The organism is Caulobacter radicis, from assembly GCF_003094615.1.
Lineage (GTDB): Bacteria > Pseudomonadota > Alphaproteobacteria > Caulobacterales > Caulobacteraceae > Caulobacter > Caulobacter radicis.
Genome location: NZ_QDKO01000008.1, coordinates 1 through 98,351, shown reverse-complemented (window position 1 = coordinate 98,351; position 98,351 = coordinate 1). Strand labels below are relative to the sequence as shown.

At 69.6% G+C, this 98,351-nt stretch carries 89 protein-coding genes and 1 pseudogene; 44 read left to right on the top strand and 46 right to left on the bottom strand.

The annotated features are described in order from the left end of the window. The 3 genes from DDF62_RS25960 to DDF62_RS02460 all read left to right on the top strand — a co-directional run. A partial coding sequence (locus DDF62_RS25960; RefSeq protein ID WP_244286678.1) for a hypothetical protein occupies positions 1-121 on the top strand: 121 nt, incomplete at its 5' end. A gap of 291 nt (positions 122-412) precedes the next feature. After that, positions 413-817, top strand: coding sequence for a DUF6491 family protein (locus DDF62_RS02465; RefSeq protein WP_116487641.1), 405 nt, complete (start codon positions 413-415; stop codon positions 815-817). Between the two features lie 157 nt (positions 818-974). Then, a complete protein-coding gene (locus tag DDF62_RS02460) occupies positions 975-1,355 on the top strand; it encodes a YidB family protein (protein WP_101715993.1) in 381 nt (126 codons plus the stop codon). A 3-nt stretch (positions 1,356-1,358) separates the two neighbouring features. Here the strand turns inward: DDF62_RS02460 and DDF62_RS02455 are convergent, their stop codons facing one another. The 3 genes from DDF62_RS02455 to DDF62_RS02445 form a co-directional block, all read right to left on the bottom strand. Beyond that, a complete protein-coding gene (locus DDF62_RS02455) occupies positions 1,359-2,027 on the bottom strand; it encodes a hypothetical protein (RefSeq protein ID WP_116487640.1) in 669 nt (222 codons plus the stop codon). 45 nt (positions 2,028-2,072) lie between these two features. Then, on the bottom strand, positions 2,073-2,939 hold the full coding sequence (locus DDF62_RS02450) for a 2-dehydropantoate 2-reductase (RefSeq protein ID WP_244286674.1): 867 nt from the start codon (positions 2,937-2,939) through the stop codon (positions 2,073-2,075). Positions 2,940-3,013: 74 nt separating this feature from the next. After that, positions 3,014-4,051 (bottom strand): ribonucleotide-diphosphate reductase subunit beta, encoded by a 1,038-nt coding sequence (locus DDF62_RS02445; protein WP_116487638.1) that lies wholly within the window; start codon positions 4,049-4,051, stop codon positions 3,014-3,016. A gap of 133 nt (positions 4,052-4,184) precedes the next feature. Here DDF62_RS02445 and DDF62_RS02440 point away from each other — a divergent pair, with 133 nt between their 5' ends. The 3 genes from DDF62_RS02440 (at position 4,185) to DDF62_RS02425 (ending at position 7,040) form a co-directional block, all read left to right on the top strand. Further along, on the top strand, positions 4,185-4,856 hold the full coding sequence (locus tag DDF62_RS02440) for a glutathione S-transferase family protein (RefSeq protein WP_116487637.1): 672 nt from the start codon (positions 4,185-4,187) through the stop codon (positions 4,854-4,856). A gap of 356 nt (positions 4,857-5,212) precedes the next feature. Continuing rightward, a complete protein-coding gene (locus DDF62_RS02430; protein ID WP_116487636.1) occupies positions 5,213-6,259 on the top strand; it encodes an aspartate-semialdehyde dehydrogenase in 1,047 nt (348 codons plus the stop codon). Positions 6,260-6,440: 181 nt separating this feature from the next. Next, positions 6,441-7,040: a hypothetical protein gene (locus DDF62_RS02425; protein ID WP_116487635.1), complete on the top strand. Its 600-nt coding sequence runs from the start codon at positions 6,441-6,443 to the stop codon at positions 7,038-7,040. Positions 7,041-7,322: 282 nt separating this feature from the next. On the opposite strand, the gene DDF62_RS02420 is transcribed toward DDF62_RS02425, so the two are convergent. Then, positions 7,323-8,273: a LysR family transcriptional regulator gene (locus tag DDF62_RS02420; protein WP_116487634.1), complete on the bottom strand. Its 951-nt coding sequence runs from the start codon at positions 8,271-8,273 to the stop codon at positions 7,323-7,325. 99 nt (positions 8,274-8,372) lie between these two features. Between DDF62_RS02420 and DDF62_RS02415 the strand changes: the two genes are divergently transcribed. The 4 genes from DDF62_RS02415 (at position 8,373) to DDF62_RS02400 (ending at position 12,508) form a co-directional block, all read left to right on the top strand. After that, complete coding sequence (locus DDF62_RS02415; protein ID WP_116487633.1) at positions 8,373-9,539, top strand: MFS transporter; 1,167 nt, start codon at positions 8,373-8,375, stop codon at positions 9,537-9,539. A 186-nt stretch (positions 9,540-9,725) separates the two neighbouring features. Further along, positions 9,726-10,493, top strand: coding sequence for a sulfite exporter TauE/SafE family protein (locus DDF62_RS02410; RefSeq protein ID WP_116487632.1), 768 nt, complete (start codon positions 9,726-9,728; stop codon positions 10,491-10,493). Positions 10,494-10,579: 86 nt separating this feature from the next. Continuing rightward, the gene (gene trhA, locus DDF62_RS02405; protein WP_116487631.1) at positions 10,580-11,245 is read left to right on the top strand and encodes a PAQR family membrane homeostasis protein TrhA; all 666 of its coding nucleotides are present in this window, start codon (positions 10,580-10,582) and stop codon (positions 11,243-11,245) included. A 3-nt stretch (positions 11,246-11,248) separates the two neighbouring features. Beyond that, positions 11,249-12,508, top strand: coding sequence for a patatin-like phospholipase family protein (locus DDF62_RS02400; RefSeq protein WP_116487630.1), 1,260 nt, complete (start codon positions 11,249-11,251; stop codon positions 12,506-12,508). Here the strand turns inward: DDF62_RS02400 and DDF62_RS02395 are convergent. Then, positions 12,480-13,094 (bottom strand): hypothetical protein, encoded by a 615-nt coding sequence (locus DDF62_RS02395; RefSeq protein WP_116487629.1) that lies wholly within the window; start codon positions 13,092-13,094, stop codon positions 12,480-12,482. The genes DDF62_RS02400 and DDF62_RS02395 overlap by 29 nt on opposite strands. A 144-nt stretch (positions 13,095-13,238) precedes the next feature. Here DDF62_RS02395 and DDF62_RS02390 point away from each other — a divergent pair, with 144 nt between their 5' ends. After that, a complete protein-coding gene (locus DDF62_RS02390; protein WP_116487628.1) occupies positions 13,239-13,676 on the top strand; it encodes a copper-binding protein in 438 nt (145 codons plus the stop codon). Between the two features lie 7 nt (positions 13,677-13,683). On the opposite strand, the gene DDF62_RS02385 is transcribed toward DDF62_RS02390, so the two are convergent. Next, positions 13,684-14,418: an SDR family NAD(P)-dependent oxidoreductase gene (locus DDF62_RS02385; protein ID WP_116487627.1), complete on the bottom strand. Its 735-nt coding sequence runs from the start codon at positions 14,416-14,418 to the stop codon at positions 13,684-13,686. Between the two features lie 104 nt (positions 14,419-14,522). Here DDF62_RS02385 and DDF62_RS26445 point away from each other — a divergent pair, with 104 nt between their 5' ends. Beyond that, positions 14,523-14,933 carry a winged helix-turn-helix transcriptional regulator gene (locus tag DDF62_RS26445; RefSeq protein ID WP_116487626.1) on the top strand — a complete coding sequence of 137 codons (411 nt, stop codon included), beginning with the start codon at positions 14,523-14,525 and terminating at the stop codon, positions 14,931-14,933. Between the two features lie 184 nt (positions 14,934-15,117). Here DDF62_RS26445 and DDF62_RS02375 read toward each other — a convergent pair whose 3' ends face one another. From DDF62_RS02375 to DDF62_RS02345, 7 genes are all read right to left on the bottom strand, one after another. Next, positions 15,118-15,441 carry a hypothetical protein gene (locus tag DDF62_RS02375; protein WP_101716010.1) on the bottom strand — a complete coding sequence of 108 codons (324 nt, stop codon included), beginning with the start codon at positions 15,439-15,441 and terminating at the stop codon, positions 15,118-15,120. Positions 15,442-15,536: 95 nt separating this feature from the next. After that, positions 15,537-16,514 carry a lipid A-modifier LpxR family protein gene (locus tag DDF62_RS02370; protein ID WP_116487625.1) on the bottom strand — a complete coding sequence of 326 codons (978 nt, stop codon included), beginning with the start codon at positions 16,512-16,514 and terminating at the stop codon, positions 15,537-15,539. Between the two features lie 223 nt (positions 16,515-16,737). Beyond that, the gene (locus tag DDF62_RS02365) at positions 16,738-18,612 is read right to left on the bottom strand and encodes a ribonucleoside-diphosphate reductase subunit alpha (protein ID WP_116487645.1); all 1,875 of its coding nucleotides are present in this window, start codon (positions 18,610-18,612) and stop codon (positions 16,738-16,740) included. Positions 18,613-19,289: 677 nt separating this feature from the next. Continuing rightward, positions 19,290-20,501, bottom strand: a complete 1,212-nt coding sequence (locus tag DDF62_RS02360; RefSeq protein ID WP_116487624.1) for an OmpA family protein — start codon at positions 20,499-20,501, stop codon at positions 19,290-19,292. 349 nt (positions 20,502-20,850) lie between these two features. Then, the gene (locus DDF62_RS02355; protein ID WP_116487623.1) at positions 20,851-22,629 is read right to left on the bottom strand and encodes a cation:proton antiporter domain-containing protein; all 1,779 of its coding nucleotides are present in this window, start codon (positions 22,627-22,629) and stop codon (positions 20,851-20,853) included. Next, positions 22,626-23,315: a hypothetical protein gene (locus DDF62_RS02350; RefSeq protein WP_133244870.1), complete on the bottom strand. Its 690-nt coding sequence runs from the start codon at positions 23,313-23,315 to the stop codon at positions 22,626-22,628. Before DDF62_RS02350 ends, DDF62_RS02355 begins: the two co-directional genes overlap by 4 nt. A gap of 65 nt (positions 23,316-23,380) precedes the next feature. Continuing rightward, positions 23,381-23,638: a helix-turn-helix domain-containing protein gene (locus DDF62_RS02345; protein ID WP_058346857.1), complete on the bottom strand. Its 258-nt coding sequence runs from the start codon at positions 23,636-23,638 to the stop codon at positions 23,381-23,383. A 71-nt stretch (positions 23,639-23,709) separates the two neighbouring features. Here DDF62_RS02345 and ybaL point away from each other — a divergent pair, with 71 nt between their 5' ends. Beyond that, on the top strand, positions 23,710-25,359 hold the full coding sequence (ybaL, locus tag DDF62_RS02340; RefSeq protein ID WP_116487621.1) for a YbaL family putative K(+) efflux transporter: 1,650 nt from the start codon (positions 23,710-23,712) through the stop codon (positions 25,357-25,359). Positions 25,360-25,584: 225 nt separating this feature from the next. Here the strand turns inward: ybaL and DDF62_RS02335 are convergent, their stop codons facing one another. Further along, positions 25,585-26,376 carry a TerC family protein gene (locus DDF62_RS02335; protein ID WP_101716015.1) on the bottom strand — a complete coding sequence of 264 codons (792 nt, stop codon included), beginning with the start codon at positions 26,374-26,376 and terminating at the stop codon, positions 25,585-25,587. 117 nt (positions 26,377-26,493) lie between these two features. Between DDF62_RS02335 and DDF62_RS02330 the strand changes: the two genes are divergently transcribed. The 5 genes from DDF62_RS02330 (at position 26,494) to DDF62_RS02310 (ending at position 31,964) form a co-directional block, all read left to right on the top strand. Beyond that, positions 26,494-27,591, top strand: coding sequence for an acyltransferase family protein (locus DDF62_RS02330; protein ID WP_116487620.1), 1,098 nt, complete (start codon positions 26,494-26,496; stop codon positions 27,589-27,591). 69 nt (positions 27,592-27,660) lie between these two features. After that, a complete protein-coding gene (locus DDF62_RS02325; RefSeq protein ID WP_101716017.1) occupies positions 27,661-28,347 on the top strand; it encodes a CHAP domain-containing protein in 687 nt (228 codons plus the stop codon). A gap of 83 nt (positions 28,348-28,430) precedes the next feature. Beyond that, positions 28,431-29,390, top strand: coding sequence for a magnesium transporter CorA family protein (locus DDF62_RS02320; protein WP_116487619.1), 960 nt, complete (start codon positions 28,431-28,433; stop codon positions 29,388-29,390). Between the two features lie 81 nt (positions 29,391-29,471). Then, entirely contained in the window at positions 29,472-30,719 is a 1,248-nt protein-coding gene (locus tag DDF62_RS02315) for a pentapeptide repeat-containing protein (RefSeq protein WP_116487618.1), read from the top strand. A gap of 147 nt (positions 30,720-30,866) precedes the next feature. After that, positions 30,867-31,964 (top strand): SGNH/GDSL hydrolase family protein, encoded by a 1,098-nt coding sequence (locus DDF62_RS02310; RefSeq protein WP_116487617.1) that lies wholly within the window; start codon positions 30,867-30,869, stop codon positions 31,962-31,964. Positions 31,965-32,097: 133 nt separating this feature from the next. Here the strand turns inward: DDF62_RS02310 and DDF62_RS02305 are convergent, their stop codons facing one another. Next, positions 32,098-32,955 carry a crotonase/enoyl-CoA hydratase family protein gene (locus tag DDF62_RS02305; RefSeq protein ID WP_116487616.1) on the bottom strand — a complete coding sequence of 286 codons (858 nt, stop codon included), beginning with the start codon at positions 32,953-32,955 and terminating at the stop codon, positions 32,098-32,100. A gap of 123 nt (positions 32,956-33,078) precedes the next feature. Here DDF62_RS02305 and DDF62_RS02300 point away from each other — a divergent pair, with 123 nt between their 5' ends. Next, entirely contained in the window at positions 33,079-33,867 is a 789-nt protein-coding gene (locus DDF62_RS02300; RefSeq protein ID WP_116487615.1) for an SH3 domain-containing protein, read from the top strand. 131 nt (positions 33,868-33,998) lie between these two features. Here the strand turns inward: DDF62_RS02300 and DDF62_RS02295 are convergent, their stop codons facing one another. Together DDF62_RS02295 and DDF62_RS02290 are read right to left on the bottom strand one after the other, a co-directional pair. After that, positions 33,999-34,622 (bottom strand): class I SAM-dependent methyltransferase, encoded by a 624-nt coding sequence (locus DDF62_RS02295; RefSeq protein ID WP_208866810.1) that lies wholly within the window; start codon positions 34,620-34,622, stop codon positions 33,999-34,001. Further along, positions 34,601-35,035, bottom strand: a complete 435-nt coding sequence (locus DDF62_RS02290) for a DUF488 domain-containing protein (RefSeq protein ID WP_116487644.1) — start codon at positions 35,033-35,035, stop codon at positions 34,601-34,603. Before DDF62_RS02290 ends, DDF62_RS02295 begins: the two co-directional genes overlap by 22 nt. Positions 35,036-35,109: 74 nt before the next feature. Here DDF62_RS02290 and DDF62_RS02285 point away from each other — a divergent pair, with 74 nt between their 5' ends. Continuing rightward, positions 35,110-36,015, top strand: a complete 906-nt coding sequence (locus tag DDF62_RS02285) for an alpha/beta fold hydrolase (protein WP_116487613.1) — start codon at positions 35,110-35,112, stop codon at positions 36,013-36,015. A 191-nt stretch (positions 36,016-36,206) separates the two neighbouring features. On the opposite strand, the gene DDF62_RS02280 is transcribed toward DDF62_RS02285, so the two are convergent. Together DDF62_RS02280 and DDF62_RS02275 are read right to left on the bottom strand one after the other, a co-directional pair. Continuing rightward, positions 36,207-38,324 carry a M13 family metallopeptidase gene (locus DDF62_RS02280; protein WP_116487612.1) on the bottom strand — a complete coding sequence of 706 codons (2,118 nt, stop codon included), beginning with the start codon at positions 38,322-38,324 and terminating at the stop codon, positions 36,207-36,209. Positions 38,325-38,456: 132 nt separating this feature from the next. After that, the gene (locus tag DDF62_RS02275) at positions 38,457-38,936 is read right to left on the bottom strand and encodes a copper chaperone PCu(A)C (RefSeq protein ID WP_116487611.1); all 480 of its coding nucleotides are present in this window, start codon (positions 38,934-38,936) and stop codon (positions 38,457-38,459) included. Between the two features lie 343 nt (positions 38,937-39,279). Between DDF62_RS02275 and DDF62_RS02270 the strand changes: the two genes are divergently transcribed. After that, positions 39,280-40,842: an MDR family MFS transporter gene (locus tag DDF62_RS02270; RefSeq protein ID WP_116487610.1), complete on the top strand. Its 1,563-nt coding sequence runs from the start codon at positions 39,280-39,282 to the stop codon at positions 40,840-40,842. A gap of 134 nt (positions 40,843-40,976) precedes the next feature. On the opposite strand, the gene DDF62_RS02265 is transcribed toward DDF62_RS02270, so the two are convergent. Then, positions 40,977-43,139 carry a primosomal protein N' gene (locus DDF62_RS02265; protein WP_116487609.1) on the bottom strand — a complete coding sequence of 721 codons (2,163 nt, stop codon included), beginning with the start codon at positions 43,137-43,139 and terminating at the stop codon, positions 40,977-40,979. Positions 43,140-43,284: 145 nt separating this feature from the next. Between DDF62_RS02265 and DDF62_RS02260 the strand changes: the two genes are divergently transcribed. Continuing rightward, positions 43,285-43,965, top strand: coding sequence for a DUF484 family protein (locus DDF62_RS02260; protein WP_116487608.1), 681 nt, complete (start codon positions 43,285-43,287; stop codon positions 43,963-43,965). 140 nt (positions 43,966-44,105) lie between these two features. Continuing rightward, positions 44,106-45,020, top strand: coding sequence for a tyrosine recombinase XerC (locus DDF62_RS02255; protein ID WP_116487607.1), 915 nt, complete (start codon positions 44,106-44,108; stop codon positions 45,018-45,020). A gap of 177 nt (positions 45,021-45,197) precedes the next feature. Here DDF62_RS02255 and DDF62_RS02250 read toward each other — a convergent pair whose 3' ends face one another. Then, positions 45,198-47,153: a sulfatase-like hydrolase/transferase gene (locus DDF62_RS02250; RefSeq protein WP_116487606.1), complete on the bottom strand. Its 1,956-nt coding sequence runs from the start codon at positions 47,151-47,153 to the stop codon at positions 45,198-45,200. Between the two features lie 276 nt (positions 47,154-47,429). On the opposite strand from DDF62_RS02250, the gene DDF62_RS02245 reads away from it, so the two are divergent. Continuing rightward, positions 47,430-49,427, top strand: coding sequence for a methyl-accepting chemotaxis protein (locus DDF62_RS02245; protein WP_116487605.1), 1,998 nt, complete (start codon positions 47,430-47,432; stop codon positions 49,425-49,427). Positions 49,428-49,762: 335 nt separating this feature from the next. Here DDF62_RS02245 and lpdA read toward each other — a convergent pair whose 3' ends face one another. Beyond that, positions 49,763-51,166 (bottom strand): dihydrolipoyl dehydrogenase, encoded by a 1,404-nt coding sequence (lpdA, locus tag DDF62_RS02240; RefSeq protein WP_116487604.1) that lies wholly within the window; start codon positions 51,164-51,166, stop codon positions 49,763-49,765. Positions 51,167-51,545: 379 nt separating this feature from the next. Here lpdA and DDF62_RS02235 point away from each other — a divergent pair, with 379 nt between their 5' ends. The 3 genes from DDF62_RS02235 (at position 51,546) to DDF62_RS02225 (ending at position 56,738) form a co-directional block, all read left to right on the top strand. Then, positions 51,546-53,054 (top strand): S10 family peptidase, encoded by a 1,509-nt coding sequence (locus DDF62_RS02235; protein ID WP_116487643.1) that lies wholly within the window; start codon positions 51,546-51,548, stop codon positions 53,052-53,054. A gap of 308 nt (positions 53,055-53,362) precedes the next feature. Beyond that, the gene (locus DDF62_RS02230; RefSeq protein WP_133244869.1) at positions 53,363-55,771 is read left to right on the top strand and encodes a TonB-dependent receptor; all 2,409 of its coding nucleotides are present in this window, start codon (positions 53,363-53,365) and stop codon (positions 55,769-55,771) included. Between the two features lie 145 nt (positions 55,772-55,916). Beyond that, on the top strand, positions 55,917-56,738 hold the full coding sequence (locus DDF62_RS02225) for a hypothetical protein (protein ID WP_116487602.1): 822 nt from the start codon (positions 55,917-55,919) through the stop codon (positions 56,736-56,738). 5 nt (positions 56,739-56,743) lie between these two features. Here the strand turns inward: DDF62_RS02225 and DDF62_RS02220 are convergent, their stop codons facing one another. Both DDF62_RS02220 and DDF62_RS02215 read right to left on the bottom strand, forming a co-directional pair. Then, entirely contained in the window at positions 56,744-57,493 is a 750-nt protein-coding gene (locus tag DDF62_RS02220; RefSeq protein ID WP_116487601.1) for an SDR family oxidoreductase, read from the bottom strand. 71 nt (positions 57,494-57,564) lie between these two features. Next, a complete protein-coding gene (locus DDF62_RS02215) occupies positions 57,565-58,191 on the bottom strand; it encodes a helix-turn-helix domain-containing protein (RefSeq protein ID WP_116487600.1) in 627 nt (208 codons plus the stop codon). A 232-nt stretch (positions 58,192-58,423) separates the two neighbouring features. Between DDF62_RS02215 and DDF62_RS02210 the strand changes: the two genes are divergently transcribed. Next, the gene (locus tag DDF62_RS02210; protein ID WP_208866809.1) at positions 58,424-58,978 is read left to right on the top strand and encodes a thioredoxin domain-containing protein; all 555 of its coding nucleotides are present in this window, start codon (positions 58,424-58,426) and stop codon (positions 58,976-58,978) included. 112 nt (positions 58,979-59,090) lie between these two features. On the opposite strand, the gene ppk2 is transcribed toward DDF62_RS02210, so the two are convergent. Then, positions 59,091-59,867 (bottom strand): polyphosphate kinase 2, encoded by a 777-nt coding sequence (gene ppk2, locus DDF62_RS02205; RefSeq protein ID WP_116487599.1) that lies wholly within the window; start codon positions 59,865-59,867, stop codon positions 59,091-59,093. 63 nt (positions 59,868-59,930) lie between these two features. Here ppk2 and DDF62_RS02200 point away from each other — a divergent pair, with 63 nt between their 5' ends. Together DDF62_RS02200 and DDF62_RS02195 are read left to right on the top strand one after the other, a co-directional pair. Continuing rightward, the gene (locus tag DDF62_RS02200) at positions 59,931-60,647 is read left to right on the top strand and encodes a 16S rRNA (uracil(1498)-N(3))-methyltransferase (protein ID WP_116487598.1); all 717 of its coding nucleotides are present in this window, start codon (positions 59,931-59,933) and stop codon (positions 60,645-60,647) included. Between the two features lie 283 nt (positions 60,648-60,930). Next, positions 60,931-62,292, top strand: coding sequence for a glutamate--cysteine ligase (locus DDF62_RS02195; protein ID WP_116487597.1), 1,362 nt, complete (start codon positions 60,931-60,933; stop codon positions 62,290-62,292). A 121-nt stretch (positions 62,293-62,413) separates the two neighbouring features. Here the strand turns inward: DDF62_RS02195 and DDF62_RS02190 are convergent, their stop codons facing one another. After that, the gene (locus DDF62_RS02190; protein WP_116487596.1) at positions 62,414-63,046 is read right to left on the bottom strand and encodes a lysoplasmalogenase; all 633 of its coding nucleotides are present in this window, start codon (positions 63,044-63,046) and stop codon (positions 62,414-62,416) included. Beyond that, a complete protein-coding gene (locus DDF62_RS02185) occupies positions 63,039-63,461 on the bottom strand; it encodes a YkvA family protein (protein ID WP_116487595.1) in 423 nt (140 codons plus the stop codon). The genes DDF62_RS02190 and DDF62_RS02185 overlap by 8 nt, the downstream gene beginning before the upstream one ends. Positions 63,462-63,516: 55 nt before the next feature. On the opposite strand from DDF62_RS02185, the gene DDF62_RS02180 reads away from it, so the two are divergent. Beyond that, positions 63,517-64,299, top strand: a complete 783-nt coding sequence (locus DDF62_RS02180) for an SDR family NAD(P)-dependent oxidoreductase (RefSeq protein ID WP_101716045.1) — start codon at positions 63,517-63,519, stop codon at positions 64,297-64,299. A gap of 34 nt (positions 64,300-64,333) precedes the next feature. Here the strand turns inward: DDF62_RS02180 and DDF62_RS02175 are convergent. Beyond that, a pseudogene (locus tag DDF62_RS02175) lies at positions 64,334-64,509 on the bottom strand (TPM domain-containing protein); the annotation flags it as partial. 64 nt (positions 64,510-64,573) lie between these two features. On the opposite strand from DDF62_RS02175, the gene DDF62_RS02170 reads away from it, so the two are divergent. Then, complete coding sequence (locus DDF62_RS02170; protein WP_116487594.1) at positions 64,574-66,394, top strand: vWA domain-containing protein; 1,821 nt, start codon at positions 64,574-64,576, stop codon at positions 66,392-66,394. 178 nt (positions 66,395-66,572) lie between these two features. Here the strand turns inward: DDF62_RS02170 and DDF62_RS02165 are convergent, their stop codons facing one another. The 4 genes from DDF62_RS02165 to dapB all read right to left on the bottom strand — a co-directional run bounded on the left by DDF62_RS02165 (position 66,573) and on the right by dapB (position 71,476). Beyond that, the gene (locus DDF62_RS02165; protein ID WP_116487593.1) at positions 66,573-66,929 is read right to left on the bottom strand and encodes a YdbL family probable chaperone protein; all 357 of its coding nucleotides are present in this window, start codon (positions 66,927-66,929) and stop codon (positions 66,573-66,575) included. A gap of 14 nt (positions 66,930-66,943) precedes the next feature. Then, positions 66,944-67,123, bottom strand: coding sequence for a YnbE family lipoprotein (locus tag DDF62_RS02160; RefSeq protein ID WP_058349385.1), 180 nt, complete (start codon positions 67,121-67,123; stop codon positions 66,944-66,946). A gap of 35 nt (positions 67,124-67,158) precedes the next feature. Beyond that, positions 67,159-70,425 (bottom strand): intermembrane phospholipid transport protein YdbH family protein, encoded by a 3,267-nt coding sequence (locus DDF62_RS02155; RefSeq protein ID WP_133244868.1) that lies wholly within the window; start codon positions 70,423-70,425, stop codon positions 67,159-67,161. 268 nt (positions 70,426-70,693) lie between these two features. Continuing rightward, a complete protein-coding gene (dapB, locus tag DDF62_RS02150) occupies positions 70,694-71,476 on the bottom strand; it encodes a 4-hydroxy-tetrahydrodipicolinate reductase (RefSeq protein ID WP_116487591.1) in 783 nt (260 codons plus the stop codon). Between the two features lie 260 nt (positions 71,477-71,736). Between dapB and DDF62_RS02145 the strand changes: the two genes are divergently transcribed. From DDF62_RS02145 to DDF62_RS02105, 9 genes are all read left to right on the top strand, one after another. Further along, positions 71,737-74,019 carry an NADP-dependent malic enzyme gene (locus DDF62_RS02145; RefSeq protein ID WP_116487590.1) on the top strand — a complete coding sequence of 761 codons (2,283 nt, stop codon included), beginning with the start codon at positions 71,737-71,739 and terminating at the stop codon, positions 74,017-74,019. Between the two features lie 280 nt (positions 74,020-74,299). Further along, a complete protein-coding gene (locus DDF62_RS02140; protein ID WP_116487589.1) occupies positions 74,300-75,721 on the top strand; it encodes a sensor histidine kinase in 1,422 nt (473 codons plus the stop codon). 156 nt (positions 75,722-75,877) lie between these two features. Beyond that, a complete protein-coding gene (locus DDF62_RS02135; protein WP_116487588.1) occupies positions 75,878-76,642 on the top strand; it encodes a 3-oxoacyl-ACP reductase in 765 nt (254 codons plus the stop codon). A gap of 273 nt (positions 76,643-76,915) precedes the next feature. Then, positions 76,916-77,185, top strand: coding sequence for an usg protein (locus DDF62_RS02130; RefSeq protein WP_101714085.1), 270 nt, complete (start codon positions 76,916-76,918; stop codon positions 77,183-77,185). A 48-nt stretch (positions 77,186-77,233) separates the two neighbouring features. Continuing rightward, complete coding sequence (locus DDF62_RS02125) at positions 77,234-77,878, top strand: phosphoribosylanthranilate isomerase (RefSeq protein WP_116487587.1); 645 nt, start codon at positions 77,234-77,236, stop codon at positions 77,876-77,878. A 17-nt stretch (positions 77,879-77,895) separates the two neighbouring features. Beyond that, on the top strand, positions 77,896-79,116 hold the full coding sequence (gene trpB, locus DDF62_RS02120) for a tryptophan synthase subunit beta (protein ID WP_165832150.1): 1,221 nt from the start codon (positions 77,896-77,898) through the stop codon (positions 79,114-79,116). Positions 79,117-79,262: 146 nt separating this feature from the next. Further along, positions 79,263-80,090 (top strand): tryptophan synthase subunit alpha, encoded by an 828-nt coding sequence (gene trpA / locus DDF62_RS02115; protein ID WP_116487585.1) that lies wholly within the window; start codon positions 79,263-79,265, stop codon positions 80,088-80,090. Positions 80,091-80,102: 12 nt separating this feature from the next. Then, entirely contained in the window at positions 80,103-81,026 is a 924-nt protein-coding gene (locus DDF62_RS02110) for an acetyl-CoA carboxylase carboxyltransferase subunit beta (protein WP_101716057.1), read from the top strand. Positions 81,027-81,178: 152 nt separating this feature from the next. After that, the gene (locus DDF62_RS02105; protein ID WP_116487584.1) at positions 81,179-82,495 is read left to right on the top strand and encodes a bifunctional folylpolyglutamate synthase/dihydrofolate synthase; all 1,317 of its coding nucleotides are present in this window, start codon (positions 81,179-81,181) and stop codon (positions 82,493-82,495) included. 351 nt (positions 82,496-82,846) lie between these two features. Here DDF62_RS02105 and DDF62_RS02100 read toward each other — a convergent pair whose 3' ends face one another. Continuing rightward, positions 82,847-83,881 (bottom strand): WD40 repeat domain-containing protein, encoded by a 1,035-nt coding sequence (locus DDF62_RS02100; RefSeq protein ID WP_116487583.1) that lies wholly within the window; start codon positions 83,879-83,881, stop codon positions 82,847-82,849. Between the two features lie 222 nt (positions 83,882-84,103). Here DDF62_RS02100 and DDF62_RS02095 point away from each other — a divergent pair, with 222 nt between their 5' ends. From DDF62_RS02095 to DDF62_RS02085, 3 genes are all read left to right on the top strand, one after another. After that, the gene (locus DDF62_RS02095; RefSeq protein ID WP_058349874.1) at positions 84,104-84,553 is read left to right on the top strand and encodes a biopolymer transporter ExbD; all 450 of its coding nucleotides are present in this window, start codon (positions 84,104-84,106) and stop codon (positions 84,551-84,553) included. 90 nt (positions 84,554-84,643) lie between these two features. Then, positions 84,644-85,276 (top strand): LysE family translocator, encoded by a 633-nt coding sequence (locus DDF62_RS02090; protein WP_116487582.1) that lies wholly within the window; start codon positions 84,644-84,646, stop codon positions 85,274-85,276. Positions 85,277-85,378: 102 nt separating this feature from the next. Next, a complete protein-coding gene (locus DDF62_RS02085) occupies positions 85,379-86,206 on the top strand; it encodes an SDR family oxidoreductase (protein WP_116487581.1) in 828 nt (275 codons plus the stop codon). A 33-nt stretch (positions 86,207-86,239) separates the two neighbouring features. Here DDF62_RS02085 and DDF62_RS02080 read toward each other — a convergent pair whose 3' ends face one another. The 13 genes from DDF62_RS02080 to ctaD all read right to left on the bottom strand — a co-directional run bounded on the left by DDF62_RS02080 (position 86,240) and on the right by ctaD (position 98,228). Next, positions 86,240-86,749, bottom strand: a complete 510-nt coding sequence (locus DDF62_RS02080; protein ID WP_116487580.1) for a hypothetical protein — start codon at positions 86,747-86,749, stop codon at positions 86,240-86,242. Between the two features lie 79 nt (positions 86,750-86,828). Beyond that, on the bottom strand, positions 86,829-87,077 hold the full coding sequence (locus tag DDF62_RS02075) for a hypothetical protein (protein ID WP_116487579.1): 249 nt from the start codon (positions 87,075-87,077) through the stop codon (positions 86,829-86,831). Between the two features lie 142 nt (positions 87,078-87,219). Beyond that, positions 87,220-88,887, bottom strand: a complete 1,668-nt coding sequence (locus DDF62_RS02070) for a putative bifunctional diguanylate cyclase/phosphodiesterase (protein ID WP_116487578.1) — start codon at positions 88,885-88,887, stop codon at positions 87,220-87,222. Between the two features lie 46 nt (positions 88,888-88,933). Continuing rightward, the gene (locus DDF62_RS02065; RefSeq protein WP_116487577.1) at positions 88,934-89,512 is read right to left on the bottom strand and encodes a GNAT family N-acetyltransferase; all 579 of its coding nucleotides are present in this window, start codon (positions 89,510-89,512) and stop codon (positions 88,934-88,936) included. Positions 89,513-89,553: 41 nt separating this feature from the next. Then, positions 89,554-90,825, bottom strand: a complete 1,272-nt coding sequence (locus DDF62_RS02060; RefSeq protein ID WP_116487576.1) for a M16 family metallopeptidase — start codon at positions 90,823-90,825, stop codon at positions 89,554-89,556. Between the two features lie 185 nt (positions 90,826-91,010). After that, a complete protein-coding gene (gene thrC / locus DDF62_RS02055; RefSeq protein ID WP_116487575.1) occupies positions 91,011-92,408 on the bottom strand; it encodes a threonine synthase in 1,398 nt (465 codons plus the stop codon). Beyond that, on the bottom strand, positions 92,408-93,094 hold the full coding sequence (locus tag DDF62_RS02050) for an SURF1 family protein (RefSeq protein ID WP_116487574.1): 687 nt from the start codon (positions 93,092-93,094) through the stop codon (positions 92,408-92,410). The genes thrC and DDF62_RS02050 overlap by 1 nt, the downstream gene beginning before the upstream one ends. Continuing rightward, positions 93,087-93,449 (bottom strand): DUF983 domain-containing protein, encoded by a 363-nt coding sequence (locus DDF62_RS02045; protein ID WP_116487573.1) that lies wholly within the window; start codon positions 93,447-93,449, stop codon positions 93,087-93,089. Before DDF62_RS02045 ends, DDF62_RS02050 begins: the two co-directional genes overlap by 8 nt. A gap of 210 nt (positions 93,450-93,659) precedes the next feature. Further along, positions 93,660-94,535 carry a cytochrome c oxidase subunit 3 gene (locus tag DDF62_RS02040; protein WP_116487572.1) on the bottom strand — a complete coding sequence of 292 codons (876 nt, stop codon included), beginning with the start codon at positions 94,533-94,535 and terminating at the stop codon, positions 93,660-93,662. A gap of 76 nt (positions 94,536-94,611) precedes the next feature. Continuing rightward, positions 94,612-95,157, bottom strand: a complete 546-nt coding sequence (locus tag DDF62_RS02035) for a cytochrome c oxidase assembly protein (RefSeq protein ID WP_244286675.1) — start codon at positions 95,155-95,157, stop codon at positions 94,612-94,614. A 94-nt stretch (positions 95,158-95,251) separates the two neighbouring features. Continuing rightward, positions 95,252-95,419, bottom strand: a complete 168-nt coding sequence (locus tag DDF62_RS25470; protein WP_058349885.1) for a hypothetical protein — start codon at positions 95,417-95,419, stop codon at positions 95,252-95,254. Further along, positions 95,416-96,462, bottom strand: a complete 1,047-nt coding sequence (gene cyoE / locus DDF62_RS02030; protein WP_116487570.1) for a heme o synthase — start codon at positions 96,460-96,462, stop codon at positions 95,416-95,418. Before cyoE ends, DDF62_RS25470 begins: the two co-directional genes overlap by 4 nt. Positions 96,463-96,563: 101 nt before the next feature. After that, positions 96,564-98,228, bottom strand: coding sequence for a cytochrome c oxidase subunit I (ctaD, locus tag DDF62_RS02025; RefSeq protein ID WP_116487569.1), 1,665 nt, complete (start codon positions 98,226-98,228; stop codon positions 96,564-96,566). Positions 98,229-98,351: the final 123 nt, after the last annotated feature.

Genomic DNA, 98,351 nt, shown 5'->3' with positions numbered 1-98,351 from the left:
GCTCGACATGGGCCGCTCGGCCACCAACGTCGTCGGCAACTCCGTCGCCGCCGCCGTCGTCGCCAAGTGGGAGGGCGAGCTGGACGAGGTGGATCCGGAACTGGCCAAGGCTGGCGCGTAATCTCTCCTTCCGTAAAACCCCCGCGAAAGCGGGGGCCTAGGCTTTTTCTGAAGCGCGGAGCGCTCGACGATAAAACGCCTGGGTCCCCGCTTTCGCGGGGATTTTGCGGTTTTAGGTTTCGAGAACGGAAAAGGGCGGGACCTCGCGGTCCCGCCCTTTTCTCTTGAGCGCTCCCCTCGAATGGGGCGACCTAAAACGCCCCTTTCGCGCGCAAAAAAGGGGCGGCTTGACCATTGACGGCGAGGCTTCCAGGCCCAATCTTTCGCGCGAGGGACTGTGAGGACAAACGCAATGGTCAAGTTGAAAACCATCGCCCTGGCCGGCCTGGCCGGCGCGCTTCTCGCGGGCCCGGCCCTGGCGACCGAAAAGGCCGCCTCCACCGAGAAAGCCCCCCGCCAGTGCTTCCAGCTGTCGGATTGGCAGGGCTGGAGCGCCCCCGACAAGAACACGCTCTACATGAAGGTCCGCAACCGCGACGTCTATCGCGTCGACCTGTCGTGGGGCACCAACTCGCTGACGGCTCCGGGCAGCTACCTCGTCTCGAACGTGCGCGGCATCGACACCGTCTGCCGTCCGCTGGACCTGGACCTGCGCGTCGCCGACGGCACGGGCTTCGCCATGCCGATCCGCGCCAAGGCCATCACCAAGCTGACGCCGGAAGAAGTGGCGGCCATCCCCAAGAAGGACCGTCCGTAGGGCGCATCCGGCGCGAGGCCGAAGACACGAAGGGCGCGGATCGCAAGGTCCGCGCCTTTTCCTTTGCCTACTCGCCAAGCGCGCTGGAGGGGCGCTTAATCCCCGTCACGTCGGGCGGGCCCGTGGCGGGCCAAGCGACGATCGAGCGGAGCGAGACATGAGCCTGCTGGACAATCTGATGGGCGCGCTGGGCGGCCAGGGCGACCTGGCCGAAACCGTCAAGAGCCTGGGCGTCACCGGCGGGGTCGGCGGCCTGGTCGACGCCTTCCAGAAGGGGGGCCTCTCCGAAGTCGCCCAGTCTTGGGTGTCGAGCGGCCAGAACCTGCCCGTCTCGCCCGAACAGATCCAGGCCGTGCTCGGCTCGGGCGTGGTGGGCCAGTTCGCCGAGAAGCTGGGCGTCGACCCGCAGACCGCGGCGGCCAAGCTGTCGGAGATCCTGCCGGGCCTGGTCGACAAGCTCACCCCCGGCGGCAAGCTGCCCGACGAGGGCCTGGGCGGCGCGGTCGGCGACCTTCTGGGCGGCTTCCTGAAGAACTGACGGTCAGGGCGCGGGGCGCGCCAGCCGGCGCGCTTCGGCCAGGAACGGCGTGGGGTCATCGGCCAGGAAAGCATGGGTGATGACCGGCGGGGGCTGGTCACCCTCGAACGTGAACACAAGATAGGTCGCCCGGCTGCTCATCCGGCGCGAGAAGACCATGCCGTCGCAGTTGGCCCCCGCATGGTTCTCGAGGCGCGCGCCCCAGACCGCCGTCCCATCCTCCCAATGCTTCAGAGGTTCGGCCGGCGGGGCGTCGGTCACCGTGATGAAAGCTTCCGCTTCGACCCACTCGGCGAGCGGCCGGCCCTTCAACGTCTCCAGGACGTGAACCCTCGCCTGTCCGGCCTGACAAGCCTCGCTGGCCTGCTCGACCCGCCGCAACTCGGCCTCGTGCTCGGCCTTCCTGGCCTTCGAGGCGCGTCGTTCCAACGGCGGAGGGCCAAAGTCGTAGAAATCGCAGAACATCGACCACGCGCCGTCGCCGTGCTTGCCGGCGTCGCTGACCGAAACGAGGTGGACGCCGCTCGCCCGCGCGAACGCCTGCCCGAAGCCTTCGCGCCAGTCCTGCGTGAGGGCGATCACGCCCGGATTGCGGGCGCGACTGCAGGCCAACGCCTCCGACCAGCATTGCAGGCCCATCAGGACGGCGACGGCGGCGGTGATGGACCTCATGGCGCCATGACGCCGCAAACCCCTCGCCATGGCAAGGCTTGCCCGCTACGCCCCCGCCGCCTCCAGCAGCGCCACGACCATGGCGTTGACCGGCGTGGCGATGCCGTGGGTCGCGCCCTGGCGGACGATGACGCCGTTGCGGGCGTCGATCTCCATGGGACGACCGGCCAGGCGGTCGGCGTGCAGCGAGTTGATCCCGTCGGCGGGCCCGGCGCGATAGCCGGCCACCACCTGCTCGGACAGGTCGTCCGAAAGATCCGCGCCCTGCGCCCGGCCGACGGCGACGCATTCGGCCACCAGGCTCTTCATGATCGCGGCGATGTCGTCGCGGTGGGCGATGCCGGCCGGCTTCAGGGTCAGGGCGTTGACCGCGCCGGCGCAGTTAAGGGCCAGCTTGCTCCAGGCGACGGTGACGAAGTCGTCGGCGGTCGCGACCTCGATCGGGGTGTGATCAAAGAGAGCGGCGAAGGCCGCTCCGGCCGCTCCGGCCGGAACCTTGATCCAGCCCATGCGGCGCTGGCGGATCACGCCGGGCGCCGCGCGCTCGGCCGGGATGTCGACCACCGCCGGGGTGATGCGGTCGGCCGGCAGGTAGGGGCTGAAACGCTCGACGTGCTCGACGCCGTTCTGTAGCACGGCCACCCGGGTTTGGGGACCGACCAGGCCCGCAAGCCAGGCGGCCGCGCCGGCGGCGTCATAGGTCTTGGTCGTCACCAGCACCCAGTCGACCGGCGCGGCGGCGGCCGGATCGGTCAGCACGGCCGGGCTCGCCACGAGCGGCCCTTCCGGCGTCTCGACCTCCAGCCGCTCGAAGGCGGTGCGGGCGCAGAGGGTCACGTCATGGGCCTGGGCCAGCCACGCCGCCAGGGTTCCGCCGACCGCGCCAGGACCGATCACAGCGATGCGCATCAAGCTTCTCCCCAAACGAAAAACGCCGCCCGGATTAGCGGGCGGCGTTCCTGTCGTCACGACGATTTCGGCGAGGCTCAGTGCTCGGCCGGAACGTCCGTGCGCTTTTGCAGCATGGCCTCGAAGCTCGACCACACGCCGTCCGAACCGTGCCATTGGCCCTTGGTGGCGGCCTTGGAGTATTCGGTGGCGCGCGCCTCGAAGAAGTTGGCGTGCTCGACGCCCGACAGCAGGGCCTGCAGCCACGGCAGCGGGTTCTCGCGGACGCCATAGACTTCCGGCAGGTCCAGCTGGCGCAGGCGCCAGTCGGCGACGAAGCGGATGTATTGCTTGATGTCGTCGGGGACCATGCCCTGCACGTCGCCGGCCTCGAAGGCCAGGTCGATGAAGTTGTCCTCCATGCCGACCACGGTCTTGCAGCAGTCGACGATGTCGTCGGCGACCGACTTGGTCACCGCGCCGGTTTCCTTGTTGAAGGCGTGGTACAGCTTGATGATGCCGTCGCAGTGCAGGCTCTCGTCGCGGATCGACCACGAGACGATCTGGCCCATGCCCTTCATCTTGTTGAAGCGCGGGAAATTCATCAGCATCGCGAACGAGGCGAACAGCTGCAGGCCTTCGGTGAAGCCGCCGAACATGGCCAGGGTGCGGCAGATGTCGGCGTTGGTCTCGACGCCGAAGGTCTGCATGTAGTCGTGCTTGGCCTTCATGGCCTCGTATTCCATGAACGCCGAGAACTCGGTCTCGGGCATGCCGATGGTCTCGAGCAGCAGGGCGTAGGCCGCGATATGGATCGTCTCCATGTTCGCGAACGAGGCCAGCATCATCTTCACCTCGGTCGGTTTGAACACCCGACCGTAGCGCTCCATGTAGTTGTCCTGCACCTCGACGTCGGACTGGGTGAAGAAGCGGAAGATCTGCGTCAGCAGATTGCGCTCCTTGTCGTTCAGCTTGACGGCCCAGTCCTTGAGGTCCTCGCCCAGCGGCACCTCTTCGGGCATCCAGTGGACCTGCTGCTGCTTTTTCCAGAAGTCGTAGGCCCACGGATAGCGGAAGGGCTTGTAACCGCCGGAGGGGATCATGAGGCCGGGCTTGGTGATCAACGAGGCGGACATGGGCGGTCTCCAGAGCGGTCGGACACGAATCGGTCGGGCGGGTAGTCTCTTCGTAGCCTAGGGCGACACGCCCCATCTAGTGGTCAAATTGACCCATGGCACAACATGTTGTGGGCAGAATGGGTAACCAAAGATGAAAACAGCTTACACCATCTATGGCGCGCTTGGCTCCGGCTCGGTGCCCGTCGAAGCGACTTTGACCCTTCTGGGGCAGGCCTACACGGTGGTCGAGGCGCCTACCTGGGAGGGCCGGGAACAGCAGGCCAAGGTCGCCCCCGTCAATCCGATGAAGCAGATCCCGGCGCTTGTCACCCCTCAAGGCGAGACGATCACCGAGAGCGCGGCGATCCTGATCTGGCTGGCCGACAATCACCCCGAAGCGCGCCTGGCGCCGGCGATCGGCGATCCGCGCCGGGGCCAGTTCCTGCGCTGGATGACCTTCATCCCGGCCTCGATCTATTCGCTGTTCTGGGTGCGCGACGAGCCCTCGCGCCTGGCCGGCCCCGACCCTGAGGCGCAGGCCCGGGTGAAGGCCGCCACCGCCGACCGCATCGCCGACTGCTGGGCGATGATGGACGCCCAGGTCGAGCCGCGGGCCTACATCCTGGGCGACGAGCTTTCCGTGCTCGACCTCTATGTCGCCGTGGTCAGCCGCTGGGGCTCGCGCCGGGTGCGCTTCTACGAGCGCGCGCCGAAGATGGCCGACGTGGTGCGGCGGGTGGACAGCGATCCGCGCCTGGCCGAGTTCTGGGAAAAGCGCTTCCCGTTCGTGGAGGGGTGGGAGAGCAAGGGGGCGAGCGGCTAGAACCTCCCCCTCTGGGGGAGGCGGCCGAAGGCCGGCGGGGGGCCGTTTTCAGCTTTCGGGGCGGCGGTCGATTTCGCAATCACTCCCCCCACCGATCGCTTCGCGATCACCTCCCCAACGGGGGGAGGTTCCTGATGCGGCGGCTTTACCTTCGCCAGCTTCGCCGCTATCAACCCGCTCGATGCAATTGGCCGCGACCAAAATTATTACCCGCAAAACGACCCGCTACGGCGGGGCGGCGGGTATGCGCGCGATCTAAGCGAGCATCCTCAGACCAGCCCCGCACTGCGCGGGGCGGCTCTCAATCCACGAGACCTCAAGGCTCCCCGCGCTCCGCCAACCAGGAGACGCTACCCATGAGCCGCAAGTTTTCCCGTTCGAACCCGCCCGCCGTCGGCGTCGTCGGCGCCACCGGCCTGGTCGGCGGCATGATGCTGAAGCTGCTGGCCGAGCGGGACTTTCCGCTAAGCGCCCTGCGGGTCTTCGCCTCGGCCCGCTCGGCCGGCCAGGCCCTGCCGTGGAAGGACGGCCAGGTGACGGTGGAGGACGCCGCCACCGCCGACTTCGCGGGCCTGGATATCGTGTTCTTCTCGGCCGGCGGCGGCACGTCGCGCGAACTGGCCCCCAAGGCCGCGGCGGCCGGCGCCATCGTCATCGACAACTCGTCGGCCTGGCGCAGCGATCCGGAGGTTCCGCTGGTGGTGGCCGAGGTCAATCCCGAGGCCCTGGACGACAACCCCAAGGGCATCGTCGCCAACCCCAACTGCACCACCATGGCCGCCATGCCGGTGCTCAAGCCCCTGCACGACCACGCCGGCCTCAAGCGCCTGACGGTCAGCACCTACCAGGCCGCCTCGGGCGGCGGGGTCGAGGGCATCCAGGTGCTGTCGCAGCAGCTGCGCGCCGGCGCTGAAGGCGATCTGGACGGCCTGGCCATGAGCCCCGACGCCGCCCCGCTGCCCGAGCCGAAGAAGTGGGCCGTGCCGCTGGCCTACAACGTCGTGCCGCTGAACTACGTGCTGGGCGAGGACGGCTACACCGAGGAAGAGCTGAAGCTGCGCGACGAGAGCCGCAAGATCCTGGGCCTGCCGAACCTGCCCGTCAGCGGCACCTGCGTGCGGGTGCCGGTGTTCTCGGGCCACGCCCTGTCGATCAACGCCGAGTTCGATCGCCCGATCTCGGTGGAAGAGGCTCTGGCCCTGCTGGCCAAGGCGCCGGGCGTGGTGATCGACGACGTGCCCAACCCCTTGGCCGCCACCGGCCAGGACCCCGTGTTCGTCGGCCGCGTGCGTCCCGACCCGACGGTGAAGCACGGCCTGGCCCTGTTCGTGGTCGGCGACAACCTGCGCAAGGGCGCGGCGCTGAACGCCGTGCAGGTGGCCGAGGTGCTGGTGGGGGCCTGAAACGAAAACCTCGTCCTTCGACAAGCTCAGGACGAGGGTTTCCACTGACCCGGCGCTCGAACTGGTCCTCACCCTGAGCTCGTCGAAGGGCGAGGACCAGGCGCTGCGACAGCATGCCACGCAGCCCAAGCGTCAGCGTTTACACCCTCTTCATCGCGCCCGCGCGAAGGCTGGCGGCGAGATGAAGATAGCCCAGCCCTACTCGACCGAAGCCGCGAGCGGCGCGTCCGCCGTCGCCTATCCCGGCGGCGCGGCGGCGGCGCTGAACGACACGGCGGGCGCGGTCGGGCTGGACCAGAAGCTTTCCGCCTATCACGCCCTGTCCAGCCGCTGGGCCGGGGCCGGCCACGCCGAGCGCGCCAGCCTCGCGCCGGCGCTGAACGACTCCCCGTTCGCCAAGACCGTGCAGTCGGCGCTGAACACCTTCACCAAGGCCGCCTGGGCCGGGTCGGACGCCGCCCCGCCCGCGCCGCAGGCCCAGGCGCTGAAGGCCTTCGACGGTCTTTCGGAGACCGACCAGACCATCGTCGCCTCGTTGCAGGTGGGCGTTCCCGGCGCGCGGGGACCGGCCACCGTCGGCGACTACCGCGCCCGCCTGCAGTCGGACCTCGACGCCGCCCAGCCGGCAACGTCCGCGCCGCGCGACACCGTCACCCTGTCGCCCGAGGCCCAGGCGCGCCTGGCCGGCGCCGCCGCGCCCGAGACCCCCGCCGCTCCGCCGGTCGAGGCCACGCCCCAGATGGCCGCCGCCCTCAGCGCCTACGGCAAGGCGGCGGGTTAGCATCCGAGTCCCCTCTCTCATGGAGAGAGGGAGGGGCCCGCGCCGAAGGCGTGGGAGGGTGAGAGGCTTCACCGCCTGCCGGAAAGTCCCTGGCCTTCTGACGCGAGCTCCGCCTTGGGCGGATCGACAGCCATCCCTCCATCCGCCTTCCCCGCGAAGGCGGCGACGCTCGGAGAGAAGCGGCCGGAATTACTGAATGTCGACCCGCCTCAGTCGCGCCCTGTTCGGAAAGTTTGTCACCTCTCACCCTCCCACCGCTTCGCGGCGGGCCCCTCCCTCTCTCTAAGAGAGAGGGGACTTAAACTGCGCCAGCGCCGCCGGTTCGGTTCGGCCGATCTTCACCTCGGCGGCCAGCCAGTCGATGAACACCCGCACCCGGGCCGGCAGGCGGCCGCCGTGGCCGACATAGACGGCGTGGATCTGCTCGATGTCGGCGGGGTTGAAGGTCTCCAGCACCGGGACCAGGCGGCCGGCGGCGATGTCGGGGCCGACATGGATCACCGACAGCCGGGCGATCCCCTGACCGGCCAGGGCCAGGGTGCGGGCGCTCTCGCCGTCGCCGACCTCGGTGCGGCCATGGACCGGGCGAAAGACACCCTCGCCGTCGATCAGGAACGGCCAGGAGTCGCAGTGCCGGGCGAAGTTGAAGGTGATCAGCTCATGGCGCGGCAGGTCGTCGGGATGGTCCGGCGTTCCGGCCCGCGCCAGGTAGGCGGGCGAAGCGACCAGCACCATGCGGCTCTGCGCGATCCTGCGCGCCATCAGCTGCGAGGCTCGCATCGGCCCCACCCGGATGGCCACGTCGGCCCGCTCGTCCATCAGGTCGATCACCTGGTCGGTGACGGTGATGTCGAGCTGGATGTCGGGGTGCTCGGCCAGGAACCGGGGCGCCAGCGGCAGCAGGTAGTGCTGGCCGAACGGCACGCTGGAATTGACCCGCACCCGGCCGCGCGGGGCGGCGCTGGCGGCCACGGCGCGTTCGGCCTCGTCGAGATCGGCCAGCACCCGCAGCGAACGCTCGTGAAAGGTCTGGCCCTCGGCGGTCAGGATCAGCTTGCGGGTCGAGCGGTTGACCAGCCGGGCGCCCAGCCGCGCCTCCAGCCGGGCGACCAGCTTGCTCACCGCCGACGGCGTCATGCGAAGCGAGCGCGCCGCGGCCGAGAAGCCGCCCAGCTCGACCACGCGGGCGAAGACCTCCATCTCGGCCGTACGATTGATTTCCTGCCGCGCCATCGTGCCTTCACGTCACAAGTGATAGTCTTTCCGGCAATCTAATTCATCGAACGCCCCGACGCTATCTGACGGCTCGAACAATCATCGGAGCCGGCAGCCATGCCCCTCGCCCTCTATGCCCTGACCGTCGGCGCCTTCGGGATCGGCGTCACGGAATTCGTCATCATGGGCCTGCTGATGCAGGTCTCGGCCGATCTCGGCGTCTCGATCCCCACGGCCGGCTGGCTGATGACCGGCTACGCGCTAGGCGTCTTCGTCGGCGCGCCGATCCTGACCCTGGCCACGCGCCGCCTGCCGCCCAAGACCACATTGCTGGCCCTGATGGCCATCTTCACCCTGGGCAACCTGGTCGCGGCCCTGGCGCCGACCTTCGGCGTGCTGATGGGCGCGCGGATCATCACCGCCCTGGCCCACGGCACCTTCTTCGGCGTCGGCTCGCTGGTCGCCGTCTCGCTGGTTCCGCCCGAGCGCAAAGCCTCGGCCATCGCCATCATGTTCACCGGCCTGACCCTGGCCACCCTGCTGGGCGTGCCGTTCGGCGCGTGGCTGGGCCTGGCCTTCGGCTGGCGCTCGACCTTCTGGGCGGTGACCGCCATCGGCGCCGTGGCCCTGGTCGTGCTGGCCCTGCTGGTGCCCAAGGGCGAGAAGGCCGCGCAGCCCGCCGCCCTCAAGGAAGAGTTCGCGGTCCTCGCCCGTCCGCAGGTGCAGCTGGGCCTGGCCATGACCGTGCTGGGCTTTGGCGGGGTGTTCGCCGTCTTCACCTACATCCAGCCGATCCTGACCGAGCTGGCCGGCTTCTCGAAGGCCGCCGTCTCGCCGATCCTGCTGGTGTTCGGCGCGGGCCTGGTGGCCGGCAACCTCTTGGGCGGGCGCTGGGCCGACAAGGCGCTGAACACGGCCCTGGCCGGCAGTATCGCCATCCTGACCGTGGTCATGCTGGCCGCCGGCTGGGCTTTCCACGACAAGGTCGGCGCGGTGCTGGCCGCCTTCCTGCTGGGCGCGGCCGCCTTCGCCACCGTCGCCCCGCTTCAGATGCGGGTGCTGAGCCAGGCCGGCGGCGCGGGCCAGGGCCTGGCCTCCAGCCTGAACATCGCCGCCTTCAACCTCGGCAACGCCATCGGCGCGGCCCTGGGCGGCGCGGTGATCGCCCATGGCCTTGGCCTCTCGGCCATCGCCCCGATCGCGGCCCTGGTTCCCCTGGGCGCCTTGGTCCTGGCGGGGGTGAGCCTGGACCTCGAGCGCAAGACCCGTCTGGCGACGGCTTGAAGACCCTCTCCCTGAAGGGGGAGGTGTCCGCGAAGCGGACGGAGAGGGAAGTCCACGTCAGCGGAAGCTGCCCCCTCCGGCCCTTCGGGCCACCTCCCCCACAGGGGGAGGATCTATCGCGGCGCAGATGCTCCCCCTCCGGGGGAGCTGTCGCGTAGCGACCGAGGGGGTGCTAAAGCCCCCGCCATGCTCACCGACCCCTTCTTCTACGCCGTCGCCATTCCCGCCGTGATCCTGGTGGGCCTGGCCAAGGGCGGGTTCGCGGGGATCGGGGTGGTGGCCACGCCCTTGATGGCCCTCGCCGTCGGCCCGGTGAAGGCCGCGGCGATCCTCTTGCCGCTCTTGATCGTGCAGGACGTCGTCGGGGTCTGGGCCTATCGCAGGACCTGGGACAAGGGCCTCCTGATCCTGATGACCCCGCCGGCGGCGTTCGGCATCTTCCTCGGCTGGGCCCTGGCCGCGCTGGTCTCGTCGGCGGCGGTGGAGCTGGCGGTGGGCCTGGTCTCCATCCTGTTCGCCGCTCAGCGGCTGTGGGCCGAGCGGGCGGTCAAGGCGGCCGCCGCCATCGAGACCGGCCCGGCGCGGCCGTGGCTGGGCGTGCTGTGCGGCATGGCCTCGGGCTTCACCAGCCAGATCGCCCACGCCGGCGGCCCGCCCTTCCAGATCTACGTGCTGCCGCGCCGCCTGCCGCGCGACGTCTTCGTCGGCACCAGCGCGATCTTCTTCGCCGTGGTCAACTGGATGAAGCTGCCGGCCTATATCGCGCTGGGTCAGTTCACCCACGAGGTGCTGGCCACGGTGGCCGTGCTGCTGCCGGTGGCGATCGCCTCGACCTGGGCCGGCGTGCTGCTGGTGCGCAAGGTGCCGGCCGAGGGCTTCTACAAGGTCATCTACGTGCTTCTGATCCTGGTCGGAACCAAGCTGGCCTGGGACGGCTTCTTCGGACTGGCATGACGATTGGTCACGCTTGCGCGCCGCCCTTTCGGCGCCATGATGATCGACGTTTATACGTCACCGATTTTGAGTAGGCTGGGCGGGCCATGACGATCTCAGACTTCACCAAGCACTACCCGACGACGGGCGCCAAGCTGGCCGACCTGATCGTGCACCTGGCCGGCCTGGCCTGCGCCCTGCTGGGCGGCGGCATCCTGCTGGGCCTGGCCTTCGGCCTGGGCTCGCTGGGCCAGATGGCCGCCATCGGGGTCTACACCGTCGGCCTGGTGACCATGCTGTCGCTGTCGACCGCCTACAACTTCTCCAAGGCGCGCTGGCAGCCGCTGCTGCGCCGCTTCGACCACGCCGGCATCTTCATCATGATCGCCGCCTCCTACACGCCCTTCACCACCCAGAACCTCGAGGGCTGGTGGGCGATCGGCATGACCACCGCCGTCTGGAGCGTCGCGGCCCTGGGCGTGGCGGCCAAGCTGTTCCTGCCCGGCCTCGACAAGCGCTTCTGGGTCGGCCTCTACATGGCCATGGGCTGGCTGGTGCTGGTCGCCATCAAGCCGATGATCGAGGGCCTGTCGTGGGTGGCGCTGCTGCTGCTGGCGATCGGCGGCCTGGTCTATTCCACCGGCACCGTCTTCTACCTGATGCGCCGGCTGAAGTTCCGCCGCGCCATCTGGCACGGTCACGTGATCGGCGGGGCCGGCCTGCACTATGCGGCCGTGCTGGTCGGGGTCGTCCTGGCCGGCGCCCGGGCCTAGGCCATGGAGCGCGGAGGGGACCGCGGGGGCGACAACAAGATCACGATCCAGGGCTTCTTCCGCGACTGGAAGGGCCCCGACCCGCTGCGCGGCAAGCGCCTGCCCGCCCCGCCTGCCGACGCCCACCATGTGGAAGCGGTCGACTTCCCCGGCGTGCGGCTGTCGATCGAGCAGGCCGAGGACGCGCTGAAGACCGCCGCCGACCGCCTGGCGCCGGTGCGCTCGCTGATCGGCCTCGACGAGTTCAACATCCTGGCCCTGTCGGGCGGCGCTGCCGGCGGCGCCTATGGCGCGGGCGTGCTGACGGGCCTGACCAAGGCCGGCCGGCGGCCCGACTTCGCCATCGTCACCGGCGTCTCGACCGGCGCCCTGATCGCGCCGCTCGCCTTCCTGGGCCCGGCCTGGGACGACCGCCTGACCGAAGCCTATCTGGGCGGCCACGCCGCCGAGTTGCTCAGCCTGCGCCGCCTGGCCCCCGCGCTCGGCCCCAGCATCTTCAAGGGCGAAAGCCTGGACGCCCTGGTCGAGCCCTTCGTCGACGAGACGATGATCGACGCCGTCGCGGCCGAGCACGCCAAGGGCCGACGCCTGCTGATCGCCACCACCAATCTCGACAACCAGCGGGCCTCGATCTGGGACATGGGCGCAATCGCCGCCCACGGCGGTCCCAAGGCCGTGAAGCTGTTCCGCGAGGTGCTGGTGGCCTCGGCCACCGTGCCTGGCCTGTTCCCGCCCAAGATGATCGAGGTCGAGGCCGACGGCCGGCGGCATCAGGAGATGCATGTCGACGGCGGGGTGGCCGCGCCGCTGTTCCTGATGCCCGACGCCCTGCTGCACTGGCGCAACCTGGGCCAGCGCCTGCGCCGGGGCCGGGTCTATGTCATCGTCAACACGGTGCTGGATCCCTCGCCGCGCTCGACCCCGCCGGGCGTGGCCTCGATCATGGGCCGCAGCTTCGAGACCATGCTGCGCTTCTCCTACCGCCAGGCCCTGAGCCTGGCCGAGGGCTTCTGCACGCGCCACAACCTGCCGCTCAGCGTGGCCTCGATCCCCGGCGACTTCGACGGCATCAACATGCTGCGGTTCGAGACCCCGACCATGCGGAAGATCTACGACGCGGCCGAGACCCTGGCGATGGAGGACAAGGTCTGGACCAGCCCGGCCCTGGAGCCGACCGGCTGGCGCGGCCTGTTCAAGCGGGCCGGCAACCGGCCCAAGCCCGAGCCTGGCGCGATCAGCCTGGATCCGGCCACCGACGGCTGAGCGTCTCGGCGCGACGACGCCGGCGGGCCTTGGTCTCCATGTCCTCGATCAGCTGGAAAACGCCCCAGAACCCGACCATGGCCAGCAGGCCCGGCAGGAACAGGAAATCCGGGTCGCTCATCTGGTCGAGCATGGCGTTTCGCCGCCGCCACGACCACAGCTGCTCGTCGGGCGAGAACAGCACGCTGTCGTCCAGCAGGGCGTGGACCAGCACGTTGCGCATCTGTCCGCCTTTGGTGTGCTCGGCGCCGTAGGACACCGTCAGGCGGTAGGGCCGCCCCGCCGCCAGGCCCAGCCGCCCGAGCCCATCCTCGAGGCAGGGGCGGGGCCTGGTCGCCGCCAGGGGCGCGCAATGCAGGACAAGGACCCGGCCGTCGCGCAGCCTCAGCTCATAGGGCGCGCCCGGCCGGGCGTCGGTCGGAACCATCACCTCGCCCTCGGCGGCGCGGATGTAGTCGGGCAGCCGCACCGGGTCGGGACCGAACAGCGCCGACAGGGCCGGCCAGGACAGGCCCGCGGCGAAGACCAGGCAGATCACCGTCCAGGTGACGCCGATCCGGTCGCCCCTCGTCTTCGTGCTGTTCATCGATGACGCCCCCGCGTTGCCGGGCGGTTCTAGGGCGCCCGCACGCGACCCGTCGAGCCAGATTGCAGGCGCGAAACCAAGCGCAGTCATCGCGCAGCACTCGGCCGCTAGGCAGGGCGGGTCCCAGCCACGCTCGATCCGGTCATGCGCAAGTTCATCCTCCCCGCTCTCGCCGTCGCCCTGCTCGCCACGAACGCCCACGCCCAGCCGCCCGGCGGCGGCCGGGGTCCGGGCGGCGGCCCGCCGCCAGGCGGGGCCGGTGGTCCTGGCCCGGGATCTGGACCAGGCGGGGGCAAGCCGGCCGACCTCGACAAGGTGGTGATCGTCGGCGTCATCAAGGCCATCGATCCCGCGACCGAGCGGGTGACCATCGCCTACCAGGCCAACGAGGCGCTGAACTGGCCGGCGGGCGCCATGCCGTTCGCCACCGCCAAGCCGGGCATGCTGGGCGGCGTCGCGGTCGGCCAGACGGTGCGCTTCACCCTGTCGAACCATCGCATCGCCGCGTTCCTGCCGGAGGGCGGACCCGGCGGCGCGGGTCCCGACGGCGGGAGCGACCGGCCCCCGCCGCCGCCGCGCTAGCCCCGGCTCAGACCTGGGCCAGGCCGCCGTCGACGAACACCTCGCCGCCGGTCATGAAGCTGGAATCCGACGAGGCCAGGAACGCGGCCACCGCGCCGGTCTCGGCCGGATCGCCCATGCGCCCCAGCACCGTCGAGGCGCCCATGGCCGCCACGCCCTCCTCGCCCAGCACCTCCTGCGCCAGCTCGGTGGTGATCGGGCCGGGCGACATCACGTTGACGCGCACGCCCGTGCCGCGCAGGTCCAGCGCCCAGCTGCGCGCCAGGTTGCGCACGGCGGCCTTGGTGGCGCTGTAGATGCTGAAGGCCGGCGTGCCCATCACCCCGGTGCTCGACCCGGTCAGGATGATCGAACCGCCCTGCCCCATCAGCGGCAGGGCCTTCTGCACGGTGAACACCAGGCCCTTCACATTGAGGTCGAAGATCTGGTCGTAATGCTCGACCGTGATCTCGCCCAGCGGCGCGAACGCTCCCGTGCCGGCGTTGGCCAGCAGGACGTCGAGCCCGCCGCGCTCGGCCTTCACCGTCTCGTACAGGCGGTCCAGATCGGCCAGGTCGGTGACCGAGCCGCGCACCGCCCGGGCGTTGGGGCCCAGTTCCTTCAGGGCCGCGTCCAGCGCTTCCTGCCGGCGCCCGAAGACGTAGACGAACGCGCCTTCCTCGATGAAGCGCTTGGCCGCGCCCAGGCCGATGCCGGTTGCGCCGCCGGTGATCACGGCGGTCTTGCCTTCGAGTCTGCTCATGTCTTGCCTCCTTTGCTGTGGCGGCAAGGGAGTTGGCGACCTACATACCTTTCAACAAGTATGCACCTTTTGGTAAGTGCCCAGAAAGTTCAGGTCCCCAGAACATGAGCGACGCCCCCCTCTGCGCGACCGGCTTCAGCTGCGGGCTGGACGCCACGCTTCGCGTGATCTCCGGCAAGTGGAAGCCGCTGATCCTCTATTTCCTGCTGCAAGGCCCCACCCGTTATGGCGAGCTGCGCCGGGCCGTGCGCGGGGTCAGCGACAAGGTGCTGATCCAGCAGTTGAAGGAGCTGGAGGGCGACGACCTGGTCGTGCGCACCGACTACAAGGAGGTGCCGCCCAGGGTCGATTACAGCCTGACCCCGCTGGGGCTGAGCCTGACCCGGGCCCTGGAGCCGCTGTGCCTGTGGGGAACCGAGAACATGGCCGAGGTGGCCCGGGTGCTGGCCCAGCGCCAGAGCTGGCCGGGACGGGCGGAGCAGGTCGGCGTCTCAACGCCGTCATCCCGGCCGTAGAGAAGCGAAGAGCCGGGACCCAGGGGCGACGGGCAAAGCATCGACCGCCGCCGGACGGGCGAACCCAGGCGCGGCGCCCAGTCCCTGGGTCCCGGATAAGCGCTGCGCGCTTTCCGGGATGACGAGTGTGGGCGTTTGATCTTTCGCATCCGCGCCATCTCGGGCCCGGACGCAAGCCTGCGGCTCAGCCGGCCTTCTTCAGGTGACGGGCGCGCAGCTTGGCCACGTTGGGCGGGTCGGCGCGGAAGTCCGAGGCCAGGCCCAGGCGGGCGTTGCACGAGGGGCAACGCACATGGTCGCCGTCCTCCAGTTCGGCCGGCGGGTCGAAGCGGGTGCCGCAGGGCTTGCACTTCCAATCGCCTACGGCCGGAGGCGGCGGCGGAGCCGGCTCGGGGGTCACCACCTTGACGGCCTTCTGCAGCCGCTCGAGCGGCGGCGGGCCGCCGGGCGCGGCGACGCCGCTTTTCAGGCTCAGGATCTTGCGGCGCGGGGGCTCGCTCTCGCTCATGACGCTCGACGATTTTGCGGACGGATCGACGCTAGCTGCATGATCGCGGCCGGAAACTCAAGCGCCGCGAGGTCGCGGCGCAAATCAAACGCCGGTCACCAATGCGGTTTCAGGCTGAACGACAGGGCCACGACCGAGTCTTCCTGGGTCGCCATGCCCATGATCTGGTCCTTGGACTTGATCTCGCGGCGGATGTAGCCGACCGAGGCCTGCATCGGCCCGCGCCGCCAGCCCACGCCCGCCTGGGCGTCGCCGACCAGGCGGCTGCCGGTGTCGGAGGTGACGCCGGCCCGGGTCCAGTCGCCGTCCTGGCCACGCAGCAGGTTCATGCCGACCAGCTGGCCGCTGGCGCCGGCGAACAGGTACCAGCGCCCGCGATCGCCGAAGGTCTCGCGGCCGTCGCGCACGCCAAGGCCGCTGATCACCCGGTCCTCGACGCTCTTGCCGATGCGGACCATGCCGCCGGCCTCGGCCGAGCCGCCGGCGCCGCCGAAGCCCAGGCCCGCGTGGGGCGTGAAGTCGACCGCCAGCTTGCCGGCGCCGAACTTGACCGCCGCCGGCCAGCCGCGCGAGACGCTGACATCGACGCTGTCGGCGTCGAAATTGGCCGCGCCCGGACGCACCAGGCTGAGCGGCGCGCTCTGGGCCAGGCGCGAGGAGCTGGCGACCGACACGCGCACGGAATCGACGCGGTGGCCGTTGTCGCCGACCACGTAGCTGCCCGAGCGCCAGCTGACCGGCCCGCGCGCGTCGTAGTAGCGGTCGGCGTCCAGCAGGTTGGCGTCGCCATAGAGGGCCGCCGGCGAAACGGCGAACGGCTCGCCCTCGGCCTCCGTGGCGCGCGCGTCGACCGGACGGGCGGCGAAGGCGACAGCCGACGGCGCGGCGGCCTGCGGCGGCTCGCGGCGCGTCAGGTCCAGTTTCTGCAAGGCCGGCGTAAGAGTCGGCGCCGCGGCGGCCGGCCTGGCCGTCGCCTTGCGCTTGCCCTTCCGGACAGCAGCTTCCGACGATGCCGCGGACAGCGCCAAACTGGCGCCGCAGCACGTCGCGATCGTCACGCAAACGATACGCATTGCGGATTCCCCAATCCCAATCCTGCCCACCGTATCCGCCTGATCGGATACGTCCACCGGGAAAACGCCGGCGTTCGGTGAACAGCTTGTGACGGTAATCGTTCCGCACAAAGAAACAGCGGCGCGATGTGTCGCGCCGCTGTGGTTAATCGTCGCTGGAGTGGAGCGCGGCGGGCGGCGAAACCGCCTGCACTTTCGCCTGCCGCGCTCTAGGACGCCCGCCTTACTGGCAGGCGAGGCATTCCTCGTAGTCGGTCTTGCCCGGGGCGTCGAAGCCGCCGGAGACCGCCTCCTCCTTGCCGTCGGCGCCGGCATAGGCCGCGCGCTGCACCGACTTGGAGCGCAGGTAGTAGAGGCTCTTCACGCCCCGCTCCCAGGCCATCCAGTGCAGCATGTGCAGGTCCCACTTGTCGACGTCGCCCGGCAGGAAGACGTTGACCGACTGGCTCTGGCAGATTTCCGGCGTGCGGTCGGCGGCCAGCTCGACCACCCAGCGCTGGTCCAGTTCGAAGGCGGTCTTGTAGACGTCCTTCTCGTCCTGGCTCAGGAACTCCAGGTGCTGGACCGAGCCTTCGTTCTCCAGGATCGAGCCCCAGACCACGTCGGTGTTCTGGCCCTTCTCCTCGAGCAGCTTCTCCAGGTAGGGGTTCTTCACCGCGAACGAGCCCGACAGGGTCTTGTGGGTGTAGATGTTGGCCGGGATCGGCTCGATGCCCGCCGAGGTGCCGCCGCAGATGATCGAGATCGAGGCGGTCGGGGCGATGGCCAGCTTGTGCGAGAAGCGCTCCTTGGAGCCGCGGTCGGCGGCGTCCGGGCACGGACCCTTTTCCTCGCCCAGCGCCAGGCTGGCCTTGTCGGCCTCGCGGCGCAGGTGCTTGAACATCCGCATGTTCCAGCTCTTGGCCAGGGCGCTCTCGAACGGCACGTTCTGGCTTTGCAGGAACGAGTGGAAGCCCATCAGGCCAAGGCCCACCGAACGCTCGCGCATGGCGGCGTAGGCGGCGGTCGAGGCCGCGTCCGGGGCGCGATCGATGAAGTCCTGCAGGACGTTGTCGAGGAAGCGCATGACGTCCTCGATGAAGGTCGGGTGGTCGCGCCACTCAAGGAAGGTCTCGGCGTTGACGCTGGAGAGGCAGCACACCGCGGTGCGCTCCTGGCCCAGGTGGTCGGTGCCGGTGTGCAGCATGATCTCGCTGCACAGGTTCGACTGGCGCACCTTCAGGCCCAGCTCGCGCTGGAACGACGGCATGGCGCGGTTCACGCTGTCGGAGAAGATCAGGTAGGGCTCGCCGGTCTGCAGGCGCAGCTCGAGGATCTTCTGCCACAGGCCGCGAGCGTCGACTTCACGCAGCACTTCGTTGGTCTTGGGCGAGCGCAGGCCGAACTTCTGGCCGTCGCGCACGGCGTGCATGAACTCGTCGGAGATCGAGATGCCGTGGTGCAGGTTCAGGGACTTGCGGTTGAAGTCGCCCGAGGCCTTGCGGATCTCGAGGAACTCCTCGATCTCCGGGTGGTGGATGTCGAGATAGACGGCGGCCGAGCCACGGCGCAGCGAGCCCTGCGAGATGGCCAGCGTCAGGCTGTCCATCACGCGGATGAAGGGGATGATGCCCGAGGTCTGGCCCTGGCCCTTGACCTTCTCGCCGATCGAACGGACGCCGCCCCAGTAGGTGCCGATGCCGCCGCCGTTGGCCGCCAGCCAGACGTTCTCGTTCCAGACGCCCAGGATGCCGTCGAGGCTGTCGTTGACGGCGTTGAGGAAGCAGCTGATCGGCAGGCCGCGATCGGCGCCGCCGTTGCTCAGCACCGGGGTGGCCGGCATGAACCACAGGCGGCTCATGTAGTCATAGACGCGCTGGGCGTGGTCGGCGTCGTCGGCGAAGGCCGTCGAGACGCGCGCGAACATGTCCTGGTAGGACTCGCCCGGCAGCAGATAGCGGTCTTCCAGCGTGGTCTTGCCGAAATCGGTCAGGAGCGCGTCGCGCGACCGGTCCACCTGGACCTTGCGCACCAGCGCCAGCGCCGGACGTTCCTTGAAGGCCGACGCAGGGCGCGCGGCAGGTTGAATCTTGGTCGCTTCACCAGCGGTCATGAGCAGAACCCGTCCATTTACCATGCGCTTGCGAGAAGCCGTCCGCTTCCAGCGAAGCCGCTAGATATAGTAGGGCGTTGCGCCCCCAGAGCCCATATATGGGGCCACAGGCGCCGCCTCTTCGTCAACGGGTAGGAGCGCCTCCAGCGCGAGTTTTTCGTTAATAAGCTGTGAACGCGCCAAGGTTCCCCGTGTGGATCAAGGGGTTGCCCACACGATAATTTTTCGCCGCGTCATCGGGTCGCAGCAGCGTTAACGAAACTCCGCGACCGGAGGGCTCGGCCACCCGTCGATTCCGGATTCTTCGGAAGGGTTCGGAGCAAAAAAGAGCGGGGATAGATGGAAGGCGATCCCCCTGAAAAGCCCTCCCCCTCGATGGGGGAGAGTTGGGTGGGGGTGACTAGGACGTCAGCGGCTGAACCGCCGCATCACCCCCATCCCCGGCCCTTCCCCCATCGAGGGGGAAGGGAGAATGCGGGGCGGCGCCCAGCTTCGCCCCCGCCACAACGGAGCTTGTCCTCGGGCGCGCGCTTCGCGCGATCCGGGGGCGCCCCCCTCCCCTCTCCGTCCGCTTCGCGGACACCTCTCCCATGGGGAGAGGCTCCAAAGCAAAAGGCCCCGGAGTTTCCTCCGGGGCCTTCGCATTTCGTCGGGAAGCCTAGAGCCTCCGTCCGACCTCGATCTTAGAAGTTGATCGAGATGGTCGAACGACGGTTCAGCGGTTCCTTCACGCCGTCGCCGGTGGCGACGGCCGGAGCGGTTTCGCCCTTCCAGTCGACCGCCAGGGTCTGCTGGGCGACGCCCAGACCGACCAGGGCGTCAGCCACGGCCTTCGCACGACGTTCCGACAGGCGGACGTTGTACTTCGGCGAGCCCGAGGTGTCGGTGTGACCGACGACCACGATGCGGGTGGCCTTGCCGTCGTTGGCGTACTTGGCCGCTTCCGAAACCACCGACTGGGCTTCCGGCGTCAGCACGTACTGATCGAACGGGAAGTAGACGATGAATTCCTTGGCCTCGAACGGCGCCGGAGCCGGCGGAGGCGGCGGCGGCGGGGGAGGCGGCGGGGGCGGAGGCGGAGGAGGCGGCGGCGGCGGCGGGGGCGGCGGCGGCGGGGGCGGAGCCGCGAACGAGTACCGCAGGCCGACCGTCAGCGACTGGTCCTTGTACTGGCCTTCGAAGGTGCCGGGCTGCAGCGAGTGCGAACCGGTCGACTTCCAGCTGTGGTCGTCGGTGGCGAAGTAACGGTAGGTGACGTCGAGCTTCAGCTTGTCGGTCGCCTTCCAGGCCAGGCCGGCGATGCCCTGCCAGGCGATGGCGATGTCGTCGTCGTCCACGGTCAGGTTCTGGATGGCCGGGTTGGCCGTCGTGAACGGAGCGCGCACGCCGCTGAACTGACCCAGGGTCTTGACGTCCAGGCGGTTGACGCCGAGGCCGGCGCCGACGAACGGGTTGATCTTGGCGTCCGGCGCGAAGTCGTACAGGACGTTGAACATCAGCGACCACGACTCGAGCGAGCCGTCCGGCGAACCGCAGCTCGGGCTCGTGGCGGTGCGGGTCACGCCCGGGGTGCAGAGCGCGATCGGCTGCTGACGGACGGGGTTGCCGCGGACGCCTTCCAGGTCGCCCGGACGGTAGCCGCCTTCGAGTTCAGCGCGCCAGTTCGGGGTGAACTGGTAGCCCAGACGCACGAAGCCGGCCCAATCGGACTCCGACTTCCAGGTCCAGTGATAGTGAGCGCCGTCCGGAGCGTTGGCGTCCGACTCGCTGTTGATGCCCGTCGGCCAGTGGTAGCCGAGGTCGACCGCGCCATACCAGCCGGTCTCTTGGGCCGAAGCGCCCGACGCGGCGAACACCGCGGCCAGGGCGGCTCCCGCCAGGAGTTTGAGTTTCATATCAAGAGCCCTCTATTGCCCTGCTCGGCCCAACGGCCGAGCATCGTTATACCAAGGCGCGCGTCCCGCGAAAGTGTCGGCTCGGCAACACCGTCTAAAGTTTCACCGAGGCGGAAGTCCCCCGCGACACCTCGCGGTCACGCCTTGCGAATTCCCCGGCGCCGAATTCGGCGGCAAGGTCTCCTCGAAAGGCGCCCGCGCCCCTCGGTTCGCACGCAAAGCGTTTCCGCGCAAGGCCTTCCGTAGCGTCCAGCAGGCCCGGAACACTGAAAAACAACGCAAACAGCCAAGTTTGAGGCACGGTGTCGGGATACCCGCCCCTCGGAACAGTTCACCGAAGACCGAGCGCTCAGCCCGCGTCGCGCAGCCGTCGGCGGCGCCCGCCGAGGGCGTCGGGCCGGTTGAGCACCTTGCGGTACTCGTCGCGGCGCTCGTGGATCGAGGCGATCACCAGGCCCATCGGCACGCCGATGTCGACCAGAACGGCCTCGGACAGCTGCAACGAGGCCTCGATGGTCTCGGGCACGGCGTCGGTGGCGCCCAGCTCGTACAGGCGCGCGGCGTGGCGGGCGTCGCGGGCGCGGGCGACGATGGTCAGGTCGGGCCGGTGGCCGCGGGCGGCCGCGACCACCGCCTCGGCGGCCTCCGGACCGTCCATGGTGACGACCACCGCCCGGGCGTGGTCGAGGCCGCAGCGCTCGAGCAGCTCCACCCGCGCGGCGTCGCCGAAATAGACCCGATGGCCGGCGCGGCGGCCCTGCTGCACGAGCGCCGGATCCCGGTCGATGGCGATCCAGGGCAGGTCGTGGCGATCGAGCATCTCGCCGACCAGCCGGCCGACGCGGCCAAAGCCCACCACCAGCACCCGCCCCTTGGGCTCTTCCACCGACAGGTCGACGCCGTCAGGCGCCTCGGTGGTCTCGGCCGGGGCCTTGCGCCCCAGGCGCGCGCCGATCCCGGTCAGCACCGGGATCAGGAACATGGTCAGGGTGGCGGCCACCAGCACCGCCTGGCCGATGGCCGGCTCGACCACCTCGGCGTCCATGGCGTTGGCCAGCAGCACGAAGGCGAACTCGCCGCCGGCCGCCAGGGCCAGGGCCGCCTCGCCCGAGGCGCGGTTGGACAGGCCAAACAGCTTGCCCAGGCCGAACACCATCACCGCCTTGACCGCCACCAGCCCGACCGCCGTGCCCAGCACCAGCACCGGCGAGGCGACCAGCAGCGACAGGTCCAGGCGGATGCCCAGCGACACGAAGAACAGCGACAGCAGGAGGCCCTTGAAGGGCTCGATCTTGACCTCGACCTCGTGGCGGTACTCGGTCTCGGCCAGCAACACGCCGGCGACGAAGGCCCCCAGCGCCATCGACAGGCCCGACAGCGAACTGACCAGGCCCGCGCTGATGATCACCAGCAGGCAGGCGGCCATGAACATCTCTTCGCTCTTGGCCTTGGCGACCGAGCGCATCATCGGCCGCAGCGCCAGCCGCCCGACCAGCACGATGACGCCCAGGCCCAGCGCGGCGGGCAGCAGGGCCAGCAGGCCGCGGGCGTCGAACTCGCCATGGCCGCGCCCCAGGATCGCCAGGGTGATCAGGATCGGGGCCACCGCCAGGTCCTGGAACAGCAGGACCGAGAAGGTCGCCCGCCCCCCTTCGGCGTGCAGCCGCTTGCGCTCGGCCAGCACCGGCACGGCGATGGCGGTGGACGACAGGGTCAGCGCCGAGCCGATGGCCAGGGCCGCCACCGGCGTCTGGCCCAACATCATCGCCACCGCGCCCAGCGCCAGCGAGCAGCCGATCACCTGGGCCGCGCCCAGGCCGAACACGTACTTGCGCAGCAGGCGCAGCCGCTCCCACGACAGCTCCAGCCCGATCATGAACAGCAGGAAGACGACGCCGAACTCGGCCAGCTGGCCGATCTCGTCGGGATTGTCGACGGTGACGTAGTCCAGCCACGGCGCGACGGCGATCAGCCGGCCCAGGCCGAACGGCCCGAGGATCACGCCGGCCAGCAGGAAGCCGAGGATGGGATTGATGCGAAGGCGCTTGAACAGCGGCGCGACGATCCCGGCCGTGGCCAGGAACAGGACCAGATCCTTGTAGTCCGCCGGTGAAACCTCGTGGTTCAACGCCTCCGCCCCTTCCCCATGATGTAGACCCCGTCGTAGCTCAGCCCGGGCCCGCAAAGGCAGTCGCCCACCTGGACGACCCGCCAGCGGCCGTCCGGCCCGGTCGTGATGTCGAAGCCGCCGCCGTCGGACCGGCGATGACGCACGAGGCCGCCCTCTTCCCTGGCCACGAACATCTCCGCGCCCGTGGACACGCCGTCGCCGCGCTCGACCTGGCCGGATGTGCGGCCAGGCCTGGCCTGGACGCCCTCGAAGCGAACCAGCCGCCAGCCACGCCCGAGATCCCGGCTCCACAGGTCTCGCCAGCCGTCCTCCTCGACCCGTCGTCCCGACAGGCCGCCCGCCAGCGGAAATGGCGCGCCCTCGACGATGGCCGCCAGCCGGTTCTCGTAGCCGGCCCGCACGCAAGGATCGTCGGCGCAGGCCTCGAACCCGGCCCGCAACTCGTCCTCGGCGGCGATGGCGGCCCATTCGTCGGCCCGGCGCTGGTCGGCCAGCAGGCTCTCGACCGCCCGGGCCTGGGCGGACACCAGCGGGTCGTCGCACACCAGTCGCGCGGCGCGCGCCGGCAGCGGCCGCCCGGCCAGGACATGGGGCCTGCAGAAATCGACGGGTTCGGCGGCCCCGACCGCCGTCGTGGAAAGAAAGACGCCCCCCAAGGCCAGCCCGCCGACGACCCACCCCACGCACGCGGACGCCCCGACGCTCCGCCGGGCTCGATCCGCGTCTGCGCGCAGGATGTCCATGCCGTTCAGTCTCCCGTCTTCAGCCGCACGCCCGGACCGGGCTCGCCGGTCTCCGCCGCCGGGATCAGCACCGCGCCGCCCTCCTCCAGCGCCTCGATGAGGAGCCTTTCGGTGCTATGGTGCAAGGCGTGGCGTTCGGTCTCGAAGTCCTTGACCGTGCTGCGCGACACCCCCGCCTTGTCCGCGAGCTCGCCTTGCGACCAGTTGAGCAGCCCTCGGGCGCCTCGACACTGGGCAGGAAGGAGAATTTTTGCGTGTGGCATCTGGCGTCCCACGGGTTCGTCACCCATAATGGTTGAGTACGCCCGAAAAAGATGACCGTCAAGGAGGCCCTTTGCACCATACCTCGCTGATCGCCACAATCGTCGCGGGCCTGGGCCTGGCCTTCATCTTCGGCGCGCTCGCCAATCGGTTGAAGCTGCCGGTGCTGGTCGGCTACCTGCTGGCGGGGGTCATCGTCGGGCCGTTCACGCCGGGCTATGTCGCCGACCAGCAACTGGCCCCGCAGCTGGCCGAGATCGGCGTCATCCTCCTGATGTTCGGCGTGGGCCTGCACTTCTCGGTCAAGGACCTGATGGCGGTGCGCAAGATCGCCATTCCCGGCGCGGTGGCCCAGATCACCGCCGCGACCCTGATGGGCGTGGGGCTGGCCGTGGCGCTGGGCTGGGGCTGGGGCGCGGGCGTGGTGTTCGGCCTGGCCCTGTCGGTCGCCTCGACCGTGGTGCTGCTGCGCGCCCTGCAGGAGCGCCGGCTGATCGAGACCGACCGCGGCCGCATCGCCGTCGGCTGGCTGATCGTCGAGGACCTGGCCATGGTGCTGGCCCTCGTCCTGCTGCCGGCGCTGTCGGGCGCGCTGGGCGGGATCTCCACCGCCCACGGCGCCGGGGGCATCGCCGGCGCCTTCGCCCTGACCATCGGCAAGGTCGCCGCCTTCGTCGCCTTCATGCTGATCGTCGGTCGCCGGGTCATTCCGTGGATCCTGCACCGCATCGCCCACACCGGCTCGCGCGAGCTGTTCCGCCTGGCGGTGCTGGCCATCGCCCTTGGGGTGGCGTTCGGCTCGGCCGCGCTGTTTGGCGTATCCTTCGCGCTGGGGGCGTTCTTCGCCGGCATGATCATGGCCGAGAGCGAGCTGTCGCATCAGGCCGCCAACGAGACCCTGCCGCTGCGCGACGCCTTCGCGGTGCTGTTCTTCGTCTCGATCGGCATGCTTTTCGACCCGATGGTGCTGCTGCGCGAGCCGCTGGCGGTGCTGGCCACCGTGGCGATCATCGTGCTGGGCAAGTCGGTGGCCGCCTATTTCATCGTCGTGGCCTTCAAGCGCCCCAAGAGCGTGGCCCTGACCATCTCGGTAAGCCTGGCCCAGATCGGCGAGTTCTCGTTCATCCTGGCGGGCCTGGGCGTGTCGCTGAAGCTGCTGCCGCCGGAGGGCCGCGACCTGATCCTGGCCGGCGCCATCCTGTCGATCCTGCTCAACCCGCTGCTGTTCGCCTGGCTCGACAAGGCCATGGTCAAGGTCTCGGCCCGCGAGGCGCCCCCGCCGGTGGCCGCCGCGGCCCAGCCGCACGCGGTGCTGGTCGGCTACGGCCGGGTCGGCAAGGCCGTGGCCGAGGGCCTGCGCAACCGCACCCCGCTGGTGGTCATCGAGGACGAGGTCGAGCGCGCCGCCGAGCTGCGCGAGGCCGGCTACGAGGTGGTGCAGGGCAACGCCGTGCGTCCCGAGGTGCTGATGAAGGCGGGCCTGGAAAAGGCCACCCACGTCTTCGTGGCGGTGCCCAGCCCGTTCGAGGCGGCGCGGATCATCGAGCAGGCCCGCGCGGCCAATCCCGACGCCAAGATCATCGCCCGCGCCTACACCGACGCCGACGTCGAACTGCTGGGCCAGATGGGCGCCACCGAGGCCCTGATCGGCGAGCAGGAGATCGCCCGCGGGATGCTCCAGCGCGCGCCCAGACGCCAGCCGCCGCCGGCCCCGGCGCATTAAAGACCCTCCCCCTCCTGGGGGAGGTGGCCCGGAGGGCCGGAGGGGGGACGTTTTCAGCCGCCGGAGAGGCGGCCGGCTTCGAAGGTCCTCCCCTCTCCGCCGGCTTCGCCGACACCTCTCCCTTCAGGGAGAGGGTCTTCTGAAACGAAAAACGCCGCGAAAGCCGATCAGCTTTCGCGGCGCTTTCAATTCTCCTCCCCGCTGAAGCGAGGGAGGATCTGGCCCCTACTCCTTCTTGTGCTTTCGCTCCGAGGCCCGGCGCGAGAGCATGTTCAGGCCCTCGACGCCGGCCGAGAAGGCCATGGCGGTGTAGATGTAGCCCTTGGGCACGTGCACCCCGAAGCCCTCGGCGATCAGCACGGTGCCGATCATCAGCAGGAAGCCCAGGGCCAGCATGACCACGGTCGGGTTGGCGTTGATGAAGTTGCCCAGCGGATCGGCGGCCAGCAGCATCACGGTCACGGCCGCGACCACGGCGATGACCATGATCGGCAGGTGGTCGGTCATGCCCACGGCGGTCAGGATCGAGTCGATCGAGAACACCAGGTCCAAGAGGATGATCTGGAAGATCGCCGCGCCGACGTTCGAGATCACGACGCCGGTCTTGTCGAGCACGTCGCCGCTCTCATGCTTGGGATCGACCGTGTGGTGGATCTCCTTGGTGGCCTTCCAGATCAGGAACAGGCCGCCGGCGATCAGGATCAGGTCGCGCCAGGAGAAGGCGGTCTCGAAGGCCGGCTCGCCGTGGGCGCCCAGCGGACCGACGATGCCCAGGTTGAAGACCGGGGCGGTCAGGCCGACGATGAAGGCGATGGTCGACAGCAGGGCCAGGCGCATGATCAGCGCCAGCGAGATGCCGATGCGCCGCACGCGCTGGCGGTGCTCGGGCGGCAGCCGGTTCGACAGGATCGAGATGAAGACCAGGTTGTCGATCCCGAGCACGATTTCCATGGTCACCAGGGTGACGAGGGCGGCCCAGGCGCCCGGGTCGGTGGCGAGTTGAAGGAGTTCGTTCATGGGTCCCGGTTAGGCTGAGTGAGAATTGAGCAGGTCCCAGCCCGCCGCAGAGCCCGCCGCGGCCGCCAAACGGCGGTCGGCGAATTGCGGCGAAACTCGGACACGGAAGAAGCAGATATGCCTGACGCCGCCCATATCAAGCCCCTAACCGCTTTGCGGTTTTTCGCCGCCTTCTGGGTGGTGATGTTTCACTACTGGCCAAACCTCGCCGTGGCCGGTGCGGTTCCCGGCGTCGTGGCCAAGGGCTATCTGGGCGTCGAGGCCTTCTTCATCCTGTCGGGCTTCATCCTCTGCCACGTCTATCTGACGGCTTTCGGCGAGGGCCGGTTCGGCTATGGCGGCTTCCTGTGGAACCGGCTGGCGCGGGTCTATCCGCTGCACCTGTTCACCCTGGCGGGCGTCGGCGCCATGGCCCTCGCGGCCGGGGCCGTCGGCATCGCCGTCGACAAGAACATGCTGGCCTGGGACGCCCTGCCGGCCAACCTGCTGATGGTCCAGGCCTGGGGCTTCGCCCCCGTCTCGGGCTGGAACCACCCCTCGTGGTCGATCTCGGCCGAGTGGTTCGCCTATCTTTCCTTCCCGGCCTTCGCCTTCGTGGCCTGGCGCCTGCGCGCGCGGCCGCTGGTGCTGACCGGCGCGGCCCTACTGCTGATCGCCGCCCTCTATCCCGCCTTCGAAAAGCTGGCCGGATTCCCGCTGACCGAGGCGACGATCCGCTGGGGCGCCCTGCGCATCGTGCCGTGCTTCTTCTACGGCTGCGCCCTCTACACCCTGTGGAAGAGCCAGGACGTCAGCCTGCGCGGCGCGGGAATCGGCGCCGCTTTCGCAGGCCTTCTTCTGCTCGCTACAGTGCAGCTTCAGGCGCCCGATGCGTTGATCGTGACCATTTTGGGCGGATTTATTCTATCCCTGGCGCGGCTGGCCAAGGCCGGTTCGACCTTCGCCTCGCAAAGCATGTTCGTGTATTTGGGCGAGATCAGCTACTCGACCTACATGATCTGCATTCCGTGGAAGATCCTGGCGATCAACGGTGCGGCAAAGCTGCTGAACATAGAGGGCGACAAACTGCCGCTGACCGTCTGGGCGTTAATCGTCGCAGCCTTGATTCCACTGTCGGCGGCTTCCTATCACCTGGTGGAAAAGCCGGCCCGAGACTTCATGAAGTCTATAGCCAAGCGGCGCCGTAGCGCGGCGGCAACCGCCACTGTGGCCTAATAAACACTCTTTTCATATTTTTCCGTCAGGGTTATCCCCCTACCCAGTGACGCGGGGGAGTACCCAAGCATGACGAAACGGAAGAGAGCCCTTTGGGGTTCCCTGGCCGCTGCGGCCATGATCAGCCTCGCGCCGATCTCGAGCGCCGTGGCCGACGGGTACTGGCAGTGCGTGCCCTTCGCCCGCCTGATGTCGGGCATCCAGATCTTCGGCGACGCCCGCACCTGGTGGGGCCAGGCCACCGGCAAGTACGAGACCGGTTTCACGCCCAAGGCCGGCGCCGTCCTCTGCTTCAAGCCCACCGGCCGCATGAACCTCGGCCACGTGGCCTTCGTTTCGCAAGTCCTGACCGACCGGGTGATCCAGGTCACCCACGCCAACTGGTCCGTCATGAACGGCGCCCGCGGCCAGGTCGAAAAGGACGTCACCGTCGTCGACGTCTCGCCGGAAGGCGACTGGAGCCAGGTCAAGGTCTGGTACGATCCGATCCGGGATCTCGGCACCACGGTCTATCCGACCCACGGCTTCATCTATCAGAACCAGCAGGCGATCACGATCGCCGCGGCCACCAGCAAGCTGGCGCTCGCCCAGAACGCCGCCGTGTCGCTGGCCAAGCAGGCCGCCAACCAGGTCGCCTCGTCGGTCCGCGCCAACCCGCTGGACATGATCAACCAGGCCGCCGACTCCACCGACCGCATCGCCGCCCTGATCGCCGCCGCCCAAGGCGACGACAAGCCGGCCCAGCAGCAGCGCTGATCTCCACATCGATCGACGCCCAGGTGCGTTGACGCGACCGGAAGCCCCTGCCACACCCGTGAGGTGAAGGTCCGGGTCGATCCATGCTGAGAGTTCTCCGACAAGGCGCCCCGGGCTTCGAACCCGGCGGCCATACGCCCGACTGGCGGCTGCCGGCCGACGCCGTCTGGATCGAGCTCGTCGACCCCACCCGCGCCGAGGAAGTCGCCGTCGAGCAATCGATCGGCCTTCTGCTGCCCACCCGCGAGGAAATGGCCGAGATCGAGGCCTCCTCGCGCCTCTACCAGGAGGACGGCGGCACGTTCATGACCGCCACGATCCTGGTCAACGCCGAGGGCGAGCTGCCCACGGCCGCCCCGGTGACCTTCGTGCTGGCCGGCGACAAGCTGGTGACCATCCGCTACGTCGAGCCGCGCGCCTTCTCGGTGTTCGCCGCCCAGGCCGAGCGCCAGCCCAGCCTGTGCCCGCACGGGCCGCAGACCTTCCTGGGCCTGCTCGACGCCGTGGTCGACCGCACCGCCGACATCCTCGAGCGCACCGCCAGCGAGGTCGAGACCCAGTCGCGGGCCATCTTCGTCCGCCCGCGCGGCATGGCCTTCGAAAAGATCCTCAGCCGCCTGGGCCGGGCCCAGAACGTCAACGCCAAGGCCCGCGACAGCCTGGTCAGCCTGGCGCGCCTGCTGTCCTTCGCCAGCCTCGCCGAGCAGTTCGAGGGCGACAGGGAGCTGCGCGACCACCTCAAATCGCTGCAGCGCGACGTGCAGTCGATCACCGACCACTCCAGCTACCTGTCGGGCAACATCACCTTCCTGCTCGACGCGGCGCTCGGCTTCATCAACATCGAGCAGAACCAGATCTTCAAGATCTTCTCGGTGTTCTCGGTGGTGTTCCTGCCGCCCACCCTGATCGCCGGCATCTACGGGATGAACTTCCTGCACATGCCCGAGTTGAGCTGGAAGGAGGGCTACCCCATGGCCCTGGGCCTGATGCTGATCGCCGCCCTGGCGCCCCTGATCTGGTTCCGCCGAAAAGGTTGGCTGTGACTTGTTTCACAGCCACGAAACAAACCGTTCCTTAAGCGGAGTTTCGGCATAAACGGCCGGAACGCTTCATAAAAACAAACAATGTCGCCCCTTCCCGCCCCATCGCCGCGGAGCCTGATCCGCAAGGCTCCCGCCGCCGCCGTCAAGGCCGCGGTGGAGGCGCACGGCCGTTACCTGAAGGGCCTGCCGGGCGGGCGGCGCGCGACCCTGGCCTATCTGGACCTGTCGCATTTCGAACTCGACGGCGCGGACCTTTCCGAGGCCGACCTGACCGGCGCGCTGCTGGCCGGCGCCTCGCTGCGCGGGGCGGTGCTGGACCGGGCGGTGCTGTACGGCGCGGACCTGCGCGACGCCGACCTGCGCGGCGCGCGCCTGACCCGGGTCGACATGCGCGGGGCCTATCTGCGCGGCGCCAACCTGTCGGGCGCGGATCTTAGCGGCTGCGACCTGCGCGAGGGCCTGACCGCCGTGCAGGACGGCGCCGAGGGCTTTCGCCTGCTGCGCCACGCCGAGGACGGCGCCGGCCTCGACTACGCCCTCCTGAAGGGCGCCAAGATGAGCGGGGCCCAGATGTCGGGCGCCTTCGCCCGCGCCGCCGACCTGACCGACGCCGACCTGTCGGGCGCCACGCTGTCGGGCGCGCGGCTGAACAACGCCACCATGAACCGGGTCGACATGACCGGCGCCGAGATCTTCGGGGCCGACCTGTCGGGCGCCCTGCTGCGACGGGCCGTGCTGACCGGGGTCGACACCTCCGGCGCCAATCTGGAGGACGCCGACCTCGCCGAGGTCCTGCGCGCCCCGCCGCCGCTGATCTATGTCGACGACCAGCCGCTGCACGAACTGCTCGAGGCGCACGAGGCGTTCTGCGCCAGCGGCGGCGCCAAGGGCCGCGCGGCCAACATCCCGCAGGTCGACTTTCGTCCGCTTCGCCGCCTGAAGGGCCGCAAGCTGAGCGGCTTGGCCGCCCCCGGCGCGATCCTCTTCGGCATGGACCTGGAAGGCGTCGAACTGCAAGGCGCCAATCTCGTCGGCGCCGACCTGCGCGGCGCCAACCTGCGCAAGGCCGACCTGCGCGGCGCGAGACTGGCCGACGCCGACCTCGCCCGCGCCGACCTGTCGGGCGCAAAGCTCGGGCCGCTGGTCATCGGCGAGGGCCGCGCCCTGCGCGCCGACCTGACCCGCGCCATCCTGCGCGGGGCCAACCTGTCGGGCGCCAGCGCCGCCCGCGCCCGCCTGATCGGCGCGGACCTGTCGCGCGCCAGCCTCGCCGGCTGCGACCTGCGCGGCGCCGAACTGCCCGAGGGGTTCGTTCCGCCCAAGGGCTGAGCCCAGTCTCCTGGGTCCCGGATAAGCGCTACGCGCTTTCCGGGATGACGCAAGGAGGGGAAAGCGGCGAAGAGGAATACCTTTTCCGTCTTTCTTTATTGCCACCACCCGCTACACGAGGGCCCTCGCACACGACGGGAGGGCGCGATGGGACTTCGAGGGCTTCTGACGGCCGCGGCTCTGGCCGCCTTCACCACCAGCGCCTTCGCCCAGCCGCGCCTGGCTCCCGCGCCTGAAGCCGCCGCCCTGACGCCCCTGCCCGCCCTGGCCGGCGGCCGCGTCGTGGCGGGCCCCGAAGGCTGGACCTACCAGTGGCCCAGCGCCCGCTTCGAGGCCGCCTTCGCCGGCGAGGCGGTGCTGTTCAAGGTCGGGGTTGGCGACCAGATCCTGCATCTTTCCATCGACGGCGCGCCGGTCGGCCGGCTGGTGAAGCCCGCGCCGGGCCTCTACCGCATCGAGGGCCTCGCCAACGGCCGCCACCTGGTGCGCGCCAGCGTCGTCAACGAGATGCAGGCCGCCCCGGCCCGTTTCGGCGGCTTCTTCCTCGAAGGCGGCCGCGCCCTGCCCCTGGCCGCGCCACGCCGCCAGATCGAGTTCATCGGCGACTCCCACAGCGTCGGCTACGGCGACGCCTCCGAGGTTCGCGCCTGCCCGGGCGACGGGGTGTGGATGACCACCGACAACTCCATCGCGTTTGGCCCGCTGACCGCCCAACGCTTCGGCGCCGAGCGCCAGGTCAACGCCATCTCGGGCCGGGGGATCGTGCGCAATTTCGACGGCATGGCCGGCGACACCCTGCCGCTGGCCTGGCCCAAGGGGCTGCTGGGCGCCGCGCCCGCCTACGCCAACGACGACTGGCGCCCGCAGGTGGTGGTCATCAACCTGGGCACCAACGATTTCTCCACACCGCTGAAGCCCGGCGAGCGGTGGGCCGACCGCCAGGCGCTGCGCGACGACTATGTCGCCACCTATGTCCGCTTCGTGGGCGAGATCCGCGCCCGCCAGCCCCAGGCCTTCGTGATCCTGCTGGCCCCGCCCAGCGCCGACAGCGAGATCGCGACCCACGTCGACCGCGTCGCCGAGACCCTGAAGGCCCAGGGCGAGACCCGCCTGGCCGTCATCCCGGTCGGCGAGATGGAACTGACCGCCTGCGACTGGCACCCCTCGGCCCGCGACCAGCAGGGCATTTCCGGCAAGCTGTCGGCCTTCCTCGCCCAACGGCCGGAGATCTGGCAGGGGCGGTAGGAGTAGATGCTCCCCCTCTGGGGGAGCTGTCGCGGAGCGACTGAGGGGGGACGTTCTCAGCTGCCGCGGAAGCTGAAAACGTCCCCCCTCCGACCCTTCGGGCCACCTCCCCCAGAGGGGGAGGATCTATCCATCAGATCCCCGCCTTGATCGGCGCCAGGTCGGGATAGACCGGCTCGCGCTTGCCCGCCTTGGCGGCGAAGGCCTCGGCCATGTGCGGACCGGCCAGCATGCCCGACTGCCAGACGGCCAGGTAGTCGAGGGTGTCGGCCACCGAGTGGTCGCGGGCGTAGTTGATGATCACTTTGCTGCCGGTCACCGCCAGCGGGGTCTTGGACGCGATCTCGCGGGCCGTCTCCAGGGCGTGGGCGACCACCGCCTCGTGGCTGTCGAACACGGCGTTGACGAGGCCCAGCTCCAGCGCCTTCTGGGCCGGCAGCTTGCGGCCGGTATAGGCCAGTTCCTTGACCCAGCCCTCGGGGATCAGCTTGCACAGCCGCGGGAAGGTGCCGACGTCGGCGGTCATGCCGATGTTGATCTCCTGGATCACGAAGTAGGCGTCGGCCGTCGCGTAGCGGATGTCGCAGGCGGTGGCGAAGTCGACCGCGCCGCCGATGCAGCCGCCCTGGATGGCCATGATCACCGGCATCCGCGCCCGCTCCAGGCACGAGAAGGTCTCCTGCAGGCCCTTGACCTTGTGGCGGAAGGCTTCGGCGGCCACGTGGCGGTCGACCGGCTCGCCGCCGGTGATGCCCTCGTCGGCGAACACCGACAGATCCATGCCGGCGCTGAAGTGCTTGCCGGTCGAGGAGATGACGATGGCCCGCACGCCGCCCTGTCGATCGAGGTCATTCACGATCGCCGGCAGCTCGCGCCAGAACGAACGCGTCATGCTGTTGAAGCTTTCCGCCCTTATCAGCTTCAGGTGAGCGACGCCCGCTTCGACCTCTACCTTAAAGCAGCTATAGTCGGACGGTGTTTCATTACCCATCGTCGCCTCCCTTATCATTGTTCACCTGAACGATAGCACGGGCGGCGGCGGCGACGTCAAATCCGGCGGACGCATCGTCCTTTCCCAGAGGACGACGATCCGCCCCGCGCAAGGAGCCACGTCATGAGCAAGTCCATCCCCGCCGCCCTGTCCATCGCCGCCCTGCTGGCCACGGGCCTGGCCGCGCCGAGCCCCGTCCTGGCCCAGGGCAAACCGCTGGGCGGCCTGTTCTCGTGCGACGCCGGCGGCGGCAAGCAGGAAGGCGGGGCCCTGATCGGGGCCGGCGTCGGCGCCCTGCTCGGCACCCAGGTGGCCAAGAACGAAAAGGGCCTGGGCGCCCTGGTCGGCGCGGCCGCCGGCGCGGCGGCGGGCTCGTACATCGGCTGCCGCATGCAGTCGACCGACACCGCCCGCGCCCAGGCCGCCACCAAGAAGGCGCTGGAGACCGGCCAGTCGCAGGCCTGGAGCAACCCGCGCACCGGCGCCTCGGGCCGCGTCGACGTGGTGGCCTCGACCTATGGCCCGCCGATCGCCGGCGACCAGCTGCGCTTCGAGCGCAACGTGCGGCAACTTTCCAGCTATGACGCCGTCGGCGCCGACTACACCGTCCGCTCGACCGCCAACCTGCGCGCCGGTCCCTCGACCAGCGAGAGCGTGGTGGGCAAGCTGTCGGCCGGCGAGCGCGTCGAGGTGCTGGGCGGCGTGCCCGGCTCGAACTGGCTGCTGGTCGGCCGCGGCGGCTACGGCACGGGCTATGTCTCGAGCAGCCTGCTGACCGCCAGCGGCTACGGCCCCGAGCCGTCGTGCCGCACCATCGCCGCCTCGATCTCGACCCGCGGCCAGCGCCCGGCCACCGAGCGCTACAACGCCTGCAAGGACGGCCGCGGCGAGTGGCAGCTGACGCAGGTCTAAGGCTCTAAACTCCTCCCCCGCTCGCGGGGGAGGGGGACCGCGAAGCGGTGGAGGGGGCGAGACTGGGCGCAGAGCTCAGTCACTCGCCCCCTCCGTCACGGCGCTGATAGCGCCGCGCCACCTCCCCCGTTTCACGGGGGAGGAGTTTTCTCCAGACACACCCACGTCCAGGTCACCCCCGCCGCGCGGTTGCCGGCCTGCACCGAGGCCGCCTCGACACGGTGGACGAGCCGCACCCCCGCCGCCTCAGCGAGCCCAACCGTCGCCTCCACGTCCACCGGCCAGACCGGCCGCGACGGCGCGCCGGGGCCGTGGCGCAGCGACATCACCAGCACCCCGCCGCTCGCCAGCAGGCCGGCCAGCGTCGGCATCGCCACGGCACGGGCCGGATCGTCCAGGTGCTGCCACACCCCGCTCAGCAGCAGGCGGTCGAAGCGTTCGCCCCGCAGGCTGGAAAGCTCGGGCAGGCGGTCGTCGATCCAGTCCAGCCCCGGCCGCAGCGCCCGCCCCGCCTCGCGCAGGACGGCGACCGGCTCGACGGCGACCACCACATGGCCCAGGCCCGCCAGCCAGGCCGCGTCACGCCCCGTGCCGGCGCCGATGTCGGCGATCCTGGCCGGCGCCTTGGGTATGAAATCGGCCACCGACGCATAGAGCCCGGCGGAGTCGATCGCCTCGAAGCGGAGGGCCAGCTCCGCCCCGTCGGCCTGGTAGCCGGCCAGCACCGCCTCGATCACAGGTCCACGACCTCGCACTTGAGGGCCTGGCGGATGCGGTCGGCGACGATCCGGCGATGGCAGCAGGCCGGGTCGTCCTCGTAGCACAGCAAGGCGATGCGCTTTTCGCCCGCCAGCTGCGTCGCCTGGGCCAGGGCCAGCTGGGCCTTGGGCTCTTCCAGGTGGGCGGCGAAGATCGCCCGCATCTCGTCGGTGCGGCCCGCGCGGGCGGCGTCGCGGCCGGCCTTGGGCGTGCCCAGGGGCTGGAGATGCAGGTAGCCGATACCCTGCTCCTGCAGGCTGTTTCCCAGCAGCGTCTTGGAAAAACCGGCCTTGCGCGACGAGGCCACGGCCCGCACGTCGACCACCAGCTCCACCCCGGCCGCCTTCAGCCGATCGATCATGCCGCCTTGGGTGTCGGTCTCGTAGCCGATGGTGGCGAGCGGATTCATGGTCGGCTCCATTGGACGGCGGGGCTGTGGGCGCCTACGTTAGCGGGAAGAGCCGAAGAAGGAACCTCTGGCCGATGGACGCCGCCGTCTTCCGCGAACCCAAGCGACGCTTCATCGCCATCGACAGCCCCGCCGGCGGCGGCGAGATGGCGGCGCTGGACTTCGGCCCGGCCGGCCGCGCGGTCGACGTCGTCTTCGTGCACGCCAACGGCTTCAACGCCCAGACCTACCGCGCCCTCCTGGCCCCGCTGTCGGCGGGCCTGCGGGTGCTGGCCGTCGACCAGCGCGGCCACGGCGACAGCCGCCTGGCCGCCGATCCGAACGATCGCCGCTCGTGGCTCGACCTGCGCGACGACCTGCTGGCCCTGCTGCGCGCGCTGGACCAGGCCCCGGTGGTGCTGGCCGGCCACTCGATGGGGGGCACGGTCAGCCTGCTGGCCGCCGCCCAGGCTCCGGGCAAGGTCTCCAGCCTGGTCCTGCTGGATCCGGTGATCATGCCGCGCCTGGTGGCGCTGTACGCCAAGGCGCCGTGGACCTCGGGCCGCCTGTGGAAGCGCATGCCGATCGCCCAGGCCGCCAGTCGCCGGCGCGAGGTGTTCGACAGCCGCGAGGCCGCCTTCGCCGCCTATCGCGGCCGGGGCGCTTTCAAGACCTGGCCCGAGACCATGCTGGCCGACTATGTCGGCGGCGGTTTCCGGGATCGTCCCGACGGCAAGGTCGAGCTGGCCTGCGCGCCGGCCTGGGAGGCCTCCAACTACGCCGCCCAGGGCCACGATCCGTGGCGGGCCGTCAGCCAGTTCCGGGGCCCGGTGCGGGTCCTGGCGGCCGAGACCGGCTCGACCTGCCGCATCGGCGACGGCGCCGCCTTCGCCCGTCGCGGCAAGGCCGTGCGGATCGAGACCCTGGCCGGAACCAGCCACTTCCTGCCGATGGAGCGCCCCGACCTGGTGCGCGAGGCCATCCTCGACGCGGCGACTTGAGGCCAAAGAAAAACCCCGGGCGGTGAGGCCCGGGGTTTCGCCTGTTTAGATCCTTCCCCTCTGGGGGAGGTGGCCCGCAGGGCCGGAGGGGGGCCGTTCTCAGCTGCCGCTGACATGGCCGGCTTCCCAGCCACGCCCCTCTCCGTCGCCTTCGGCGACACCTCTCCCACAGGGAGAGGGTCTCTCTGAAATCACCAGATCTTCACGCGGTCTTCCGGCGCGATATACAGCTTGTCGCCCGGCTGGACATCGTAGGCCTTGTACCAGCCCGGCTGGTTCCGGATGGTGCCGTTGACGCGGTAGTAGGCCGGCGAGTGCGGGTCGCTGGCGATCTGCTGCTTGAGCGCATCGTCGCGGCTCTTCTGGCGCCACACCTGGGCCCAGCCCAGATAGACGCGCTGGTCGCCGGTGAAGCCGTCCAGCACCGGGGCCGGCTTGCCGTGCAGCGAGGCGTGATAGGCGTCCAGCCCGAAGGACAGGCCGCCCATGTCGCCGATGTTCTCGCCCATGGTCAGGTCGCCGTTGACGTGCACGCCCGGGAAGGGCTCGAACGCCGAGTACTGCGCGCCCAGCTTGGCCTTCTGCACGTCGAACTTGGCGGCGTCTTCCGCCGTCCACCAGTCGCGCAGCACGCCGTCGCCGTCGGACTTGCGGCCCTGGTCGTCGAAGCCGTGGCCGATCTCGTGGCCGATGACGCCGCCGATGCCGCCGTAGTTGACGGCCGGGTCGGCGTCCGGATGGAAGAACGGCGCCTGCAGGATGGCGGCCGGGAACACGATCTCGTTGTTGACCGAGTTGTAGTAGGCGTTGACCGTCTGCGGGGTCATGCCCCACTCGGTCTTGTCGACCGGCTGGTTCAGGCGCTCGACGTCATGGCGCCATTCGAAGGCGCCGGCCCGCAGGGCGTTGCCGTAGGCGTCGTCGGCGCGGATCTCCAGCTTGGAGTAGTCGCGCCACTTGTCGGGATAGCCGATCTTGACGGTGAACTTGGCCAGCTTGTCGAGGGCCTTGTCCTTGGTTTCCGGACCCATCCAGTCGAGGCCTTCGATGCGGGCCTTCAGCGCGGTGCGCAGGTTGGCCACCAAGTCTACCATCTTGGCCTTGGAGTCCGGCGGGAAGTATTCGGCCACATAGACCTTGCCGACGCTCTCGCCGAGCATGCCGTTGACCTGGGCGACGCCGCGCTTCCAGCGCGGGCGCTGCTCGGGCTGGCCCGACAGGGTCTTGCCGCGGAACTCGAACGCCGCGTCGGCGAAGCGCTTGGACAGCATCGGCGCGGCGCCATCGACGACCTTGAACGCCTGCCAGGCCTTCAGGGTGTCGAGCGAGGTGTCGCCATAGACCTTGGCGAACTTCGGGAAGGCCGTGTCGGTGGTCACCACCACGCGGTCGAGCTTGGGCAGCTCGGTGCCGACCAGGTAGCGGTTCCAGTCATAACCCGGGGTCAGGGCCTGAAGTTCGGCCCAGGTCTTGGGATTGTAGGTCTTGTCGCGGTTGCGGCGCTCGACGCGGGTCCAGCTGGCTTCGGCCAGCTGGGTCTCGAAGGCCACCACGGCCTTGGCGCTCTCGGCCGGGTTGGCCCAGCCGACGAAGCCCAGCAGCTTGGCGACATAGGCCTCGTAGGCGGCCTTCTTGTCGGCGAACTTGGCGTCGAGATAGTAGTCGCGGTCGGGCAGCGACAGGCCGCCGGCGCCGGCATAGACGGCGTAGCGGGTCGGGTTCTTGGCGTCGGTCGAGACGTAGAGGCTCAGCAGCGAGGCGAAGGCCGTGGTCGGGCTCTTGCCCATCAGGGCGGTGAACTCGTCCTTGGTCTTGACGGCCTTGATCTGCTTCAGCTCGCCGGCGATCGGCTGGGCGTCCAGCTTCTCGATGCGGGCCTCGTCCATGAAGGCCTTGTAGGCCGCGCCGACCTTGACGCTGTCGGCGTCGGTGGTCTTGCCGGCGGCGGCGCCCTCGATGATGGCGCGGGTGCGGGCTTCCGACAGCTCGGCCAGCTTGTCGAAGTTGCCGTAGCGGGTGCGGTCGGACGGGATCTGGGTGGTCTCGTCCCACTTGCCGTTGGCGTACTTGTAGAAGTCGTCGCCCGGCTTGACCGAGGTGTTCATGCCGGTGAGGTCGAAGCCCCAGGCGCCGTAGCGCGGCGACTCCAGCGAGACGGCCGCGCCGCCGCCGGCGTCGGCGGCGTCGACGAACAGCGACTGGACGGTGCAGGCGTCGTCGACGCAGGCGTGCTCTTCATGCGCCTGGGCGCCGTAGGCCGAGATCGAGAGGGCGACCGCCGCGGCGGCGCCGAACCAAGCTTTTTTCATCGAAAGGCAGATCCGTTGGAAAACCCGGCGGCAATCTGCGCCGGACAACGGAATTTCCTGCCTTAAAATTCTGTCATGTTTCCACAGGACGGCGCGGCGACCCGCGACGGGCCATCAAAGCGCCACCTTGGGTCAGTGCCGGTGCGGCGGCGCGGGCGCGACCGCAGCCGCCGGTTGCGGCGGAGCGGTGCGGACCGCCAGCTGCGCCTCGATCCTGCGGCCGCCGTCGAAGGCCAGGGTCAGCGGCAGGCGCTCGCCCGACTTGAGCGGGCGCTTGAGGCCCATGACCATGAAGTGGTTCCCGCCCGGGGCGAAGGCGACCTGGCCGCCCGGCGGGATCACCAGCCCCTGGCTCATGGCCCGCATCGACGAGACGCCGTTCGTCTCCGTGGTGCGGTGGACCATCACCTCGCGCGCCAGCGGGCTGGTCGCGCCCGTAAGGGTGATCGGCGCGCGACCGCGATTGGCCAGCACCATGTAGCCGGCGCTGTTCATGCCGACGGCCGCCACCGGCCGGGCCCAGGCCTGGCGCACGTCGACCTCCACCGCCTTGGGCGCGGCGGCGGCGAGCACGGGGACCAGGGTGGCGAGCAACAGACTGAAACGACGCATGGGGCTCTCGGCGAAGCGTTGAAAAGACGCCTTACGCCGGTTGGGCGCCGGCGGCGAGCGACCTGAGGTTGGATGCAAGATCCTCCCCCTGTGGGGGAGGTGGCCCGGAGGGCCGGAGGGGGGCCGTTTTCAGCTTCCGAGACGCTGACAGGCCTTGCCTCCACTCCCCCCTCCGTCGGCGGAGTTTATCCTCGGGCCGGCCCTTGGCCGGACCCGGGGGTCGACACCTCCCCCCACGGGGGAGGATCTCTGAACAACCGCCCTTCGACCTCTCGCGCATCGCTTCTGCCCCGCATCCGGCGAACCGTGCTAGGCGGGGCGTCCACGCTGCACGGACCACCGCATGACCGGCCAATTCACCGACGCCGAACGCCGCACCACCCTGGCCGGCCTGATGATCGTCTTCCTGCTCAGCGCGCTCGACCAGACCATCGTCTCCACCGCCATGCCCAGGATCATCTCCGAACTGCACGGCCTGACGCTCTATAGCTGGGTGACCACCGCCTACCTGCTGAGCTCGACGGTGATGGTGCCGATCTGGGGCAAGCTGGGCGACATCTACGGGCGCAAGCCCGTCCTGGTGGTCGGCATCTCGATCTTCATGGTCGGCTCGTGGCTGTCGGGCGTGTCGGGCGAGTTCGGCACGATCGCCGGCATGAGCGGCATGGTGCAGCTGATCGTCTTCCGCGCCCTGCAGGGGATCGGCGGCGGCGCCCTGTTCACCACCGCCTTCGCGATCATCGCCGACCTCTATCCGCCGCGCGAGCGGGGCAAGTTCGCCGGCATCTTCGGCTCGGTGTTCGGCCTGTCCAGCGTGCTGGGCCCGCTGATCGGCGGCTATTTCACCGACCACGGCACGGTCACCCTGGCCGGCCACGTCGTCGCCGGCTGGCGCTGGGTGTTCTACGTCAACCTGCCGCTGTGCCTGCTGTCGCTGTTCATGATCCTGGTGAAGATGCCGGCCCTGCCGCACCAGCGCTCGGGCTCGATCGACTTCCTGGGCGCGGCCCTGCTGATCGCCGCCTTCGTGCCGCTGCTGCTGGCGCTCAGCCTCGGCGGCCACGACATCGCCTGGACCTCGCCCCAGAGCCTCGGCCTGTTCGTCGGGGCGGCCGTGGCCCTGGCCCTGTTCGTCTATGTCGAGAGCAAGGTCTCCAACCCGATCCTGCCGCTGCGGCTGTTCGCCAACCGCACCTTCGTCACCGCCAACCTGGCCGCCTTCCTGATCTCCATGGCCTTCATGGGGGTGGCGGTGTTCCTGCCGCTCTACATGCAGCTGGGCCTGGGCGTCGACGCCACCACCTCGGGCCTGGCCATGCTGCCGCTGATGGGCGGGATGATCGTCGGCTCGTCGGTGTCGGGCGTGCTGGTCACCCGCACCGGCAAGTATAAGCCGTTCATGCTGGGCGGGGCTGTGCTGCTGCTGATCGGCGTGCTGCCCATGACCCATCTGGCGAGCCTGAGCCTTGGCCTGCTGTGCGGCCTGCTGCTGGTCGTCGGGATCGGCCTTGGCCCCAACCACAGCCTGTTCAACCTCGCCTCCCAGAACGCGGTGACCCCGCGCGACATCGGCGTGGCCACCAGCTCCAACCAGTTCTTCCGCCAGATCGGCTCGACGGTCGGCGTGGCCGTGGCCGGCGCCCTCCTGACCACGCAGCTGGCCAATTACGGCGGCGGCAAGCTGGACCTGGGCGCCCTGCAAGGCATGGCGCTGGAGACCGGCGTCGCTGGCGGCCACCGCGACCCGGCGCTGGGCCAGGCCCTGTCGTTCGCCGTCAGCGGCGTGATGCAGGCGGCCCTGGCGGTGATCGTGCTCGGCGTGCTCGTGATCTTCTTCGTCCCCGCCCTCCCCCTGCGCTCGCGCATGCCGACGCAGGAACCGGTGCTGGAGAAGGAACCGGCGTAAAACCCTCTCCCTATGGGAGAGGTGTCGGCGAAGCCGACGGAGAGGGGAGTGACTGCGAAATCAGCCACGCTCAGCGGCGGCTGAAAACGTCCCCCCTCCGGCCCTTCGGGCCACCTCCCCCACAGGGGGAGGATCTAAAGAAACGAGTACGGGTCGATGTCGATCGTCACCCGGACGGAGTTGGGGACCTTGGCCCGCGCCCGCCAGGCGGCCATGAAGCCCGGCAGGTCGACATTGCGGCCGGCCCGCACCAGGAACCGCTTGCGCCGCCGCCCGCGCACCAGGCCCAGCGGCGCGTCGGCGGGGCCGTAGACCTCGACCCCTTCGGCGTTCGGCGTCGCCGCGGCCAGGGCCTGGACATAGGCCTCCAGCGCCTCGGCGTCGGGGCCCGAGGCGATCACCGCCGCCAGACGTCCGAACGGCGGCAGGCCGGCCTCCTCGCGCATGGCCATCTCGGCCTCGACGAAGGCGTCGCGGTCCTGGGCTTTCAGGGCCTGCAACACGGCGTGCTCGGGCGAATAGGTCTGGAGATAGGCGCGGCCCGGCTTTTCGTGGCGACCCGCGCGGCCCGTGGCCTGGGCCAGCAGCTGGAAGGTCCGCTCGCCGGCCCGCAGGTCGCCGCCCCGCAAGCTGAGGTCGGCGTCGATGACGCCCACCAGGGTGAGGTTCGGGAAGTTATGGCCCTTGGCGGCGGCCTGGGTGGCGACCAGGATGTCGATCTCGCCGGCCGCCATCGAGTCCACGAGCGCCCGCGCGCCGGCGGGATCGAACACGGTGTCGGACGAGAACACGGCAATACGCGCGTCGGGAAACAGGTAGCGCGCCTCTTCCTCCACCCGCTCCACGCCGGGACCGATAGACACCAGGCTGTCCTTGGCCCCGCAGTGCGGGCAGGCCTCGGGCTTCTTCATCGAGAAACCGGTCAGGTGGCAGACCAGGCGCCCGGTGTAGCGGTGCTCGACCAGCCAGCTGTCGCTGTCGGGCGACTTCAGCTTCTCGCCGCAGGCCCGGCAAAGCACCAGCGGCGCATAGCCCCGGCGGTTGAGGAACAGCAGGGACTGCTCGCCCTTCTGCAAGGTCAGCGAGACGGCCTTGACCAGGGTCGGCGACAGCCAGCGGCCGGGCTCGGGCGGGGTGGCCCGCATGTCGATCAGATGCACGTCGGGCAGTTGCGCCGTCCCGTGGCGCGCGCCCAGCCGCAGCCAGCGATAGCGGCCCTGGTGGGCGTTCCACAGGCTCTCCAGCGACGGCGTGGCGCTGGCCAGCACCACCAGCGCGCCTTCGATCTTGGCGCGCGCCACGGCAAGGTCGCGGGCCTGGTAGATGAAGCCCTCTTCCTGCTTGAACGAGCCGTCGTGCTCTTCGTCGACGACGATCAGCTTGAGGTTCGAGAACGGCAGGAACAGCGCCGAGCGGGCGCCGACCACGATGCGGGCGCGGCCGTCGGCCACGGCCTCCCAGGCCCGGCGGCGGCGCGGCGGCGAGACGCCCGAGTGCCACTCGATCGGCGCGGCCCCGAACCGCTGCTCGAAACGGCCCATGACGGCCTGGGTCAGCGCGATCTCGGGCAGCAGCACCAGCACCTGGGCGGCCGGATCGGCCTCCAGCGCCGCGGCGGCGACCTCGAGATAGACTTCCGTCTTGCCCGAGCCGGTGACGCCGTCCAGCAACGCGGCCTGGAAGCCGCCGGCCGCCAGCATGTCGGACATCTCGTCGGCCGCGGCTTTTTGACTCGGGTTCAGGGTCTGGGGCGGCAGGGAGAGGTCGGGCTGGGCGACGCTGTCGTCGGCGGCGACCAGGACGGGCTCCAGCGCCCCCTCGTCCACCAGCCCCTTGACCACCCCGGCCGAGACCCCGGCCTGGCGGGCCAGTTCGGCGGCGCTCAGCGGGCCAGCTTGCGCCGCCGCCAGCACCTTCAAGCGGGCCGGCGTCATGCGGGCGGGCTGGACGCCGGTCAGGACCACGGCCTTCTCGGGCTTGGCCGGCGGGTGGCGCAGGCCGCGCAGGGCCATGGCCAGCGGCCAGCCGGGCACGTCGACGGAATAGCGCGCGGCCCACTCGACGAAGGTGATGACATTGGCCGGCAGGCGCGGGTCGTCCACGCGGGCCAGCACGGGCTTGAGACGGCGGTTGCCGCCGACGCCGTCGCGCAGGGCGGTGACCACGCCGCGCACGGTGCGGGGCCCCAGCGGCACCGACACGTGGTCGCCGACGGCCAGTTCCAGGCCCTCCGGCTCGGCGTAGTCGAAGGCCTCGGGCAGCGGCATGGGCAGCAGGACGGAGGCGATGCGCGGCATGAGACCCGCCTTCTGCAACGGAAACGTCGCCGCGTCGAGGCGCCTGACGAGCGAAGGCCAACGCTGTCATCAAGCCGGCGTTAACCGAAACAGGGCTTCATCGGCCTCGCCTGACGCGTGCAGGTGATCACGACAGTGAGGGGTCATGAGCGAATCCAGCCAGGCGATGGTCCAGCCGCAGATCGATCCCGATCTGGTCCGCGACTTTCTTCGTGAACAGCCCGACGTGCTGCGCGAGGACACCGACCTGCTCGCCGACCTGGGCCTGAAGCTCGACACCGGCAACGTCGTCGAGTTCGGCCATGTGGCCATCGCCCGCGCCGCCGCCGCCCGCGAACGCGAGGCCCAGGTGCGCAAGACCATCGAGGCCACCGCGGAGGCCAACATGTCGGCCCAGGCCCAGGTGCACGCCGCCGTCATCGACCTGCTCGACGCCCGCAACCACTCCGACCTCGCCCGCCGCGTCGACGAGATGGCCGCCCTGCGCTTCAGCCTCGCCGCCGGCACGGTGGCCCTGGAAGGCCCCGCCCGGGTGCCGGCCGGCTGGCATGTTCTGGTCGACGGCCAGGTCGACATGCTGATGGGCGATCATGGCGTTGCCCGCATGGGCTTCTTCGCCCCGGCGCTGGGCCTGTTCGGCGACAAGCTCGACACCATCCGCAGCATGGCCCTGGTCCGCATGGCCCTGTGGGAGCCCTCGCGGCAGGGCGTCCTGGCCTTCGGCTCCACCGACCCCGAAGCCTTCACCCCCGACATGGGCTCCGACCTCGTGGCCTTCCTGGCCCGCGTCGTCGAGCGCACGGCCGAACGTTGGCCGGTTCCCTGATCAAGATCCTCCCCCTGTGGGGGAGGTGGTCCGGAGGACCGGAGGGGGGGCGTTTTCAGCTATCTGACAGCTGGACGAGCATCCCCCACTCCCCCCTCCGTCCGCTTCGCGGACACCTCCCCCAGAGGGGGAGGATCTAGATGCACGCCCGCGAAGCCCTGGCCGCGTGGCTCACGCACCTGGCCGACGAACGCCGCGCCTCGCCGCGCACGGTGCGGGCCTATGGCGACAACGTGCTGGCCTATCTGAACTTCATCGAGGGTCACAACGGCGGCGCCCTGTCGCTGGCCGACCTCGGCGCCGTCTCGGCCGCCGACCTGCGGGCCTATCTGGCCTTCCGGCGCTCGGGCGAACATCCGCTGTCGCCGCGCTCGGTCAGCCAGAGCCTGTCGTCGATCCGCGCCTTCCACCGCTTTCTCGACGCGCGCCTCGATACGCCCAACGCCGCCATCGGCCTGGTGCGCGGCCCGCGCATCAAGGTCGGCGCCCCGCGTCCAGTCTCCGAAGACCAGGCCCGAGGCCTGCTGACCGAGATCGCCCTGGATCCCGACCGCGACGAATGGGAGGCCGCCCGCGACGAGGCGGTGCTGACCCTGCTCTGGGGCTGCGGCCTGCGGATCTCCGAAGGCCTGTCGCTGACCCGCGCCGACGCGCCGCTGGCGCAGACGCTGCGGATCACCGGCAAGGGCGGCAAGACCCGGATCGTGCCGGTGCTCGACGCCGTGCGCGCGGCGGTCGACGCCTATGTCGCCGCCCTGCCCTTCGTGCTGGCGCCGGACGAGCCGCTGTTCCGGGCCAAGCGCGGCGGGCCGCTGTCGCCGCGCCACGTGCAGGCGGCCATGCAGGTGCTGCGCGGGCGCCTGGGCCTGTCGGACCGCGCCACGCCCCACGCCCTGCGCCATTCCTTCGCCACCCACCTGCTGGGCGCCGGCGCCGACCTGCGCTCGATCCAGGACCTGCTGGGCCACGCCTCTTTGTCGACGACCCAGCGCTACACCCAGGTCGACGCCGAGGGCCTGCTGGCGGCGTATGGCAAGGCGCATCCGCGGGCTTGAGGGCGGAGGCCTACTCTCCCCCAACTTCCCGTCATTCCCGCCCTTGTGGCGGGAACCTCTGGCTCCGCTCGCACGTGAAGCGCCAGCGGCGTGCTCAGCACGCCGCCCCATCCGCACCTGCGGCTGACAGAGGGGTTCCCGCCACAAGGGCGGGAATGACGGGAGATTTGAAAAGCCTCAGCTCAGATCCCTCTCCTCCAGCGCCGCCAGCAGCGCCGCCAGACGATCCACCTCGGGCTGCAACGCCGGGTCCAGCCGCGCCTTGGGCGGGTCGGCCTGGACGTAGACGAGGTTCACCGTCTCGTTGGGATCGGCGACCAGGTCGTACATCTCCCACTCCTGGCCCACGCGGCCCGACGGGTCGAAATAGCGGGTCAGCTTGTGGGTCAGGGTGCGCACCGAGCGCACGTGGTTGGGCTGGCGCACCGAGCCGGGGGCGATGTCGACCGGCGGCCGGGCGGGATTGCCCTGGCGCACCTTCTCCACCGCCACGTCGAACACCGCGTACTCCTTCTCGCACTTGGTGTTGTGCGGATTGTTCAGCGGCGCCAAGGGCGCGGTGATCTCGTCGTCGGTGATGAAGAGCACGCCCTTCCGCTCACTGCCGTCCGGCTCGATCACCCGATCGGTCTCGCCCCGGATCAGCGGCGCGAGGTTCGCGCCCGGCAGCGGCGGCACGGGCCGGGTCCTGGCCAGCACGCCGGCGATGGCGTCGCGCTCGGCTTCGGCGACGCCGGCCAGGCCCAGGATGGTCGGCACGATGTCGGCGTGGCTGGTCAGGGCCTGCTTGGCCAGCGGAACGCCGTCGGGCAGGCCGGCCGGCGCCAGCGACGGCGGGAAGCGCACGACCACCGGCACGTGCAGCACCTCCTGGTAGGCCGTGTGCCACTTCTCCAGCATCATGCCGTGGGCGCCGGCCATCTCGCCGTGGTCGGTGAGGAAGACGACGATGGTGTTGTCGGCCTGGCCGGTGGCTTCCAGCGTCTCCAGCACGGCGGCGATGTGCACGTCGACCACGCTGTGCAGCCAGCCATAAAGCTGGACGAAGGCCTCGACGCCGCCGCGCGGATCGCTGGTCAGCTGGAACGGGATCGGCCCCTGCAAGGCGATGTCGGCCGCCGCCTCCAGCGCCTTGTCGGTATCGGTGATCCCCATGCCGCGCGCGACGTTGAATCCGGTCTTGGAATTGAGCGCCAGGCCCATCTTCCAGGCGTAGTCGTTCTGGGCCGAGGGCTTGGTCGACAGGTCCTCGTCCCAGGTCGGCGGCGCGTGCCCGCACGCCTGGGAAAAGCCGCCGGGATTGAGCGGGACGGTCGCCGTCCCGGCCGTCGGCGGCGGGGTGCGCTGGCCTTGCAGCGGCACGGTCAGCGGCTGGAAGATGCCCTGCACGCCGCTGTCGTCGGGCTTGGGCAGGGCCTGGCCGATCACCGCCGGATAGGTGGCGATGTCGTGGGGGTTGGTGAACGAGGCCACCGCGAACCACGGCTTGAGGTTCTCGGGATCCGGGCCCGAGGCGTACGGATCGTGCGACTGGGCGGTGGCGCTGGCCCGGTCGTAGTTCACCGCCAGGGCCTGGCGGCGGATGAAGGCGCAGGCGGTGTCGGAGAAGCCGGCGTCGCGATAGAGGCCCAGATTGTTGATCGCCGCCCCGTGCGGCTCGGGCCAGCTCTCTTCCCAATCGTCGAAGCCGTAGTCCTCCAGGGTGTGGCGAACCGGATCGCTGACGTGCCACTTGCCGAAATAGTGGGTGGTGTAGCCGGCCTCGCGCATCCAGTTGCCCAGGGTCGGGATGCCGCCCTGCGCCAGCCACGGGAAGTTGGGCGAGTCCCCGCTCTTGAACAGGCCGTCGGTCTGGGTGACGCCAGTGCGCGTGCCGTACTGGCCGGTGTAGATCACCGTGCGGCTGGGCGTGCAGGCGCTGGCGGCGATGGTGTGGTTGGCCAGCAGCACGGCGTTGTCGCGCAGGGCCGCAAGACCCGGGAAGTGCTGGATGTAGTCGTTGTCGGACTTCAGCGGCTGGAAGCCCAGCACGTCCTTCAGTCCCTCGGACAGGCCATGGGCGGCGCCGTAGGAGAAGCGCGGAAAGCGGTACTGGTCGCAAGTGATCAGCAGGATGTTGGGTCGTTTGGTCATGTCGGCCTCCCCTCGGACGCTCGTCGGCCCCGAATGTCGGCAAGCTGACGCTGAAGTTGTGACAGGACTGTGCTCGCCTTCACAGAGCGATGTTTTCCACCGCGCGCCGCCCGCCGGGAAAACCGCCGTTCATCCTGCGACAAGGAGTCGCGCGGGTGGGGGAAAACGCCGCGCTTAACCACGCTTTTACCGCGCACCCTGCTTTGTGGATCCAAAGATGAAACACCTCCGCGAAGCCAGTGCGCGCGAGAGGACGCTGAAAGCGGGACAGTCCTGATGAAGCTCGACGATCTGAAGATCGCCACCAAGGTGATGCTGCCGGCCATCGTGCTGGCGCTCGTCGCCGTCGCCTGCGTCGGCCTCGGCGTGTGGCAGCAGAAGAAGCTGGAAGCCGCCGCGTCCAACATCGTGCAGCAGCGCGCCCCGGCCGAGCTGGAGATGGCCCGCTTCAACCGACGCGTCGCCACCATCGGCTACGCCGCCTACCGCACCGTCGCCAACGAGGGCGCGTCCGACGCGGCCAAGCAGGCCTCGCAGGAGATCGACGACGCCCTGAAGAGCGGCAACGAGCGCCTCGACGCCGTCGTCAAGGCCGACCCGAGCACCGCCAAGGACGTCGCCGGCTTCCGCAACCGCTTCAAGAAGGTCTACGACAGCGGCCGCCAGGGCGCCGACCTTGGCCTGCAGGACGCCAACGAGGCCGGCATCATGGTCATGGCCGTGATCGATCCGGACATCACCGCCCTGACCAAGGACGTGTCGGACTGGACCGACAAGCACACCACCGAGACCAAGGCGATCATCGGCAAGGCCCAGAAGGACGCCCAGACGGGCATCGTCGTCACCCTGCTGTTCGGCCTGATCTCGGCCGCCGCCGCCCTGGCCTACGCCGTGTGGATCGGCCGCGCCAAGATCTCGCGCCCGCTGGTGCAGCTGTCCAAGACCATGGAGATCCTGGCCCAGGGCTCGGTCGACGTCGAAGTCAACGGCGCCCAGCGCCGTGACGAAGTCGGCGCCATGGCCCGCTCGGTCCAGGTGTTCAAGGACAACGCCCTGGCCCTGCGCACCGCCGAGGCCGCCCAGCAGCGCGCCGCCGCCGAGACCGAGGCCGAGCGCCGCCGCAACGAACAGGTCCGCGAAGCCGCCGCCAAGGAGCAGGCCTTCGTGATGGAAGAGATCGCCACGGGCCTGAACCGCCTGGCCGAGGGCGACCTGACCTATCGCGTCGCGGCCGAGTTCCCGGCCGACTACAAGCGCCTGCAATCGGACTTCAACGGCGCCATCGCCCAGATGGAAGAGGCGATGCGCACCATCGTCCACGCCGCCAACGGCATCGGCGCGGGCAGCGACGAGATCGCCTCGGCCGCCGACGACCTGTCGCGCCGCAGCGAGCAGCAGGCCGCCAGCCTGGAAGAGACCGCCGCCGCCCTCGACGAGATCACCGCCACGGTGAAGCGCTCGTCGGCCGGCGCGCAGGAAGCCTCGCGCGTGGTCAGCTCGACCCGCACCGACGCCGAACGCTCCAGCGTCGTCGTCAAGGGCGCCGTCGACGCCATGCAGCAGATCGAGAAGTCCTCGACCGAGATCAGCCAGATCATCGGCGTGATCGACGAGATCGCCTTCCAGACCAACCTTCTGGCCCTGAACGCGGGCGTCGAGGCGGCGCGCGCCGGCGACGCCGGCAAGGGCTTCGCGGTCGTCGCCCAGGAAGTGCGGGCGCTCGCCCAGCGCTCGGCCGAGGCCGCCAAGGAGATCAAGACCCTGATCTCGACCTCGTCGCAGCAGGTCAATCAGGGCGTGTCGATGGTCGGCCAGACCGGCGAGGCCCTGCAGGCCATCGTCAGCAAGGTCGGCGAGATCGACGCCCTGGTCAGCGAGATCGCGGCCTCGGGCCAGGAGCAGGCCACCGGCCTCAACCAGGTCAACGCCGCCGTCAACCAGATGGACCAGACCGTCCAGCAGAACGCCGCCATGGTCGAGCAGTCGACGGCCGCCAGCCACTCGCTGAAGGGCGAGGCCAACGGCCTGATGCAGATGATCTCGCGCTTCCAGGTCTCGGGCGCCGAAGCCCGCCGCGCCTCGGCCGGCGGCGGTTCGACCCGCCGCGCCGCGGCCCCGCCCCCGGTCTCGCGTCCGGCCCCGGCCGCCGCCAAGCCGGCGGTGTCGCTGGCCGGCGCCGACAGCCGCCCGGGTGTCAACCCGGTCCGCTCGGCCCAGGCCAAGCTCGCCGCCTTCGCCTCGTCGGCCCCGAGCGACGACTGGGAAGAATTCTGATCACGTAACCGCCCCGCGTATCGGGGGCGTATCCTCCCTGAACTTCAGAGCCCCGCCGGCGCCAGCCGGCGGGGTTTTTTCCTGGCCTCTGAGAAGCAAAAAAGCTCGTCATCCCGGCCGAAGCGCAGCGTAGAGCCGGCCGGGATGACGAACCAAATTAGCTTGAGAACAAGTTCATCGGCTCACCGCCATCGGCGTGTCCACCGGGGAGCCGCGCTTGGAGGCAGCCAGCAGGACAGCGGACAAAAGCATGGCGGGGCTCCGTTGCCGGAACCCCGCCACTCCGCGCCCGATGGAACGGGCGCGCTTCCTAGTTGTCGGACAGACGCGAGGCCTTAAGCCTGCATCGTCCAGCCTTCGACGCCCATGGCCGCCTGGCGGATGGCTTCCGAGCGGGTGGGGTGCGGGTGGCAGGTGCGGGCGACGTCTTCCGACGAACCGCCGAACTCCATGGCCACGCAGATCTCGGCGATCATGTCGCCGACGTTGGGACCCACGGCGTGGGCGCCCAGGATGCGGTCGGTCTTGGCGTCGGCCAGCACCTTCACGAAGCCGTCGGTCTCGTGGTTGATCTTGGCGCGGCTGTTGGCAAGGAACGGAAACTTGCCGACCTTGTAGGCGACGCCCGCGGCCTTCAGTTCGTCTTCCGTCTTACCGACGGTGGCGACTTCCGGCTTGGTGTAGATGACGCCCGGGATGATGTCGTAGTTCACGTGGCCGGCCTTGCCCGCGATCAGCTCGATGCAGGCCACGGCCTCGTCCTCGGCCTTGTGGGCCAGCATCGGACCCGAGGTCACGTCGCCGATGACCCAGATCCCGTCGACGCCGGTCTTGTAGTGGTCGTTGGCGATGACGCCGCGCTTGTCGGGGGTGATGCCCACGGTTTCCAGGCCCAGGCCTTGGGTGAACGGGCGACGGCCGATGGCCACCAGCACGTAGTCGGCCTGCAGGGTCTCGGCTTCGCCGCCGGCGACCGGCTCCAGGGTCAGTTCAGCCTGCTTGCCCTTGTCGGCCGCGCCAGTGACCTTGGCGCCGAGCTTGAACTTGAAGCCCTGCTTGCCGAGGATCTTCTGGAAGGCGTTGGCCACTTCGGTGTCGGTGCCCGGCAGGATGCGGTCCAGGTACTCGACGACGGTGACTTCCGCGCCCAGGCGACGCCACACCGAACCCAGCTCCAGGCCGATGACGCCGGCGCCGACCACGATCAAGCTCTTGGGCACGGTCGGCAGGGAGAGGGCGCCCGTCGAGTCGACGATGCGGCCGGCGTTGTCGACGGCGACGCCCGGCAGCGGGGTCGGCTCCGAGCCGGTGGCGATGACGATGTTCTTGGTCTCGAGGACGCGTTCCGAACCGTCTTCGGCCTTGACGACGACCTTGCCGGGTCCGTCGATGCGGCCCCAGCCCTTCACGTACTCAACCTTGTTCTTCTTCATGATGAACTCGACGCCCTTGGTCAGGGCTTCGACGCTCTCGGCCTTCTGGGCCATCATCTGGTCAAGGTTCAGCTTCGGCTTCACTTCGATGCCGAGCTTGGCGAACTCGCCGCCGGCGGCGGCTTCATAGTATTCCGACGCGTGCAGCAGGGCCTTGGACGGCATGCAGCCGACGTTCAGGCAGGTGCCGCCCAGCTTGCCGCGACCTTCGACGATGGCCGCCTTCAGGCCCAGCTGGCCAGCGCGGGTCGCCGCGTTGTAGCCGCCGGGGCCGCCCCCGATGATGACGACGTCGTATTGGGCCATGGGATCTTCGCCTTGCAGCAACGCGCCAGGAACGGCGCCGGACAGAAATATGGTGTCGGCAAGACGCTTTGGCAGGCCTTGCCGAGGCGGGGCTACTCCTAGTGCGGCGGGGGACAAAACGGAACCCGTTTTTCGCCCTTATGCGTGATCCGGAAAGGGAAATTCCGCCCTGCCGCCCGCGTCTTGGACAGGCGCGCCCTGCCCGGCCCATGGGCACGTTCTTGCCGCTCGCCCACTTTTCCGCGTCGTCCTTGCCGACAGCTTGGCCATGCTCTAGCCATTTCGCCCATCACCGGAGCCCGCCATGCCGCGCGCGCTCCAAATTCAGGACGGCAAGGCGCGCCGGTTCAGCGAAACCGGAAGGCGTTCGGGAGGCGACATGCTCAGCACTTGGAAGTCGTGGACCGCGGGGGCGGCCCTCGCGATCGGCGTGATGGCCGCCGGAACCCTGCCAGGCAACGCCATGGCCCAGGACGCCAAGCCCACGCCGGAAAAAGCCCCGGCCGCCGAACTGCCCGCCTTCCCGGCCGACAAGTCGGTCAAGCAGACCACCGTCCTGGCCGGCAAGACCGTTTCCTACACCGCCACCGTCGGCTCGCTGCCGGTGCGCGACGAGAAGGGCAAGAAGATCGCCGAGGTGGTGTTCACCGCCTACACGCTGGACGGCCCGCGCGATCCCAACCGTCCGGTGACCTTCGCCTTCAACGGCGGCCCGGGCGCGGCCTCGGTCTATCTGAACTTCGCGCTCGGTCCCAAGCGCGTGCAGTTCGGCGCCGAGGGCGACAGCCCGTCGGCCCCCACCCGCCTGCAGGACAACCCGGCCAGCTGGATGGACTTCACCGATCTGGTCTTCATCGACGCCGTCGGCACCGGCTTCTCGCGCAGCCTGACCACGCCCGAGGAGACCAAGAAGCGCTTCTACGGCGTCAAGCAGGACATCGACTACCTGTCGCGCATCGTCTTCGACTGGCTGGTCAAGAACGAGCGCCTGCAGTCGCCCAAATACATCGTCGGCGAAAGCTACGGCGGCTTCCGCGGCCCGCGCCTGACCTACACCCTGCAGACCGACTACGGCGTCGGCATCAACGGCCTGGTTCTGGTCTCGCCGCTGCTGTCGAGCGCCGGCCGCACCGCCCAGGAGATCTCGCCCCTGCCGGCCATGTGGACCCTGCCGTCGATCGCCGCCGCCAAGCTCGAGCGCGAGGGCAAGCTGACCCCGGCCGCCATCAAGGACGTCGAGGACTACACCCGCGGCGAATACATGGTCGACCTGATGAAGGGTTCGGACCCGGCGGCCCTGGATCGCCTGACCACCAAGGTCTCGGCCATGACCGGCCTTGATCCGACCTATATCCGCCGCGCCGGCGGCCGGCTGGAGACCCAGTCGTTCCTGCGCGAGGTGTTCCGCCAGACGGGCCGCCTGGGCAGCCGCTACGACAGCAACGTCACCTCGCTGGATCCCTTCCCGTTCGCCCCCGAGCAGGAGATCAACGACCCGATCCTCGACTCGATCATCGCGCCCACCACCAGCGCCATCGTCGACTTCACCACCCGCACCGTCGGCTGGAAGGTCGAGGGCCGCTACGACGCTCTGTCGGGCGAGGTGAACCAGGCCTGGGATCGCGGCCGCGGCCCCGACACCGAGTCGGTCACCGACCTGCGCAAGTCGGTCTCGGTCGACCCCAAGCTGAAGGTGCTGATCGTCCACGGCTACAACGACCTGTCGTGCCCGTTCTTCGCCTCGCGCCTAGTGGTCGACGCCATGCCGGCCACGGCCAACGGCCGCGTGACCCTGTCCAACTATCCCGGCGGCCACATGTTCTACAGCCGCCCCGACAGCGGGGCCGCCTTCCGCGCGGATGTGAAGAAGCTGTACGGCGCGAACTGACGGGCCCTGCGTGGTCCTCGCCCTTCGACAAGCTCAGGGTGAGGACCAAGGCTGAAGCTTCGCAGTAGAAAACCTCATCCTGAGCCTGTCGAAGGACGAGGTTTTCGCTGAGCACCGACCAAATCCAAGGGCCGTCCCGGGAGACCGGGGCGGCCTTTCGCCTATCCGCCCCACGACCAGGCCCATATCCCGCCCCGTAGAAAAACTGGCCGGTCGCGGAGCCATTCTCCATTTCACCGATAGGAATACGTAGATATCACCGCAACCCAATCGCCGAATGGCGTTATCTCGAATTGAGGGGGCACTACGTGACGATCGGACTTTCGGCCCAAAGGCTCGGCCGCGCCGCCCTGCTGGGCGCGCTTCTTTCCACCACCGCCAGCCTGGCCCTGGCCGCCGAGGCCGATGTCGCGCCCGTCGCGACCGCCCCGGCGGACCCGGCCGATCCGGTCGCGACCGACGATTCCAGCCTGGTCGGACAGGTCTTCGTCACCGCCCGCCGCCGCGAGGAAAGCGCCCAGGAAGTGCCGATCGCCCTGACGGTGACCTCGGCCGAGACCCTGACCCAGACCGGCGTCAACAGCATCGTCGCCCTGACCCAGCTGGTCCCGACGCTGCAGGTGCTGTCGCCCAACCCGCGCAACACCGCCCTGACCATCCGGGGCCTGGGTGCGTCCTACGGCCTGGCCAACGACGGCCTGGAGCAGGGCGTCGGCATCTATGTGGACCAAGTCTACAACTCGCGCCCCGGGGCCGCGACGCTCGACTTCATCGACATCCAGCAGATCGAGGTCCTGCGCGGCCCGCAGGGCACGCTGTTTGGCAAGAACACCACCGCCGGCGCGCTGAACATCACCACCCGCGACGCCACCCAGGAGTTCGAGGCCGACGTGGAGGCCAGCTACGGCAGCCTCAACTTCCGCCAGTTCAAGGCCACGGCCGCCGGCCCGATCATCAAGGACAAGCTGGCCGCCCGCCTGTCGTTCGTCGGCACCTGGCGCGACGGCGACCTCTACAATCCCAAGAGCAACACCTACCAGAACGCCCGAGCCAGCACCGGCTATCGCGGCCAGCTGAAGTTCACCCCGAACGAGAAGCTGACGGTCAAGCTCTACGGCGACTACGCCGTCCAGCAGCCCGAGTGCTGCACCCAGGTCTATGTCACGGTCGGCGACACCGCCAAGAACAGCAACCTGGAATACGCCTTCCTGGCCGCCGGCAAGAACTACAAGGTGGCCAGCACCAACCCCTACGACCGCATCTCCGACATCGACGACCCGATCCAGGCCGACCAGTGGGTCAACGGCCTGTCGGCGGTCGCCGACTACGACTTCGGTCCGGTCACCCTGACCTCGGTCACCGCCCACCGCGAATGGGACTGGGAGCCGCGCAACGACCGCGACTACACCGCGCTGGACGTCACCCGCCGATCCAACAACCCCTCGCACCAGAAGCAGTTCAGCCAGGAGTTCCGCCTGTCCAACAACGTCGGCGAGGCTTTCGACTGGACCGTCGGCCTCTATTACTTCGACCAGAACGTCACGACCCACGGCGTCACCGAATACGGCTCGGACGCCTCGTACTGGCTGCTGCCGGGCACGCCCGAGGCCTCGGTCCCGGCGCTGCTCGACGGCTACACCGTCTTCAACGACAGCACGATCGACACCACCAGCTACGCCGCCTTCGGCCAGCTGACCTGGAAGGTCAACGACCGCCTCAGCGTCACGCCCGGCGTGCGCTTCACCCAGGAAAAGAAGGACGGAACCTACGTCCAGACCACCACCGGCGGCCTGGCCAACCCCACGGCGGCCCAGAACACCCGCCGCCTGGGCATCGCCCGCCCGCAGAACTTCTCGGCCAAGACCGACGACGGCGCCTGGTCGGGCCAGATCGCCGTGGTCTACGCCCTGACCAAGGACATCAACGCCTACGCCACCGTCTCCAGCGGCAACAAGTCGGGCGGCATCAACATGACGTCCCTGCCGCTGACCAGCGCCAACCTGCCCTCGCAGCAGGCCGCGGTGATCCGCCCCGAGAAGGTGACGACGATCGACGTCGGCCTGAAGACCCAGTGGTTCGACCGCCTGCTGACGGCCAACCTCGCCGCCTTCGCCACCGACGTGAAGGACTTCCAGGCCAACGTCGTCGACAGCGGCCCCGGCGCCCTGCGCGGCTACCTGGCCAACGTCAAGAAGGTCGAGGTGCGCGGCGTTGAGCTCGACGCCACCACCCGCTCGATCGGCGGCTTCAAGTTCTACGGCAACCTGGCCTGGACCGAGGGCAAGTACGCCGACTTCGTCAACGGCCCCTGCCCGCTCGAGCGGATCGGGGCCTCGACCGCCCAGTGCGACCTGTCGGGCCGCCCGCTGCCGGGCCTGTCGAAGTGGGCCGGATCGGCCGGGGCGGAATATCGCCAGGACGCGAGCCTGGGCCGCCTGACCGGCGAGGTCTATGCCGGCGTCGACGCCAGCTTCCGCTCCAACTACTACGCCGACAGCTCGGACTCGCGGTACTCGATCATCAAGGCCTACGAGATCGTCAACCTGCGGGCCGGCTTCAAGTCGCAGGCGGGCTGGGAAGCGTTCGTCTCGGTGCGCAACGCCTTCGACGCCGAATACCTGCAGAACATCACCGTGGTCTCGGGCAATTCGGGCCTCGTCGTCGGCACGCCGGGCGACGCCCGCGCGGTCGCCTTCACCCTGCGCGCCAGCTACTAGGCGCCAGGAACGCTCCGTCCCCTGGCGCTCTATGCGCCAGGGGACGGGCGTCGCGATCGCAAAGCGAGAGCTTTAACCGAGAAAATCAATCCTCGATTGACCGACTCGCCGAGAACTCGGCCATGCACGACCTTGAAGGACCCGCATGGCCCCCTCTCCCGACACACTCGCGTCGACGCCTCGCTTCAGCCTCGATGTCCTTCAGAAGTATTGGCCCCTGCTCACGACGGTGGTGCTCGGCGTCACCAACGGGGCGCTCGTCATCATCTTCAAGGAATGGAACGTGGCGTTCCCGCAGCTCGCCAGCGCGAGCGACATCGCGGCCATCAACTTCGTCGTCGGCGTGGTGGCCGTCTTCGTGCCGTTGATGATCTGGCCGGCGGCGGCGATGATCGACCTTCTGGGAAGCGCCGTCGGCCCCGCACGACAACCCTATCTCATTCTCGCGTTGGCCATTCTGGTCGGGCTCCTCGCACTCGCCGGCTGGCTGTCGGCGGAGCGAGGTCATTCACTGCTCTACAGCACGCTCTGGGCGGGTCTCGGGTTGGCTGCCTACACGCTCTACCGCAGCAAACATCTGCAGCACTCGGCGTGGTGGCGCAGCATCTTGATCCTCCCGAGCGTTCTGGCCTGTGGGGCCGCCATTTACCTCTGGTCCCTGATGATGTCGCAGACCTTCATCGCCAGAGGCTTTGTCGGCGAGCGCTGGGTTGCAAAGAGCGACAAGATCCCATGCGAGGGGCAAGTCATGTGGATGGGTGAGAAGGCCACTATCATCCGATGCGCGGCCGACGCCCCACCTTCGAACGTAGCCGCCAAAGCACCGCCGAACAGCACCAAACCCCCGTCGCGCTACGTGATCATCGGCAAGGACGGCCTTGTGCTGACTCATGACCGCCCGCCGGCCAAGACGCCGGAGCAGCCGGCGACCGCGCCGCCCGCCCCCCCGGCCGCCAAGGCCGGCTGAAGCCCCTACTTCACCGCCGCGTTGCCGCCGTCGGCATAGAGGGCCGAGCCGGCGACGAAGCTGGCCATGGGGCTGGCCAGGAACAGGGCCGCGCTGGCGATCTCGTCGGGGTCGGCGATGCGCTTCAAGGCATGCAGGCCGGCGGCCCATTCCTTCTGCGCCGCGTCGCCGCCCATCGGCGTATCGGTCCCGCCGGGCAAGAGGGCGTTGGCGCGGATCCCTCGCGCGGCGTAGTCGGCGGTCAGCCCCTTCACCAGGCCCATCAGTCCGGCCTTCGACGCGCCATAGGCGGCCATGCCGGGTATGCCGACGCTGGTCCCCACGAAGGTCGAGACGAAAACCAAGCTGCCGCCGCCCCGCGCCAGCATGGCGGGAACCTGGGCCCTGGCCCCGAGAAAGGCCGAGGTCAGGTTGGCGGCCAGCACGGCGTTCCAGTCGTCCAGCGCGATGTCGGCGAGCGGCGCATAGGGGCCGACGGCGCCGGCGTTGTTGATGGCGATGTCCAGCCCGCCGAACCGCTCGACGGCGGCGGCGACCAGGGCCTCGTGGGTGGCGGGATCGACGACGTCGCCGGTGACCGCGTGCACCTGTCCGCCGTGGCTACGGATCTCCCCGGCGACGATCTCCAGAGCGTGGCCGCCCCGGGCGTTGATCACCACCGCCGCCCCCTCGGCGGCCAGCCGCAGGGCGGTGGCCCGACCGATCCCCGACGACGCGCCGGTGACGATCGCGACCTTGTTGTTCAGCATCGACATGCTTGCCTCCTGATCTGGAGGCCAGGGTCCGGCAAACGGCGTGGGACGGCCACCCGGATCCTGCTGCGGCCTCAGGCGTAGGCCGGATCGGCGGCGTTGATGTCGGCGGGCGCCGCCCCGCGCAGGTTCTGGCGGCGCCAGGCGTTGGGGCTGATGTCGAAGGCGCGGCGGAAGCGGTTCGACAGGTGGGCCTGGTCGGAGAAACCACAGGCAATCGCGATGCGGCCCAGCGGCTCGGCCGAGTCCAGCATCATCGTGCGGGCCTGTTCCAGGCGCAGATTGAGGATGTGGTCGCGCGGGGCCATGCCGTAGCTGGCGGCGAAGGCGCGCGAGAAGTGGCTGACGCTGAGCTTGGCGATGGCGGCCAGGTCCGTCACCCGCACCGAGCCGTCGAGATTGGCGGCCAGATGGGCGTCGATGCGGCGCATCTGCCAGGGGGCCAGGCCGCCACGATCGAGTTCGCCCGGCGCGGCGGCTTCCAGCAGGCGCAGGCCCTCGCGCTGGACCAGGGCCATGGCCTCCTGGATGCGGCGCTCGGCCTCGCCGCGATCCTCGCGGGCGGTGCGCTGGGCGTCGCGCAGCAGGTCGGCGATGCGCTTGGGCAGGGCGCTGGCCTGCACGTCCTCGCGGGGGGCGAAGCTGCGCGAGGTCTCACCGATCTGGGCGGCGCGGGCGGTCATCGTCTGGGTGGCGAACATGGTCTGAAATCTCCCCTGGCGGGCCCGGCGGCCGCGGCGTCGAAGGAGAGAATGGCGGGGCTCGAACGATCGCGAAATGGAAATGATGGAAAGCTATCTTTTCCATTTTTTGCACACGAACCGTGAGGTCTTGGACATTCCGGTCGCGATTTCACGGCCGGCTTGTCCCAGTCGCGGCCTGGGCCGGCGCGGCCGGGCGCCCATCTATCGGCGGCAAGCCACGAGGCCATCCATGACGCCCCCGATGACGACCAAGCCCCCGCCCCTGACCACCAGCCGCTGGTTCAACAGCAAGGCGCCGCTCGACCTGCCCGCCCTGGCCGGCCGGGTGGTGGCGGTCTACGCCTTCCAGATGCTGTGCCCCGGCTGCGTGGCCAACGCCCTGCCCCAGGCCCAGCGCCTGCGCGAGGCCTTCCCGGAATCCGACCTGGCGGTGATCGGCCTGCACACCGTGTTCGAGCATCACGAGGCCAACACGCATGCGGCGCTGGAGGCCTTCCTGCACGAGTATCGCATCAGGTTCCCGGTCGGCATCGACGCCCCCGACCCGAACGGCGGCCCGATCCCCCAGACCATGCGGGCCTACGCCCTGCAGGGCACGCCCAGCCTGCTGCTGTTCGACCGCCAGGGGCGCCTGGTCCACAAGCTGTTCGGCCACCCGCCGGACCTGACCCTGGGCGCGGCCGTACAGGCCCTGGTGCAGTCTGGCGCGGCGGCTTCACCGGGCGCACAGGCAGAAGTGGAAGACGGCTGCGCGGACGGCGTCTGCGCCGCGCCCGTCGGCTAGCGCCTCAGCGGAAACCTCGTCCCTCGACAAGCTCAGGATGAGGTTTCCTATCCCGAACGCATCAATGATCCTCACCCTGAGCCTGTCGAAGGGCGAGGATCACGCTGCCCCCCTACCGCGCCAGCCGCCCGTCGCTCAGCGCCGCCGGCTCGAAGCGGAAGATCACTTCCGGGTCCGGCTCGGGCACGCCCTTGAGGATCTTCTTGCCCGCCGCCCCGTTCGGCGCGGCCGCGTGCAGCAGCCAGCGGATGATGTTCAACCGGGCGGCCTTCTTGTGGTCGGCCCGGACGCACACCCACGGCGCGGCCTCGGTGTGGGTGCGGGTCAGCATGTCGTCGCGGGCGGCGGTGTAGTCGTCCCACTTCTCCTGGGCGACGGCGTCGAGCGAACTGGTCTTGAAGGCCTTCAGCGGATCGTCGCGCCGGGCCTTCAGCCTTTCGGCCTGGGTGTCCTTGCCGATGTCGAGCCAGAACTTCGACAGCCGCATGCCGTTCTCGACCAGCATCCGCTCGAAGCCCGGCACGTCGCGCAGGAACTGCTCCTGCTGCTGGGGCGTGGAAAAGCCCATCACCCGCTCGACCCCGGCCCGGTTGTACCAGGAGCGGTTGAAGATCACCGCCTCGCCGCAGGCCGGCAGCCATTCCACATAGCGCTGGAAGTACCACTCGCTGGCCTCGCGGTCGCTGGGCTTGGGCAGGGCCGCCACGATGGTCTGTCGCCTGTGCAGGTGCTCGGTGATGCGGGCGATGGCGCCGTCCTTGCCGGCGGCGTCGCGGCCCTCGAAGATCGCCAGCAGCTTCCACTGCTTGTCGATGGCGTGCTTCTGCAGGGCGATCAGCGCCACCTGAAGGTCGCGCAGCTCCTCGTCGTAGTCGCGGGTCCTGGTCATGCCCACTCCTTGCTTGCGGCCGGAGCCTACCCCCGGAAACCGAACCTGCGCTAGAAGGAGCGCATGATCCGCCTCTTCGTGCCCCAGCCGCTGTCCAAGGACGCCGGAATCGCTCCGACCCAGGAGCAGTCTCGCTATCTCGTTCAGGTCATGCGCCTTGGCGTCGGCGACGAGATCCTGGTGTTCAACGGAACCGACGGCGAGTGGCGCGCCAGCCTGGTCGACGCCGGCAAGCGCGGCTGCCTGCTGAAGGCCCAGGAACAGACCCGCGAGCAGACCACGCCGCCCGACCTTGATTTGATCGTCGCCATGGTCAAGCGGGGCCGCGTCGAGACCATCGTCGAGAAGGCCGCCGAACTGGGCGCCCGCCGGGTGCGCCTGACGGTCACCCGCCGCACCAATGTCGACTACATGAAGCTGGCCCGCCTGGACGCCATCGCCATGGAGGCCGCCGAGCAGACCGGCCGCCTCGACGTGCCGGCGATCCTCGATCCCGAGAAGCTCGACAAGATCCTCGACGGCTGGGACGAGGGCCGCCGCCTGGTGTTCTGCGACGAGGGCGGCGACGCCAAACCCGCCATCGAGGCCCTGGCCGGCACGGGCGGTCCCGCCGCCATCCTGATCGGCCCCGAAGGCGGCTTCGCCCCCGAGGAACGCGAACGCCTGCGCTCCCTGCCGTTCGTGACGCCGGTGTCGCTGGGCCCGCGCATCCTGCGCGCCGACACCGCCGCGATCAGCGCCATGACCCTGTGGCAAGCCGCGGCGGGGGATTGGAAGTAAGAGATCCTCCCCCTCCGGGGGAGGTGGCCCGGAGGGCCGGAGGGGGGCCGTTTTCAGCTTCCGCGGATCTTAGCCGATCCCGCAGCTGCTCCCCTCTCCGTCGGCTTCACCGACACCTCTCCCACGGGGAGAGGATCGTTGAGACCGAACGGTAACGCTAATTGTAGCGGACCCCCTTGAGGTCGGCTAAGACAGCGCCCAACTGCGCTCCACGCTTGTCGTGGCGGTCGGGGGGAACTGGGCCCCTCCCCTCCTGTGGCGTTCGATTTTAGGGGAGACGGCGATGGCCGACACCGCCAGCCTGGATCAGCGCCCGCTGACCCTCGAAGACCTGACCGCCTACTTCGCCAAGGGCAGCAAGCCCAGGTCCGCCTTCCGCGTCGGCGCCGAGCACGAGAAGTTCGGCTTCTATCTGGGCTCCCACGCACCCGTGCCCTACTACGGCGACAAGGGCGTGCACGCCCTGCTGATCGGCCTGCAGCGCTTCGGCTGGAAGCCGGTGATGGAGGGCGATGTGATCATCGGCCTCGAGCGCAACGGCGCCAATGTCAGCCTCGAGCCCGGCGGCCAGTTCGAGCTCTCGGGCGCCCCGCTGCTGACCATGCACGACATCTGCGAAGAGACCGGCGGCCACCTTGACGAGGTCAAGACCGTGGCCGACGAGCTGGGCCTGGGCTTCCTCGGCGTCGGCTTCTCGCCGCAGTGGAAGCGCGAGGAGGTGCCGGTCATGCCCAAGGGCCGGTACGTGATCATGCGCAACTACATGCCCAAGGTCGGCAACCTCGGCCTCGACATGATGCTGCGCACCTGCACGGTGCAGGCCAATCTCGACTTCGAGAGCGAAGCCGACATGGTCGCCAAGTTCCGCATGAGCCTGGCCCTGCAACCGATCGCCACGGCGCTGTTCGCCAATTCTCCGTTCACGGAAGGCAAGCCCAACGGCTTCCTCTCGTCGCGCGCCAACGTCTGGACCGACACCGACCCCAACCGCACGGGCCTGCTGTCGTTCGTGTTCGAGGACGGCTTCGGCTTCGAGCGCTACGCCCAGTACATGCTGGACGTGCCGATGTATTTCGCCAAGCGCGGCGACCGCTATATCGACCTGGCCGGCCGGTCTTTCCGTGACTTCATCGACGGCAAGATCGAGGAAGTCGGCGGCGAGCGCGCCACCATCAAGGACTGGGCCGACCACGCCACCACCGCGTTCCCGGAAGTCCGCCTGAAGACCTACCTGGAAATGCGCGGCGCCGACGCGGGCCCGTGGAGCCGCCTGTGCGCCCTGCCGGCCCTGTGGACCGGCGTGTTCTACGACGACGCCGCGCTCGCCGCCGCCTGGGACCTGGCCAAGGACTGGACCGTCGAAGACCGCGAAGGCCTGCGCCGCGACGTGCCGACCCTGGGCCTGAAGGCCAAGGTCGCCGGCCGCACCGTCCAGGACGTAGCCAAGGACTTCGTCGCCATCGCCAAGCAGGGCCTGAAGGCCCGCGGCCAGCTGAACGGCGGCTTCCTCGACGAGTCGATCTATCTGGGCGAACTGGAAGAGATCGCCGACAGCGGGATCACGCCCGCCGAACGCCTGCTGGAAAAGTTCCACGGCCCGTGGGGCGGCGACATCGGCAAGCTGTTCGACGAAGGGGCTTACTAAAAAATGCTCCCCCTGAAGGGGGAGCTGTCGCGGAGCGACTGAGGGGGAAGTGATAGCGGCGCGTCAGCAACGGCTTCCCCCTCCGGCCCTCCGGGCCACCTCCCCCTTCGGGGGGAGGATCTTATCTGAGCATCCCCACGGCTATCCCGACCTGGCCGCCGATATAGAGAAACCACACGGCCCAGGCCGTCAGCCTCGCCGAACCCAGCAGCTTGGCGCCCTTGAAGAGGTCGAAGGCCAGGATCGCGTCCGAGGCCATGAACGCCACCGCCCCGACGGTCGCCGGCCAGCGCACGGTCGGCAGGGCCGCCGCCGAGACCACCATGGCCAGGATCGCCGCCACATAGGCCAGCACGGCCGGCCGCAGCGGCCCCAGCGATCCCCACAGCCTGCGCAGCATCACCGCGCCGACCAGAGCCGCGACCGGGGCCAGCACGAAGAAGGCCTGGCTAGGCGCCGTGCGCTCGCGCCAGAAGACGATCACATAGACGACGTGCCCGGCCAGGAACGCGGCCAGGCCGAACGGCAGCCAGCGCTTGGGATCGCCGGCCAGGAAGGCGTCGCCCAGCGCGCACAGGGTCAGGGCCACGGCCAGCAGAACCGTGCCGCCCTCCAGATAGGCCAGCACCGCCAGCGCGCCGGTGGACGCCGTCTTGACCAGCGTGCGCAGGAACGAGGGCGGACGCTCGACCAGCGCGAGGCCGTAGGCCAGGGCGCAGACGCCGCAGATCGTCCACAGAACCTGGTCAGTCATCCTTGGAGAGCTTGGCGAGGAAGGCCTGGGCGGCGTCCTTGTGGCGGGCCTTCAGGTTCTTGCCGACGATGGCCAGCAGGGCGGCGATCACGGCGGCGTCGTCGGTGAAGCCCAGCGCCGGCAGCACGTCGGGAATGGCGTCGGTGGGCAGCACGAAATAGGCCAGGGCCGCGAACATCATGCCTTTCGCCGCCGTCGGCGTTTCCGGGTCGCGCGCGCACCACCACAGCGACAGGGCGTCGGCGGCGAACGGCACCTTCGAGGCCACCTTGCGCATCTTCGGCCAGAAGCCGCGGCTGACCCGCTGCTCGTTGACCCGCACCGTGGCCGGCACGAGCGCCTTCCTCGGGTCCAGCACGTCGTCGGGCGTAACGCCGCCGTTGACGTCGGGGGATGGTTTGGCGTCGGCGCTCATCGGGTTAAACCGCTCCTCAACACACCAATTAAACGCAACCCCAGGGGAAACGTCCATGAAACTCGACAACACCGTCGCCGCCGTCGTCACCGGGGGCGCCTCGGGCCTCGGCGAGGCCACCGCCCGGGCCCTGGCCGCCCAGGGCGTCAAGGTCGCCATCTTCGACATGAACGAGGCGCGCGGCGAGGAAGTCGCCAAGGAGATCGGTGGCGTCTACTGCAAGGTCAACGTCACCAGCGACGCCGATGTCGACGCCGGCTTCGAAAAGGCCCGCGCCGCCCACGGCCAGGAGCGGATCCTCGTCAACTGCGCCGGGGTCGGCAACGCCGCCAAGACCGCCAGCCGCGACAAGGCCACCGGCGAGACCAAGCACTTCCCGCTCGATATCTTCGACCGCGTGATCCAGATCAACCTGGTCGGCACCTTCCGCTGCATCGCCAAGTCGGCCAAGGGCATGCTCGACCTGGAACCGCTGCAGGACGGGGAGCGCGGCGCCATCGTCAACACCGCCAGCGTGGCGGGCGAGGACGGCCAGATCGGCCAGGCCGCCTATTCGGCCTCCAAGGGCGGCGTCATCGGCATGACCCTGCCGATCGCCCGCGACCTGATGAACGACGGCATCCGCGTCAACACCATCCTGCCGGGCATCTTCAACACCCCGCTGATGAACGCCGCGCCCGACAACGTCAAAGACGCCCTGGCCGCCTCGGTGCCCTTCCCCAAGCGCCTGGGCAATCCGGCCGAATACGCCCAGCTGGCCCTGACCATGATCACCTGCGGCTACTTCAACGGCGAAGACGTCCGCCTGGACGGCGGCATCCGCATGGCGCCGCGGTAAGCCGTTCAGTCGGCTTCGCCGACCGCTCCTTGCTCCTCCCCCGTGCAACGGGGGAGGTGGCGCGGCGCGGATACGCGCCGTGACGGAGGGGGCGACGGCGGGCACGGCGCCCAGTCTCGGCCCCTCCACCGCGGAGCCTGCCCTCGGGCGCGCGCTTCGCGCGTCCCGGGGGCGGTCCCCCTCCCCCGCAAGCGGGGGAGGAGCCTTCAGAAAACCCCTGGCGCTTTTCAATTACGCGCGTAATTATCGCCTCAACCAGAGGGGGATATGCGCCATGAACCAAACCATCCGCTTGGCCAGCGCCGGCCTGCTGTCCGTCCTGATCGCCCTGCCGGCCGGCGCCATGACGCCGCCCCCGCCGCCCATGCAGGACGGCGCGCCCACGGCCGACGCCTGCGCCGCGCTCGGCTTCACGGCCCAGGCCGACGTGCACGAGAGCGTGGCCGTCTCCGGCGCCCGGGCGAGCCGACGCACCGCCACCCACGCCCTTCCGCCCCCTCCGCCTCCTCCTCCGCCTCCTCCGCCTCCGCCTCCGCCGCCGCTAACGGCCTCCGCCCCGCTGCCGATCCCGCTGCCGATCCCGCCGGTCAGGGAACGGACCGACGTCGGCGCGCTCGGCTACGCCCCCGCGCGCCCCGCCGTCATCCAGTCGGTCCCGATCCAGGCCCCGCGCGACACCGAGCGCTATCCGAACGCCGCCTCCAACCCGATCAAGCGGACAGCCGACGAGCCGGTCTCGACCTTCTCGATCGACGTCGACACCGCCGCCTACGCCAATGTCCGCCGCTTCCTCGACGACGGCCGCCCCGTGCCGCGCGACGCCGTTCGGGTCGAGGAGCTGGTCAACTACTTCGACTACGGCTACCCGCGACCGGCCTCGACCGAGACGCCGTTCCGGGCGACCGTCGCGGTCGTTCCCTCACCGTGGTCGGCGCAGCGCAAGCTCGTCCACATCGGCCTGCAAGGCTATGAGCGGCCTCGCGCCGACCAGCCGCCGCTGAACCTCGTCTTCCTGGTCGACACCTCCGGCTCCATGCGCGGGCCCGACCGCCTGCCGCTGGCCAAGAAGGCGCTGAACGTGCTGATCGACCAGCTGCGGCCGCAGGACCGGGTGGCCGTCGTCGCCTATGCCGGCTCGGCCGGGGCCGTGCTGGCGCCCACCGACGGCCGCTCCAAGCTGAAGATGCGCTGCGCTCTGGAGGCCTTGCAGTCGGGCGGCTCGACCGCCGGCGGCCAGGGGCTGGAGCTAGCCTACGCCCTGGCCCGCCAGAACTTCGACAAGGGCGCGGTCAACCGCGTGATCCTGCTGACCGACGGCGACTTCAACGTCGGGATCGCCGATCCCGCGCGCCTGAAGGACACCGTCGCCGACCAGCGCAAGAGCGGCGTCTACCTGTCGGTCTACGGTTTTGGGCGCGGCAACTACAACGACGTGATGATGCAGACCCTGGCCCAGAACGGCAACGGGACGGCCGCCTATGTCGACAGCCTGCGCGAGGCCCGCAAGCTGCTGCGCGACGACTTCGCCAGCAACCTCTTCCCGATCGCCGACGACGTGAAGATCCAGGTCGAGTTCAATCCGCGCGAGGTCTCCGAGTACCGGCTGATCGGCTACGAGACCCGCCTCCTGAACCGCGAGGACTTCAACAACGACCAGGTCGACGCCGGCGAGGTCGGCTCGGGCGCCTCGGTCACGGCGCTCTACGAGATCACCCCGGCCGGCGCGGCGCCTTCGTCGGATCCGCTGCGCTACGGCGAGGCCAAGCCCGCCCCGGCCGGCGGCAAGGCTGGCGAGCTGGCCTATCTGAAGGTGCGCTACAAGCCGCCGGGCGGCAGCGTCTCGAAACTGATCGAGCGCCCGATCGGCAAGACCGACGCCTACGCCAGCCTGGCGGCCGCGCCGGAGGCCACCCGCTTCGCCGTGGCGGTCGCCGCCTACGGCCAGAAGCTGCGCGCCGACCCGTGGCTGGACCCGTCCTTCGACTGGCCGGCCGTCACCGCCCTGGCGCAAGGCGCGCGCGGCGACGACCCCTACGGCCTGCGCGCCGAGTTCGTGCAGCTGACGCGGGCGGCCGCGGGGGCGAAGGGGGACTGACAAAGCGAAACCCTCCCGGCTGGGCCGGGAGGGTTCGACGTCTTGGATCCTCCCCCTGAAGGGGGAGGTGGCCCGTAGGGCCGGAGGGGGAAGCGACTGCTGATGCGCCGCTGGAACTTCCCCCTCAGTCGCTTCGCGACAGCTCCCCCTTCAGGGGGAGCATCCAAAGCCGGCGACCTTACTTCTTCACCCAGCCGCCGCCGAGCGGCTTCCAGTATTGGCCGGCGGCCAGGCGGGCGTAGAGCTGCTTGGCGGTGGCCTGGCCGGCGGCGTCGGCGGTGACGCCGGTCTTGGCGGCGGTGTCCTTGTAGACGGCCGCGCGGCCGGTGTTGATCTCGGCCACGGCGGCGCGCAGGTCGGCGTCGCCGCCCGACACGATGCCGAGGAAGCCGTCGGCCTGCTCGCCGACCGTGCCGGCGGACTTGGCGGCGTCAACGGCGGCCTTGGCGGCGGCCGACTGGGCCATCACGGGGGCGGCGGCGACCGCGCCCAGGGCGGCGGCGATGGCCAAAACCGTCATCGTCTTGCGGATCATGGCGGTCTCCTTGCTTAGAACAGGTTCGGGTTCTGCTGGATCAGCGTCTGGACTTCCTTGTCCAGCCGCACTCGCACGTCGGCGTCCAGCTTGGCGTAGATGTTGATCGGATCGACCTTGACGCGGACGGTCGGGGTGCAGGCCGCGAGGCCTCCCGCCGCCAGCAGGGTCGCGATCAGGACGCGCTTGTGCATGGCTTTGTCTCCAATTCGGGGATTAGGTTGCGCGGTCACGGCTGAACCGGCGCTGAACGGCGTGTTTCCTCGGTCTCTTCCGCGAAACGACGACCCCAGGCGGCCAGAAGCTCGTCGAAATTGAGCGAGGTGTCGAGCGTCAGGTCCACCGGCGTCTTGGCCGGCAGCGGGATCCGCCGCTGGAAGGCCTTGCCGCGGATCAGCTCCAGAATGCCCACCCGGGCCTTCTCGGCGACCTTCGGATCATGCTCGCCCTTGATGTGGAACAGCATGCCCAGGCGCCCGTTCGGCGTCGAGCTGACGCCCGCCTCCAGGGTGTCGAAGGCCAGGTTCTCCATGGCCTGGTAGGCGAAGTCCTGGATGGCGTTGACCGGCGCGTCGGCGGCCGGCTGGTTGTTGGGGTTGCCCGGGCTGTCGCTCTCGCCCTGGTTGGCCTCGACGCCGGTCAGGGCCTCGCGGGCGATCGAGATGCGGCCGGGCTTGATGGCGGCGAGCTTGCCGTCCAGCAGCTTGAAGCCCTTGTCGCTGAACTGGAACGGCAGGCGGCCCGAGACCACCGCGTCCAGCTTGACCTTCTCGGCCAGGGTCGAGCCGGCGGTCAGCTCGCCCAGGTCCAGGCCGTCGATGACGATGACGCCGCTGATCGGGCCGCCGTTCAGCGGCACGTCCACCGGCTCGATCGAGATCTTGCCCTTGGCCGCCGTCAGGCTGGCCTCGCTGACCTTCAGCGAGGTGGCGCCCAGGGTGAACACCGCGCCCACGGCCTCCAGCGGCACGATGGAGTCGATGCGGGTGATCTTCAGGCTCTGGTCGGGGGCGCTGGTCAGCGGCGCCAGGCTGTCGAACTTCACGTCGCCGGCCAGCGTCGCCACGAAGCCCAGCGGACTGGCGCGGAAGTCGAGCCCTTGCGTCGAGACCTCGCCGCTGCTGGTCACGCCCTTGTCGGTCCAGTCGAAGCGGCCCTTGAAGCTGGCCTTGCCCTCGGCCTCGCTGGCGAAGGCGGCCATCGGGCTGACCGCCACCGGCTGCAGGCCCGCCTCCTTGGTGAAGACGATGTTGGAGGCGTCGATCAGCGCCGAGCCGCGACCGCTCTCGACACCATGCCGAATGTCGATGCGGCCCAGGGCGAAGCCGCTGGCGGTGCCGACATCGACGCCGCCGCTCCACACGCCCGAGGCCAGGTTGAGCCGCCCGGTCGCCTTCACCGGCTCGAAGCGCTTGGCCGAGGCCGCGTCGATCAGCCGGCCTTCGGTCAGCCGCACCTCGGCGCGGTCGAAACCCGCGCCTCCGCCGACGAAGGTTCCGGCCACGCCTTCTGCTTTCGCCTCGGCGGCCGTGATCGTCCCGCGTCCATTGGCGAAGCGGGCCTGGGCCTCCCAGCGGCCATTGGCCACCCGCACCAGCGGCGCGGCGACGGGGCAGAGGTCGAGCGCGATGTCCTGGATCGGCCGTTCGCCGGCCTCGCCCGCCTCGATGGCGGCCACCGTAACGGGCGTGCAGCCAGCCAGGCGGAAGTCGAACACGCCGCCCGCGGCGCGGGCCTGACCCTTGATCGTGGCGCTGATCCCCTCGGCTGGCGGCACGTCCAGCTTGCCGGCCAGGGTGACGGGCGAGGCGAACCCCCGCGCATCGGCCCGCCAGTCGCTGGCGCTCAGGGTCAGCTCGGGCAAACCACCGCCGCCCAGCGCCAGGGTCGCGGCCCCGCGCGAGACGCCGCCCACGCTCTCCATCAGGCGCCCGCCGCCAGGGGTCAGGGTCGCCTTGGCGCCGCTGGCCGCCGCCAGGGTCACCGGCTTGCCGGCGAAGGCGGCCACGCGGCCTTCGCCGATCTCCAGCCGCAGGTCGTCGGCGTCGAGCGAGAAGTCGGCCAGCGCCTTGCGCGCCGCCGCCGCGTACTCGGGGCTGGGCAGGCCGGCCGTCAGGCGTTCGGCGTCGGGGGCGGCCACCGCCCCGTCGGCCCCGGCCCGGCCCTCCAGAGTGAGATTCAGGGTCTGCCCTGCCTGGAAGCGGCCCTTGGCGTCCAGCACCAGGGCCGACAGCCCCAGGCCGTCGCGCGCCGCGCGGCCGACGCCGGCGGCCACCTGGATCGGACCCGACACGCTCATCGGCCGGCCCTTGGGCGCGCTGAACACGAAGGTCTTGGACTTGATGTCGACCGCCGTGCGGGTCAGGGCCGCGCCGCCGGCCACCGCCCGCTCGGCCGTGCCGCGCAGCCTCGCCGGCCCCAGCACCCGGGCGCCGGCCTTGTCGAAATCCACCCGCAGGGCGTCGCTGTCGAGCTCTGCGGTGAAGCTGCGCGCCTCCAGCCCCGGCGCCACCAGCCGTCCGGCCCGGGCCTGGCCCGACAGCCGCGCGGCCGCGCCGCCTTGGGTGAAATTGCCGGCCACCAGGCCCGCCAGGGTCAGGCGGGTCTCGACGTCGTCGAGGCTGGTCTCGCCGGCTCGCAAGCCTTGGGCCTTGATCGACAGCTTGACGTCGGCCGGCCCCGTGGCCGCCAGCCGCTTGAGGTCGGGATAGGCGACATCGGCCTCGACCCGGGCGTCGGCGCCCTCCAGGTCGACCTGTTCGGCGTCCAGGGCGTCGATCTGCGCCCAGGCGTCCACCGACAGGCGATCGCCGCGCTTGCGGGCCTTCAGCATGGCCCCGCGCAACTCGACCTGCAGGTCGCCGGTGGCGTAGCGCATGGCCGCGATGGCCGCGTCCAGCCGCAGCAGCTGGCCGTCGTCCAGGCTGGCGTCGCCGGTCAGGCGGGCCACCCCGCCCGGGGTCTGCAAGGTGACGCGGGCGTCTTCGACCAGCACGGCCGGCCCGCCCTCCTTCTCCTCGCCGGGCGACTTCAGCGCCTCGTCGATCAAGGGCTGCAACTTGCCGAAGGTCAGCTTTTGCCCGTCATAGCTCGCCCGCAAACGCGGGCTGGTGATGCGCACGGCCCGGGTGTCGATGGCGAACGGCCCGCCCGACCACGGGGCCTGCAGGTCGTAGGCCACCTCGATGCGCCTGGCCGAGAAATAGGGATCGTTCTTGGGGCCCAGCCGGATCGAGCCGGCGAAGCCCGAGGCGTCCAGGCTCTCGACCGAGATCAGGCCCTCGATGCCGCGCTCGGCCAGCCACGCCTCGGCCAGCGCCTGGCTGATCTCGCGCCGGCCGGCATAGGCCGACATGCCCAGGGCGATGAACGCCATCATGGCGAAGGACAGCGCCTCCAGCCCCGCATCGGCCAGCGCGGCCTTGCTCAGGCGCGGGCTCCGCGCGGGCTTGGCGGGCGTCTTGACGGAATCGGGGTCGGCGTGAGGCTCGGCCATCGGCCGCACCATGCCGCAAGCCGTGGCGTTTGTGAGGCCTCGATACGAGAAAAGTCTGGAAAGCGACGGTTGGGAAACATTTCCCAAAGGGTCGCCATCTCTCCAACTCCCGTCATTCCCGCCCTTGTGGCGGGAACCCCTCTATCAGCCGCAAGGGCGAGTGGGGCGACGTGCTCGGCACGTCGCTGGCGTCTCACATGCGAACGGAACCAGAGGTTCCCGCCACAAGGGCGGGAATGACGGGAGGTTTTTGGGAGTTCAGAGACCCTCAGACCGCCCGGAACCCCAGCACCTGCTGCATGTCGTAGATCCCCGGCGCCTTGCCCTGCGCCCACACCGCCGCCGCCACCGCGCCGCGGGCGAACAGGCCCCGGTCGATGGCCGAGTGGGCGATGGTCAGGCTTTCGCTCTCGCCGGCGAAGATCACGCTGTGCTCGCCGATGATGCCGCCGCCGCGCACCACCGAAAAGCCGATCGAGCCTTCCTTGCGCGGACCGGTGACGCCGTCGCGGGCGCGGTCCTCGACCTCGGAGAGCACGACGCCGCGCCCGTCGGCGGCGGCCTGGCCCAGCATCAGGGCCGTGCCCGAGGGTGCGTCGATCTTGCGCTTGTGGTGGGCCTCGAAGACCTCGATGTCCCAGTCGGCGGCCGGCAGGGCGGCGGCGGCCTGGCGCACCAGGCCCATCAGCATGTTGACGCCCAGCGAGAAGTTGCCCGAGCGCACGATCGCGACCTTTTCGGCCGCCTTCGCGAGGCGCGCGTCCTGCTCGGCCGTGAAGCCGGTCGAACCGATCACCAGCGCGATGCCGCCGCCCGCCCGCGCGATGGTCTCGGCCAAGGCCACCGAAGCCTCGGGAATGGTGAAGTCGATGATCGCCTGGGCGTCGGCCAGGGCGCTTTCCAGCGCCACCAGCCCCTCGCCTTCCGCGCCCGGACGGTCGAAGCGGGCCACGGCAAGCGCGTCGGCGCGGCCTTCCAGCGTGGCGGCCACGGCCTTGCCCATGCGGCCCAGGGCTCCGGCGACGGCGATCCGAACGGGGGACTGGGACACGGGGTTTTCTCCACGAAACTTGCGCCGCGCCTCGTCGCCCAGCCCCTCTCCGGGGTCAACGGATTTATCCGGCGGGCTTCCGTAGCGGGAGCGGGCGCGAAACCGCAAACCTTTGCCCAACAAGCGTTTGTACCGGTACCATTTGATATTGTCCGGTTGTAGCCGGCCGGACGCGTCGCTAGGCTGACCCTCGCATAAGGACGCGTCGCATCGTTCGGCGGGTCCATTTCAACTGGCTACGCAGGACAGGAAACGCCGCCATGAGCGACGCGGAACGCAAGACCTTCACCGATGCGGAGGCCCTGGCCTTCCACCGCTATCCCCAGCCGGGAAAGCTGGCGGTCACCCCCACCAAGCCGATGGCGACCCAGCGCGACCTCAGCCTCGCCTACTCGCCCGGCGTGGCCGTGCCGGTGCACGCCATCGCCGCCGATCCCGACGCCGCCTACGACTACACCTCCAAGGGCAACCTGGTGGCGGTGATCTCCAACGGCACGGCGATCCTTGGCCTGGGCGACCTGGGGGCCCTGGCCTCCAAGCCGGTGATGGAGGGCAAGAGCGTCCTCTTCAAGCGCTTCGCCGACGTCGACAGCATCGACATCGAGGTCACGACCAAGGACGCCGACGAGATCATCACCGTCGTCAAGAACATCGGCGTCACCTTCGGCGGCATCAACCTGGAAGACATCAAGAGCCCCGAGTGCTTCCGCATCGAGACCGAGCTGCAGGAGCTGCTCGACATCCCGGTGTTCCACGACGACCAGCACGGCACCGCCATCATCTGCGCCGCCGGCCTGATCAACGCCTGCCACATCACCGGCAAGAACCTGGCCGACATCAAGGTGGTGCTGAACGGCCCCGGCGCGGCCGGCATCGCCTCGATGGACCTGATCAAGGCCATGGGCGTGCGCCCCGAGAACGTCATCGCCTGCGACAGCAAGGGCGTGCTCTATCGCGGCCGCACCGACGGCATGAACCAGTGGAAGAGCGCCCACGCCGTCGACACCGACAAGCGCACGCTGGCCGAGGCCGTGCAGGGCGCGGATGTTCTCCTCGGCCTTTCAGCCAAGGGCGCCTTCACCCCGGAGATGATCGCCAGCATGGCGCCTAATCCGGTGATCTTCGCCATGGCCAACCCCGATCCCGAGATCACGCCGGAAGAGGTGCACCGCGTGCGCCCCGACGCGATCATGGGCACGGGCCGCAGCGACTATCCCAACCAGGTCAACAACGTCCTGGGCTTTCCCTACATCTTCCGCGGCGCGCTGGACGTGCGCGCCCGCCGGGTGAACCACGAGATGAAGATCGCCTGCGCCCAGGCGCTGGCGATGCTGGCCCGCGAGGACGTGCCCGACGAGGTGGCCGCCGCCTATCACGGCCGCCAGCTGAAGTTCGGCCCCGACTACATCATCCCCTCGGCCTTCGACCCGCGCCTGATCTGGTACGTGCCGCCGTTCGTCGCCCAGGCGGCGATGGACACGGGCGTGGCCCGCAAGCCGATCGCCGACATGGAGGCCTATCGCCAGAGCCTGGCCCAGCGCCTCGACCCCACCGCCGGCTTCCTGCAGAAGATCGCCGGCTCGGTGCTGGCCAAGCCCAAGCGCATCGTCTTCGCCGAGGGTGAAGAGCCGTCCGTGATCCGCGCCGCCTACGCCTTCCAGACCGGCGGCTACGGCAAGGCCATCCTCTGCGGCCGCGAGAACCTGGTGCACGAGAACATGAAGCTCGTGGGCCTGGATCCCGAGACCGCCGGCATCGAGATCCACAACGCGCGCCTCTCCGACCGCAACCCCGACTATGTCGACGCCCTCTACGCCCGGCTCCAGCGCCAGGGCTTCCTCAAGCGCGACGTCCAGCGCCTGATCAACCAGGACCGCAACAGCTTCGCCGCCTCGATGGTGACGATGGGCGAGGCCGACGGCATGGTCACCGGCGTCACCCGCAGCTTCGACCAGGCGCTCGACGAGGTGCTACGCGTGGTCGACCCCGCCCCCGGCGGCCGGATCATGGGCATGTCGGTCGTCCTCGCAAAGGGCCGCACCATCTTCGTGGCCGACACCAACGTCACCGAACTGCCCGACGCCGACGAGCTGGTCGAGATCGCCTGCGAGGCCGCCTCGGCCGTCACCCGCCTGGGCTTCAAGCCGCGCGTGGCCTTCATGAGCTACTCCACGTTCGGCAACCCCATGGGCGAGCGCTCCGACAAGGTGCGCCAGGCCGTGGCCACGCTGGACGAGATGGGCGTCGAGTTCGAATACGAGGGCGAAATGCCCCCCGAACTGGCCCTCGACCCCGAAAAGCGCCTCGCCTACCCGTTCATGCGCCTGACCGACAGCGCCAACATCCTGATCATGCCGGCCATCCACGCCGCCTCGATCTCGACCAAGCTCGTCCAGTCGCTGGGCGGCGCCACGGTGATCGGGCCGGTGCTGCTGGGGCTCTCCAAGTCGGTGCAGATCTGCCCGCTGGGCGCCTCGGTGTCGAAGATCCTCAACATGGCGATGATGGCGGCTTACGACCAGCCGGTGGAGGCGGGGGAGTAGCCCCCAAACCCTCTCCCAGAGGGAGAGGGAGGGGCCCAATGCGGAGCATTGGGAGGGTGAGGGGTTACAGTGTCTGACGGCGTGCCGGCACGCCGTCTACCGTCCCTAACCCCTCATCCGACCTGCTTCGCAGGCCACCTTCTCCCTCCAGGGAGAAGGATCAGAGAGACTCGCCTCCCTCCACAGGCGCCCACGCGAGAATTGGCCCTTTCACCTCATGCGCGAACGGGGCCATGATATCGGTCCCGTCGCCTGCTCCCCTCGGAGACCGCCCGGACCGATGATCGATACGGTCTCGCCCAGCCTGACCACGGCGCTGATGCACGCGCCGATGGGCATCGCCATCTTCGACCGGTCGATGCGCTATCTCGCCCATTCGGCCCAGTACCTGACCGACCAGGGCCTGCCGGCCGACCTGCCGCTGCTGGGGCGCGTGCACTACGAGGTGTTCCCCGAGATCCCCCGCTACTGGCGCGACCTGCACGCGCGGGTGCTGAACGAGGGGGTCGAACTGCGCGAGGACGGCGGCGACCGCTATGTCGACCGCCACGGCCGGGTCGAGTGGATCCGCTGGTCGATGGCCCCCTGGCGCACCGACGAGGGCGCGGTCGGGGGCCTGGTTCTCTATACCGAGGTCGTCACCGCCGCCGTCGAGGCCCGCCTGCGGCTGGAGGCGGCCGAGGCCCGCTACAAGGCGGTGTTCGAGCAGGCCGCCATGGGCGTGGCGCGGATCTCGCCGCGCGGGGTGTTCCTCGAGGTCAACGACCGCTTCTGCGCCATCACCCGCCGCACCCGCGAGACCCTGGCGGCCGGCAACGCCGCCGAGCTGATCGCGCCGCAGGACCTGCCGGGCGCGCAGGCCCACGTGCGGGCCCTGCTGGCCGGCCGGCTGGACACCTACGCCGCCGAGCGCCGGCTGATCGCCGGCGACGGCGAGGTGCTGTGGATCCGCCTGAACGTCTCCAAGGTGCAGCCGCGCGGGGGGCTGGCCTATCTGGTGGCGATCATCGCCGACATCACCGCCCGCAAGGCGGTCGAGGCCGAGCAGGAGCGCCACCAGGGCCAACTGCGCCTGCTGATCAACGAGCTGAACCACCGCGTGAAGAACACCCTGGCCACCGTCCAGTCGATGGCCGCCCAGACCCTGCGCAACGAGCCCGACCCGGTCACCGCCTTCGAGAAGTTCGAGCTGCGGCTGCTGGGCCTGTCGCTGGCCCACGACGTGCTGACCCGCGAGAGCTGGCACGGCGCGGACCTGTGCGAAGTGGCGCAGAGGGCGCTGGCGCCGTTCACCGCCGCGGCCGGCCGGGTGTCGGTGGCCGGGCCGCCATGCTTCCTGCCGCCGGGCGGGGCCCTGACCATGTCGCTGGTCTTCCACGAGTTGGCCACCAACGCCCTGAAGTACGGGGCGCTGTCCAACCTGGACGGCTCGGTGGCCGTGGCCTGGAGCTTCGACCAGGCCAGCCGCGCCCTGTCGCTGACCTGGACCGAGACCGGCGGCCCCAGGGTCGTTGGCCCGCCCACCCGGCGCGGCTTCGGCTCGCGGCTGATCGAGCGCAGCCTGCGCGGCGAGCTGCGCGGCCAGGTCAGGATGGAGTGGCGCGAGGAGGGCCTGGCCTGCCGGCTCGAAGCCGTCGCGCCCCTGCCCACCCCGCCCTCGCCCGAGCTCGGCGTCGTCGCCAGCCTGGACGAACGGAGGTAGCGCCCCGCCGTGGTCCTCGTCCTTCGACAGGCTCAGGGTGAGGACCAGATCCGCCTCACGAGCCTCGGCAAAACCTCTTCCTGAGCCTGTCGAAGGACGAGGCTTTCGCCCCGAATTCCGCTAACAACCTGCTGGGCCGAGTTCCAGGAGTAAAGAATGCAGCTGTCCGACCAGATCGTCCTCGTCACCGGCGCCGGCCGGGGCCTGGGGGCCGAGATCGCCCGCGCCTTTTCCCGCCAGGGGGCCCGCGTCGTCGTCAACTACCGCGCCAGCCAGGACGCCGCCGAGGCTTTGGCCGCCGAGCTGGGTGGACCCGGGCGCGCCATCGCCGTCCAGGCCGACGTCGCCGACCGCGCCGCCGTCGAGGCCATGCTGGCCGCCGCCAAGCAGGCCTTCGGCGGCCCCGTGACCACCGTGATCAACAACGCCCTCGACTACAGCTTCAACGGCGACGCCCGCGCGCATCTGGCCAGCATCGCCTGGGAGGATTTCGAAAAGCAGAACCTCACCGTGCTGAAGGGCGCCCTGAACGTCATCCAGGCCGCAGCCCCCGACATGGCCGACGCCGGCTTCGGCCGCGTCATCAACGTCGGCACCAACCTCTTCCAGAACCCGGTCGTGCCCTATCACGACTACACCGCCGTCAAGGCCGCCCTGCTGTCGCTGACCCGCACGGCCTGCGGCGACCTGGGCCCCGCCGGCATCACGGTCAACATGGTGTCGGGCGGCCTGCTCCGCGTCACCGGCGCCAGCGCCGCCACGCCCGAGCCGATCTTCGACCTGATCGCCGGCATGACCCCGCTGCGCTCGGTCACCACCCCGGCCGAGTTCGCCGACGCGGTGCTGTTCTTCGCCAGCCCCTGGGCGCGGGCGGTGACAGGGCAAAACCTGGTGGTGGACGGGGGCCTGGTGCGGGACTGATCTGCAACCCTCTCTTTTTTCGGCCCGTCATTCCCGCCCTTGTGGCGGGAAACCCTCTTTCAGCCGCAAGAGCAGTTGTGGCGGATCGCCGGCGATCCGCTGGCGCCTCACCTGCGAGCGGAACCAGGGGTTCCCGCCACAAGGGCGGGAATGACGGGAGATAAAGGCAGGAGGAGGGAATTCGAGCCTGCGACGCCCTGCCCTCTTGAGCGACTCGCCCCGTAGGCGGACGGTTTCCCGGTGACGCTTAACCGTTGTCGGAGACCGCTCTCGATGACTTCCCGCGCGTTCGAACTGCAGATGCTGGGCTACGGCCTGACCACGGCCAACATCTGCTACCACCTGCCCGACCACCCGCACCTGCTACAGCTCTATGTCTGGCAGGAGTACGACCTGGCCCCCAGGTTCCCGACCCTGAAGGGCTTCCTCGACTTCTGGAGCCGCGAGCTCGACGGGGTGCTGCACTCGGTGCAGGTGGCCCACGACCGGCTGATCGGGCCGGCAGAATGGAAGGCGGTCAACGGGGTCTTCACCCTTCAGTGAAGCCAGGCGGGGGTTGCGCTGGCGACTTCCCCACCGTAACTCCCCCCGATGACCACCAAGGCCAAGATCTGCGGGCTCTCGACGCCGGAGACGGTGAAGACCGCCTTCGACGGCGGCGCGGCCTATCTCGGCTTCGTCTTCTTCGCCAGGAGCCCCCGCAACGTCGAGCCCGAGACCGCCGCCCGCCTCATCGAGCCGGTGCGCGGCCGCGGCGTGCAGACGGTGGCCGTGACCGTCGATCCCGACGACGCCCTGATCGACCGGCTGATGGCGACCATGCGCCCCGACCTGATCCAGGTGCACGGCAAGGAGACCCCCAGCCGCCTGCGCGAGATCGCCCAGCGCAGCGGCGTCGGCGTCATCAAGGCCTTCTCGGTCTCCTCGTCGGCCGATGTCGACCAGGCCCGGGCCTACGAGACCGTGGCCGAGCAGTTTCTTTTCGACGCCAGGCCCGTGGAAGGATCCGCCCTGCCCGGCGGCACCGGCGCAAGGTTCGACTGGAGCCTGCTGCAAGGCCGGCGATTTTCTCGCCCGCATTTCCTCGCGGGCGGCCTGGATCCCTGGAACGTGGGCGCCGCCGTGGCCGCCTCCGGAGCCCCGCTGGTGGACGTTTCCTCTGGCGTGGAACGCGGTCCGGGCCTAAAGGACCCGGCTTTGATCACGGCGTTTCTCGACGCCGTCAAACGCGCCTGACCTAACTGGAAACGCCCGTGAACGCTCCTGCCAAGCCCAATGACTGGTCCGCCTATCCCGACGCCAAGGGGCGCTTCGGCGAATTCGGCGGCCTGTACGTGGCCGAAACCCTGATGCCGCTCGTGCTGGAGCTGGACAAGGCCTACCAGGAAGCCAAGAACGACCCGGCCTTCCAGGCCGAGCTGCGCGGCTACCTGACCCACTATGTCGGCCGCCCCAGCCCGCTCTATTTCGCCGAGCGCCTGACCCGTCATTTCGGCGGCGCCAAGATCTATTTCAAGCGCGAAGAGCTGAACCACACCGGCGCGCACAAGATCAACAACTGCATGGGCCAGATCCTGCTGGCCCAGCGCATGGGCAAGACCCGGATCATCGCCGAGACCGGCGCTGGCCAGCACGGCGTGGCCTCGGCCACCGTGTCGGCGCGCTTTGGCCTGCCCTGCATCGTCTACATGGGCGCCGTCGATGTCGCCCGGCAGAAGCCCAACGTCTTCCGCATGAACCTGCTGGGCGCCGAAGTGCGTCCGGTGACCTCGGGGGCCGCGACCCTCAAGGACGCCATGAACGAGGCCATGCGCGACTGGGTCACCAACGTCGAAGACACCTACTACCTGATCGGCACCGCCGCCGGCCCGCACCCCTATCCGGCCATGGTCCGAGATTTCCAGGCGGTGATCGGCAATGAAACCCGCGAGCAGATCCAGGAACTGGAAGGCCGCCTTCCCGACGCCGTCGTCGCCTGCGTGGGCGGCGGCAGCAACGCCATCGGCATGTTCCACCCGTTCCTCGCCGACGAGAGCGTGAAGATCTACGGCGTGGAAGCCTCGGGCCATGGCCTGGACACCGACAAGCACGCCGCCTCGCTGACCGGCGGGCGTCCGGGCGTGCTGCACGGCAACCGCACCTATCTCTTGCAGGACGACGACGGCCAGATCCTCGACGCCCACTCGATCAGCGCCGGCCTCGACTATCCGGGCATCGGTCCGGAGCACTCGTTCCTGCACGACATCGGCCGGGCCCAGTACCTGACCTGCACCGACGACGAGGCGCTGAAGGCCTTCCAGCTGTGCGCGGAGCTCGAGGGCATCATTCCCGCCCTGGAAAGCGCCCACGCCATCGCCAAGCTGCCGCAGCTGGCCAAGGAGATCGGCGAGGGCGGCGTGATCGTCATGTGCCTGTCGGGCCGTGGCGACAAGGACATCTTCACCGTGGCCGACGCGCTCGGGCGCAGCATCTAGATGCTTCGACCGGCGCGCCAAGCGCCCTCGTCCTTCGACAAGCTCAGGATGAGGGCTATTTCCGACCTCGCAGTAGAAAACCTCACCCTGAGCCTGTCGAAGGGCGGGGTTTTCGGCTCCGCCGTCGTCAGCGGGAACTGAGACCAATGACCAAAGACCGCATCGACCGCCGCTTCGCGGCGCTGAAGGCCGAAAATCGCGCCGGCTTCGTCGCCTATGTGATGGCCGGCGATCCCGACGCCGCGACCGCGCTGGAGATCCTGAAAGGCCTGCCGGCCGCCGGCGCCGACCTGATCGAGCTGGGCTTCCCGTTCTCGGACCCGATGGCCGAGGGCCCGACCATCCAGCGCGCCAGCCAGCGCGCCCTGGCCGGCAAGATGACCCTGAACGGCACGCTGGACCTGGCCCGCGCCTTCCGCGAAGGCGACCAGGACACCCCGCTGATCCTGATGGGCTATCTGAACCCGCTGGTGAACAAGGGCTTCGACGTCTTCGCGAAAGACGCAGCCCAAGCCGGAGTCGACGGTCTGATCGTCGTCGACTGCCCGCCCGAGGAAGCCGATCCGCTGAGCGACGCGCTGGAGGCCGAAGGCATATCGCTGATTCGCCTGGCCTCGCCGACGACCGACGAAAAGCGCCTGCCGGCCGTCGTGCGCCGCACCTCGGGCTTCGTCTACTACGTGTCGGTGGCCGGCGTGACCGGCGTCAAGGAAGCCGACGCCGATGCTGTCGCGCCCGCCGTCGAGCGCCTGCGCGCGGCCGCGCAACTGCCTGTGGCGGTTGGCTTTGGCATCCGCACGGCCGAGCGCGCCGCCGAGGTGGCCCGCGTCGCCGACGCCGCCGTCGTGGGCTCGGCGCTGGTCGATGAGATTGAATCAGCGGGCAAGCTGAACGAAAACGTGACCCAAAAGGTTCTTTCCAAGGCGTCGGAGCTGGCTAAGGCTGTGCGATCCGCGCGACAAGATACGGTGTGAGGCTGTAAGGCTATGGCGATGGCTGAACCCCAAGGCCCCAAGAAGGGCGACAAGACCAAGAGCTCGACCGACCGCCGCGGCGGCTGGCTGTCGCGCATCGCCCCCGGCGTGCGCGGAGCCTTCGCCAAGCGCGAGACGCCCGAAAACCTCTGGGTCAAGTGCCCCGACACGGGCGAGATGATCTACCGCTCCGACCTGGAGGCGGCCCTGTGGGTCACCCCGGCCGGACGCCACATGCGCATCGGTCCCGAAGCGCGCTTCAAGTTCACCTTCGACGATGGCCAGTACGAGGCCCTGCCGACCCCGTCGGTGGTCGAGGACCCGCTGAAGTTCTCGGACGGCAAGCCCTACAAGGACCGCCTGGCCGCCGCGCGCAAGAGCACCGGCGAGCAGGACGCCATGGCCATCGGCTACGGCAAGATCGCCGGCGTCGACGCCGTGGTGCTGGTCCAGGACTTCGCCTTCATGGGCGGTTCGCTGGGCATGGCCGCCGGTGAAGGCTTCATCGCCGCCGCCAAGGCCGCCCTGGCCCGCCAGGTTCCGCTGGTCGCCTTCACCGCCGCCGGCGGCGCGCGCATGCAGGAAGGCGCCCTCTCCTTGATGCAGATGGCCCGCACCACCCTGGCCATCAACGAGCTGAACGACGCGGCCCTGCCCTATGTCGTGGTCCTCACCGACCCGACCACCGGCGGCGTCACCGCCTCCTACGCCATGCTGGGCGACGTGCACCTGGCCGAGCCGGGCGCCCTGATCGGCTTCGCAGGGCCCCGCGTCATCGAGCAGACCATCCGCGAGACCCTGCCGCCGGGCTTCCAGCGTTCGGAGTACCTCGTCGAAAAGGGCATGGTCGACCGCGTCACCGCCCGCAAGGACCTGCCGTCCACCCTCGGCTCGGTCCTCGGCACCCTGATGCTGGGCCGTCGCAAGGCGGCTTGAACCTGAAGTTCCTCCCCCATGAAACGGGGGAGGGGGACCGCGAAGCGGTGGAGGGGGCGACCGCCGCACTCCGCCCCTCGCCCCCTCTGTCACGGCGCTGATAGCGCCGCGCCACCTCCCCCGCTCGCGGGGGAGGAGCTTTCGGGGCTCCCATGACCGACCACCTCCGCGCCCACGACGCCGCGCTGGAGCGCCTGCGGGCGCTGCATCCGCTGAAGATCGACCTGTCGCTGGGCCGCATGCGCCGTCTGTGCGCCGCCCTGGGCGATCCGCAGGACCGCCTGCCGCCGGTGATCCACGTGGCCGGCACCAACGGCAAGGGCTCGACGGTCGCCTATCTGCGCCACATGGCCGAGGCCGCGGGGCTCAAGGTCCATGTCTTCACCTCGCCGCACCTGGTGCGCTTCGTCGAGCGCATCCGCCTGGCCGGGACGCTGATCACCGAAGCGCACCTGGCCGACGTGCTGGAACGGGTCGAGGCCGCCAACGATGGCCAGGCCATCACCTTCTTCGAGATCACCACGGCCGCGGCCTTCGTCGCCTTCGCCGAGGTCCCGGCCGACCTGTGCATCGTCGAGGTGGGCCTCGGCGGCGTGCTCGACGCCACCAACGTCATCACGCAACCGGCGGTCAGCGTCATCGCGCCCATCGACCTCGACCACCGCGAGTTCCTGGGCGACACCATCGAGCAGATCGCCGTCGAGAAGGCCGGCATCATCAAGCCGGGCGCGCCGGCCGTCAGCGCCCGCCAGCAGGACGCCGTCGACGAGGTGCTAGACACCGCCGCCGCCATGGCCGGGGTCGAGCTCACGCTCATGGGCCGCGAGTTCGACGCCTGGGAGGAACGAGGCCGCCTGCTGGTGCAGATGCCCGAGCGCCTGCTCGACCTGCCCGCCCCCGCCCTGCCCGGCGAGCACCAGTACGCCAACGCTGGCCTCGCGGTCGCCGCCCTGCTGGCCCTGGACGACCCCAGGATCGGCGAAGAGGCCATGGGCCGGGGGATCGCCGGCACGGTGTGGCCGGCCCGTTTCCAGCGCCTGACCGCCGGCCCCTACGCGCAGACCGCGCAAGCCGCCGGCGCCGACCTCTGGCTCGACGGCGGCCACAACCCCCATGCGGGCCGCGCCGTGGCCCGCGCCGTGGCCGATCTGGCCGCCCGCGACGGCCGCCCCGTGGCGCTGATCTCGGGCCTTCTGGCCAACAAGGACGCCGCCGGCTTCTTCGAGGCTTTCCGGGGCGTGGCGACCAAGGTCTTCACGGTCACCTTCGAAGGCCACGCCGCCGCCAGCGCCGCCCAGACCGCCGCCGCCGCCGAGCTGGCCGGCCTGCGCGCCGCCGCCTGCGACAGCCTCGACGATGCGCTCAACCGGGCGCTAGCGCTGGATCCCGTCCCGCACGTACTCATCTGCGGCTCGCTCTACCTGGCGGGCGAAGTGCTGGGGGCAGACGAGGCGACGTGGCCAGCCTGACCTGACCCTCTCTCTTTGAGAGAGGGAGGGGCCCACGCCGCGGGCGTGGGAGGGTGAGAGGTTACAGCCTGTCCGGATGGGGCCCGGGCTGAAGGCAACAAATCATCGTTATCCCGGAAAGCCCGCAGGGCTTATCCGGCGACCCAGGGGGACTGGGCTCGGTGGCTGGCTCAAGCGCCCCAGCGAGCCCCGACGCATTGCGCCGGCCCCTGGGTCCCGGGTCTTCGCTGCGCTCCGCCTGGGATGACGACGAAGGGGGAGCGGCCGAGTTTCCCTTCCGGCGGTGAAACCTCTCACCCTCCCACCGCTTCGCGGCGGGCCCCTCCCTCTCTCGAAGAGAGAGGGAATTTCTCAGAAATTCCGCGTCGAGATATCCGGCACGGCCAGCACGCCGGCCTCGCCGCTTTCGTCGCCCCAGGCCAGGCGCGTGCCGTCGGCGTTGACCGACAGGCTGCTGATCGCCGCGCCCTTCTCGGCCTTCAGGGTCTCGATGCGGCCCGAGCGCAGGTGGCAGGCCCAGATGCGGCCGTTGTCCTGGCCGGCGATCGCCACCGGCAGGGCGTCGACGCCCGCGACCTGCACGACCAGCGAGTCGCGCGAGAAGCCGATCTCGGCGGCTTCCTTGCCCATCGGGCCGCTCGCGCCCGCGAACGGCCAGATCACCGCGCCGTTGGCGCCGGCCGTGGCCAGCAGCGCGCCCTTGTCGAGGAAGGCCATGCTCTTGATCTTGGCCGGATAGCCGCCCATCCGCATGTCCTTGCCGTCCGACAGGCGCCAGCCGTGTAGCTGGTTCTCCTGCATGGCCGAGACCAGGAACTTGCCGTCGGGGCTGTAGGCCAGGCCGACGTGGCTGCCGGCCCACTTCATCACCGTCGGCTTCTGGTCGGCGATACGGCCCCACCACAGCGACACGCCGCCGTAGCCGGCCGCGGCCAGGCGCTTGCCCTTCGGATCGAAGGCCACCGCCGACACCGTCTTCTCGTGCGCGTAGACACGGCGGAAGCTGTCGTCGGCGGCGTCCAGCACGTGGACCTCCTTGCCGGCCGTGAAGGCGATCAGGCCCGAAGCCGGGCTGGCGGCCACGTGCTCGATCCACTTGCCCTTGACCTCGGCCAGCAGGGTGGCGACCAGCTCGTCGCCCTCCAGCCGGCTCCAGACCACGCGGCCGTCGTCGCCGCCGGTCACCAGGCCCCGGCCCGAAGGGTGGACGCAGGCGGCCAGCGCCGCGCCGCCCAAAGACGCCCCCTGGGGCCCGCCATGGGCCTCGACGGTGACGAAGCCGCCCTCGGCCTCGAATCGGACCGTGCCGTCGCCCAGGGCGAATCCGGCGCGTCCAGCGCGATCGAACAGGGCGGCGGTGACGTAGGCGTCGAACGAAAAGATCATGCGCGGGGGCTTAGCGCGGCCAGTTTCACAGCGCTAGTCGCGTCTTGCGCGAAGCGTTGAGCGGGAATCCGCCTCCTGAACGCCGTTAGGCCAAAAAGACTCACAAAAGGGGTTGCCATCGCGCCGTCTCGTCGGGCTTTACTTCCGCGCTCGTCTGCGCCAGACGTGGCATCTAACAATTTCTGGACCGCCTGGGGGCGGTCCCCGGGAGACAGTCAGGCTATGGCGGCTAAACTTGCTGGCGGCGGCGGCGGTCGCTACTCGCTGAACCAGAATTCCGAAATCAACGTCACGCCCTTCGTCGACATTCTGCTCGTTCTGCTGATCATCTTCATGGTCGCCGTGCCGATGGCCGTGACCTCGATCAAGATCGATCTGCCGCCGGCCGTCCCGCCGCCGCCGAACGCGCCGAAGCCGAAGGAGCCGGTGTTCATCTCGATCCAGAAGTCGGGCGCTCTGTTCATCGCGGACAAGCAAACCAGCCTCGACAACCTGCCGATCGACCTGGACGCTTCGTTCACCTCGAAGGGCCAAGCCGGTCCGAAGGACGATCAGCGCGTCATGATCCGCGCCGACGCCGACGTGCTGTACTCGGACTTCATGGGCGTCCTGAACCAGCTGCAGACCGCTGGCTGGTACAAGGTCGGCCTGATCAACGAAGACATCCACTAGGGATCTCTTCGGCGATCGCCGAAAGTATCGAAGGGGCCGGCGGCGAAAGCTTCCGGCCCCTTTTTCATGCCCGCTTGACCGGAGCCCCCGATGCCCGACGCCAAGACCTGGATCGCCTTCTGCCTGGTCTGCCTGGGGATGGCCCTGACGCCGGGACCCAACATGCTCTACCTGGTCAGCCGATCGATCTGCCAGGGCAAGTGGGCGGGCATCGTCTCGCTGGCCGGTACGGCGGCGGGCTTCGTCGTCTATCTGGTCTGCGCGGCGCTCGGGATCACCGCCCTGCTGATGGCCGCCCCGATCGCCTACGACATCCTGCGCTTCGGCGGGGCCCTCTATCTCGGCTGGCTGGCCTGGCAGGCGATCAAGCCCGGCGGCCGCTCGCCATTCCAGGTGCGCGAGCTGCCCAAGGACCCGCCGGCCAAGCTGATGGCCATGGGCTTCCTGACCAACCTGCTCAATCCCAAGGCGGCGATGCTCTATCTGTCGCTGCTGCCGCAGTTCATCGATCCGAAGCACGGGAACGTGCTGGGCCAGTCGCTGCTGCTGGGCGGCAGCCAGATCGCCATCAGCCTGTCGGTCAACGCCGCGATCTGCCTGGCCGCCGGGACCATCGCCGGCTTCCTGGCCACGCGCCCGAGCTTCGCGCTGATCCAGCGCTGGCTGATGGCCAGCGTCCTGGGCGGCCTGGCCGTCCGCATGGCGACCGAGGCGCGCCGCTAGCCTCCAGGACTGCTGAGGATCGCTCAGCAGGCCATGGACGAGGCTCCGGCTAATCCCGAGCCTCCGACGGCGCTATGACGCCCTCCTGAGCAAGGAGAGGCCATGCGCGAGGTCATCGTCGTCATCGGGGCTGGCCAGATCGGCCAGGCCATCGCCCGCCGGGTGGGCGTGGGCAAGCGCGTGCTGCTGGCCGACATGAAGCCGCAGAACGCCCAGGCCGCCGCCGAGGTGCTGGCCGACGCCGGCTACGAAACCCATGTCGCTGCCGTCGACGTCGCCTCGCGGCCCTCCGTCGAGGCCCTGGTAGCCACCGCCACGGCCCTGGGTGAGGTCACCGGCCTGATCCACGCAGCCGGCGTCTCGCCCAGCCAGGCGCCGCCCGAGGTGATCCTCAGGGTCGACCTCTATGGGACCGCCCTGGTGCTGGAGCTGTTCGGGGCGGTGATCGCCCAGGGCGGCTCGGGCGTGGTCATCGCCTCGCAGTCGGGCCACCGCCTGCCGCCGCTGCCTGTCGAGCAGAACCACGCCCTGGCCACGACGCCCACCGAGGACCTGCTGGCCCTGCCCTTCCTGTCGCCGGACGAGGTCAGCGACCCGCTGAAGGCCTACCAGCTGTCCAAGCGCGGCAACTCCCTGCGAGTGGCGGCCCAGGCCGTGCGCTGGGGCCAGCGCGGCGCACGGATCAACGCCATCAGTCCCGGCATCGTCATGACGCCCCTGGCCCGCGACGAGCTCTCAGGCCCGCGCGGCGAGGGCTATCGCAGGATGATCGAGGGATCGGCCGCCAAGCGCGCGGGAACGCCCGACGAGGTCGGGGCGGTCGGCGCCCTCTTGATGGGCCCCGACGGCGGCTTCATCACCGGCAGCGATGTCCTGATGGACGGCGGGGTGACCGCCGCCTGGTGGTACGGCGACCTGGCGAAGGGGTGAGCGGTACCGGCGCAAGGCCGCCCCGGATCCAGGTCACTCGCCGAAATGGGCCTGAAGCCGCTTGAGCACGTTGATGGCGGCGGCCTGTCGCTCGCGGTGATGGTCGGAGGCGGCCGCCTTGATTTCCGCGCGACGAAGCAACTCCCGCAGAATGCCTCGTCCTTGCATGTCCTTGGCGGTCGCGGCGCGAAGCTCAGCACTGTAGTATTTCGAGCTGTCCTCAAGCGTCCGCACGTGGAGGCGAAGGTCGGTGACGTCATAGCTGACCCGCGTCACCTTCAGTTCGGAGCCGACAAGAAGCTGCTCTGCGCCCCGGAAGATATCGCGGATCATGGCCCGCCCATCGAAGACCTCGATCTCGACTTCACTGTCCAACGACGGCTCGACCGCGCCGGCGTCGAAACTAGGCTCCGAGAAAACGAGCGACCAAATGGGTAGCTCATCTTGCGACATTTCGAAGGGCGCGAGCCTTATTTCGGCTTGGCCATCACTGAAGGTGCAGCGAGAGAGAAGGCCGCTCAGTTCGAGCTTCGGGACGGACATGGAGATAGCGTCTCGCAATTTCCTCAGGTCACAGGCGCGCCGCCATGGGCAGTTCAGCAATCCCTTGCGGGATTCGCTATCAGATCGTGCCCCGCCCCAGGTCGTACAGATAGAGCGTGACGGGGCAGGCCTGATTGTTGGCCCAGTTGATCGCTTCGTGAAGGCTGAGGCCCTCGCGTTGTTCGTAGGTCACCTCGTCCTCCAGGCTGACGCCGGGCGCGACGTCCGTATCGGCGACGGAATTGTCGTGCCAGGCGGCCTCGATTATCGCGTTGATGCTTGCCCAGCGATATGGGCGCGAGCGCCTGTCGATGATGTTCCAGATCATCTGACGTCCGTACTCCGAAAGCCAGGGACTGGTCGCTCCCTCTTTTTACCGACAGGCCGGTCGTCCACGCCGCACCGGTTATCGGCGGCGTTGGCGGGAATGACGGGAGATGAGAGCGGAACGATCCGGAGGCAGATGGGCCTCAGCCCCGCGCCTTCACCGGCGCGGCGCCGTCGACATAGGCCTCGTTGAGATAGACCTCGGCTTCCTGCGGCGACAGGGCCGGCGCGTAGCCGAAGCCCTGGCCGTAGTCGCAGCCCAGCTTTTGCAGGGCGCTGGCCATCTCGGCGTTCTCGACGCCCTCGGCCACCACTTCCAGGTCGAGGTCCTGGCCAAGCTTGACCACCGACCGGACGATCTTGGCCGAGCCGGCGTTGCCGCCCATGGTGCGCACGAAGTAGCGGTCGATCTTCAGTGTGTCGAACGGCAGCCGCGTCAGGTACGACAGCGACGAGAAACCCGTGCCGAAGTCGTCGAGCGCCAGGCCCGCGCCCGCTTCGCGCAAGGCCTTCAGGATCACCGCGGCCCGCTCGGGATCGCGCATGATGTCGCTTTCGGTGACTTCCAGCTTCAGCGCGCCGCGCGGCAGGCCGTTCTCGGCCAGCACCTGGGCCACGTCGTGCACCAGGCCCGGGCGGTCGATCTCGCCGGTCGACAGGTTGACGCTGACGGTCAGGGCGCCCACGGCCGGATGGCTACGGCGCCAGGCGGCCAGCTGCTTGCCGGCGCTGCGCATCATGTGCTCGCCGAGCTCGGCCATCAGGCCCATCTCTTCGATCAGCGGCAGGAACTCGTCGGGCGGCAGCAGGCCGCGACGCGGGTGGATCCAGCGCGCCAGGGCCTCGAAGCCCGACAGGGCGCCGGTCGACAGCCGCACGACCGGCTGGAAGTAGGGAATGATCTCGCCGCGGCCGATGGCGCCGCGCAGGTCGGCTTCCAGGGCCAGGCGCGACAGGCCGTCGGTCTCCATCGAGCGGCCGTAGGCGGCGGCCGAGCCGCGCCCGTTGGCGGCGGCGGCCTCGACGGCCAGCTCGGCCCGGCGGACCAGTTCGGCGGCCTCCGGCGCGTCCTCGCCGCCTTCGACCGAAACGGCGCCGATGGTCAGGGTCGGGTGGATGTCGAAGCCGGCGATGCGCAGGGGCTGTTCCAGCGCGGTGCGCAGCAGTTCGGCGGGCTCGTAGCCCTTGGGTTCGCACAGCACGGCGAACTCGTCCTCGCCGATGCGGCCCAGGATCGAGCCCTCGGGGAAGGCGGCGGCCAGGCGCGAGCCCAGCGCGGCCAGGACGAGGTCGGCGCGCTCGTGGCCCAGGGCCTCGTTCAGGCGGCGCAGGCGGTCGAGGTCAGCCACGACCAGCTCGTGCACGCCGTCATGGGTCAGGCGTTCGCGGGCGCGGGCGATGAAGCTGCGGCGGTCGAGCAGGCCGGTCAGCTCGTCCTTGCCGGAGGCGGCGAATTTCACTTCCGGGGCGATGACGCCGGCGGCGCGCACGCCCTCCTCCAGCCACACGCCCCGCCAGATGCAGACGCCGCCGCTGCGCATGCGCAGGCGAACGACGATCTCGGCCCCGGCTTCACGGACACGCAGCAACTCCTCGGCCTGGGCGCGGTCCTGCGGCAGGGCCAGCGCACGGAAGGCGGCGGAAGAGCATTCGGGGGCCAGCGGCGACAGGCCAAGCGCCCGGGCCGCGCCGTTGATGCGCAGGCGGTCGGCTTCGGGCTCCCAGTGCCACAGCGCGACCTCGGCGGCGCCCAACGCTTCCAGCGTGGTCGTCGCGTCCCAGATGCGTCGCTCGGCTACCTTGAATGACATGCCCGTTCCCACGCCGAAAAAGCCGGCGTCACAGCCCGGGCGGTCGCTATGACGGAGCGATCAACCCGAACAGACGATGATCTCGCCACTCGCCGTTAATTTTGAGATAAGCGCGGGCGTATCCCTCCTCGGAAAACCCGCAGCGCGACAACAGGTCCGCCGAGCGCACGTTGTGCGGCATGCACGCCGCCTCCAGCCGATGAAGGCCCAGCGGTCCAAAGGCGAAGTCGATCACCGCCTTCACCGCCTCGGTGGTATAGCCCTGCCCGGCATGGGCCTGGCCGCTCCAGTAGCCCATCACGCCGGTCTGCGAGACGCCCCGGCGGATGTTGAACAGCCGCACGCCGCCGACGATGGCGTCGTCGTCCTTGCGGAACACGAAGAACGGAAAGGCCTCGCCCGCCTCCAGTTCGCGGGCGTAGGCGGCCAGCCGCTGGCGGAAGGCCGTGCGGGTCAGGTCGTCGGCCGGCCAGCTGGGCTCCCAGGGCGTCAGGTAGCCGCGCGAGGCCGCCCTAAGCTGCGCCCACGGCTTGTGGTCGGCCAGCCGCGGCAGGCGCAGATAGACACGCTCGGCGTCGATGCGCGGACCATGGTCGATGCGGAACAGGCGGAGGATGGCGGACAAGCAGGGGGTCTCAGATCTCGAAGCCGCACCATCGCGGCTTATCAGCCGCCGAACAACGCCCGCCGGAAGATTTCGCCGGCCGAAAGCGCGGTCTTGGCCCCCAGCACGGCGGTGGCCGCCCGCGCCGGGTCCAGCATGCGCCGGCCCAGGCGGGTGATGTCCTCGGCGGTGACCGCGTCGACCCCGGCCGCCAGCTCGGCGGGCGGGAACAGCTTGCCGAAGGTCAGGGCCTGGCCGGCGTTCTGTTCGGCGCGGGCCAGCGGCTGCTCGCGGGCCATGAACATGTGCGCCTTCAGCTGGGCCTTGCAGCGGGCCAGCTCGGCCGGCTCGATGCGCTCGACAAGGGCCAGCACCTGCTCGGCGCAGACCTTGGCGGTCTCGGCCGCGTCCTTGGCCGCGCAGCCGACATAGATGCCCAGGGCCCCGATGTCGGCATAGGTGTCGGCATAGGCGTCGATGTTGTAGGCGAGGCCTCGCTTCTCGCGGGCCTCCTGGAACAGGCGCGACGACATCCCCCCGCCCAGGGCCTCGGCGAAGACGCGCAGGGCGAAGTAGTCGTCGTCGCGCGAACCGAACGCCGGCAGCATCAAAACGAGATGGGCCTGCTCCAGCTTGCGGGTCTCGGCGAAACTCGTCCCGACGAACGGCGCCGGATCGGGGATGCTCACGCCCGGCGTCGCCGGCAGGTCGCCGAACGCCTTTTCCGCCAGGGCCAGGATCTCGGCCTCGTTCACCGCGCCCGTGGCGCTGACCACCAGCCGGTCGGCGGCGTAGAGCGCCGCGCGCCACTCGGCCAGGGCCTCGGGGGTGGCGGCCTCGACGCTGTCGACCGTGCCCAGGATCGGCCGGCCGACCGGGTGGTCGCCCCAGGCGCCCTTCTGCAAGAGGTCGAAGACGTAGTCGTCGGGCGCGTCGGCGGCCTCGGCGATCTCCTGGGCCACCACCTGCTTCTCGCGGGCCAGGTCGCCGGCGTCCAGCGTCGGGCGGCGCACCAGGTCGGCGATCACCGCCATGGCCAGGCCCGCGCCGCCCTTCAGGGCCCGCACCTGGAAGCTGGTGCGCTCATAGCCGGTGGCGGCGTTGATCGAGCCGCCCTCGGCCTCGATCACCTCGACGATGTCGCGCGCGCTGCGGCCGCCCGCGCCCTTGAACACCATGTGCTCGAGCAGGTGCGACCAGCCCGACCGCGCCGGATCCTCATAGCCCGCGCCGCGACCGGCGACGACGGAGAGGGCCAGGGTCTCGAGGCCAGGCATCGGGTCGCAGACGACGCGGACGCCATTGGGGAGGGTATGGAGGGTCGGAAGGCTCATTTCCCTCCGTGTAGCCGCCTAAGCGCGTAAAGGCCACAGATCGAGGAACCTCCCCCTGTGGGGGAGGCGGCCGAAGGCCGGAGGGGGGCCGGTTTCAGCTTCCGGCGCGGGGGCCGATTTCACGGCCGCTCCCCCCACCGATCGCTGGCGCGATCGCCTCCCCCACAGGGGGAGGTTCTCTCAAGTCACTTCCCCGCGAACGCCCGCACGTGGGCCTTCACGGCGGCCGAGTCGGCCGGCAGGCGGTCGAAGCGTTCGGGCTTGGCCGACAGGTCCGGCGCGCCGCGCGGCACGCCCTGGACGACGCCGGTGGCGGCCAGCACGGCTTCGGGGAACTTGGCCGGGTGGGCGGTCGACAGCACCACGACCGGGGTCGTGGGGTCTTCCAGCCGCAGATGCGCCGCGGCGGCCAGGCCGACGGCGGTGTGCGGATCGACCACCTCGCCGGTCTCGTTCAGCGTCGAGAGCATGGTCTTGGCGGTGTCGGCCTCGCTGACCGAGGCGCCGGCGAACAGCTCGCGCATCATCGCGTGGGCGCTGGGCGGGATGTCGAGCGAGCCGGTGGTGTTAAAGCCCCGGAAGGCCCGGCCGGTCTCGACCCCGTCGCGGCGCACGGCCTCGAAATAGAGGCGTTCGAAGTTGGAGGCGACCTGGATGTCCATGGCCGGGCTCTGGGTGGCGGCCACCGCGCCGCGCGCGTAGCGGCCGTCCTCGAAGGCGCGGGCGAGGATGTCGTTGCTGTTGGTGGCGGCCACGACCTTGGCGATCGGCAGGCCCAGCTGCTTGGCGACGAAGGCGGCGTAGGCGTCGCCGAAGTTGCCGGTCGGCACGACGAAGGCCACCTCGCGGGCCGGCGCGCCCAGGCTGACGGCGGCGGTGAAGTAGTAGACGCTCTGGGCGGCGATCCGCGCCCAGTTGATCGAGTTGACGCCCGACAGGTCCACCGCGTGGCGGAACTGGTCGTCCTGGAAGGCCTGCTTGACGATGGCCTGGCAGTCGTCGAACGAGCCCTGCACCGAAACGCACGACACGTTGGCGTCTTCCGCCGTCGTCATGAACCGGCGCTGGACCTCGCTGATCCGGCCCTCGGGGAAGAGCGCGACGATGCGGGCGTTGCTGCGGCCGCGGAAGGCCTCGACGGCCGCGCCGCCGGTGTCGCCCGAGGTGGCGCAGATGATGGTCATGGTCCGCGACTGGCGCGACAGCACGTAGTCGTAGAGCCGCCCCAGCAGCTGCATGGCCACGTCCTTGAAGGCCAGGGTCGGGCCGTGGAACAGCTCCAGCAGGTAGCGGTTGGCGGCCAGCTGCTTCAGCGGCGTCACCGCCGCGTGGGTGAAGCTGGCATAGGCCTCGTCGCACATCTGGGCCAGGTCGTCGGCCGGGATGTCGTCGCCGACGAACTTGCCGAGCACGGCGGCGGCCACCTGGGCGTAGGTCTTGCCGGCGAAGGCGGCGATCTCTTCGGACGTGAAGGCCGGCCAGGCCTCGGGCACGTACAGGCCGCCGTCGGGGGCCAGGCCCGCCAGCACCGCGTCCAGGAAACCGATCGAAGGGGACTCGCCCCGGGTCGAGACGTAACGCATCAGGGCCTCATCCTACGCCAGAGCATGGCGGCATAGATAAAGAGCAGGGTGACAGCAAGACCAAACCACGTAAGCGCGTATTCCAGGTGCCGATTGGAAATTTCTGCCGGCAGCGGCGCAGGCGTGACGCCGAGGACGGCGGGCGTGGCGGTCTCGACCATCAGGATATGCGAAGCGGGCCTGTCGGCGGCGAAGGCGGCCAGGGCCTTGCCGCGATCGCCGCCCAGCGCCTTGGGGGCCATCAGCACGCCGACCACCTGGGCCGGCGCGGCGAACGCCTGGGCCTTGGGCTGGACCTGGCCGCTCAGGGCGTCGACGAGGCCGAGGTCGAGCAGGACGACGCCGTGCGCCTGGCCGGCCAGCCGGCAGGCGGCCATGGCTCGCCAGACCATGTCGCCGTCGCGCACGCCGTAGACCAGAGGCAGCGGCGCGGTCGCGCCCGGCGCGCAGTCGGCGGCCACGCGCACGAAGTCGACGTCCTCGCCCCGGTCGGCGCGGGCCAGGGCCTGGGCCAGCGGGACGGCGGGCGCGGTCTTCAGCGTCTCGATCCGCGCCAGCAGGTCTTGCTTCCAGGCCAGGCGCTTCACCTGCCAGGTTCCCAGGCCGCAGAGGATGGAAAAGGCGATCAGGGTCACGACCGTCAGGACGATCGGAAAGCGCGCCTTGGACTTTGCGGCCTCAGACATCGTCGCGCCCCGCTTGCGAGGCCTTGTTGGCGATCTGGGCGGCGACCATCAGGCCCTTGGCCGGGCGCATCAGCACCAGGCACGCCAGCAAGGTCAGCGGCAGCCAGACGACCAGCAGCAGCCACACCGGCCAATTCCAGGCGAACATCGAAAACAGCGCCCCGAACGCGCACAGGGCGCCGGCGATCAGGATGACGAAGGTCGCCGCGCCGTCGCCGCTCTCGAGCCTGGAGAAATCATAGCCGCAGGCCTCGCAGCGCGGGGCCACCTTGAGAAAGCCCTCGAACAGGAAGCCCTCGCCGCAGACGGGACAGCGCCCGGCGGCGCCGGCGGCGTAGGGGTTGGTCTTGGGCATCGAACGTCCTTGGTCCGAAATCCTCGTCCTTCGACAAGCTCAGGAAGAGGATTTCTACGGCGTCGCCCATCGTCCTCATCCTGAGCGTGTCCCCCGGGTCCGACCAAAGGTCGGCCCGAGGATGAACTCCGGACGAGGGCGACGCACGATCGAAAACGAAAAAGGCCCGGAGCGCGGTCGGCGCTCCGGGCCTCTTGGAAATCCGAGACCTCAGTGCGCCGAGGCGCCGAAGATCACGTAGATGAAGGCGAACAGGAAAAGCCAGACCACGTCGACGAAGTGCCAGTACCAGGCGGCCGCTTCGAAGCCGAAGTGCTGCTTGGGCGTGAAGGCGCCGTTCATCAGGCGGATCAGGCAGACGATCAGGAACAGCGTACCCACGAAGACGTGGAAGCCGTGGAAGCCGGTGGCCAGGAAGAAGGTCGAGCCGTACAGGCCCGAATTGGCGGCGGCCTCGTTGTAGAACAGGTTCTCGTGGTTGATGTGGGCGTACTCGTAGACCTGGATGCAGGTGAACAGCGCGCCGAGCAGGATGGTCAGGATCAGGCCCCACTTGGCGCCCTTGCGGTCGCCTTGCTGCAGGGCGTGGTGCGACCAGGTGATGGTCGTGCCCGACAGCAGCAGGGTCAGGGTGTTGACCAGCGGCAGGTGCCAGGGCGAGACGGTCTCGACGCCGGCCGGCGGCCAGGCGGCCCAGGCGGTGCGGACTTCCTCGATGCTCGAGAAGGTGCGGTGGCCGTGGAACAGGGCCATCTCGAAGAAGATCCAGAACCACGCCACGAAGAACATCACTTCCGAGGCGATGAACAGCACCATGCCGTAGCGCAGGCCGATCGAGACGACAGGGGTATGGTCGCCGGCGTTGGCTTCCTTGATGACGTCCCACCACCAGCCGAACATCGTGTAGAGCACGCCGGCCAGGCCGAGCGCGAACAGCCACCACTGGCCCTTCTCGATCCCGAACACGCCGCCCTTGATCCAGGCGATCAGGCCGATGGCCATGACGGTGGCCGCCATCGAGCCGACGAACGGCCACGGGCTAGGCGGCAGGATGTGGTAGTCGTGTTTGACGGCGCCGTGGGCCATGTGTTGCGAACCCTCTGATTATTTGAAGTACGCGTCGCGTAGGTCCCCCAAGGCCCGCGCACTCCCTTGTGGATTGCTATAGTCCCTTGGACGGTGTTCCGCCAAGTGGTTGAACGATGCGCGGCGTCGCGTCGGCCGACTTGCCGCCGTCCTCGCCCTCCACCGCCGGGAAAAATGTGTAGGACAGGGTGATCTCGGACTTGCCCTTGGTCTCCGGATCCTCGGCGAAGCGGGGATCGACGAAGTAGACGACCGGAAACTCGACGGTCTGGCCGGGCTCGATCGTCTGGTTCGAGAAGCAGAAGCACTCGATCTTCTGGAAGTAGGCCCCGGCCTGCTCGGGCACGACGTTGTAGATCGCCCGGCCCGTCTGGGGCTTGTCGCTGTTGTTGGTGACCTTGAAGAAGGCCAGGCCCGACGCGCCCAGCTTGATGTCCTGGCTGACCTGCTCGGTGGTGAAGGTCCAGGGCAGGCCCCGGATATTGGCGTCGAAGCGGACGACGACGCTGCGGTCCAGCACCTTGGTCGGGGCGGCCTCGGCGCGGCGCACCGTGCCGTCGAAGCCGGTGACCTGGCAGAACAGCTTGTAGAGCGGCACCGAGGCGTAGGCCGCGCCGACCATGCCGGCGAAGGCCCCGACGCAGATCAGCGCCACGCGCTTGTTGCGACGGCCCTGCGGGTCGCTCGCCTTGCCGGCCTTGGCCGCCGGCCTGGGATCAGAACCGGTTTCCGACATTGGCGCCGAGCCTCACCAGAGTGACCACGAAGACCAGGGCGACGAAGGCCACCAGGCCCAGCGCCAGGGCGATGTTGCGGCCGTTGCGGGCCTTCAGCGCCTGATCGGCGTCGGGCTTTACGGAAACGGTCTTCTTCGGATCGGTCAAAGCGGAAGCTCCAGGGCCCGGATCCCGATCATGGCCTCGGCCAGGAGCGCGGCGAACAGGGCGAACAGGTACAGGATCGAGAAGGCGAACAGGTTGCGGGCGTCCTTGGCCCCGCCCACCGGCGGCGGGCGCTTGCCCTCCACGGCGGGAGCGGCCTCGGCGGCCGGGGCCTCGGCCACGTCGTAGAGCGCGCGGTCGGCCACGCGCGGGTCGGCCGCGTCGCCGGCGTCGCTGCGGAACACCCGCCAGGCCAGGGTCAGGAACACGAGACCGCCCAGGGCCGAGACGGCGAGGTACAGCGGGCCGCCCAGGCCCGTGGCGGCCGGCGCCAGGCAGACGGGGATGAAGACCAGGCTGTAGAGCAGGATCTGCTTGCGGGTCTCCTTGGCGCCCTTGACCACCGGCAGCATCGGCACGCCGGCCTTGGCGTAGTCGGTGCTGATGTAGAGCGACAGGGCCCAGAAGTGCGGCGGGGTCCACAGGAAGATGATCAGCACCATCAGCCAGGCGTTCAGCGGCGCGTCACCCGCAGCGGCCGCCCAGCCGATGGCCGGCGGCAGCGCGCCGGCCAGCCCGCCGATGACGATGTTCTGGGCCGTCCAGCGCTTGAGCCACATGGTGTAGACCACCGCGTAGAAGACGATGGTGAAGGCCAGCAGGCCCGCGGCCAGCCAGTTGATGGCCATGCCCATCAGCAGCACCGACAGCAGGGAAAGGACGACGCCCAGGGTCGCGGCTTCCGAGCCCTCGACCAGGCCGGCCGGCACCGGACGGCCGCGGGTGCGGCGCATCTTGGCGTCGATGTCGGCGTCGTACCACATGTTCAGGGCGCCCGAGGCCCCCGCGCCCACGGCGATGCACAGCACCGCCACCGCGCCCAGCAGCGGGTGGATGTGGGTGCGGGCGGCCACTAGGCCGGTCGCGGCCGTGAACACCACCAACGACATCACGCGCGGCTTGAGCAGCTGGAAATAGTCCTGCCAGCGCGCCGCGCGAACCGTGTCGGCGGGCGTATCGGGCGAGAGGACGGCGGGCTTGGCCATGGGGATACGGGTCTTCGAACGAGGTCTTGATGGGCGAAGGGCGCGGGCCGGGCTGCCGCCCGATCCGCGCCCCCGCGCTTATACTGCTATCTTACCAGAGATCAGTGGTGATCGTCGGCCTTGATGACCGGCGGCTCGCTGAACTGGTGGAACGGCGGCGGCGAGGACAGGGTCCACTCCAGCGTGGTGGCGCCTTCGCCCCACGGGTTGGCCTCGGCCTTGCGGCGACGGATGGCGGCTTCCAGCAGCACGACCAGGAAGACGCCGACGCCGACGACGGTGATCATGTAGCCCACCGACGAGACGTAGTTCCACTTCGCGAAGGCGTCCGGATAGTCGACATAGCGACGCGGCATGCCGTCCAGGCCCAGGAAGTGCTGCGGGAAGAACACCAGGTTCACGCCCACGAACATGATCCAGAAGTGCAGGGCGCCGAGGAACTCGTTGTACTTCACGCCCCACATTTTCTCGAACCAGTAGTAGAAGCCCGCGAAGATGGCGAAGACGGCGCCCAAGCTGAGCACGTAGTGGAAGTGAGCCACCACGTAGTAGGTGTCGTGCAGGCTGTAGTCGATGCCGGCGTTCGACAGGACCACGCCGGTGACGCCGCCGACCGTGAACAGGAAGATGAAGCCGATCGCCCACAGCATGGGCGTCTTGAAGCTGATCGAACCGCCCCACATCGTGGCGATCCAGCTGAAGATCTTCACGCCCGTCGGGACGGCGATGATCATCGTCGCGGCCACGAAGTAGGCGCGCAGGTTGATGGGCATGCCGACCGTGTACATGTGGTGGGCCCACACGACGAAGCCGACGAAGCCGATGGCGACCATGGCGTAGGCCATGGCGAGGTAGCCGAAGACCGGCTTCTTCGAGAAGGTCGAGACGATGTGGCTGATGATGCCGAACCCCGGCAGGATCAGGATGTACACTTCCGGGTGACCGAAGAACCAGAACAGGTGCTGGAACATCACCGGGTCGCCGCCGGCGGCGGGATCGAAGAAGTGGGTGCCGAAGTTGCGGTCGGTCAGCAGCATGGTGATGGCGCCGGCCAGCACGGGCAGCGACAGCAGCAGCAGGAAGGCGGTGATCAGCACCGACCAGGCGAACAGCGGCATGCGGTGCAGGGTCATGCCCGGCGCGCGCATGTTGAAGATCGTGGTGATGAAGTTGATCGCGCCCAGGATCGACGAAGCGCCGGCCAGGTGGAGCGACAGGATCGCCAGGTCCATGGCCGGGCCGGTGTGGCCCGAGGTCGACAGCGGCGGATAGATCGTCCAGCCGCCGCCGAAGCCGTGGCCCGGGCCGCCGTCGACGAACATCGAGGTGCACAGCAGGATCCAGGCGGCGACCAGCAGCCAGAACGAGATGTTGTTCATCCGCGGGAAGGCCATGTCCGGCGCGCCGATCATGATCGGGACGAACCAGTTGCCGAAGCCGCCGATCATGGCGGGCATGACCATGAAGAAGATCATGATCAGGGCGTGGGCGGTGACCACGGCGTTGTAGCCGTGCTTGCCCTTGAACACGCCCCACTCGGCCAGCAGGCCGGTCTCGGAGAAGATCTGGATGCCCGGGTGCATCAGCTCCCAGCGGATCAGGCCCGACAGGGCCCCGCCGACGATCCCGGCCATGATGGCGAACAGGATGTAGAGGGTGCCGATGTCCTTGTGGTTCGTCGAGAAGAACCAGCGCTGGAAGAAGGGCGGCTTTTCGTCGGCGCCGTGGCCGGCGTCGTGGTGATCGATGTCAGCGGCGTGAGCCATCGGACTGATATCCTAAAGCGTTCTTAGGCCGCCGGCGCGGCGGCGGGGGCCGCGGCCGGAGCGGAAGCGGGTGCAGCCGGAGCGGCGGCGGGCGTGGCGGCCGGAGCCGCGCCAGGCGCGGCC

Excerpts from the sequence above, each read along its gene's own strand:
- DDF62_RS02335 (WP_101716015.1), bottom strand. The coding sequence starts at position 26,376 with ATGAACGAACTCCTTCAACTCGCCACCGACCCGGGCGCCTGGGCCGCC.
- DDF62_RS02095 (WP_058349874.1), top strand. The coding sequence starts at position 84,104 with ATGGCGGCTAAACTTGCTGGCGGCGGCGGCGGTCGCTACTCGCTGAAC.
- DDF62_RS02080 (WP_116487580.1), bottom strand. The coding sequence starts at position 86,749 with ATGTCCGTCCCGAAGCTCGAACTGAGCGGCCTTCTCTCTCGCTGCACC.
- DDF62_RS02160 (WP_058349385.1), bottom strand. The coding sequence starts at position 67,123 with ATGCACAAGCGCGTCCTGATCGCGACCCTGCTGGCGGCGGGAGGCCTC.
- DDF62_RS02465 (WP_116487641.1), top strand. The coding sequence starts at position 413 with ATGGTCAAGTTGAAAACCATCGCCCTGGCCGGCCTGGCCGGCGCGCTT.
- DDF62_RS02235 (WP_116487643.1), top strand. The coding sequence starts at position 51,546 with ATGCTCAGCACTTGGAAGTCGTGGACCGCGGGGGCGGCCCTCGCGATC.
- DDF62_RS02155 (WP_133244868.1), bottom strand. The coding sequence starts at position 70,425 with ATGGCCGAGCCTCACGCCGACCCCGATTCCGTCAAGACGCCCGCCAAG.
- ctaD (WP_116487569.1), bottom strand. The coding sequence starts at position 98,228 with ATGGCTCACGCCGCTGACATCGATCACCACGACGCCGGCCACGGCGCC.
- DDF62_RS02410 (WP_116487632.1), top strand. The coding sequence starts at position 9,726 with ATGCTCACCGACCCCTTCTTCTACGCCGTCGCCATTCCCGCCGTGATC.
- DDF62_RS02140 (WP_116487589.1), top strand. The coding sequence starts at position 74,300 with ATGATCGATACGGTCTCGCCCAGCCTGACCACGGCGCTGATGCACGCG.
- DDF62_RS02145 (WP_116487590.1), top strand. The coding sequence starts at position 71,737 with ATGAGCGACGCGGAACGCAAGACCTTCACCGATGCGGAGGCCCTGGCC.
- DDF62_RS02195 (WP_116487597.1), top strand. The coding sequence starts at position 60,931 with ATGGCCGACACCGCCAGCCTGGATCAGCGCCCGCTGACCCTCGAAGAC.
- DDF62_RS02085 (WP_116487581.1), top strand. The coding sequence starts at position 85,379 with ATGCGCGAGGTCATCGTCGTCATCGGGGCTGGCCAGATCGGCCAGGCC.
- DDF62_RS02090 (WP_116487582.1), top strand. The coding sequence starts at position 84,644 with ATGCCCGACGCCAAGACCTGGATCGCCTTCTGCCTGGTCTGCCTGGGG.
- DDF62_RS02330 (WP_116487620.1), top strand. The coding sequence starts at position 26,494 with ATGCCTGACGCCGCCCATATCAAGCCCCTAACCGCTTTGCGGTTTTTC.
- DDF62_RS02455 (WP_116487640.1), bottom strand. The coding sequence starts at position 2,027 with ATGAGGTCCATCACCGCCGCCGTCGCCGTCCTGATGGGCCTGCAATGC.
- DDF62_RS02220 (WP_116487601.1), bottom strand. The coding sequence starts at position 57,493 with ATGTCGATGCTGAACAACAAGGTCGCGATCGTCACCGGCGCGTCGTCG.
- DDF62_RS02180 (WP_101716045.1), top strand. The coding sequence starts at position 63,517 with ATGAAACTCGACAACACCGTCGCCGCCGTCGTCACCGGGGGCGCCTCG.
- DDF62_RS02125 (WP_116487587.1), top strand. The coding sequence starts at position 77,234 with ATGACCACCAAGGCCAAGATCTGCGGGCTCTCGACGCCGGAGACGGTG.
- DDF62_RS02185 (WP_116487595.1), bottom strand. The coding sequence starts at position 63,461 with ATGAGCGCCGACGCCAAACCATCCCCCGACGTCAACGGCGGCGTTACG.
- DDF62_RS02130 (WP_101714085.1), top strand. The coding sequence starts at position 76,916 with ATGACTTCCCGCGCGTTCGAACTGCAGATGCTGGGCTACGGCCTGACC.
- DDF62_RS02105 (WP_116487584.1), top strand. The coding sequence starts at position 81,179 with ATGACCGACCACCTCCGCGCCCACGACGCCGCGCTGGAGCGCCTGCGG.
- DDF62_RS02325 (WP_101716017.1), top strand. The coding sequence starts at position 27,661 with ATGACGAAACGGAAGAGAGCCCTTTGGGGTTCCCTGGCCGCTGCGGCC.
- DDF62_RS02265 (WP_116487609.1), bottom strand. The coding sequence starts at position 43,139 with ATGCCGCGCATCGCCTCCGTCCTGCTGCCCATGCCGCTGCCCGAGGCC.
- DDF62_RS02310 (WP_116487617.1), top strand. The coding sequence starts at position 30,867 with ATGGGACTTCGAGGGCTTCTGACGGCCGCGGCTCTGGCCGCCTTCACC.
- DDF62_RS02300 (WP_116487615.1), top strand. The coding sequence starts at position 33,079 with ATGAGCAAGTCCATCCCCGCCGCCCTGTCCATCGCCGCCCTGCTGGCC.
- DDF62_RS02320 (WP_116487619.1), top strand. The coding sequence starts at position 28,431 with ATGCTGAGAGTTCTCCGACAAGGCGCCCCGGGCTTCGAACCCGGCGGC.
- DDF62_RS02215 (WP_116487600.1), bottom strand. The coding sequence starts at position 58,191 with ATGTTCGCCACCCAGACGATGACCGCCCGCGCCGCCCAGATCGGTGAG.
- DDF62_RS02075 (WP_116487579.1), bottom strand. The coding sequence starts at position 87,077 with ATGATCTGGAACATCATCGACAGGCGCTCGCGCCCATATCGCTGGGCA.
- DDF62_RS02430 (WP_116487636.1), top strand. The coding sequence starts at position 5,213 with ATGAGCCGCAAGTTTTCCCGTTCGAACCCGCCCGCCGTCGGCGTCGTC.
- DDF62_RS02360 (WP_116487624.1), bottom strand. The coding sequence starts at position 20,501 with ATGAAACTCAAACTCCTGGCGGGAGCCGCCCTGGCCGCGGTGTTCGCC.
- DDF62_RS26445 (WP_116487626.1), top strand. The coding sequence starts at position 14,523 with ATGAGCGACGCCCCCCTCTGCGCGACCGGCTTCAGCTGCGGGCTGGAC.
- DDF62_RS02420 (WP_116487634.1), bottom strand. The coding sequence starts at position 8,273 with ATGGCGCGGCAGGAAATCAATCGTACGGCCGAGATGGAGGTCTTCGCC.
- DDF62_RS02060 (WP_116487576.1), bottom strand. The coding sequence starts at position 90,825 with ATGAGCCTTCCGACCCTCCATACCCTCCCCAATGGCGTCCGCGTCGTC.
- DDF62_RS02275 (WP_116487611.1), bottom strand. The coding sequence starts at position 38,936 with ATGCGTCGTTTCAGTCTGTTGCTCGCCACCCTGGTCCCCGTGCTCGCC.
- DDF62_RS02280 (WP_116487612.1), bottom strand. The coding sequence starts at position 38,324 with ATGAAAAAAGCTTGGTTCGGCGCCGCCGCGGCGGTCGCCCTCTCGATC.
- trpA (WP_116487585.1), top strand. The coding sequence starts at position 79,263 with ATGACCAAAGACCGCATCGACCGCCGCTTCGCGGCGCTGAAGGCCGAA.
- cyoE (WP_116487570.1), bottom strand. The coding sequence starts at position 96,462 with ATGGCCAAGCCCGCCGTCCTCTCGCCCGATACGCCCGCCGACACGGTT.
- DDF62_RS02270 (WP_116487610.1), top strand. The coding sequence starts at position 39,280 with ATGACCGGCCAATTCACCGACGCCGAACGCCGCACCACCCTGGCCGGC.
- DDF62_RS02395 (WP_116487629.1), bottom strand. The coding sequence starts at position 13,094 with ATGAACAGCACGAAGACGAGGGGCGACCGGATCGGCGTCACCTGGACG.
- DDF62_RS02210 (WP_208866809.1), top strand. The coding sequence starts at position 58,424 with ATGACGCCCCCGATGACGACCAAGCCCCCGCCCCTGACCACCAGCCGC.
- DDF62_RS02400 (WP_116487630.1), top strand. The coding sequence starts at position 11,249 with ATGGAGCGCGGAGGGGACCGCGGGGGCGACAACAAGATCACGATCCAG.
- DDF62_RS02040 (WP_116487572.1), bottom strand. The coding sequence starts at position 94,535 with ATGGCCCACGGCGCCGTCAAACACGACTACCACATCCTGCCGCCTAGC.
- DDF62_RS02110 (WP_101716057.1), top strand. The coding sequence starts at position 80,103 with ATGGCGATGGCTGAACCCCAAGGCCCCAAGAAGGGCGACAAGACCAAG.
- DDF62_RS02285 (WP_116487613.1), top strand. The coding sequence starts at position 35,110 with ATGGACGCCGCCGTCTTCCGCGAACCCAAGCGACGCTTCATCGCCATC.
- DDF62_RS02200 (WP_116487598.1), top strand. The coding sequence starts at position 59,931 with ATGATCCGCCTCTTCGTGCCCCAGCCGCTGTCCAAGGACGCCGGAATC.
- thrC (WP_116487575.1), bottom strand. The coding sequence starts at position 92,408 with ATGCGTTACGTCTCGACCCGGGGCGAGTCCCCTTCGATCGGTTTCCTG.
- DDF62_RS02255 (WP_116487607.1), top strand. The coding sequence starts at position 44,106 with ATGCACGCCCGCGAAGCCCTGGCCGCGTGGCTCACGCACCTGGCCGAC.
- DDF62_RS02070 (WP_116487578.1), bottom strand. The coding sequence starts at position 88,887 with ATGTCATTCAAGGTAGCCGAGCGACGCATCTGGGACGCGACGACCACG.
- DDF62_RS02225 (WP_116487602.1), top strand. The coding sequence starts at position 55,917 with ATGGCCCCCTCTCCCGACACACTCGCGTCGACGCCTCGCTTCAGCCTC.
- DDF62_RS02190 (WP_116487596.1), bottom strand. The coding sequence starts at position 63,046 with ATGACTGACCAGGTTCTGTGGACGATCTGCGGCGTCTGCGCCCTGGCC.
- DDF62_RS02250 (WP_116487606.1), bottom strand. The coding sequence starts at position 47,153 with ATGACCAAACGACCCAACATCCTGCTGATCACTTGCGACCAGTACCGC.
- DDF62_RS02050 (WP_116487574.1), bottom strand. The coding sequence starts at position 93,094 with ATGTCTGAGGCCGCAAAGTCCAAGGCGCGCTTTCCGATCGTCCTGACG.
- DDF62_RS02345 (WP_058346857.1), bottom strand. The coding sequence starts at position 23,638 with ATGCCACACGCAAAAATTCTCCTTCCTGCCCAGTGTCGAGGCGCCCGA.
- DDF62_RS02385 (WP_116487627.1), bottom strand. The coding sequence starts at position 14,418 with ATGAGCAGACTCGAAGGCAAGACCGCCGTGATCACCGGCGGCGCAACC.
- DDF62_RS02440 (WP_116487637.1), top strand. The coding sequence starts at position 4,185 with ATGAAAACAGCTTACACCATCTATGGCGCGCTTGGCTCCGGCTCGGTG.
- DDF62_RS02460 (WP_101715993.1), top strand. The coding sequence starts at position 975 with ATGAGCCTGCTGGACAATCTGATGGGCGCGCTGGGCGGCCAGGGCGAC.
- DDF62_RS02245 (WP_116487605.1), top strand. The coding sequence starts at position 47,430 with ATGAAGCTCGACGATCTGAAGATCGCCACCAAGGTGATGCTGCCGGCC.
- DDF62_RS02445 (WP_116487638.1), bottom strand. The coding sequence starts at position 4,051 with ATGTCCGCCTCGTTGATCACCAAGCCCGGCCTCATGATCCCCTCCGGC.
- ppk2 (WP_116487599.1), bottom strand. The coding sequence starts at position 59,867 with ATGACCAGGACCCGCGACTACGACGAGGAGCTGCGCGACCTTCAGGTG.
- trhA (WP_116487631.1), top strand. The coding sequence starts at position 10,580 with ATGACGATCTCAGACTTCACCAAGCACTACCCGACGACGGGCGCCAAG.
- DDF62_RS02165 (WP_116487593.1), bottom strand. The coding sequence starts at position 66,929 with ATGATCCGCAAGACGATGACGGTTTTGGCCATCGCCGCCGCCCTGGGC.
- DDF62_RS02415 (WP_116487633.1), top strand. The coding sequence starts at position 8,373 with ATGCCCCTCGCCCTCTATGCCCTGACCGTCGGCGCCTTCGGGATCGGC.
- DDF62_RS02290 (WP_116487644.1), bottom strand. The coding sequence starts at position 35,035 with ATGAATCCGCTCGCCACCATCGGCTACGAGACCGACACCCAAGGCGGC.
- DDF62_RS02305 (WP_116487616.1), bottom strand. The coding sequence starts at position 32,955 with ATGGGTAATGAAACACCGTCCGACTATAGCTGCTTTAAGGTAGAGGTC.
- DDF62_RS02170 (WP_116487594.1), top strand. The coding sequence starts at position 64,574 with ATGAACCAAACCATCCGCTTGGCCAGCGCCGGCCTGCTGTCCGTCCTG.
- DDF62_RS02035 (WP_244286675.1), bottom strand. The coding sequence starts at position 95,157 with ATGGTCGGCGCGGCCTACGCCTCGGTGCCGCTCTACAAGCTGTTCTGC.
- DDF62_RS02370 (WP_116487625.1), bottom strand. The coding sequence starts at position 16,514 with ATGCGTATCGTTTGCGTGACGATCGCGACGTGCTGCGGCGCCAGTTTG.
- DDF62_RS02375 (WP_101716010.1), bottom strand. The coding sequence starts at position 15,441 with ATGAGCGAGAGCGAGCCCCCGCGCCGCAAGATCCTGAGCCTGAAAAGC.
- DDF62_RS02135 (WP_116487588.1), top strand. The coding sequence starts at position 75,878 with ATGCAGCTGTCCGACCAGATCGTCCTCGTCACCGGCGCCGGCCGGGGC.
- DDF62_RS02390 (WP_116487628.1), top strand. The coding sequence starts at position 13,239 with ATGCGCAAGTTCATCCTCCCCGCTCTCGCCGTCGCCCTGCTCGCCACG.
- DDF62_RS02045 (WP_116487573.1), bottom strand. The coding sequence starts at position 93,449 with ATGCCCAAGACCAACCCCTACGCCGCCGGCGCCGCCGGGCGCTGTCCC.
- DDF62_RS02260 (WP_116487608.1), top strand. The coding sequence starts at position 43,285 with ATGAGCGAATCCAGCCAGGCGATGGTCCAGCCGCAGATCGATCCCGAT.
- DDF62_RS02425 (WP_116487635.1), top strand. The coding sequence starts at position 6,441 with ATGAAGATAGCCCAGCCCTACTCGACCGAAGCCGCGAGCGGCGCGTCC.
- lpdA (WP_116487604.1), bottom strand. The coding sequence starts at position 51,166 with ATGGCCCAATACGACGTCGTCATCATCGGGGGCGGCCCCGGCGGCTAC.
- DDF62_RS02315 (WP_116487618.1), top strand. The coding sequence starts at position 29,472 with ATGTCGCCCCTTCCCGCCCCATCGCCGCGGAGCCTGATCCGCAAGGCT.
- DDF62_RS02100 (WP_116487583.1), bottom strand. The coding sequence starts at position 83,881 with ATGATCTTTTCGTTCGACGCCTACGTCACCGCCGCCCTGTTCGATCGC.